This window comes from Zhihengliuella sp. (genome assembly GCF_031178195.1).
In the GTDB taxonomy this organism is placed as follows: Bacteria; Actinomycetota; Actinomycetes; order Actinomycetales; family Micrococcaceae; genus Zhihengliuella.
Map to the genome: position 1 here is coordinate 455834 of NZ_JAPSJL010000001.1, position 112367 is coordinate 568200.

105 protein-coding genes, 4 tRNA genes, 2 pseudogenes and 2 riboswitches (2 of these 113 running past the window's edge) are annotated in these 112367 nt (G+C 70.8%); of the genes and pseudogenes, 44 read left to right on the forward strand and 67 right to left on the reverse strand.

Features of this window, described 5'->3' with window-relative positions:
• The 7 genes from RIN46_RS01975 to fbaA form a co-directional block, all read right to left on the reverse strand.
• Positions 1-315, reverse strand: the 5' end (the start) of a protein-coding gene (locus tag RIN46_RS01975; RefSeq protein ID WP_309081400.1) for a hypothetical protein. The gene continues 729 nt to the left of window position 1, outside the view; the window shows 315 of its 1044 coding nt (coding positions 1-315); it begins with the start codon at positions 313-315; the stop codon falls past the left edge of the window.
• Positions 316-326: 11 nt separating this feature from the next.
• The gene (locus tag RIN46_RS01980) at positions 327-1715 is read right to left on the reverse strand and encodes a hypothetical protein (protein WP_309081399.1); all 1389 of its coding nucleotides are present in this window, start codon (positions 1713-1715) and stop codon (positions 327-329) included.
• Entirely contained in the window at positions 1669-2934 is a 1266-nt protein-coding gene (locus tag RIN46_RS01985) for a hypothetical protein (protein ID WP_309081398.1), read from the reverse strand. Before RIN46_RS01985 ends, RIN46_RS01980 begins: the two co-directional genes overlap by 47 nt.
• Positions 2935-2942: 8 nt before the next feature.
• On the reverse strand, positions 2943-3275 hold the full coding sequence (locus tag RIN46_RS01990) for a DUF6507 family protein (RefSeq protein ID WP_309081397.1): 333 nt from the start codon (positions 3273-3275) through the stop codon (positions 2943-2945).
• A gap of 114 nt (positions 3276-3389) precedes the next feature.
• Complete coding sequence (locus RIN46_RS01995) at positions 3390-3824, reverse strand: SRPBCC family protein (protein ID WP_309081396.1); 435 nt, start codon at positions 3822-3824, stop codon at positions 3390-3392.
• Between the two features lie 79 nt (positions 3825-3903).
• Positions 3904-4320: a DUF3151 domain-containing protein gene (locus RIN46_RS02000; protein WP_309081395.1), complete on the reverse strand. Its 417-nt coding sequence runs from the start codon at positions 4318-4320 to the stop codon at positions 3904-3906.
• 4 nt (positions 4321-4324) lie between these two features.
• Complete coding sequence (gene fbaA, locus RIN46_RS02005) at positions 4325-5347, reverse strand: class II fructose-bisphosphate aldolase (RefSeq protein ID WP_309081394.1); 1023 nt, start codon at positions 5345-5347, stop codon at positions 4325-4327.
• Positions 5348-5540: 193 nt separating this feature from the next.
• Here fbaA and RIN46_RS02010 point away from each other — a divergent pair, with 193 nt between their 5' ends.
• Positions 5541-6725, forward strand: a complete 1185-nt coding sequence (locus RIN46_RS02010; RefSeq protein WP_309081393.1) for a TerC family protein — start codon at positions 5541-5543, stop codon at positions 6723-6725.
• Here the strand turns inward: RIN46_RS02010 and RIN46_RS02015 are convergent.
• Complete coding sequence (locus RIN46_RS02015) at positions 6722-7324, reverse strand: RNA methyltransferase (RefSeq protein ID WP_309081480.1); 603 nt, start codon at positions 7322-7324, stop codon at positions 6722-6724. The genes RIN46_RS02010 and RIN46_RS02015 overlap by 4 nt on opposite strands.
• Before the next feature lie 222 nt (positions 7325-7546).
• Between RIN46_RS02015 and nhaA the strand changes: the two genes are divergently transcribed.
• A complete protein-coding gene (gene nhaA / locus RIN46_RS02020) occupies positions 7547-8935 on the forward strand; it encodes a Na+/H+ antiporter NhaA (RefSeq protein ID WP_309081392.1) in 1389 nt (462 codons plus the stop codon).
• Between the two features lie 121 nt (positions 8936-9056).
• Here the strand turns inward: nhaA and RIN46_RS02025 are convergent, their stop codons facing one another.
• Positions 9057-9467: a hypothetical protein gene (locus tag RIN46_RS02025; RefSeq protein ID WP_309081391.1), complete on the reverse strand. Its 411-nt coding sequence runs from the start codon at positions 9465-9467 to the stop codon at positions 9057-9059.
• A 112-nt stretch (positions 9468-9579) separates the two neighbouring features.
• On the reverse strand, positions 9580-11097 hold the full coding sequence (locus RIN46_RS02030) for a SulP family inorganic anion transporter (RefSeq protein ID WP_309081390.1): 1518 nt from the start codon (positions 11095-11097) through the stop codon (positions 9580-9582).
• A 216-nt stretch (positions 11098-11313) separates the two neighbouring features.
• Between RIN46_RS02030 and RIN46_RS02035 the strand changes: the two genes are divergently transcribed.
• Entirely contained in the window at positions 11314-11679 is a 366-nt protein-coding gene (locus RIN46_RS02035) for a MerR family transcriptional regulator (RefSeq protein ID WP_309081389.1), read from the forward strand.
• A gap of 28 nt (positions 11680-11707) precedes the next feature.
• Here RIN46_RS02035 and xylB read toward each other — a convergent pair whose 3' ends face one another.
• Entirely contained in the window at positions 11708-13090 is a 1383-nt protein-coding gene (gene xylB, locus RIN46_RS02040; RefSeq protein WP_309081388.1) for a xylulokinase, read from the reverse strand.
• 3 nt (positions 13091-13093) lie between these two features.
• Entirely contained in the window at positions 13094-14290 is a 1197-nt protein-coding gene (xylA, locus tag RIN46_RS02045; protein ID WP_309081387.1) for a xylose isomerase, read from the reverse strand.
• Positions 14291-14452: 162 nt separating this feature from the next.
• On the opposite strand from xylA, the gene RIN46_RS02050 reads away from it, so the two are divergent.
• Both RIN46_RS02050 and RIN46_RS02055 read left to right on the forward strand, forming a co-directional pair.
• Positions 14453-15628 carry an ROK family transcriptional regulator gene (locus RIN46_RS02050; protein WP_309081386.1) on the forward strand — a complete coding sequence of 392 codons (1176 nt, stop codon included), beginning with the start codon at positions 14453-14455 and terminating at the stop codon, positions 15626-15628.
• A gap of 67 nt (positions 15629-15695) precedes the next feature.
• The gene (locus RIN46_RS02055) at positions 15696-16706 is read left to right on the forward strand and encodes a magnesium and cobalt transport protein CorA (RefSeq protein WP_309081385.1); all 1011 of its coding nucleotides are present in this window, start codon (positions 15696-15698) and stop codon (positions 16704-16706) included.
• On the opposite strand, the gene RIN46_RS02060 is transcribed toward RIN46_RS02055, so the two are convergent.
• Positions 16703-16870 carry a hypothetical protein gene (locus RIN46_RS02060; RefSeq protein ID WP_309081384.1) on the reverse strand — a complete coding sequence of 56 codons (168 nt, stop codon included), beginning with the start codon at positions 16868-16870 and terminating at the stop codon, positions 16703-16705. The two genes, RIN46_RS02055 and RIN46_RS02060, sit on opposite strands and share 4 nt — an antisense overlap.
• A gap of 86 nt (positions 16871-16956) precedes the next feature.
• On the opposite strand from RIN46_RS02060, the gene RIN46_RS02065 reads away from it, so the two are divergent.
• A complete protein-coding gene (locus RIN46_RS02065) occupies positions 16957-17982 on the forward strand; it encodes an EamA family transporter (protein WP_309081383.1) in 1026 nt (341 codons plus the stop codon).
• Here the strand turns inward: RIN46_RS02065 and RIN46_RS02070 are convergent.
• Both RIN46_RS02070 and pyrE read right to left on the reverse strand, forming a co-directional pair.
• Positions 17904-18602 carry a GNAT family N-acetyltransferase gene (locus RIN46_RS02070; RefSeq protein WP_309081382.1) on the reverse strand — a complete coding sequence of 233 codons (699 nt, stop codon included), beginning with the start codon at positions 18600-18602 and terminating at the stop codon, positions 17904-17906. The genes RIN46_RS02065 and RIN46_RS02070 overlap by 79 nt on opposite strands.
• A gap of 25 nt (positions 18603-18627) precedes the next feature.
• Positions 18628-19188: an orotate phosphoribosyltransferase gene (pyrE, locus tag RIN46_RS02075; RefSeq protein ID WP_309081381.1), complete on the reverse strand. Its 561-nt coding sequence runs from the start codon at positions 19186-19188 to the stop codon at positions 18628-18630.
• Positions 19189-19247: 59 nt separating this feature from the next.
• Here pyrE and RIN46_RS02080 point away from each other — a divergent pair, with 59 nt between their 5' ends.
• Entirely contained in the window at positions 19248-19706 is a 459-nt protein-coding gene (locus RIN46_RS02080) for a MarR family winged helix-turn-helix transcriptional regulator (RefSeq protein ID WP_309081380.1), read from the forward strand.
• On the forward strand, positions 19707-21338 hold the full coding sequence (locus tag RIN46_RS02085; protein ID WP_309081379.1) for a stealth family protein: 1632 nt from the start codon (positions 19707-19709) through the stop codon (positions 21336-21338).
• A 115-nt stretch (positions 21339-21453) separates the two neighbouring features.
• Here RIN46_RS02085 and RIN46_RS02090 read toward each other — a convergent pair whose 3' ends face one another.
• Together RIN46_RS02090 and RIN46_RS02095 are read right to left on the reverse strand one after the other, a co-directional pair.
• Complete coding sequence (locus RIN46_RS02090; protein ID WP_309081378.1) at positions 21454-23967, reverse strand: DUF222 domain-containing protein; 2514 nt, start codon at positions 23965-23967, stop codon at positions 21454-21456.
• A 146-nt stretch (positions 23968-24113) separates the two neighbouring features.
• Entirely contained in the window at positions 24114-25091 is a 978-nt protein-coding gene (locus RIN46_RS02095; RefSeq protein WP_309081377.1) for a phosphodiesterase, read from the reverse strand.
• Between the two features lie 195 nt (positions 25092-25286).
• On the opposite strand from RIN46_RS02095, the gene nadE reads away from it, so the two are divergent.
• Positions 25287-26108: an ammonia-dependent NAD(+) synthetase gene (gene nadE, locus RIN46_RS02100; protein WP_309081376.1), complete on the forward strand. Its 822-nt coding sequence runs from the start codon at positions 25287-25289 to the stop codon at positions 26106-26108.
• Between the two features lie 91 nt (positions 26109-26199).
• On the opposite strand, the gene RIN46_RS02105 is transcribed toward nadE, so the two are convergent.
• The 3 genes from RIN46_RS02105 to thiO form a co-directional block, all read right to left on the reverse strand.
• Positions 26200-27060, reverse strand: coding sequence for a thiazole synthase (locus RIN46_RS02105; RefSeq protein ID WP_309081375.1), 861 nt, complete (start codon positions 27058-27060; stop codon positions 26200-26202).
• Positions 27061-27062: 2 nt separating this feature from the next.
• On the reverse strand, positions 27063-27299 hold the full coding sequence (gene thiS / locus RIN46_RS02110) for a sulfur carrier protein ThiS (RefSeq protein ID WP_309081374.1): 237 nt from the start codon (positions 27297-27299) through the stop codon (positions 27063-27065).
• Positions 27296-28525: a glycine oxidase ThiO gene (gene thiO, locus RIN46_RS02115; RefSeq protein ID WP_309081373.1), complete on the reverse strand. Its 1230-nt coding sequence runs from the start codon at positions 28523-28525 to the stop codon at positions 27296-27298. Before thiO ends, thiS begins: the two co-directional genes overlap by 4 nt.
• A riboswitch (TPP riboswitch) is annotated at positions 28518-28622 on the reverse strand. Its footprint overlaps the gene before it by 8 nt.
• 107 nt (positions 28623-28729) lie before the next feature.
• Here thiO and RIN46_RS02120 point away from each other — a divergent pair.
• From RIN46_RS02120 to RIN46_RS02130, 3 genes are all read left to right on the forward strand, one after another.
• The gene (locus RIN46_RS02120) at positions 28730-29533 is read left to right on the forward strand and encodes an exodeoxyribonuclease III (RefSeq protein WP_309081372.1); all 804 of its coding nucleotides are present in this window, start codon (positions 28730-28732) and stop codon (positions 29531-29533) included.
• Positions 29534-29535: 2 nt separating this feature from the next.
• The gene (locus tag RIN46_RS02125) at positions 29536-30387 is read left to right on the forward strand and encodes a hypothetical protein (RefSeq protein ID WP_309081371.1); all 852 of its coding nucleotides are present in this window, start codon (positions 29536-29538) and stop codon (positions 30385-30387) included.
• Between the two features lie 75 nt (positions 30388-30462).
• Positions 30463-32265, forward strand: a complete 1803-nt coding sequence (locus tag RIN46_RS02130; protein ID WP_309081370.1) for a glycoside hydrolase family 13 protein — start codon at positions 30463-30465, stop codon at positions 32263-32265.
• Between the two features lie 145 nt (positions 32266-32410).
• Here the strand turns inward: RIN46_RS02130 and RIN46_RS02135 are convergent, their stop codons facing one another.
• The 8 genes from RIN46_RS02135 to RIN46_RS02170 form a co-directional block, all read right to left on the reverse strand.
• Positions 32411-33058, reverse strand: coding sequence for a hypothetical protein (locus RIN46_RS02135; RefSeq protein WP_309081369.1), 648 nt, complete (start codon positions 33056-33058; stop codon positions 32411-32413).
• A gap of 10 nt (positions 33059-33068) precedes the next feature.
• Positions 33069-33677, reverse strand: a complete 609-nt coding sequence (locus RIN46_RS02140; protein WP_309081368.1) for a hypothetical protein — start codon at positions 33675-33677, stop codon at positions 33069-33071.
• Positions 33677-34024, reverse strand: a complete 348-nt coding sequence (locus tag RIN46_RS02145; protein WP_309081367.1) for a hypothetical protein — start codon at positions 34022-34024, stop codon at positions 33677-33679. The genes RIN46_RS02140 and RIN46_RS02145 overlap by 1 nt, the downstream gene beginning before the upstream one ends.
• A complete protein-coding gene (locus RIN46_RS02150; RefSeq protein WP_309081366.1) occupies positions 34021-34230 on the reverse strand; it encodes a hypothetical protein in 210 nt (69 codons plus the stop codon). Before RIN46_RS02150 ends, RIN46_RS02145 begins: the two co-directional genes overlap by 4 nt.
• On the reverse strand, positions 34227-34745 hold the full coding sequence (locus tag RIN46_RS02155) for an Asp23/Gls24 family envelope stress response protein (RefSeq protein WP_309081365.1): 519 nt from the start codon (positions 34743-34745) through the stop codon (positions 34227-34229). Before RIN46_RS02155 ends, RIN46_RS02150 begins: the two co-directional genes overlap by 4 nt.
• 111 nt (positions 34746-34856) lie before the next feature.
• Positions 34857-34932 (reverse strand) — tRNA-Phe (locus RIN46_RS02160).
• 51 nt (positions 34933-34983) lie between these two features.
• Positions 34984-35057, reverse strand: a tRNA-Asp gene (locus tag RIN46_RS02165).
• Positions 35058-35155: 98 nt separating this feature from the next.
• Positions 35156-35228: transfer RNA gene (locus RIN46_RS02170), tRNA-Glu, on the reverse strand.
• A 124-nt stretch (positions 35229-35352) separates the two neighbouring features.
• Between RIN46_RS02170 and RIN46_RS02175 the strand changes: the two genes are divergently transcribed.
• From RIN46_RS02175 to RIN46_RS02185, 3 genes are all read left to right on the forward strand, one after another.
• Positions 35353-35724, forward strand: coding sequence for a metallopeptidase family protein (locus RIN46_RS02175; RefSeq protein ID WP_309081364.1), 372 nt, complete (start codon positions 35353-35355; stop codon positions 35722-35724).
• Positions 35725-36007: 283 nt separating this feature from the next.
• Positions 36008-37615 carry a C40 family peptidase gene (locus RIN46_RS02180; RefSeq protein WP_309081363.1) on the forward strand — a complete coding sequence of 536 codons (1608 nt, stop codon included), beginning with the start codon at positions 36008-36010 and terminating at the stop codon, positions 37613-37615.
• A 49-nt stretch (positions 37616-37664) separates the two neighbouring features.
• Positions 37665-38750, forward strand: a complete 1086-nt coding sequence (locus RIN46_RS02185) for an FAD-binding oxidoreductase (protein ID WP_309081362.1) — start codon at positions 37665-37667, stop codon at positions 38748-38750.
• 58 nt (positions 38751-38808) lie between these two features.
• Here the strand turns inward: RIN46_RS02185 and RIN46_RS02190 are convergent, their stop codons facing one another.
• The 5 genes from RIN46_RS02190 to RIN46_RS02210 form a co-directional block, all read right to left on the reverse strand.
• Complete coding sequence (locus RIN46_RS02190; protein WP_309081361.1) at positions 38809-40029, reverse strand: FAD-dependent oxidoreductase; 1221 nt, start codon at positions 40027-40029, stop codon at positions 38809-38811.
• Positions 40026-40712: a class I SAM-dependent methyltransferase gene (locus tag RIN46_RS02195; protein WP_309081360.1), complete on the reverse strand. Its 687-nt coding sequence runs from the start codon at positions 40710-40712 to the stop codon at positions 40026-40028. The genes RIN46_RS02190 and RIN46_RS02195 overlap by 4 nt, the downstream gene beginning before the upstream one ends.
• Positions 40713-42107, reverse strand: coding sequence for a type III polyketide synthase (locus tag RIN46_RS02200; protein WP_309081359.1), 1395 nt, complete (start codon positions 42105-42107; stop codon positions 40713-40715).
• Between the two features lie 84 nt (positions 42108-42191).
• A complete protein-coding gene (locus RIN46_RS02205) occupies positions 42192-42773 on the reverse strand; it encodes a GNAT family protein (RefSeq protein ID WP_309081358.1) in 582 nt (193 codons plus the stop codon).
• Entirely contained in the window at positions 42774-43757 is a 984-nt protein-coding gene (locus RIN46_RS02210) for a universal stress protein (protein ID WP_309081357.1), read from the reverse strand.
• Between the two features lie 100 nt (positions 43758-43857).
• Here RIN46_RS02210 and RIN46_RS02215 point away from each other — a divergent pair, with 100 nt between their 5' ends.
• Both RIN46_RS02215 and RIN46_RS02220 read left to right on the forward strand, forming a co-directional pair.
• Positions 43858-45303, forward strand: a complete 1446-nt coding sequence (locus RIN46_RS02215; protein ID WP_309081356.1) for an NCS2 family permease — start codon at positions 43858-43860, stop codon at positions 45301-45303.
• Between the two features lie 107 nt (positions 45304-45410).
• Positions 45411-46244 carry a DUF559 domain-containing protein gene (locus RIN46_RS02220; protein WP_309081355.1) on the forward strand — a complete coding sequence of 278 codons (834 nt, stop codon included), beginning with the start codon at positions 45411-45413 and terminating at the stop codon, positions 46242-46244.
• 129 nt (positions 46245-46373) lie between these two features.
• Here RIN46_RS02220 and RIN46_RS02225 read toward each other — a convergent pair whose 3' ends face one another.
• Genes RIN46_RS02225 through RIN46_RS02235 form a run of 3 tightly spaced genes read right to left on the reverse strand, consistent with a single transcriptional unit; the run spans position 46374 to position 48108 of the window.
• Positions 46374-47171 carry a fused MFS/spermidine synthase gene (locus RIN46_RS02225; protein WP_309081354.1) on the reverse strand — a complete coding sequence of 266 codons (798 nt, stop codon included), beginning with the start codon at positions 47169-47171 and terminating at the stop codon, positions 46374-46376.
• Positions 47172-47206: 35 nt separating this feature from the next.
• Positions 47207-47734, reverse strand: a complete 528-nt coding sequence (locus RIN46_RS02230) for a GNAT family N-acetyltransferase (RefSeq protein WP_309081353.1) — start codon at positions 47732-47734, stop codon at positions 47207-47209.
• Entirely contained in the window at positions 47731-48108 is a 378-nt protein-coding gene (locus tag RIN46_RS02235; protein WP_309081352.1) for a thiamine-binding protein, read from the reverse strand. Before RIN46_RS02235 ends, RIN46_RS02230 begins: the two co-directional genes overlap by 4 nt.
• A 284-nt stretch (positions 48109-48392) precedes the next feature.
• Here RIN46_RS02235 and RIN46_RS02240 point away from each other — a divergent pair, with 284 nt between their 5' ends.
• The 3 genes from RIN46_RS02240 to RIN46_RS02250 all read left to right on the forward strand — a co-directional run bounded on the left by RIN46_RS02240 (position 48393) and on the right by RIN46_RS02250 (position 52739).
• Positions 48393-49838 carry an amino acid permease gene (locus RIN46_RS02240; RefSeq protein ID WP_309081351.1) on the forward strand — a complete coding sequence of 482 codons (1446 nt, stop codon included), beginning with the start codon at positions 48393-48395 and terminating at the stop codon, positions 49836-49838.
• Positions 49839-50078: 240 nt separating this feature from the next.
• A complete protein-coding gene (locus RIN46_RS02245) occupies positions 50079-51791 on the forward strand; it encodes an ABC transporter ATP-binding protein (protein ID WP_309081350.1) in 1713 nt (570 codons plus the stop codon).
• A gap of 96 nt (positions 51792-51887) precedes the next feature.
• Positions 51888-52739, forward strand: a complete 852-nt coding sequence (locus RIN46_RS02250) for a VOC family protein (RefSeq protein WP_309081349.1) — start codon at positions 51888-51890, stop codon at positions 52737-52739.
• Between the two features lie 61 nt (positions 52740-52800).
• Here the strand turns inward: RIN46_RS02250 and RIN46_RS02255 are convergent, their stop codons facing one another.
• The 9 genes from RIN46_RS02255 to RIN46_RS02295 form a co-directional block, all read right to left on the reverse strand.
• A complete protein-coding gene (locus RIN46_RS02255; RefSeq protein WP_309081348.1) occupies positions 52801-53745 on the reverse strand; it encodes a hypothetical protein in 945 nt (314 codons plus the stop codon).
• A 271-nt stretch (positions 53746-54016) separates the two neighbouring features.
• Entirely contained in the window at positions 54017-55003 is a 987-nt protein-coding gene (locus RIN46_RS02260) for an ABC transporter permease (protein WP_309081347.1), read from the reverse strand.
• Positions 55000-56004: an ABC transporter permease gene (locus tag RIN46_RS02265; protein ID WP_309081346.1), complete on the reverse strand. Its 1005-nt coding sequence runs from the start codon at positions 56002-56004 to the stop codon at positions 55000-55002. The genes RIN46_RS02260 and RIN46_RS02265 overlap by 4 nt, the downstream gene beginning before the upstream one ends.
• 93 nt (positions 56005-56097) lie before the next feature.
• On the reverse strand, positions 56098-57792 hold the full coding sequence (locus RIN46_RS02270; protein WP_309081345.1) for an ABC transporter substrate-binding protein: 1695 nt from the start codon (positions 57790-57792) through the stop codon (positions 56098-56100).
• Between the two features lie 206 nt (positions 57793-57998).
• Positions 57999-58313, reverse strand: a complete 315-nt coding sequence (locus RIN46_RS02275) for an AzlD domain-containing protein (RefSeq protein ID WP_309081344.1) — start codon at positions 58311-58313, stop codon at positions 57999-58001.
• Positions 58313-59158, reverse strand: coding sequence for an AzlC family ABC transporter permease (locus tag RIN46_RS02280; RefSeq protein ID WP_309081343.1), 846 nt, complete (start codon positions 59156-59158; stop codon positions 58313-58315). Before RIN46_RS02280 ends, RIN46_RS02275 begins: the two co-directional genes overlap by 1 nt.
• Complete coding sequence (locus RIN46_RS02285) at positions 59149-60012, reverse strand: glycerophosphodiester phosphodiesterase family protein (RefSeq protein WP_309081342.1); 864 nt, start codon at positions 60010-60012, stop codon at positions 59149-59151. Before RIN46_RS02285 ends, RIN46_RS02280 begins: the two co-directional genes overlap by 10 nt.
• 70 nt (positions 60013-60082) lie before the next feature.
• Entirely contained in the window at positions 60083-60907 is an 825-nt protein-coding gene (locus RIN46_RS02290) for a hypothetical protein (RefSeq protein WP_309081341.1), read from the reverse strand.
• 10 nt (positions 60908-60917) lie between these two features.
• The gene (locus RIN46_RS02295; protein ID WP_309081340.1) at positions 60918-62246 is read right to left on the reverse strand and encodes an endonuclease/exonuclease/phosphatase family protein; all 1329 of its coding nucleotides are present in this window, start codon (positions 62244-62246) and stop codon (positions 60918-60920) included.
• Between the two features lie 414 nt (positions 62247-62660).
• Between RIN46_RS02295 and RIN46_RS02300 the strand changes: the two genes are divergently transcribed.
• Positions 62661-63770: a Rossmann fold nucleotide-binding protein gene (locus RIN46_RS02300; protein WP_309081339.1), complete on the forward strand. Its 1110-nt coding sequence runs from the start codon at positions 62661-62663 to the stop codon at positions 63768-63770.
• A 51-nt stretch (positions 63771-63821) separates the two neighbouring features.
• Here RIN46_RS02300 and RIN46_RS02305 read toward each other — a convergent pair whose 3' ends face one another.
• The gene (locus RIN46_RS02305) at positions 63822-64292 is read right to left on the reverse strand and encodes a VOC family protein (protein WP_309081338.1); all 471 of its coding nucleotides are present in this window, start codon (positions 64290-64292) and stop codon (positions 63822-63824) included.
• A gap of 153 nt (positions 64293-64445) precedes the next feature.
• Between RIN46_RS02305 and RIN46_RS02310 the strand changes: the two genes are divergently transcribed.
• The gene (locus tag RIN46_RS02310; protein ID WP_309081479.1) at positions 64446-64829 is read left to right on the forward strand and encodes a metalloregulator ArsR/SmtB family transcription factor; all 384 of its coding nucleotides are present in this window, start codon (positions 64446-64448) and stop codon (positions 64827-64829) included.
• 2 nt (positions 64830-64831) lie between these two features.
• Complete coding sequence (locus tag RIN46_RS02315; protein ID WP_309081337.1) at positions 64832-65779, forward strand: cation diffusion facilitator family transporter; 948 nt, start codon at positions 64832-64834, stop codon at positions 65777-65779.
• A 12-nt stretch (positions 65780-65791) separates the two neighbouring features.
• Here RIN46_RS02315 and RIN46_RS02320 read toward each other — a convergent pair whose 3' ends face one another.
• The 3 genes from RIN46_RS02320 to RIN46_RS02330 form a co-directional block, all read right to left on the reverse strand.
• A complete protein-coding gene (locus RIN46_RS02320; protein WP_309081336.1) occupies positions 65792-66364 on the reverse strand; it encodes a DUF2087 domain-containing protein in 573 nt (190 codons plus the stop codon).
• Positions 66365-66441: 77 nt separating this feature from the next.
• Positions 66442-66855: a VOC family protein gene (locus RIN46_RS02325; protein WP_309081335.1), complete on the reverse strand. Its 414-nt coding sequence runs from the start codon at positions 66853-66855 to the stop codon at positions 66442-66444.
• 10 nt (positions 66856-66865) lie between these two features.
• Positions 66866-67279, reverse strand: coding sequence for a helix-turn-helix transcriptional regulator (locus RIN46_RS02330; RefSeq protein WP_309081478.1), 414 nt, complete (start codon positions 67277-67279; stop codon positions 66866-66868).
• A 149-nt stretch (positions 67280-67428) separates the two neighbouring features.
• Between RIN46_RS02330 and RIN46_RS02335 the strand changes: the two genes are divergently transcribed.
• Positions 67429-67554 (forward strand): hypothetical protein, encoded by a 126-nt coding sequence (locus RIN46_RS02335; protein WP_309081334.1) that lies wholly within the window; start codon positions 67429-67431, stop codon positions 67552-67554.
• A 33-nt stretch (positions 67555-67587) separates the two neighbouring features.
• Positions 67588-67989 carry a GAP family protein gene (locus tag RIN46_RS02340; protein ID WP_309081333.1) on the forward strand — a complete coding sequence of 134 codons (402 nt, stop codon included), beginning with the start codon at positions 67588-67590 and terminating at the stop codon, positions 67987-67989.
• A 68-nt stretch (positions 67990-68057) separates the two neighbouring features.
• Here the strand turns inward: RIN46_RS02340 and RIN46_RS02345 are convergent, their stop codons facing one another.
• Positions 68058-68450 (reverse strand): VOC family protein, encoded by a 393-nt coding sequence (locus RIN46_RS02345; RefSeq protein WP_309081332.1) that lies wholly within the window; start codon positions 68448-68450, stop codon positions 68058-68060.
• A 215-nt stretch (positions 68451-68665) separates the two neighbouring features.
• Here RIN46_RS02345 and RIN46_RS02350 point away from each other — a divergent pair, with 215 nt between their 5' ends.
• On the forward strand, positions 68666-70177 hold the full coding sequence (locus RIN46_RS02350) for a catalase (RefSeq protein WP_309081331.1): 1512 nt from the start codon (positions 68666-68668) through the stop codon (positions 70175-70177).
• A gap of 125 nt (positions 70178-70302) precedes the next feature.
• On the opposite strand, the gene RIN46_RS02355 is transcribed toward RIN46_RS02350, so the two are convergent.
• Positions 70303-70680, reverse strand: a complete 378-nt coding sequence (locus RIN46_RS02355; RefSeq protein WP_309081330.1) for an ankyrin repeat domain-containing protein — start codon at positions 70678-70680, stop codon at positions 70303-70305.
• Between the two features lie 80 nt (positions 70681-70760).
• Between RIN46_RS02355 and RIN46_RS02360 the strand changes: the two genes are divergently transcribed.
• The 10 genes from RIN46_RS02360 to RIN46_RS02405 all read left to right on the forward strand — a co-directional run bounded on the left by RIN46_RS02360 (position 70761) and on the right by RIN46_RS02405 (position 85300).
• Positions 70761-71366: an XRE family transcriptional regulator gene (locus RIN46_RS02360; protein WP_309081329.1), complete on the forward strand. Its 606-nt coding sequence runs from the start codon at positions 70761-70763 to the stop codon at positions 71364-71366.
• On the forward strand, positions 71359-72087 hold the full coding sequence (locus RIN46_RS02365; protein ID WP_309081328.1) for a phenylalanine--tRNA ligase beta subunit-related protein: 729 nt from the start codon (positions 71359-71361) through the stop codon (positions 72085-72087). The genes RIN46_RS02360 and RIN46_RS02365 overlap by 8 nt, the downstream gene beginning before the upstream one ends.
• Positions 72087-73001: an EamA family transporter gene (locus RIN46_RS02370; RefSeq protein ID WP_309081327.1), complete on the forward strand. Its 915-nt coding sequence runs from the start codon at positions 72087-72089 to the stop codon at positions 72999-73001. The genes RIN46_RS02365 and RIN46_RS02370 overlap by 1 nt, the downstream gene beginning before the upstream one ends.
• On the forward strand, positions 72998-73945 hold the full coding sequence (locus RIN46_RS02375; protein WP_309081326.1) for a dihydrodipicolinate synthase family protein: 948 nt from the start codon (positions 72998-73000) through the stop codon (positions 73943-73945). The genes RIN46_RS02370 and RIN46_RS02375 overlap by 4 nt, the downstream gene beginning before the upstream one ends.
• A 442-nt stretch (positions 73946-74387) precedes the next feature.
• A complete protein-coding gene (locus RIN46_RS02380) occupies positions 74388-75512 on the forward strand; it encodes a DNA cytosine methyltransferase (RefSeq protein WP_309081325.1) in 1125 nt (374 codons plus the stop codon).
• Positions 75513-75719: 207 nt separating this feature from the next.
• Positions 75720-76661, forward strand: a complete 942-nt coding sequence (locus tag RIN46_RS02385; protein ID WP_309081324.1) for a hypothetical protein — start codon at positions 75720-75722, stop codon at positions 76659-76661.
• The gene (locus RIN46_RS02390) at positions 76658-78175 is read left to right on the forward strand and encodes a hypothetical protein (RefSeq protein WP_309081323.1); all 1518 of its coding nucleotides are present in this window, start codon (positions 76658-76660) and stop codon (positions 78173-78175) included. Before RIN46_RS02385 ends, RIN46_RS02390 begins: the two co-directional genes overlap by 4 nt.
• Positions 78163-79860, forward strand: a complete 1698-nt coding sequence (locus tag RIN46_RS02395; RefSeq protein ID WP_309081322.1) for an NERD domain-containing protein — start codon at positions 78163-78165, stop codon at positions 79858-79860. Before RIN46_RS02390 ends, RIN46_RS02395 begins: the two co-directional genes overlap by 13 nt.
• The gene (locus tag RIN46_RS02400; protein WP_309081321.1) at positions 79857-83375 is read left to right on the forward strand and encodes a helicase-related protein; all 3519 of its coding nucleotides are present in this window, start codon (positions 79857-79859) and stop codon (positions 83373-83375) included. Before RIN46_RS02395 ends, RIN46_RS02400 begins: the two co-directional genes overlap by 4 nt.
• Positions 83372-85300 (forward strand): DUF1998 domain-containing protein, encoded by a 1929-nt coding sequence (locus tag RIN46_RS02405; RefSeq protein ID WP_309081320.1) that lies wholly within the window; start codon positions 83372-83374, stop codon positions 85298-85300. Before RIN46_RS02400 ends, RIN46_RS02405 begins: the two co-directional genes overlap by 4 nt.
• Positions 85301-85560: 260 nt before the next feature.
• Here the strand turns inward: RIN46_RS02405 and RIN46_RS02410 are convergent.
• Both RIN46_RS02410 and RIN46_RS02415 read right to left on the reverse strand, forming a co-directional pair.
• A pseudogene (locus tag RIN46_RS02410) lies at positions 85561-85680 on the reverse strand (very short patch repair endonuclease); the annotation flags it as partial.
• Between the two features lie 726 nt (positions 85681-86406).
• Positions 86407-86479 (reverse strand) — tRNA-Lys (locus tag RIN46_RS02415).
• 148 nt (positions 86480-86627) lie between these two features.
• Here RIN46_RS02415 and RIN46_RS02420 point away from each other — a divergent pair.
• The 3 genes from RIN46_RS02420 to RIN46_RS02430 all read left to right on the forward strand — a co-directional run bounded on the left by RIN46_RS02420 (position 86628) and on the right by RIN46_RS02430 (position 89139).
• Positions 86628-87287 carry a hypothetical protein gene (locus RIN46_RS02420; RefSeq protein ID WP_309081319.1) on the forward strand — a complete coding sequence of 220 codons (660 nt, stop codon included), beginning with the start codon at positions 86628-86630 and terminating at the stop codon, positions 87285-87287.
• Between the two features lie 211 nt (positions 87288-87498).
• Positions 87499-88116, forward strand: a complete 618-nt coding sequence (locus RIN46_RS02425; protein WP_309081318.1) for a hypothetical protein — start codon at positions 87499-87501, stop codon at positions 88114-88116.
• Positions 88117-88119: 3 nt separating this feature from the next.
• Positions 88120-89139, forward strand: a complete 1020-nt coding sequence (locus tag RIN46_RS02430) for an inorganic phosphate transporter (RefSeq protein ID WP_309081317.1) — start codon at positions 88120-88122, stop codon at positions 89137-89139.
• Between the two features lie 131 nt (positions 89140-89270).
• Here RIN46_RS02430 and RIN46_RS02435 read toward each other — a convergent pair whose 3' ends face one another.
• The 10 genes and pseudogenes from RIN46_RS02435 to RIN46_RS02480 form a co-directional block, all read right to left on the reverse strand.
• Complete coding sequence (locus RIN46_RS02435) at positions 89271-90737, reverse strand: FAD-dependent oxidoreductase (protein ID WP_309081316.1); 1467 nt, start codon at positions 90735-90737, stop codon at positions 89271-89273.
• 27 nt (positions 90738-90764) lie between these two features.
• Positions 90765-91535: pseudogene (cobA, locus tag RIN46_RS02440) on the reverse strand (uroporphyrinogen-III C-methyltransferase); the annotation flags it as partial.
• Between the two features lie 62 nt (positions 91536-91597).
• Positions 91598-92497 (reverse strand): ABC transporter permease, encoded by a 900-nt coding sequence (locus tag RIN46_RS02445; protein ID WP_309081315.1) that lies wholly within the window; start codon positions 92495-92497, stop codon positions 91598-91600.
• Entirely contained in the window at positions 92478-93254 is a 777-nt protein-coding gene (locus tag RIN46_RS02450; protein WP_375141874.1) for an ABC transporter ATP-binding protein, read from the reverse strand. The genes RIN46_RS02445 and RIN46_RS02450 overlap by 20 nt, the downstream gene beginning before the upstream one ends.
• Positions 93255-93337: 83 nt before the next feature.
• Entirely contained in the window at positions 93338-94444 is a 1107-nt protein-coding gene (locus RIN46_RS02455; RefSeq protein ID WP_309109433.1) for an ABC transporter substrate-binding protein, read from the reverse strand.
• Positions 94441-95853, reverse strand: coding sequence for a GTP-binding protein (locus RIN46_RS02460; protein WP_309081313.1), 1413 nt, complete (start codon positions 95851-95853; stop codon positions 94441-94443). Before RIN46_RS02460 ends, RIN46_RS02455 begins: the two co-directional genes overlap by 4 nt.
• 1 nt (position 95854) lies before the next feature.
• Positions 95855-96850, reverse strand: coding sequence for a sulfate adenylyltransferase subunit CysD (gene cysD / locus RIN46_RS02465; RefSeq protein ID WP_309081312.1), 996 nt, complete (start codon positions 96848-96850; stop codon positions 95855-95857).
• On the reverse strand, positions 96847-97632 hold the full coding sequence (locus tag RIN46_RS02470) for a phosphoadenylyl-sulfate reductase (RefSeq protein ID WP_309081311.1): 786 nt from the start codon (positions 97630-97632) through the stop codon (positions 96847-96849). Before RIN46_RS02470 ends, cysD begins: the two co-directional genes overlap by 4 nt.
• Entirely contained in the window at positions 97629-99356 is a 1728-nt protein-coding gene (locus RIN46_RS02475) for a nitrite/sulfite reductase (RefSeq protein ID WP_309081310.1), read from the reverse strand. Before RIN46_RS02475 ends, RIN46_RS02470 begins: the two co-directional genes overlap by 4 nt.
• A gap of 96 nt (positions 99357-99452) precedes the next feature.
• Positions 99453-100214, reverse strand: coding sequence for a CbiX/SirB N-terminal domain-containing protein (locus RIN46_RS02480; protein WP_309081309.1), 762 nt, complete (start codon positions 100212-100214; stop codon positions 99453-99455).
• 432 nt (positions 100215-100646) lie between these two features.
• Positions 100647-100761: riboswitch (SAM riboswitch) on the forward strand.
• Positions 100762-100847: 86 nt separating this feature from the next.
• On the opposite strand from RIN46_RS02480, the gene RIN46_RS02485 reads away from it, so the two are divergent.
• The 4 genes from RIN46_RS02485 to RIN46_RS02500 all read left to right on the forward strand — a co-directional run bounded on the left by RIN46_RS02485 (position 100848) and on the right by RIN46_RS02500 (position 107069).
• A complete protein-coding gene (locus RIN46_RS02485; protein ID WP_309081308.1) occupies positions 100848-101825 on the forward strand; it encodes a methylenetetrahydrofolate reductase in 978 nt (325 codons plus the stop codon).
• Positions 101826-101892: 67 nt separating this feature from the next.
• Positions 101893-104247 carry a 5-methyltetrahydropteroyltriglutamate--homocysteine S-methyltransferase gene (gene metE, locus RIN46_RS02490; protein ID WP_309081307.1) on the forward strand — a complete coding sequence of 785 codons (2355 nt, stop codon included), beginning with the start codon at positions 101893-101895 and terminating at the stop codon, positions 104245-104247.
• A 147-nt stretch (positions 104248-104394) separates the two neighbouring features.
• Positions 104395-105831 (forward strand): aminotransferase class V-fold PLP-dependent enzyme, encoded by a 1437-nt coding sequence (locus RIN46_RS02495; protein WP_309081306.1) that lies wholly within the window; start codon positions 104395-104397, stop codon positions 105829-105831.
• On the forward strand, positions 105828-107069 hold the full coding sequence (locus tag RIN46_RS02500; protein WP_309081305.1) for a cystathionine gamma-synthase: 1242 nt from the start codon (positions 105828-105830) through the stop codon (positions 107067-107069). Before RIN46_RS02495 ends, RIN46_RS02500 begins: the two co-directional genes overlap by 4 nt.
• A gap of 139 nt (positions 107070-107208) precedes the next feature.
• Here the strand turns inward: RIN46_RS02500 and pstB are convergent, their stop codons facing one another.
• From pstB to pstS, 4 genes are all read right to left on the reverse strand, one after another.
• Positions 107209-107988, reverse strand: a complete 780-nt coding sequence (gene pstB / locus RIN46_RS02505) for a phosphate ABC transporter ATP-binding protein PstB (RefSeq protein WP_309081304.1) — start codon at positions 107986-107988, stop codon at positions 107209-107211.
• A gap of 31 nt (positions 107989-108019) precedes the next feature.
• Positions 108020-109144 carry a phosphate ABC transporter permease PstA gene (gene pstA, locus RIN46_RS02510; protein WP_309081303.1) on the reverse strand — a complete coding sequence of 375 codons (1125 nt, stop codon included), beginning with the start codon at positions 109142-109144 and terminating at the stop codon, positions 108020-108022.
• Entirely contained in the window at positions 109144-110094 is a 951-nt protein-coding gene (gene pstC, locus RIN46_RS02515; protein WP_309081302.1) for a phosphate ABC transporter permease subunit PstC, read from the reverse strand. Before pstC ends, pstA begins: the two co-directional genes overlap by 1 nt.
• Before the next feature lie 154 nt (positions 110095-110248).
• Positions 110249-111364, reverse strand: coding sequence for a phosphate ABC transporter substrate-binding protein PstS (gene pstS / locus RIN46_RS02520; protein WP_309081301.1), 1116 nt, complete (start codon positions 111362-111364; stop codon positions 110249-110251).
• Positions 111365-111540: 176 nt separating this feature from the next.
• Here pstS and RIN46_RS02525 point away from each other — a divergent pair, with 176 nt between their 5' ends.
• A protein-coding gene (locus RIN46_RS02525) for an FUSC family protein (protein WP_309081300.1) crosses the window boundary here: on the forward strand, positions 111541-112367 show its 5' portion. It continues 382 nt past the right edge of the window; the window shows 827 of its 1209 coding nt (coding positions 1-827); it begins with the start codon at positions 111541-111543; its stop codon lies beyond the right edge, outside the window.

A 112367-nucleotide genomic window follows, 5' to 3' on the forward strand; every position in this document is an offset into this window, starting at 1 on the left:
ACCCTCACGGACCCAGCCCGGCCTCAGCGCTCGCGGCAGATGGCCGTAGCCGAACCAGACTCCCGCCGCGAAGAGGAGGAGAGCCACGAACCCCAGGCCGCTGAGGGCCCACTGCAGTGCCGGTGCCATCGAATCGCGACCCTCGTGACTGACGGCCCCGGTGACGAGGGAGACGCACCCCCACAGGAGCACCGCGGCACCCACGAACAGCATCCCCGAACCGAAGTAGGGGAAGACGAGGTTCCAGGGACGCCAGACGCCGCGGTAGTTCAGGTAGCCGAGGCCGGCGAACGCCGCGCCCAGGACCAGCATCACTGCACCGAAGACTACGATGGTGCTCCCTCCTCGGCTGGGAGACGATCAACCGCCGCTTCGAAGAGCCGACGAAGCTCCTGCCAAACGCTGAACGATGGAGCCGGTGCGAGCCGGACGCGGGAGTAGTCGTCGATGTCCTCGATGGCGAAGTGGCCTGCTTCTCCCGCGTTGATGAATCGGAGGCCGCGCTCGAGCTCGGGGATACCGACGGTCCACTCGACCCACGGCCGTCCCCAGAAGCGTTCGAATCCGCGGGGGCACGGCATGCCATCGGTTCCGGTCGGGCCCCCGGAACGAAGCGTGCCGTAGAGGGGCTCCGCATCCACGACGACTGGCGCGCCCAGCGTCCAGGCCGGCGCAAGCCCGACCCACTGAGCGACTGCCCCGATGCACGTGGAGAGACCCATGAGCTCATGCGGTCTGGTCTCGGGGTCGGGCACCGCACCTTCGAGGAGGTCGTGGTACGACGGACCGGTCAGCGCCGTCGCCATGTTCTGGCCGGCGAAAAGGTCGAACTGGCTAAGCCGCTCACCGAAACGCAACGTCGTCTGGGCATAGAACCTCCGGTTCCTGAAGCCGTCGGCCACCCGATGGCCCAGCGGGGTCCACCGTGCCCGGCCGTCCATGAGGCCGAGGCCGGCGAGCTGCTCGACCTCTCGACCGAACGCGCCAGCCTCCAATCGCCCCAGAGGGCCCTCACGGGTGGCGGTGGTGGCCAGGAAGTCAAAGCTCGCCCTCGGCAGTACCGGCCCCTGAAAAGGCCACCTGTTGGCCCACTGGAGCTTGCGCAGGCGTTCGAGCGGCTGCCCCCACGCCTCCATCGCGTCATCGTCCACCTTTGGCTCTCTGCCAGGGAGTTCGGCGACCGTCCCGGCGGAGGGCTGATGTTCGTCGACCTGCATCTCGGACACCATCGATCGCATGAGCGGCTCCATGCGATCGGAATCGGAGACCGCATACGTGGCCGTGGCCTCCACGGTGCTGGCTCCAGCGGGGACGAGCCAGCGCTGGGAGGCGATCTGCTCCAGATCGCTGCGGTAGAGGACCAGGTGCATTCTGCCCAGACCGGTCGCGGTCTCCCAGACATCGTCAGAGATGAAGCGCGGCTCATGGAGCAGCTCGCGGTCCGCCGCCAACGCCACCGTGGAGAGCCACGCCATGCTCGTTCCCTCCGACCGCGGGAGGACCTTCAGCACGAGGCTCGGCCGGAAAGTGCCCGCGTCCTCGGGGTGGACGAAGACAGCGCCGAGACCCGTCCGCGCCGACTCCCAAGCATCGGGGACGGGAAGCCGTGCGGGCCCCACCTCGTGCCAGGTGCAGTCCTGGGTCTGCTGTGTCGACATGACGTTCACCTTAGTCCCACAACGAATTCCAGCCATCGGAGATCGCTCCTCCGACATCGGAGACAACTTCCCCGACTTCGCCGACGACCTCCTTGACCGGTTCCGGCGTGATCGTCTCGTACACGTTCTCCACGACATCAGCGGCGGCATCGGCCAGTCCGAGCGCTTCGGCGCCGTAAGCCAGCACACCTCCGACCGCCAGTCCGATCACGCCTCCGGCCAGAGTGCCGACGCCCGGAATGGGAATGGCCGTGCCGATGGCCATTCCCATCATGCCGGCGCCGGCGATGACGGCGACCTTGGTGCCTCCACGCACCAGGCCCGCCTGTCCCGCCTCGTTCTCGAGCTCGTCCTCGGACAGGTCGGGACGCGTGCGCAGAAGCTCGTTGTAGCGCTCCTCGTACTCGCTGTTGATCGTGATGACCCCGCCGGCCACATTGACGATCCAGCCACCGGCGCGCATCGCCGTCGGCATCTTCAGGTTCTGCCTCTGGGCCTCGACCGGGTCGACGATGCTCCATGGATTCTGGTGCCGCACCACGTAGCGCTCGGGCGCCGGCAGTGTCACCCCCGGTTTCATGTAGGCGGCGTACTTGACCTGACCGTTGGCGCTCACGATCTTCTTAGTCGTGTAGTAGTCGCGTGGATCGTAGGCCGGCGTCCTGTAGCCGTAGACCGGCACCTTTCGGCTCGGGTCGATCCGGACGAACGCCGTGGAGTTCCCCGCGACCGTCAGAGCGGCCGTGCCCCAGGGGCCGGCGATGGCCCCGCCCTGATCGAGAACCTTGTCGTAGATGCCGTTGAGCGTGTTGGCGCACGCCTTCTCGGCGTTCTCGTAGTTGGTCTGAGTGCCGTCCACGAGTCCCTGCAGCCAACGCTGGGTTCCTTCAGCCTCCGCCACGGCCGTCGCGTCCGTCTCGTCGAGGTTCGCGACCTCGCCGCGGAAGTAGGCGATCTGCCCCAGGATGTTCTCCACGATCCCCAGTTCCGCGTCGATGGCGTCAGCGAAGGTCTTCAGCGCCGTCTCCGCCTTCTCGCCTCCGTCGGCGACGAATCCCCCATGGCGTTTGATCTCGACGAATGATTCCTTGAACTGAGTGGACGACGAATAGTCGTCGATCTCGATGAAGGACTGCAGCGATCCCCAGGTGGTGCTGCAGGCGTCGACGTCCGCCTCGACGTTTCCGGCCTTCTTGCTCAGGTCGCTGGCAGCCGTCCGGATCGTCTCGGGGTCGGCCCAGCTCTCGTAGCAGCTGGTATCAACTTCATAGGCCATGGTCGTCGCTACCGCTCGTGGAAATCGGGGGTCTTCTGGATCGTGCTGTACGCGTCATCGGCCATCTGCTGGTCCGATTGGATGATGGCGCGGCGGATCTGTGCCGCGCCGTCCCGTGCGTTCGTCCCGCGCTGCCAGGCCGCTTCGCTGTTGGCCCCGACGACCTCGTCGTGGAGGCTGGTGAGAGCCTCGGAGATCTTCGAACTCTTGACCGCTGTCTTGGCGTCTTCGACCGAAGTCTTGAGCTCGGTCTTGGAGGTCTCGACCTCCCCGAGGTTCTCGCCCAGCGTATTCAGGACACCGAGGTAGCCGGATCTCAGCGTGTACCCCTCCAGCGCCACCGCTCACTCCTCCTGCACGACCGACCAATTCTGAATCGAGTATTACGCATCGGGGTACGCCGCGCGATGGGGAGAAGTCCCCACGCGGAGAGGGCCGGTCCGCTGGAGGTCCGGCTACGGGGCCTTCTCGGCGTAGGCGCGGAACGCCTCGAGCTGGCCGGACTCGGCCTCGGCCAGGGCCGCCCGCAGCTCGTCGGCACCGTCCGTGACGGCGTCGTTCAGACGGATGCCGACCCGCAGGCGCAGCCGGGTCCGGTCCGCCTCGGCGACCAGCAGGTAGCCGTACTCGACGCGCACGTCCGCGCCGTCGGAGCCGGTGGCCAGCGTCAGCGCGCTGCCCCGCTCGACCGTCGCCACGGTCAGCTCCCGTTCATGCTCCGCGGACACGTAGCGCAGCACCTGCCCGGGCACCGCCGGGCCGACGGCGAGCATCGAGTCGACGCCGGGCATCCACAGGGGTGCCGACGTCCAGTCGGTCAGCAGATCCCAGACCCGCCACTGCGGGAGGTGGATGAGTGCCTCGTCCTCGAGCGCGGTGATGGCCTGCATGAAAGACATCCTCCCCCTTCCGCGCTGGTCGCGGAAGGGGGAGGATGCGCTTCGCCGGCAGGGCGCGAAGGTTCGAGCGCTATCCCTCGATGGCCGCTCGGGCGGCCGGGTCGGAGTCGTCGAGGAAGCGGTTAATCCGCTCCACCTCGTCCGTCTCCCCGATCGACTCGGCCGCCCGGCCGAGCGCGTAGAGCGCGCGGAGGAAGCCCCGGTTCGGCGCATGGGTCCAGGGCACCGGGCCCTGGCCGCGCCATCCCGACTTCCGCAGCGCGTCCAGTCCGCGGTGGTAGCCCACCCGGGCGTACGCGTACGACTCGACGTGCCGGCCGGCGCCGTACGCCTCGTCCGCGAGGACGGCCCACGCCAGGGACGACGTCGGATGGCTCGCCGCGACCTGCGCGGCCGGCTCGCCGGCGGCGAGCGGGGACTCGACGTCGGACTCCTCGGGCAGCAGCGTCTCGGGGATGCCGAGCAGGTTCTTGCCGATCTCGCTCATGCGGCTACTTGATCGACTTCCCGGCCGAGCCGAGCTGGCGGGCGGCTTCGACGACGCGGGCGGCCATCGACTCCTCGGCCTTGGCGCCCCAGACGCGGGGGTCGTAGGTCTTCTTGTTGCCGACCTCGCCGTCGACCTTCAGGACGCCGTCGTAGTTGGCGAACATGTGACCGGCCACCGGGCGCGTGAACGCGTACTGGGTGTCCGTGTCGATGTTCATCTTGATGACGCCGTAGGAGACGGCGTCGGCGATCTCCTGCTCCGAGGAGCCCGAGCCGCCGTGGAAGACGAGGTCGAACGGGTTGTCCCGGCCGAGCTTGGCGCCGACCTCGGCCTGGATCTGCTTCAGGATCTCCGGGCGCAGCTTCACACCGCCCGGCTTGTAGACGCCGTGCACGTTGCCGAAGGTCAGCGCGGTGATGTAGCGGCCGTTCTCGCCGGCGCCGAGCGCGTCGATCGTCGCCAGCGCGTCCTCGACGGTGGTGTAGAGCTTCTCGTTGATCTCGTTCTCGACGCCGTCCTCCTCGCCGCCGACCGTGCCGATCTCGACCTCGAGGATCTGCTTCGCCGCCGCGGAGCGGGGCAGCAGCTCGGCGGCGATGCGGAGGTTCTCCTCCAGCGTCTCGGCGGAGCCGTCCCACATGTGGGAGTTGAAGATCGGGTCGCGGCCGGCCTTGACCTCGGCCTCGGAGGCCTCGAGCAGCGGCAGGACGAAGTCGTCCAGCTTGTCCTTGGGGCAGTGGTCCGTGTGCAGCGCGATGTTCACGCCGTAGGACTTCGCGACCTCGCGGGCGAATGCGGCGAAGCCGAGCGAGCCCGTCACCATGTTCTTGACGGAGGCCCCGGACCAGTAGGCGGCGCCGCCGGTGGAGACCTGGATGATGCCGTCCGACTCCGCCTCGGCGAAGCCGCGGATCGCGGCGTTGAGGGTCTGCGAGCTCGTGACGTTCACGGCGGGGAAGGCGTATCCGCCTGTCTTGGCCGCGTCGATCATGGCGTTGTACTTGTCCGGGGTAGCGATCGGCATTCCGTCTCCTGACGTTGTGCGAGATATATGGTCTGGACAACACTGTCTGGACCATCCTAGGCCAGCAGTGGCCTCCGTTACCGTCCGTTTGACGGCCGTCGTCGTATTCTTACCGGGTCCGCACCGGACGCATCACCGCACGCTTCACCGCACCGCCGCACCCGACGCCGCGTCCCCAGTGAAAGGGCTCCTGATGACCGTTCCCGGCTGGCTCTGGGCCGCCACCATCGTCTTCATCGTCCTGCTCGTCGCCTACGACTTCTTCTTCCACGTCCGCAAGGCCCACACGCCCACCCTCAAGGAGGCGTCGGTCTGGTCGGCGCTGTACGTGGGCATCGCGGTGGTCTTCGGCCTGGGTCTCTGGCTCTTCGGCGGGCACCAGGCCGGCGGCGAGTACTTCGCCGGCTACATCACGGAGAAGGCCCTCTCCGTGGACAACCTCTTCGTCTTCCTGGTCATCATCTCCAGCTTCCGCGTCCCGCGGGAGGACCAGCAGAAGGTGCTGCTGTTCGGCATCGTGTTCGCGCTGATCGCCCGCACCGGCTTCATCTTCCTGGGTGCCCAGCTGATCAACAGCTTCGCGTGGATGTTCTACCTCTTCGGCCTGATCTTGCTGCTCACCGCGGGCAACATGCTGAAGAAGGACGACCACTCGGATGACGCGGACAACGTCATCATCCGCCTCGCCAGGCGCTTCCTGCCCACCACGGACAAGTACGACGGCGACCGCCTCTTCACGGTGCAGAACGGCCAGCGCGTGCTCACGCCGATGCTGCTGGTCATGGTGGCCATCGGCGGGACCGACATCCTCTTCGCGCTGGACTCGATCCCGGCCATCTACGGCCTGACGCAGAACGTCTACATCGTCTTCACGGCCACGGCCTTCTCGCTGCTCGGGCTGCGCCAGCTCTACTTCCTGCTGGACGGGCTGCTGGATCGCCTCATCTACCTCTCCTACGGGTTGGCCGCGATCCTCGGCTTCATCGGCGTGAAGCTGATCCTGCACGCGCTGCATGAGAACAACGTGCCGTTCATCAACGAGGGCCAGTCCGTCCCCGTCGTGGAGGTCTCCACGGAGCTCTCCCTCGGCGTCATCATCGGGGTGCTGGTGCTGACGGTGCTCATGTCCCTGTTCTCCAAGGCCGGCAAGGCCAACACCGCGGTCTCCAACGCCCGGCGCCACGCGCAGAACTACCTCAACCCGGACTACACCTCCGACGAGTTCGAGCGCGAGCGCGTCTTCCGCGAGCTGCTGGAGGAGGAGCAGCAGATCCACGGGATGGAGAAGAAGTACCGCGACCGCGTCAAGGACATCGACGAGATCCGGGCCCGGGTCCGCGAGGCCCACGAGCTCCACGACCGGATCACCAAGTTCTAGGGCCGCTGCCCGAAGACGTGCCGCCGGATCCAGGCGTGCATGGCGATCGCCGCCGCCGAGCCGGCGTTGATGGAGCGCGTGGAGCCGAACTGCTCGATCGACAGCGTCGCCTCGGCCGCGGCCCGCATCTCCGGGCTCAGGCCGGGGCCCTCCTGCCCCAGGACGAGCACGCAGTAGCGCGGGAGCTCGTAGGTCTCCAGCTGCTGGGAGTCCGGGAAGAGGTCGACGCCGAGCACGGCGAGGCCCTCGCCCTCGGCCCAGGCGGCGAACTCCTCCACCGTGGCATGGTGGCGGATGTGCTGGTACCGGTCGGTCACCATGGCCCCGCGCCGGTTCCAGCGCCTCCGCCCGACGATGTGGACCTCCTTCGCCAGGAACGCATTCGCGGTGCGGACCACGGTGCCGATGTTGAAGTCGTGCTGCCAGTTCTCGATGGCGACGTGGAAGTCGTGCCGCTTGGTGTCCAGGTCGGCGACGATCGCCTCGTGGCGCCAGTACCGGTAGTGATCCAGGACGTTGCGCCGGTCGCCCCCGCGCAGCAGCTCGGGGTCCCAGTGCCCGCCTTCGGGCCACGGCCCCTCCCAGGGTCCGACGCCGATCTCCGGCCCCGCCGTCGTCTCCCCCGCAGCGCCCGTCGGATCGGGGCGCTCCGCCGGTCCGTCCGCCGTCTGTTCCGCCCCGTCCGCCGGGTCCTCCGTGTGAGTCACCGCCCCAGCATATTTCAGCCGCCGTGACCCCGGTCCCCTAGACTGGGGCGCGGTGAGCCGGGAAGTCTGGTCGGCAGTGACGTATTCGAACGACCCCGAAGGATTGACGTTTATATGGCCAACAAGCCAGGTCCCGAGACCACTGACGGCCCCCCGGGGGCCGCGCCCCAGGAGCAGACCCGCCCCCTGATCGGCTGGGGCTCCTACTCCGAGTCCCGGCGCATCGGCGAGATCCTCCGCAAGGAGACCGTCGGCGGCATGATGCTCGTCGCCGCCGCCGCCATCGCCATCATCTGGGCGAACACTCCCGCGGCGGACGCCTACTTCGCGCTGCGCGACTTCCACTTCGCCGTCGGACCGGAGTCCTGGCATCTGGACCTCAGCCTCGGCCACTGGGCCTCGGACGGCCTGCTCGCCATCTTCTTCTTCCTCGTCGGCCTGGAGCTGAAGAAGGAGATCGTCGCCGGCGACCTCCGCACGCCGAGCAAGGCGATGGTCCCCGTCATGGCGGCCGTCGGCGGCGTGGTCATCCCGGCCGGCATCTACGCCCTGATCAACATGGGCAGCCCGACCGCGCTGCACGGCTGGGCGATCCCCACCGCCACGGACATCGCGTTCGCGGTGGCGGTGCTGGCGATCATCGGGTCGCACCTGCCCTCGCCGCTGCGCATCTTCCTGCTGACGCTGGCCGTGGTGGACGACCTCATCGCCATCCTCATCATCGCCGTGTTCTACACGGACGAGATCAACTTCCTGCCGCTGGCGCTCTTCGTGCTGCCGGTGCTGGTCTACGCGGTGCTCACGCAGAAGTTCCGGCACTTCTTCGGGACGCGCCACTGGGCGCCCTGGGTGATCCTGCTGCCGCTCGGCCTGGTGGCCTGGGCGTTCCTGCACGCCTCCGGCATCCACGCGACGATCGCGGGCGTGGTGCTCGGCTTCGTGGTGCCGGTGATCATCAGCAAGGAGGGCCAGGCGAAGGGCGCCAAGCACGGCCTGGCCGAGGACCTGGAGCACCACCTCCGCCCGCTCTCCAGCGGCGTCGCGGTGCCGATCTTCGCCTTCTTCTCCGCGGGCGTGGCCATCGGTGGCGCCGAGGGCTTCGCCTCGGCCCTCACGGACCCGGTCACCATCGGCGTGGTCGCCGGACTCGTGCTCGGCAAGCCGATCGGCATCCTGCTGACCACGTGGTGCATGGCCAAGTTCACCCGCGCGCAGCTGGACGCCTCCATCCGGTGGATCGACCTGTTCGGCGTGGGACTGCTGGCCGGCATCGGCTTCACCGTCTCCCTGCTGGTCGCCGAGCTCAGCTTCGGCATCGAGAGCGAGCACAACGACCACGCCAAGGTCGCCATCCTCTCGGCCTCCATCCTGGCGGCCCTCCTGGCGGCCGCGATCCTCGGGGTCCGCAACCGCCACTACAAGCGGATCGAGGAGGAGGCCTCCGTCGACGCCAACGCCGACGGCATCCCGGACGTCTACGAGGACGACTCGAACAAGCGCTGACCCGGCCGGGCCCGACGGCACCGCCCGAGCGACGAGGAGGAGCGCACCCGCAGGGGGTGCGCTCCTCCTTCCGTCCCTGCTCGGCGTCCCGGCGGGTGCTCGGCCTCCCTACTCGGCCTCCCTACTCGGCGGGGCCGAAGCCGATCTCCGCGTACGTGGCGGCGTCGTCCTCGCCGCCCACGAGCGCGTAGAGCACCTCGGCTCCCTCGCCGTGCGCGTTCTCGGCCAGCCGGGCCACGATCGCGGCCACGTGCGCGGTGGCCACCTCGCCGTCGTCCTGCGCCGGGAGCACGGGCGCCAGGACGGCGAAGCCGTCCCCGTACGCCACCCGACCGCGCGCCACGGGCTGGTCGAAGTGCGTCAGCTCGACGACGTCGTACTCGTCCAGCGGCGCCTCGAACAACGCGTACTCGTCCGGCAGTGCATCGATCGCCTCGACGTCCAGCGGGTCGGCGCTCAGCAGGACCGCCTCCTCCGGACGCTCGGCCTCGAGGACGGGCCAGACGGACTCCCAGTCGTGTGCTGCGCTCATGCCAGCAGGCTACACCCGGGCCCGCGCGGCGTGGAGGGCCGGTCCGGGGGCCACCCGGGGGCAGCTCAGCGGCGGGTGCAGCAGCGGGCTCAGCGGCCCGTCCGGCGGCGGCTCAGTGGCCACCGGCGAGCTTGCCGGCCAGGCGCTCGTGCATCTCCGAGCTGGCCTGGTTGAGGCCCACGACCTCGGCGGTCTTGCCGTACTTGGCGTACTTCTCCTGGATGCTGTCCAGAGCGGCGATGGTCGACGCGTCCCAGAGGTGGGATGCGTGCATGTCGATGACCACGCGGTCCGGGTCCAGCGCGTACTGGAACTGGTAGTAGAGGTCGTTGGAGGAGGCGAAGAACAGCTCCCCGTCCACCACGTAGGTCGCCACGGCGTCGTCCCCCTCGCCGGCGACGGACCGCTCCACGGTGACGAAGTGCGCCACCCGCCGGGCGAAGAGCACCATGGCCGTCAGCACGCCGGCCGCGACGCCGATGGCCAGGTTGTGGGTCCAGACGGTCGCGACCACGGTCACGAGCATGACGGCGGTCTCAGACTTGGGCATGCGGCGCAGCGTGGCGGGCTGGATGGAGTGCCAGTCGAACGTCGCGATGGACACGAAGATCATGACGGCGACTAGGGCGGCCATGGGGATGATCGCCACCACGTCGCCCAGGGCCACCACGAGGATGAGCAGGAAGACGCCGGCGAGGAACGTGGAGATGCGGGTGCGGGCCCCGGAGGCCTTCACATTGATCATGGTCTGGCCGATCATCGCGCAGCCGCCCATGCCGCCGAAGAACCCGGTGACGAGGTTGGCGACGCCCTGGCCCCACGACTCGCGCGTCTTGTTGGAGTGGGTGTCCGTGATGTCGTCCACGAGCTTGGCGGTCATGAGGGACTCGAGCAGGCCGACGAACGCCATGGCCAGCGAGAACGGGAAGATGATCTGGAGGGTCTCGAGGGTGAAGGGGACGTCCGGGAGGAACAGGGACGGCAGCGACTCGGGCAGGTCGCCCTTGTCGCCGACGGTGGGCACGGTGAGGGAGGCGGTGACGGTGATGACCGTCAGCAGGACGATCGCGACCAGCGGCGCGGGCACCACGCGCGTGAGGCGCGGCAGGCCGAAGACGATCAGCAGGCCGAGCGCCGTCAGCGGGTAGACGAGCCACGGGACGCCCAGCAGCTCCGGGACCTGCGACATGAAGATGAGGATGGCCAGCGCGTTGACGAAGCCCACCATGACGGAGCGCGGGATGAAGCGCATGAGCTTGGCGACGCCGACGAGGGCGAGCACCACCTGGAGGACGCCCGCGAGGATGACGGCCGCGATGAAGTGATCGATGCCGTGACTGGCGACCAGGGGCGCGATGACGAGGGCGATGGCGCCGGTCGCGGCGGAGATCATGGCGGGGCGGCCGCCGACGACGGCGATGGTGACGGCCATCGTGAAGGAGGCGAAGAGGCCGAGGCGCGGGTCGACGCCGGCGATGATCGAGAACGCGATCGCCTCCGGGATCAGGGCCAGTGCGACGACGAGGCCGGCCAGGACCTCGGTCTTCAGCAGGCGGGGCGAGCGGAGCGTGCGCAGGGTCGACTGGCGCTGCTCCGGGGTCGGGGCCGCGGGCGCGGAGGTGGTGGACATGCCGGCCTTTCCGCCCTGCGCTCGGCGGCCGCCGGAGGACGGCCGGCCGCGACGAGGCAGGGGAGGTTCGTGGGAGTCGGTTCGTAGAATGGAGCCTGCGTCGGGGGCTTCGGGCACCGGGGTGCCGCCGGCAGGCACGATCCAGACTACCCTAACGTTACGTAAGGGTTGAAGGACTGTGACCGACGCAACCAGTGAACACGACCGAGGAGAGACATGCAGATTGGCGAGCTCGCCGAGGCCGTGGGCCTGTCCCTGCGCACCATCCGCCACTACGACGACGTCGGACTGCTCCCGGCGTCGCGCACCGAGGGCGGCTACCGCGTCTACACGGACGAGGATCTGCGGCGGATGCTCGCGATCCGCACCTTGAAGCCGCTGGGGTTCAGCCTGGAGGAGATGCGCGGGATCCTCGACACGATCGACGCGGTGCGCGCGGACCCGGACGACGCCGCCGCCCGCGAGCGGCTGCGGGCCTTCACCGGGGAGATCGCCGCGAAGCGCCAGCGGCTGGCGGTCGACCTCGAGCGCGCCACAGGCCTGGTCGGCCAGCTGCGCGACCTCGCCGGCGAGAGCGACTGAGACCGGAGCACGCCGGGCCGGCCGGGGCCTACCAGCTCTCGGTGGCCTCGCGCAGGCGCCGGTACTGCTCCATGACCTGGGGGGTGGGCTCGGCCGTGTGGACCTCCGCGCCCTGGACCTCCCAGGCGGGCTGCTCCCCGGTGAGGACCCAGGCAGCCTGGCGTGCGGCACCCAGGGCCACGTACTCGCGTTCGGCCGGGACCACGACGTCGCGCCCCAGGATCGCCGGGGCCAGCTCGCGCACGGCCCTGGACTTGGCGCCGCCGCCGATGAGGAAGATGCGTTCGGCACTCGTTCCGGTCGTCGCCTCGAGGTGCTCGACCGCGTCGGCGAGCGAGCAGAGCAGCCCCTCGACGCAGGCCCGAGCGATGTCGGCCTGCGTGGTGGCGGACGTGATGCCGGTCAGGGTCCCGGTCGCGGCGGGGCGGTTCGGGGTCCGCTCACCGTCCAGGTACGGCAGCAGCGTGGTCCCGTGCGCGCCGGGTACTGACTCGAGCGCCAGTTCGGCCAGCCGGCCGTGGTCCACGCCGAGCATCCGGGCACCGAAGTCGAGGATCCGGGCCGCATTCAGCGTGCAGGCCAGGGGGAGGAACCGGCCGGTCGCGTCCGCGAAGCCGCTGACCAGGCCGCTGGCGTCCGTGGTCGGGACGGGCGAGACCATGGCGGCGACGCCGGAGGTGCCGATCGAGAGGGAGACGTCCCCGGGACCGAGCCCCAGTCCGAGGGCCGCGGCGGCATTGTCGCCCGCGCCCGGCGCGATGCTCGCACCCCAGGCGGTCTCCCCCACGACGGCGTCGGGCGCCGCGACCTCCGGGAGCTCGATCGCGTGCCCCAGCGCCTGCTCGGCGAGTTCCGGGACCCAGGCGTTCTTCACCGTGGAGAAGTAGCCGGTGCCCGAGGCGTCGCTGCGGTCCGTGGTGAAGCGGCCCTTGTCCGCGTTGAGATGCCAGGTCAGGTAGTCGTGCGGCAGGAGCACGCGCTTGATGCGCGCGGCGTGGCCCGGCTCGTGGTCCCGCACCCAGCGCAGCTTGGTGGACGTGATGGAGGGGACCAGGACGCTGCCGGTCGCCTCGGCCGCGGCGGCCGGGCCGCCGAGCTCGGTGATGAGTTCCTCCGCGGCCCGGGCCGAGCGGGTGTCGTTCCACAGCAGCGCGTCCCGCACCACGTCGTCGTGCTCGTCCAGCGCGACCATTCCGTGCTGCTGGCCGCCGACGGCGACGGCGGAGGCGCGTTCGAGCAGGCCCGCCCCGGCGGACTCGAGCGCGTCGATCCAGGCCCGGGGGTCCACCTCGGTGCCGTCGGGGTGCGGCGCCCGCCCCTGGTCGACGACCTCGCCGGTCTCGGCGTCGACCAGCAGGACCTTGGTGGACTGAGTTGAGGAGTCGATCCCGGCGACGAGCGTGCGGCCCATGGGTCAGTCCTTTCCGAAGCCCAGCAGGTGGCGCATGGCCAGCTGGTGGAGGCGGACGAATCCGTAGTTGCGGTCGGCGGCGCGCTGGACGTCGAACTCCTCGTAGGCGGAGCGGTCGGCGAGCAGGTCCTCGAGCGACTCGCCGGGCGCGATGGTCGGCTGCGCCAGCTCGTTGACGCCGGCCGCCTCCAGGGCCTCCTGCACCTCCGGGTCGGCGCGGAAGGCCTTGGCCCGCTCGGCGAGCATCAGGTACATCTCCATGTTCGCCGCCGCGGAGTCCCACTGGCCCTTGGTGTACTCGGTGCGGGACGGCTTGAAGTCGAAGTGGCGGGCCCCCTCGAAGGCACCCGGCTTGGACGGGAAGCCGTTCTCCAGCAGGTCCACGGTGAAGAACGCGTTGATCAGGTCGCCGTGGCCGAACACCAGGTCCTGGTCGTACATCGGGCCGTGCTGGCCGTTGAGGTCGATGTGGAACAGCTTGCCGGACCACAGCGCCTGCGCGAGGCCGTGGTTGTAGTTCAGGGTGGCCATCTGCTCGTGGCCGGTCTCCGGGTTCACGCCGACGATGTCGCCGTGCTCCAGCCGCTCGATGAAGGCGAGGGCGTGGCCGATGGTCGGCAGGAAGATGTTGCCGCGCGGCTCGTTCGGCTTCGGCTCCAGGCCGATGCGCAGGTCGTAGCCCTTGGACTTGATGTAGCCGGCGACCGTGTCGATGCCCTCGGCGTAGCGCTCGTGGGCGACCAGCAGGTCCTTCGACGAGTCGTACTCGGAGCCCTCGCGGCCGCCCCACATGACGAAGGTCTTGGCGCCGAGCTCCGCGGCCAGGTCCACATTCTCCAGGACCTTGCGCAGGCCGTAGCGGCGCACGCCGCGGTCGTTGGAGGTGAACGCCCCGTCCTTGAAGATCGGGTGCGCGAAGGTGTCCGTGGTGACCATCTCGACGACCAGGCCGGTCTCGTCGATGGCGCCCTTGAGGCGGGACAGGATCGCGTCGCGCTCCGAGGCCGAGGCGCCGAACGGGATCACGTCGTTGTCGTGGAACGTGAAGCCCCAGGCGCCGAGCTCCTTGAGGTGGTGCAGGGAGTCGACCGGGTCGATCGCCGGGCGAGTGGCGAGGCCGAACTGGTCGCGCGCCTCCCAGCCCGTGGTCCAGAGCCCGAAGGCGAACTTGTGATCAGGCGTAGGGGTGGGGACAGACATGGCGAGCCCTTCCGAGCGTGGATAGTTATGAATAATTACTTAGTATGATCATCCGAGGCCCTCAACGCAATACCCGATGCCGGAGGGCCCGTGGCACCGAGCGGCTCCGACCCCGGACCGTCCGCGCCGACCGATTGGAACCGCCCGAAGGAGGGCCCGCCCGTGCAACTGGCCAATGTTCGCGAGCACAACCTCGCGACCCTCCTCGGCGTCCTCGCCGCGGCGGAGACGCCGCTCTCCCGGGCGGAACTCGCGCAGGCGACGTCCCTGACCAAGCCGACCGTCTCGCGTCTCGTCGAGGACCTCCTCTCCGCCGGCCTGCTCACCGAGAACACGCCGGCGCGGACCGGCGCAGGCGGCCGCCCGGGCACGCCGGTCGCACTGGCGGCGGCGTCCGTCGTGGGCCTCGGCGCGCTCGTGAGCGCCGACCACGTCGCGGTCGACCTCGTCGACCTGCGCCGTCAGGTCGTGGCGACGGCCTCGGTGCCGGTGACGCACCCGCCGACGCCGCGCGACGCCGTCGTCCTCCTCTCCGACCTGACCCGCGAGCTGCTCACGGCGCACCCGCACGACGCCGTCGCCGGGCTGGTCGTGTCCGTCCCCGGGCGTCTGAGCCCGGACGGGCAGCGGGTGCGCTCGGCGCCGAACCTTGGGTGGGACGACGCGGCGCTGGGCGACCTGCTGCGAGCCGCGCCCGGGCTTGCCGGGATCGACGTGACGCTGGAGAACGATGCGCGGCTCGCCGCGGAGACCGAGGTCGTGGCGCGCAGCCGCGAGGGCGCGCGCGACTTCGTCCTGGTCTACGGGGAGACGGGCATCGGCGGCGCCGTGGTCAGCGGCGGCGAGGTCCTGCGGGGCCGGCACGGCTGGGCCGGCGAGATCGGCCACCTGTGCCTGGATGCCGAGGGACCGGAGTGCCGCTGCGGGCGGCGCGGCTGCCTGGAGGCCTACGCGAGCCACTGGGCCCTGGCCCGCGAGTCCGGGCATGCCGGCGGGATCGCCGACTTCTTCGAGTCGCTCGCCGGGGCCGAGCGGCACGACGTCGCGGAGCGCGTCGGGACGCGGCTCGGCCTGGCGCTCTCCCAGGTCCTGAACATCGTGGATCTGCCGCTGGTGGTGCTCGGCGGCTACTTCCGGGAGCTCGCCGCGGAGATCACCCCGTTCGTGGCGGCCGAGCTGGAGGCCCGCGCGCTCGCCGCCGAGGCCGGGGATCTCCGGGTCGAGACGGCGGCGGGGCTCGCCGAGCCGTCGCTCCGCGGCGCCGGACTCCGGGCCATCCAGCCGGTGTTCGACGACCCGGCGGCATGGGTCCGGCACTCGGCGACCCGCGGCGGGTAGCCGCCGCGGACGGCCGCTTCCGGCATGGCCGCGCGTCCGCTCGGCGTCCGGGTCCTAGGCTGGAACCATGCCGATCGTCGACAGCGCCATCTACGTCAGGGGCGAGCGCATCGCCTCGCCCGAGGACTTCGACTCCACGGTGGAGCACCTGCGGGAGCACCAGGGGACCTGCTGGCTGGGCATGTACCGGCCGACGGTCGAGGAGATCGGGGCGGCCGCCCGGGAGTTCGGGTTGCACGAGCTCGCGGTCGAGGACACCCTCGAAGCGCATCAACGGGCCAAGATGGACTCGTACGGCGACCACACGCTGCTCGTGCTGCGGCCGGCGCGCTACCTCGACGACGTCGAGAAGGTCGAGTTCGGCGAGCTGCACGTCTACACCGGCCCGGACTTCGTCATCACCGTCCGGCGCGCCGAGGCGCCCGACCTGACCGGCGTCCGGCGTCGCATGGAGGACAACCCGCACCTGCTCGCCATGGGGACGGTGGCGATCCAGTACGCGATCCTCGACCACGTGGTCGACGAGTACGAGCCCGTGGCCGACGGGCTCGAGAACGACATCGAGGAGATCGAGGTCGATCTGTTCGGCGGCAATTTCGGCGTCTCGCGCAGGATCTACGAGTTGTACCGGGAGGTCTCCGAGTTCCAGAAGGCCGTCTCCCCGCTCACGGGCGTGGTCGACGGGCTGCGCGGCCGGATCGCCGCCGGCTCGGACGACGACGGCGCCGCACCGCTCGAGTTGGACCGCTACCTCGCGGACGTCCAGGACCACGTCGACCGACTGTACGAGCGGATCGTGACCATGCGCAGCCTGCTGACGAACGCGCTCTCACTCTCCTCGACGCTCAGCTCGCAGGCCGCGGCGCAGGCGGGCGTGGAGCAGAACGAGCAGATGAAGAAGATCTCGGCCTGGGCGGCCATCATCTTCGCACCCAGCCTCGTCGGCGCGATCTACGGGATGAACTTCGAGTACATGCCCGAGCTGGACTGGCGGTTCGGCTACTACGGGGCGCTCGGGCTGATGGCGGCCGTCGCCGTGGGGCTCTGGGCGGTCTTCCGCCACAACAAGTGGCTCTAGCCGCCGCGGGCGATCCGCCGCTCGTGCTCGTTGACGTCGATCAGGGCCTTGCGGATGGCGGAGCGCAGGACGGCGTGGAGGATCCACGCGGCCACGGCGATCAGGACCGCCGCGACGACGACGTACACGACCAGGCCGAGGGCGAAGGCTTCGATACCGAACATGCGCTGAACACTAGGTCCGGGTCCCGTCGCCCACAAGGACGCGGTCGAGCGGGGGACGCGCCGCCCCTCGTACACTGGGCGATCGGATGAACAACGGACGCCTGGCGGGACTCGCCGCCATCACCGTCACGTCGCTGCTCTGGGGAACGACGGGCACGGCGGCGACCTTCGCGCCCGCCGTCGGACCACTCGCCATCGGCGCGGCCGCGCTCGGCGTCGGAGGCCTGCTCCAGGCGGCCATCGCCCTGCCCGCCCTGCGCGCCGCGCAGTCGCTCCTCGTGCGGCAGCGGCGGACCGTGGTCCTCGGCGCGGTGGCCGTGGCCGTCTACCCCTTGGCGTTCTACAGCTCGATGCATCTGGCCGGCGTGGCCATCGGATCGGTCGTCTCTCTCGCGTCCGCTCCCCTGGCCTCGGGCCTGCTCGAGCTCTTCCTGGACCGTCGGCCGTTGAGCCGCTGGTGGGCCGTCGCCGCGGCCCTGGGGGTCGTCGGCAGCGTGCTGCTGTGCGCCTCCCGGATCGACGCGCCGCTCGGCTCGGCCGCCGAGTCAACGGCTCGGACCCTGGCGGGCATCCTCCTCGGCCTCGTCGCCGGACTCGCCTACGCCGCCTATTCATGGGCCGTGCACCGGTTGATGGACCGGGGCATCGGACGCGCCGCGTCGATGGGGGCGGTCTTCGGCGCGGGAGGCGCCCTGCTGATGCCGGTGCTGCTGTTGACGGGTGCACCGATCCTCGCCACCGGCGGTTCCGTCCTGGTGGCGGCCTACATGGCCCTGGTGCCGATGTTCCTCGGCTACCTGCTGTTCGGCTTCGGGCTGACCCGGGTCGCGCCCAGCACCGCCACCACCGTCACCCTGACCGAGCCGGCGGTCGCGACCCTTCTGGCCGTGGTGGTGGTCGGCGAGGAGCTCGCACCCCTCGGATGGGCGGGACTGCTCTGCATCAGCCTCGTCCTGGTGGTCCTCGCCGTCGCCCCGGCGACTGCGGGGCCGGAGACACCGCGCAGGACGAGGCGTCCGGGCGGGGTGCGAGGTCAGGACAACGGGGCCGTTTCGGCGCCCCGGGCACGAACCGGTGCGGCGGCGGAGCGGACGAACACGTCCACCCCGTAGGGCCCCTCGGCGCGCAGGACGGGCTCGAACCCCAGCCTCCGCACGGTGGCGGCACTGGCCTGGTTGGACGGCTGGATCCGTGCCACCAGGTCAGCCGGCGGGAGACCGGCCCGCTGCAGGCCCGCCTCGACCCAGTCGACGACGGCCGCGACCATGGGGCGCGCCAGGCGGCGGCCCCAATAGTCGGGGTCCAGCCAGTATCCGATCTCGATCGCGTCCTCGACCGTGGCGTCCCCGCTCCCGCGGCCGGGGCCCACCGCGGTGCCCCGCTCGGACGGTCCGGCCAGCCCGCTCCTGGGGGTCGTCCTGGAGTACGCTGCCCCGAACTTCGCGACGCAGAGTCCGATCCGTTCGGGCTGCGGCTCCTCGCGTGCCTCGCCGGCCTTGCGGGTGGACGAGTCTGCTGCCGCGGGGTCGGGGAGGCCGTCGCACCAGACGATGCCCCAGCGTTCCCGTCCGGGCTCGCCCCAGGCGCCCGGGTTCAGCGCCTGCCGGGCACGCTCGGCGACGCGGTGGTCGGGCCAGGGCCGCCCGTCGCCGACGTACCGCACGACCCGCGGGTCGCGTGCGAGGCCGGCGAGGAGCTCGACGTCGTCGTCCGTGAACGCACGGATCCGCACCGAGGGCTCCATGGGGACGCTGGCGTCAGAGACCGAGCTCGTCGAGGCCGAAGGCGAACAGGTACGGCACGCCGGCCTCGGCCTCGATGCGCTCCTTGGCCCCGGTGTCGCGGTCCACGATCACGGCAACGGCCTTCACGTTGCCGCCGGCGTTGCGCACACCCTCGACGGCGGTCAGCGCGGAACCGCCGGTCGTGGAGGTGTCCTCGAGGACCACGACGTCGCGCCCTTCCACGCCGGGACCCTCGACCTGGCGGCCCATGCCGTAGGACTTCTGCGCCTTGCGCACCACGAAGGCGTCGACCGCGCGGTCCTGAGCCGCGGCCGCGTGCATGAGCGCGGTGCCGACGGGGTCGGCGCCCATGGTGAGTCCGCCGGCGGTCTCGAACTCCACGCCGGCGTCGTCCAGGAGCTGGAGCATGACCTCGCCGACCAGGCGCGAGGCCTCGTGGTGCAGGGTCACCCGGCGGAGGTCGATGTAGTAGTCCGCCTCCTTGCCGGAGGACAGGGTTACCTTGCCGCGGACCACGGCCAGTTCTTTGATGAGTTCGAGCAGGCGGGCGCGGGCGTCGGCGTGGGAAGTCATGACGACGATTCTAGTAGCTCGCCCCTTGCCCCGCGCTGTCCCGGGTCTAGGCTGGGGATATGGAACCTCATGATGAACGCAAGCCCCTGGGCTACTGGCTCAAGCTGGTCGACTCGCTCATCAACGAGCAGTTCGCCGTCTCGTTGGATGAGCACGGGATCACCCGTCTGCAGTGGCAGCTACTGAACTCGCTGGCCCAGGAGCCGGCGACGCTGCGGCAGCTCTCCCACCGGCTGGCCCCCTTCCTGGCGCCGACGCCCGACGACGAACCGGACACCATCGCAGAGCACCTCGCCGAGCTCGTGGACTCGGGGTGGGTGACGGACGAGGCCGGCTCGCTCATCCTCACGGACCAGGGGCGCCTCGGCTGGGAGAAGCTGGACGAGACGGTCGCAGGGATGCGCGAGTCGTCCGGCGCGGGCATCCCCCGCGAGGACTACGTCACGACGGTGCGGACCCTGCACCGGATGGCGGTCAATCTGGGCTGGAACGATTCCACGGCAGAAGGAGACAACTAGGTGGCAGAACAGAACACGGGCCTCGAGGCAGTCACACCGGAGATCTACTACGCGTCCCCCGAACCGGAGACGACGACCAGTGAATTCCAGGAGATCACCAGCGCGGAGGCCCGCGCACGGTTCAGCCATCGTGACGATGTCATCCGCCACAAGGGCCGCTATGCCCTGATCAACAAGAGCGTCACGCCGCATGAGGCGATGGTGAACGATCTGCTCTTCATCCGCGATGCTCTCGACGAGGCGGGGATCGACTATCTGCTGGTGCGCGGCAACGACGCCCGCCCCGTCATCGCCGCCAAGTGGCAGGACCGCAAGCGCCTGCGCGCCACCCTCGTCAACGCCTGCCGGGACGAGCCGTTCTACTCCCTGGCGGTCGACGCCGGCGGCGCCTCCGCCTTGCTGGTGGCGGACGGCCAGCTCAGCGCGAGCAGCAAGGCGCGCATGTTCCGGCTGTACCGGCCGCGCGTGGACCCCGACGGCGGCCTCGCCTACGGCCGCGGCACGGGTGTCCAGATCGAGCTCTGGAAGTGGGACGACGACGGCACCATCAAGCTTCCCGTCGAGAACTCGCTGACCCGCCGGACCATCCCGGCGGACGAGGCCGTGCGCGGCACCGTGCAGCGGTTCGGCCGCATGTGGCCGACGATCGAGAACATGTTCGCGGACCACGCGACCGACATCGACTTCTCGGTCGACATGGTGTTCTCGTGGGTCGACGGCAACGATCCCGAGTTCCAGCGGTACCGCGCCTCCTTCCAGGAGAACGTCGTCGTCGGCGAGGGGGACGACGCCGAGGCGCGCTTCCGCCAGATCAACGAACTGAAGTATGCGCTCCGGTCGTTGCACATGTTCGCGCCCTGGATCCGCCACATCTACCTCTGCACGGACTCGCCGGTCCCGGAGTGGCTGGACGCCGAGCACCCGAAGATCACGATCGTCCGCGCGGAGGACCACTTCCGCGACCCGACCGTCCTGCCGACATTCAACTCGCAGGCCATCGAGTCCCAGCTGCAGCACATCGAGGGGCTCTCGGAGCACTTCCTGTACTCCAACGACGACATGTTCTTCGGCCGGCCGCTGGGTCCGGACATGTTCTTCTCCCCCGGCGGCGTCACCAAGTTCATCGAGGCGGAGACCCGGATCGGCCTGGGCAGCAATCACATCGACCGTTCCGGCTTCGAGAACGCGGCCCGCGTGAACCGCCGCCTCCTGAAGGACCGGTTCGGGCGCATCACGACGCGCCACCTGGAGCACACGGCCGCGCCGCTGCGTCGCAGCATCCTCTTCGAGATGGAGGAGGTCTTCTCGGCCGAGTTCGCGTCCACGGCGGCCAGCCGGTTCCGGGCGAAGGACAACATCTCGGTCACCAACTCGCTGTACCACTACTACGCGCTGCTCACCGGCCGGGCGGTCACGCAGACCGGCGCCAAGGTGAAGTACATCGACACCACCATGTACTCCGGTCTGGACAAGCTCGCCAAGCTAGTGCGGAAGCGCAATCAGGACTTCTTCTGCCTGAACGACGGCTCCTTCCCCGAGGTACCGGCCAAGGAGCGGCAGGAAGTGGTGACGGACTTCCTCGAGAAGTACTTCCCCATCCCCGCGCCGTGGGAGAAGCCGACGGACGCCTGAGTCCTAGAGTCTCCCCGGAGCTCCGCGCTTGTCTCCGTGATCTGCAGCCGGCTGCCTCCCGTGTGCGGTTCCCCCGAATTGCGGTCTCGACTGACGTTGGACGCGAGACCCCCGGTCAGAAGGGTGCGGGTTCGAGGTAGTTGACGAGGTCGCGCATGAGGGCGGCGGTGAGGTGCTCGAGGTGGCCCTCCTCGCTCAGTCCTGCGAGGTCGGTCCGGTTATTGGCGGTCTCGATGGCCTCGAAGATCGCGGTGCTGCCGGCGGGTGCCCAGAGGGGCAGCGGGGTGCCGGTGCCCGGCTCGATGATCAGGTCGCTGGCGTCCCAGTCGATTCCGAGGTCGTCGAGATTGGCCGGGTCTGGCGTGCGCTGATGGTCGGGGGTCCAGGGGCGCGGCGAGGCCTTGACCCAAGCGGCGATCCTGGCAGGGACCGGGAACCGCGTGGCGGGAGCAGTGCCGGTCCGAGGCGGCGTAGCGGCGACCTCGGCGGTGGATCCGGCGTCGGCGCGAGCCGGCGTGCTCGGGACTGCTGTGGGTCCGGCGTCCCCGGTGCGCGCGGCCTCCGCGACGGTTCCGGCGCCAGCGTGGGTCCCGACTAGGGAGCGCACCGGGGCCTGGCGTGCTGGGGTCTGGCGTGCTGGGGCCTGATCCTCGACCGCTTCGGCTGCTTCGACCGCCCCGTCGAGTTGGGCGGGTTCGGTCGGGGTAGGTCCGTTGGTGGCCCAGGCGGCGTCGGGGTAGGTGGTCGTGGCGGTGCCGAGGTGGGTGGTGACGGTCAGGGTGCCGGAGGGCGTCATCTCGCAGGTGATCAGGCCCCAGGACTTCAGCCGGTGGCAGCGCTTGCAGAGGGAGACGAGGTTCTCCATGCGGGTCGTGCCGCCGTGCTGCCACTCGAGGATGTGGTCCGGTTCGCAGGCGGTGGCCCGGCGCCCGCAGCCGGGGACTCGGCAGGTGCGGTCCCGCAGGGCCAGGGCGCGGCGGAGGGCGGCTGGGGGCCGGTAGGCCTCCGGGTCGAAGGCCCGGATCGCCCCGGTCCACGGATCGGTCACGATCCGCGTCCACGTCGGCGCTGCTCCGATGATCCTCCGCAGCGAGTCTGGATCTACCGGGCCGAGCCGCTCGACCTCCGCGACCGGCACGGGCCGCCCACCCGGGCCGGGAGGATCCGTAGCGGTCGGCGAATCGGCAGCGGGAGCCCGATCCGCGGCGGCTTCTCGATCCGACGCGGGAGCCGGAGGCGGCGGGGCCGCCGCCGGCGCCGAGGCCGGCGACCCTTCGGGCGGGGCCGCCCCTTCGGCGGTGTCAGGATCGGCGGTTGCCGCGGCTGCGCCGCTGCCCACACCCCTGCTGCCATCCGTGCTTCCGTCGGTGCCGAGAGTGGGAAAGAGCCCGGCCGGGACCGTTACGACGACGGACGGGACGATGTTCTCCAGCCCGGATCCGGCGGGCCCCGCCAGGAGCAGGTCCACGAATGCGTCCGCCATCAGCTGCGATAGCGTCCGCTGCTCCGGCTCCTCAGTGGCCTCGCTGGCCTCCGATGCGTCACTCGCCCCCGATGCGGCACTGGCCGACGAGGACGCCCCGGCCGCGCCGGAGCCCTCGGCGTCCGGGCCCGACGCAGCTGTGACCGAGGCAGCTGGGTCCGGGGTGTCGGGTCCCGGCGTGTGGTCCTGGCGGTGGAGGCGGGCGTAGTCCTCGATCCGGCGCATGATCGCCTCTCCGGCGAGGGTCGGCAGGTAGGCGGAGAGATAGCACATGCCGTCGTCCTCGGCGTAGAGCTCGACACGCCGGCCCTTGCGGGCGCTGCTGTGCCGGGCCGCGAACGGTTCGCCGAGCTCACGCTCCAGGCGCCGCTTCCCGAAGCCCTCGACCTGCCCCGGCGTCTTGCCCGTGGACCGCTCGAGCACGTCCGTGCAGAAGGCCTGGCGCCGCTGCCGCTGGACCCGATCGGCCTCGGCCACCTGCCGGGCCCGCTCCTCGAGGGCGGCCGGGTCCCTCGAGGGCGCCGCCGGGACCTCGGCCGCCGGGATCCGGGACGCCAGATCCACCATGTTTCGGGCGTGCAGGGCACCGAGACGGCCCGCGGCGAGGGCCTCGAACGGCTCGGGCAGATCCCTGCACAGCAGACGGGCCCGCTCCACGTCCCGGGCCGCCCCGTACCGGGAGACGCCACGGACCTGCGCAATCTCTTGTGCCAAGGCCTCGTCCGGGGCTCGCTCCACGAGCCTGCCCTTGCCCAGCGAGGCCGCCATCCCCTCCGATGAACGGCCCAACTCGGACAGATCCGCGATCGCCCGGAGCATCACGGCCTCGCCGAACCGCTTTAGCGACTCCGAGAACGCCAACAGCTGCTCCGGCGCGAACCGGCCCGCCAACGCGGCCACCGCCTCGGCGCCCGCGAGCGGACCCCGCTCCCCCGCTGACGCGGCCGCGCCAGGAGCCATGGCCGATGAATCGGTAGGATCCAGACACGCAGGACCGCCGGGATGCTCCGGCATGGGAACCCCGGCGTGGGCGGCGGTGCGCGCGCCCTCCGACGCACCGGAATCCGCGGGCACTGCCGCGGCACCGTCGCCGACGGTGACGACGAACTCCCCGATGCCCAGCGCGAGCGGATCCGAAACTGCCATAGTCCCAGTTTAGAAGAACTGTTCGCTACGGTCCATACTTGTTCGAATATGCGTTCCAATCATCGACGGGGACGCGTCACGACCCCCTCACCTGACACGTCGAGCCATACATGCGCTCGCCGTGTCAGGGCTCGGCACTCAGGCACTCAGGCGCTCGCGTGTTGCTCCGAGGCCCGGTCTAACGCACGGCGACCGACGCTCGTCGCCTCCGCACCGCCGTCGTACTCGATGCCGTGCTGCTGCAGGCGCTCCTGGACCTCGGTCGGCGTCAGCACGTCGCCGAAGCTCTCCCCGCCGGCCGCCGGGACGACCGAGTGGACGACGGTCTCCGGGAAGACGTGGACGAGGTTGTAGGCCTGGGCGGAGTCACGGCCGCGCGTGCCGCGGATGCCGGTCGCGGGGTCGACGGCGGCCGCGAGGTCCTGCGTGTAGCAGGTGGCCGACGCGACGGAGACGGGGATTCCGGCGAAGGTGGCGCTGGTGGAGTAGTGGAGATGTCCACCCAGGATGGCGCGCACGTCGGTGCCCTGGAGTACCTCCGCAAGCGCCGCCTGACCGCGGAGCTCCACGAGGATCGCGAGCGGCTGAACCGACGGGACCGGCGGATGGTGCAGCGCGAGGATGGTCCCCTCCGGCGCGGGCGAGGACAGCTCCGCGGCGAGCCAGTCCAGCTGCTCCGGTGCCACCTCGCCGTGGTGCACCCCGGGGACCGTGGTGTCCAGCACGATGACGCGCAGCCCGCCGAGCCAGTGGACGGCGTCGACCGGTGCGAAGCTCGGCTCCTCGTCCAGGAGGCCCTGCCGGAGCGCGGCGCGGTCGTCGTGATTGCCCATGGCCCAGATGACGCTGGCGCCCATGCGCTCCGCCGCCGGCTCGACGATGGCGCGCAGCTTGGCGTAGGCCTCCGGCGCGCCCTTGTCGGCCAGGTCGCCGGTGAAGATCAGCGCCTCCGGACGGCACCCCGAGGCCGCCAGATCCGCGAAGACCAACTGGAGCCTCGCCTCCGCGTCGATGGTCCCCCCGAGTGCCACCTCCTCCGCCGTGAGGTGGGTGTCGCTGATGTGGAGCAGGAAGTGCTCGGGACGAGGGTGTTCGGGGATGTGTGCCGACCGTCGAGTGGTCATGTGCAGTCAATCCTTCAAGGATCGCTCAGTGGCCGGTGTGGCCGCTTACCTTCTTTACAACACGCGGGGCCGCGCGATGCTTCCCTCCCCATCCAAGCAACTGAGATCGACGGGTCAAGTGTTTCCGCGTGAATCTGAGGTTTTGTTTTGGTGACGTCTAGCCAGCACCGACCCGCCCGCCGGTATGCTGGCGCCATGCGTGAGTTGCAGGCGAGGATCATCGAGGAAATGGGCGTCAAGCCGGAGATCGATCCGGCGGAGGAGGTGGCCCGCCGGGTCCGGTTCCTGAAGGACTACCAGCTCGCCACCGGGACCAAGGGCTTCGTGCTCGGCATCTCCGGCGGCGTGGACTCCACGCTCGCGGGGCGGCTGGCGCAGCTCGCGGTCGAGGAGCTGCGGGCCGAGGGACACGAATCAGACTTCGTGGCCGTCCGCCTCCCGCACGGGGTGCAGGCCGACGAGGACGACGCGCAGCTGGCGCTCGAGTTCATCCAGCCCGCCACCACGTGGACCTACAACATCAAGCCCGGCGTGGACGGCCTGCAGGACGAGTTCCGCACGACGACGGGCCGGGAGATCAGCGACTTCAACCGCGGCAACATCAAGGCCCGCATCCGCATGGTGGCGCAGTACGCCCTGGCCGGCGAGCGCGGCCTCCTGGTCCTGGGCACCGACCAGGGCGCCGAGTCCATCACCGGCTTCTTCACGAAGTACGGCGACGGCGGGGCGGACGTCCTGCCGCTCTTCGGCCTGGACAAGCGGCAGGTCCGCCAGCTCACCCGGCATCTGGGCGCCCCGGAGAAGCTGTGGGCCAAGGTCCCCACGGCCGACCTGCTGGACGATCAGCCCGGCCGCGCCGACGAGGACGAGCTGGGCATCAGCTACGACCACATCGACGACTACCTCGAGGGGCGCGAGGTCCCGGCCGACGAGGCCGAGAAGATCGAGCAGCGCTACCTGGCCACCCGGCACAAGCGCACCGTGCCGGTCACCATCCTCGACGATTGGTGGCGCTGACCGTCGACTGAACCGACGCCGGCGGGAGCCGGACGCTCGGCGACCAAGACCGGCTGCAGGACCGGTTGAGGAGCGACGTCGGGCTCGGCCGTCAGCCGGCCGCCCCCGCCAGGCCCGCCATGGGCGAGGACGCCTGAGCGTGCTCGCGCTTGGGGATCCGGCCTGCGCCGCGGGCCAGCCGACCCGCGGCCACCGCGTGCCGGAAGGCCGCGGCCATCCGGACGGGGTCCTGCGCGCGGGTGACCGCGGTGGCGAGGAGCACGGCGTCGCACCCCAGCTCCATGGCCAGGGCGGCGTCCGAGGCCGTGCCGATGCCGGCGTCGAGCACCACCGGCACCGACGCGCGGGAGACGATCAGCTCGATGTTGTGCGGGTTGAGCACGCCGAGCCCGGTGCCGATCGGCGCGCCCAGCGGCATGACCGCAGCCGCGCCGACCTGCTCGAGCCGCAGCGCCAGCACCGGGTCGTCGTTGGTGTAGGCGAAGACCTTGAACCCGCGGCGGACCAGCTGCTCGGTGGCATCGAGCAGCTCCACCGCGTCCGGCAGCAGGGTCTCCTCGTCGGCGATGACCTCGAGCTTCACCCAGTCCGTCCCGAGCGCCTCGCGCGCGAGCTCCGCCGTCAGGACCGCGTCGCGCGCCGTGAAGCAGCCGGCCGTGTTGGGCAGCACGCGGATGCCGAGATCCTCCAGCAGCTCGAACAGGGAGCTGCCGGTCTCGGGGCTGTAGCGGCGCATGGCCACGGTGGTCAGTTCCGTGCCGGACGCCTGCAGCGCCGCACCGAGCCCGTCGAGACTGGGAGCGCCTCCCGTGCCCATGATGAGGCGCGAGCCGAGTGCGACGCCGTCGATCACTAGCGGATCGACGGGTGCGGTGTGCGCGGCGAACCCGGGCGCACTGTCTGTAGCTACAGACAGTCCGGTCGGGGCAGTTCCCTCTGTTGCGGTGTGCATGGTCAGCCTCCCTGGACGGCGGTCAGGATCTCGATGTCGGTGCCATCGACGACGGCGGTGCGGCCCCAGTTGCTGCGCGGGACCACGTCGGCGTCGACCGCTACGGCGACACCGAGCCGGCGCCCGTCGCGGGGGTTGCCGGCGTCGTCGAGCTCGCGGCCGATGGTGAGGGCGACGGCGTCGCGCAACGTCGCGCCGTCGTCGAGGACCGCTGGGCGGCCGTTGATGCGGACCTTCATGGGGTGCTCCTTGCGGGGGTGAGTCGGGCTGGCGGCGTCGCCGGTCGGGAGAAGCGGTCGGGGCGGAACGGCGTGAGGTCCACCCTGCCCCCTCCGATCAGGTCGGCGCAGACGTGGGCCGCGGCCGGGGAGAGCAGGACGCCGTGCCGGAAGAAGCCGGTGGCGATCACGAGGCCCGGCACATCCACGCCGTCCGCGCCGCGGCAGCGGCCGAGCAACGGCGCGTTGTCGGGCGTGCCGGGCCGGGCCCGGCTGGTGACCTCCAGCAGCTCCAGCTCGGCCACCGCGGGGACGATCGCCTGCGCGTCGCGCAGCAACTCGTAGACCCCGCCGGCCTGGGGCCCGGGCTCGGAGTTCTCGCGCTGCGTCGCCCCCAGGACCACGGTGCCGTCCTCGCGCGGGACCAGGTAGACCGGCCGGCCGTGGACGAGTCCGCGGACGGTGTGCTGCACCAGCGGGCGCAGACGCTCCGGGGCGCGCAGCCGCAGGATGTCCCCGTGCACCGGCCGCAACCGGAGCTCGAGCCCGGTCGGCAGTCCCTCGACGGCCGCCGCTCCGAGGCCGCAGGCGAGCACCGTCTCCTGGGCCTCGAGCCGCTGGCCCGTGTCCAGTGCGGCGCCCGTGACGCCCTCCGGGTCCGCCGGATCGTCGTGCAGGAGTGCGACGGCGGTCGCCGCCACCGTGCGGGCCTGGGGCAGTGCGGCCAGCGCCGCCTGCAGCGACGCCGCCATCGCGCGGGGGTCGACCTGGTGGTCGCCGGGCGCTGCCTGGGCGCTGGAGACCGCCGGGCTGAGGAGTGGCTCCCGCCGTCGTGCCTCGCGGGTGCCGAGGTCCTCCACCTCGAGGCCGTGCGCGCGCTGAGCGGCGGCGAGGTCGGCGAGCGCCGTGCGATCCGCGGAGTCCAGGCCGACGACCAGGGTCGGGCGCGTTCGGTAGCCGGGGTCGGTGCCGCTGGCCTCGGCGAGGTCGCGGGCGAAGGCGGGATAGGCCGCGGCGGACGCGAACGTCAGGCCGAGCAGTTCCTGTTCCTGGTAGTGGAACTCGCTGACCGGGGCGAGCATCCCGGCGGCGGCGAACGTCGCGCCGCCGGCGGGGTCCGGGTCGACGAGCGTGACGGGGTGGCCACGGCGTCCGAGCTCCCAGGCGATCGACAGGCCGACGATGCCGCCGCCGATCACGAGGGTGCGCACCGCGTCGGCACCGGGCGATGGCGCGTGCACGTTCATGAGAAGTCCTCCCTACGCCGGTCTCAACCGGATCAGGTTCTTACGGTCGGCGCCGAACGCCCTCTCAGCCCGTGGCCGGGCTCCCGTGGAGTCCCCAGTCTATGGCGTGCGGCACACCGGCAAAATCGAGGGCTCTGTGTTGCAGTCGGCATCGCGGTCCCGTCCAGACCCGCGCCGTCCATCGCCAGTTGATAGGTTGGTGCCGTGCTGATCGCTACTTGGAATGTGAACTCGCTCCGCGCCCGCGCCGACCGGGTCGAGGACTGGCTCCGCCGCACCGACGTCGACGTCCTGGCCATCCAGGAGACCAAGTGCAAGGACGAGAACTTCCCCTGGGAGCTGTTCGAGATGAACGGCTACGAGGTCGCCCACTTCGGCGTCAATCAGTGGAACGGCGTCGCCATCGCCTCCCGCGTGGGGCTCGACGACGTCCAGCGGACCTTCCCGGACCAGCCCGCCTTCGGCAAGGGCGGCAAGGACCCGATCCAGGAGCCGCGCGCCCTGGCGGCGACCTGCGGCGGCGTGCGCGTCTGGAGCCTCTACGTCCCCAATGGGCGCGCCCGCGACGACGAGCACATGCCCTACAAGCTCTCCTGGCTCGACACCCTCAACCGGCAGGCCGCCGACTGGCTGCGGGAGGACCCGGACGCGCAGGTCGCGCTCCTGGGCGACTGGAACATCGCCCCGGAGGACGACGACGTCTGGGACATCGACTACTTCGTGCAGAACGAGCTCACGCACGTGTCCGAGCCGGAGCGCGCGGCCTTCGCCGCTTTCCTCGAGACCGGCTTCGTGGACGTCGTCCGCCCACACACGCCCGGACCGGGCGTCTACACCTACTGGGACTACACGCAACTGCGCTTCCCCAAGCGGCAGGGCATGCGGATCGACTTCGCGCTCTGCTCCCCCGCCCTCGCCGCGCGGGTGACGGGCGCGTCGATCGACCGCGAGGAGCGCAAGGGCAAGGGCGCCTCCGACCACGCGCCCGTGCTGGTGGAGCTGGCCTGACCATGGGCGCCGGGGGTGCGACGGCGCGGCGCCGGCTTCCGCCGACCGCCCACCTGCGCGTGTTCGAGCCGCTGCGCGCGTTCGACGAGCGCGAGCAGCTGCTGATCCAGCAGCTACGGCCCGAGCCGCGCGCCGAGGCGGAGGAGCGGCTGGCCCGCGAGGCGCTGCACCGCGTCCTGCGGACCGTCTCGGACCCCTACCCCCCGGCCGGCGTCGAGCACTACCGCGTCCTCCACTACCCGGGGCACGATGCGGCGACCACCCCGTACTACTGCCCCGACCAGCTCCCGACCCGGGCGACCATCGCCGCCGAGCAGCTGGACCAGCTGATGCGCCCGCAGCTGCTGTCCCTCGTCATCCCCGAGCCGGCCCGCGCAGCGAACGCCGAACGGCTCGACTCGGACGAGTTCGCCGACGACCTCGCCCACCTCCACACGCGTACCTCCGTCTGGGGTGTGCCGCTGGAGTGGTTCGTGGCGCTGCGCGAGGACGACCACGCCGAGATCGACGAGGACGGGGACACGCTGGTGGGCGTCCGGCTCAGCGCACCGCTGGTCCAGGTGCTGGAGCGTGTCCGGCTGGCCGCCGCGGCGCTCGCGGTGAACGCGCCGGAGATGGACCTGCTGGACGAGCTGACGTCGTTCGCGGAGTGGCTCCAGACCTTCCACGAGGACTCGGTGATCGAGCTCGACTACGGGCTCCTCGCCGAGTTCGTGTGGCCGGACGAGTCGCCGCAGGACCTCCGTCTCGGCATCGAGTCCCTGCGCGACGGCGACATGCTGGGCGCCGCCGCGGCCTACCGTCGGTTGACCAACCGCTGGGCCGCCGTGCGCCACCGCGCCCGCTCCAATTGAGGCCGGCGCCGGATTAGACTGGCCGCACCCGGGCAACGACGCCGACATCAGACCGCAACTCGAGGGGATTCCGCTGTGACTACGCCCGATACGAATACCGCGCTTCGCGCCGACGGCCCGTGGTGGGCCGACGCCGTCATCTACCAGGTGTATCCGCGCTCGTTCGCCGACTCCAGCCGCGACGGCATGGGCGACCTGGGTGGCGTCACCCAGCGGCTGCCCTACCTGAAGCGCCTGGGCGTGGACGCGGTCTGGCTCTCCCCGTTCTACAGGTCCCCGCAGGCGGACGCCGGCTACGACGTCGCCGACTACCGCGACGTCGACCCGCTCTTCGGCACCCTCGAGGACTTCGACGCGATGCTCGCGGAGGCGCACGGCCTCGGCATCCGCATCATCGTGGACCTCGTCCCCAACCACACCTCGGACGAGCACGTCTGGTTCCAGGAGGCGCTGGCCGCCGGACCGGACTCCCCCGAGCGCGACCGGTACATCTTCCGCGACGGGCGGGGCGAGGACGGCGGCGAGCCGCCGAACAACTGGCAGTCCGTCTTCGGCGGCCCCGCGTGGACGCGCGTCCACGACGGGAAGGGGATCCCCGGGCAGTGGTACCTGCACCTGTTCGACTCGAAGCAGCCGGACCTCAACTGGGGCAACGCCGACGTCCGGGCCGAGATGGAGGACATCCTGCGGTTCTGGCTGGACCGCGGCGTCGACGGCTTCCGGGTGGATGTCGCGCACGGCATGGTCAAGGCGGAGGGCCTGCCGGACTGGTCGCAGAAGGTCGCGATGGTTGGCGGCGACACCGGAGCGGAGCCGGACGGCTCCCACGTCGAGACTACGGAGAGGTCGGAGGACCTCCCCCCGGAGGATCGGGACGTCCCCCAGGTCCCCGAGAAGAACATGACGCCGTCCGGCGACGCCACGCCGCCGTACTTCGACCAGGAGGGGGTCCACGAGATCTACCGGTCCTGGCACCGGGTGCTCTCCGAGTACGACGGCGACCGCATGATGGTCGCCGAGGCGTGGGTGGAGCCCATGAGCCGCCTGTTCCGCTACGTGCGCAGCGACGAGATGCAGCAGGCCTTCAACTTCGGCTTCCTCCTGGCCGGCTGGAACGCCCGGAACATCGTCGAGAACGTCTCCGAGACGCTCACCGAGGCGGCCGCGGTCGACGCCCCGCCCACTTGGGTGCTCTCCAACCACGACATGGTCCGCCACCCCTCCCGCTTCGGCCTCGACGACCCGACGTCGTTCCCCAAGGGGATCTCGGCCGACGACGAGCAACCGGACGAGGAGCTGGGGCTGGCCCGCGGCCGCGCGGCCGCGATGGTGATGCTCGCCCTGCCCGGTTCGGCGTACGTCTACCAGGGCGACGAGCTCGGCCTACCCGAGCACACCACGCTCCCGGCCGAGGTGCGGCAGGACCCGAGCTTCTTCCGCACCCAGGGGGCCGAGCGCGGGCGCGACGGCTGCCGGGTCCCGCTGCCCTGGATCGCCGACGCGCCGGCGTACGGCTTCTCGGGCCCCGAGGGCGGCGAGGAGCCGTGGCTGCCGCAGCCGGAGAGCTTCGCCCGCTACGCCGCGGACCAGCAGGAGGACGTGCCCGGCTCGACGCTCGAGCTCTACCGGGAGCTGATCTCGGTGCGCGCGGACCGCGGGCTCGGCACGGGCAGCCTCGCGTGGCACGAGCTGAACGCGCCGGACGCCGGCATCCTGGCCTACACGAACGGCAGCGTGGTGGTGGTCGCCAACATGGGCGGCGAGCCGATCGAGCTGCCGGCCGGCGAGCCGCTGCTCCTCGCCAGCTCCCCGGACGCCGTGGTGGAGTCCGACGGCGTCAACCGGCTCGCGCCCGACGCAGCGGTCTGGCTGGGCTGACCCGGGCACGCTCCACGCAGCGCAACGGCCGGTGGCCGGGAACCTCGCTCGGTTCCCGGCCACCGGCCGTTGGACAGGACGAGGTCAGCGACGGACGCAGCAACGGGGCCGGACGGACCGGCGCGGCTCAGCGCACGCGTTCAGCTCAGCGGACCCGTTCGGCCCGGGACATGCGCGTCCGGGCGCCGGCCGCCAGATGGATGACCACGAGCGAGCTCCGCCCCAGGGCCGCATCGATCTCCTGCACGGTCTCCGAGATCTCGCGGGAGACCTGCAGCGGTGCGGCACCGAGGCGGGGCTGGACCTTGATCTGCAGGCCGGCGTCCCCGCCCGTCTCCCAGGTGGAGACGTGCGTCGACACGAGGTCCGTCCGGTCCGCCAGCGCCGCCTTCACGGCCTGCTCCGGCACTGCCGCGCCGAGCTCGACGGCGCCGGGCGTCGACGTCACGGGCCCGGACGGCGTCCCCTCCGCGCCCGACCCGGGGAAGTAGGCCTCGGCGAAGACGCCGGTCCGCCCCTTGCCCTGCACGGCGATCCAGCCGACCATGAGCAGCACGATGCCGATGAGCGCGATGACGACGACGATCCAGATCCACGAGGTGGTCTGCCCCGCCATGGCGGTCTCGCGGAGCCCGTACTCGACGCTCTCCCCCACGGCCTCGGCGAGCTCGCGCCAGCCGGCCGCATAGCGCGGGAGCGAGGAGACGAGCAGCCCGTGGAGGCCGACGGCCGTGAAGAGCAGGCCGATGATGACGAGCAGGGTGCGGTTGAGTCCGCGCGGCGTCTGATTCACGGGGCGCTCCTCACTGTCCGACCACGCCGGACTCGGAGATGCGGACGCTGACCTTGGGCAGCGGGTCGACGAGGTTCCGGACCAGCTCGTCCTCGACGGCCTTCTGGATGGCGTCGGCCCGGAGCCGGATCCCCGACGTCGGACGGACGTTCACGTCCACCATGGTGTGCCCGACGACGACCATCACCTGCTCGGGGCTGACGTTGGCCTCCGTCCGGGCGCGGCGCGCGAGGGTCGCGGCGATCACCTCGTGGTCCACCAGCACGATGGCGCGGTCGTTCGGCAGGATCCTGCGCGCCTTGCGCCCGGGCAGGACCCCCTGCAGGAGGAAGTACAGGCCGAGCAGCAGGACCAGCAGGCTGGCCAGGGGCAGCAGGACGGGGTCCGCCCCGCGCGGCAGCCCGGCGAACCAGTCCCACCACTGACCGGGCGACTTGATCCAGATGTCCTGGCCGATCGACTTCATCGCGGCCTCGAACATGAAGTACAGGCAGATCGCCGCCACGACGAGCGCCGCGACGATGGACGCGAACGAGCGCGGGGAGCGCAACTGCCGTCGCGCGATCCGCTGGCGCTCCCGCTCGGCGTTCTGCTCCTGCCGGTCCGGCTGGTCGGGCATCACACGGTCCTCCCCTCGGTGCGTCCGGTGCGGTGTCGATGCCCCGGCAGGACCAGCCCGGTCACGCGCACGTCGATGCGGCTGACCTCGGAGCCGGTCAGCCGCGTGAACCCGGCGCGGATCTCGTCCCGAGTGCGCACGGCGCGATCCCAGACGCTGCCGCTCCCCGCCCCGGGCGCATGCAGGGGCAGGGGGAGGTTGATCCCGATGGCCAGTCGGCCGAGGTCGTCGTCGAGCACCACGTTGATCCGCCCCGGCGGCACCTGGAACAGGTCGGACGCGATCGCCTTCGCGACGCCGCTGAGCGCCTGCGTGCTGATACGCGTGTGCCCCGCGAGAGGACTCACGAAGACGACCGCCGTCCCGTCAGCAGCTCCCAGAACTTCCGGGCGTCGATGCGCCCGTCGACCATGCGCGCGATCAGCACGCCGACGAGCAGGAAGAGGGCCATGAGCACGAAGCCGCCGATCCCGTGCTCCAGTGCGGACCAGGCCAGGGCGATCGCCACGATCAGGCTGACGGCGACGGGCGGAAGCGGTGTCGGGTAGTTCATGCGGTCTCTCCCTTGGACGGGTGGGGCTCGACGGACTGGCCGCCGGCGGGCGGCGGCAATTGGATGTCGCCGATCTCCACATTCACCTCGATGACGCGGAGCCCGGTCAGCTCCTCGACGGAGGAGTACACGGCGGCCCGGACGTCGTCCGCGATCTCGTGCAGCGGACGGCCGTACTCGGCCGTGAGGACGACGTCGACGGCCACCTCGACCCGGCCGACCTCCACGCTGACGCCGGCCGTGGACTCGTTGGCGCCGGCGACGCGGCCGCGCAGGGCCCCGAGCGCCCGCCCGGCTCCCGTGCCGAGCGAGTAGACGCCCGGCACCGTGCGGACGGCGGCGGCCGCCACGCGTGCGACGGCGGCCTCGGAGATGGTGGTGGACCCCGCGGGCGCCTCCGCGGCGGGGGCCCCCTCGAGGGGAGGGCCGGGGATCGAGGGATCCGGCCGTGCGGCATGGTTCTCCGGCATGCGCTCGCCCTGCCTTTCAGGATCGTCGCCCAACGTCTGGTGCATCACGCCCAGCCTACCGTCCACTCCTGCAGGACAGGGGGCCGCCGCGGGCCGGGGGGTCATGCGAAAAGCCCCCCGCCATCCGCTGCTGCGGATTGCGAGGGGCTTTCAAGCTGGTGGCTCCGACCGGCGTCGATCCGGTGACCTTTCGATTTTCAGTCGAACGCTCTACCAACTGAGCTACAGAGCCTGGCATCATCTTCGATGATCACCGAGATCTTCCGTTGCCGGAACATCCAAGCGACCCTGACGGGACTTGAACCCGCGACCTCCGCCGTGACAGGGCGGCGCGCTAACCAACTGCGCTACAGGGCCTTGCAGTGTTTACGAGGACCAGCCTCGCTCACAAGACCTAAACCCTACCAGAGTCTTCTCGAGCTTCGCAACTCTGACTTGGTGTGATTCAGGTCTCGTACCCCCAACGGGATTCGAACCCGTGTCGCCGCCGTGAAAGGGCGGTGTCCTAGGCCACTAGACGATGGGGGCCGGACGCAGCCCGATCGCTCGCGCTGTGAACCCACACAACTATAGGGCAGACGTTCTGGCAACGCCAAAAAGCCGCGCGGACCCGCGCGCGGGCAGTTTAAACGAGGGCGGCTAGAGTCGTCCCATGCCGTTCCAGATGACCGACGACGACTTCGAGGCCGCCGTCGACGCGGCCCTCGGCTCCATCCCCGGGGAGCTGCTGGACATGATGGACAACGTGGCCATCTTCATCGAGGACCGCTACGTCCCCCAGCCGGGCGAGGACCCGGAGACGGTCCTGCTCGGACTGTACGACGGCGTGCCGCTCACCGAGCGCGGGATGGACTGGGGCGGCGTGAGCATGCCGGACCGGATCTTCATCTACAAGGACGCGATCCTGGATCTCTGCGAGTCGGAGCACGAGGTGGTGGAGGAGATCGGCATCACCGTGGTCCACGAGATCGCCCACCACTTCGGGATCGACGACGAGCGGCTCCACACCCTCGGCTGGGGCTGAATCCGATCGACGGCGGCCGCCGGGCGACGGCCGGGGACTCCCCGGGGGGCCGACGTCGCGCGGGCCGCCGGACACGCTTGGGTCACGAAATGACACCGCTGTGATTCGTGTGGCGCGTGATCTTACTGTTGCCTGTGATGCGACTGTGACATATGGTCGCTTACGGTGTGTCACCCTTGACCACCACTGGGACGGCCCGCGCCGACCCAGACGGCACGTCACTCGATGGGGATTCTCTATGGCGCAGCGGAACGTACTCGTTACAGCTCTGTGCTCTTTGGCCATGGTCGCCGGCACCGCCCTGGCGGGCACGGCCGCCGTCGCCGCTCCGCACCAGCCCTCCGCCGTCGGCTCCTCGTTCGTGCCGGCGGTGCGCCTGCCCTCCGCCGAGGAGATCGAGGCCGCCAAGTCGGATCCCGCCCAGCTCGACGCCGTCGTCCAGCGCGTGGAGCAGGCCATCCTGGAGTCCAGCGCACGCCTCGGTGAGGCCGAGGCCTCCGCCCTCGTGCAGCAGGAGGCCGCCACGGCCGCGCAGGAGGCCCTCGCCGTCCAGACGGCGGCCGCCGAGGCGGCCCGCCAGAACGCCTCGAAGGCCGAGGAGTACTACAACGCCGTCAAGGAGCAGGTCGGCGAGCTCGCGAGCGACCTCTACCGCAACGGCGGCGTCAACCCGGCGGTCAACGCCCTGCTCACCCAGAACGACGAGTCCAACGACGTCCTCTACAAGACCGCGACCATGACGGCGCTGGCGTCCAACCGCGCCGACACGCTCGCCTCCGCCACGCAGGCCGCCCAGCTCTGGGAGCAGTGGCGCACCTACGCCTCCGAGGTGGAGCAGGCCGCAGCCGACGCCGCCGGCGTCAGCGAGGACGCCCTCGCCGCGGCAGAGCGGGAGCGCGCCGACTACGAGGCGGCGCTGACCGAGCAGCAGGAGGTCCGCACCCGGCTGGTGAACCAGCTGGCCGAGCTGCGCGCCACCACCGCGGCCGAGGAGTCGGCACGCATGGCGCAGGTCGAGGAGGAGCAGCGCGAGGCCGAGCTGACCGAGGCCATGGAGGTGGTCCCGGCCGCCGCCCCGGAGGCGCCCGCACCGGTCGCCGCCCCGGAGCTGCCGACTCCTCCGCCGGCCGTCCCCGCCGCGGCCCCGTCGAACACGATCGTCAACCGGCCGACCCCGCAGCCCGTCGCGGAACCTGCCGCCGAGCCCGCCGCCCAGGAGGCCAGCGCACCCCGGCCGGCACGCAGCGCCGCCCCGGCCCCCGCCCCGACGCGCGCGGCGGCCCCCACCCGTTCGGCCGCCCCGGCGGCCGCGCCGACACCGAAGCCGACCCCGCGCCCCACCCCGGCGCCGACGCGGACCGCAGCACCGGCACCGACGCCGACGCGCACGCAGGCACCGGCGCCCGCCCCCACCCGGACGCAGGCCCCGGCCCCGGCCCCGGCCCCGGCCCCCAAGCCGAAGCCGAAGCCGGCCCCGAAGCCCGAGCCCGTCCAGCCCGTCGCGTCCGGCAGCAGCAAGGAGGCGGCGATCTCCTGGGCCCTCAACACGGCGGCCGACAACAGCAACACCTACGTCTACGGCGCCAACGGCCCGAGCCAGTGGGACTGCTCCAGCTTCACTCAGCGCGCGTTCGCCCAGTCCGGCATCTCCCTGCCGCGCGTCTCGGGCAGCCAGTACGCCGCCGGCACCAAGGTGCCGCTGAATCAGCTGCGCCGCGGCGACCTGGTCTTCTCCGCCAACTCGGGCGGCAGCATCTACCACGTCGCCATCTACCTGGGCAATGGCCAGGTGGTCCACGCGCGCAACCCCAACGTCTCGAAGGACCAGCAGATCTCCGTGACCTCGCTGGCGTACGTGAACAACATCGTCTCCTACGGCGTCCGCTACTGATCTCCACAGGGTGGTCGACTCCGGCCGCCGCCGTGCCTAGGGTGAGGGCATGAGCCGAATTGCAGTAGTGGGTGCAGGGATCATCGGTCTGGCGACGGCCTGGACGCTGCGCCGGCGGGGCGCCGACGTCGTCCTCTACGAGTCCGGGACGCCCGGCGGCGGTCAGTCCGCCGGCGAGTCCCGGATCTTCCGGCACGCGCACGACGACGCCCGGCTGGCCGCGTTCGTCAGCCGCAGCCGGGCACTGTGGCGCGAGTGGGACCAGGCCTTCGGCCGGACGCTGATCTCCGGTGCCGGGGCCATCGCCCTCGGCGAGGCGATCGAGGACAAGCTGCGGATCCTGGAGCGGGTCCCGGGAGTCCCGACGCGGCGCCTGGACCCGCAGGAGCTCTCCGAGCTGCTGCCCCTGCTGGCCGAGTACACCGGGCCGGCGATGCTCGACGTCGACGGCGGCACCATCCACACCCTCAGCGCGTTCGACGCGCTCACCGGGGCGCTCGCCGACGCCCTGGTGCGCGATCACGTCCTCTCCGTCCGGCACGCCGGGGCGGGGGCCGAGGTGCGCACCGGCACCGGCGTCGACACCTTCGACCACGTGGTCCTCTGCGCCGGTCGGGACACCGCCTGGCTGGCCCACGGCGCCGGGCTCGAGGTTCCGGTGGAGCTGAGCGCCCACGTGCGCGTCACGTTCGGCGTGCGCGAGCCCGCGGAGACTCCGCTGCCGACGCTCCAGGACAGCAGCGGCGCCTTCGGCGAGGCCAGCATCTACGCCGCCCCGACCGAGGACAACCGCCGCTACTCCGTGGGCGTGAGCGGCTCCAACCCCGCCGCGACGGACGGGAGCCTGACCGACCCGTCCGAGCTCGAACGGCTCGCGGCCCGCGCGGCGGCCTACGTCTCGCGCGCCCTGCCCGGGCTCGACCCGGAGCCGCTGGAGTACGTGCACTGCTGGGTCACCAAGGCTCCGTGGGGCGAGGACGGCGTGGGCATCTGGTCCACCGGGCGGATCTCCGCCGCGGCCGGGCACAACCTCTTCAAGCAGGCCCCCGCCTTGGGCGAGGCGCTGGCGGAGACGGCCCTGACCGGCGTCGTGCCCGAGCTCCTGCGCCCGGAGTCCCGACTCGGCGCGGCCTGACACTGAGCCGGCCGACCCGCACCGCTCGAAAGACGCGACCCGACAGGCGAGCCGGACGTCAGGCGCTCATCGTGAAGACGCGTGCGACGGCGTCGTGCACCGGGCCCGCCGCGGCGGCTCGTCCGATCGCCCCGTTGCGCAGGCTCAGCCACGGCTCCGCGAGCGGCCGACCGAGTGCCATGTTCAGATGGGCCTGGCGCGCGGCGGCCAGCGCGGCCCGGCGGCGGACAGCGCTGTAGTCGCGGAGGCGCGCAGCGACGTCGGGGCCCGGGCGGCTCCCGCCCTCCCGGCCGGCGTCGTCGTTCCCGTCGGCAGGGCCCGGCTGGAGGGCCTCCAGCAGGCGCGGGACGAGCATCGCCGCGTCGAGCCAGCCGAGGTTCATGCCCTGCCCGCCGATCGGGCTCACCTCGTGGGCCGCATCCCCGACCAGCGCCACGCGGCCGCGGACGAACCGGTCGGCGATGCGTCGCCTCACCGCGAAGGAGCTCAGCATCGAGTTCCGTCCCGGATCCAGTGCGACACCGGTGCGCGCCTCCACCGTGGCCGCCAGCCAGTCGGCGGTCGGCTGCGGGACGAGACCCCGGGTCCGCACCACCCAGCGCCGGACGCCGTCGGGCAGTGGGAAGGACTCGACGATCCCGTCGCGCTCGAGGTACAGCACCGCCAGGCGTCCCGGACCGGTCGGATCGGGTGCCGGATCCTCCGCGAAGTCGCCCATGGCGTAGGTGTCCGGATAGGTGCGACCGCGGGTTCCGATCCCGGCGGCGCTGCGGACGGTGCTGCGCGCGCCGTCGGCGCCGATCACGAAGCGCGCGGCGACCGGCCCCGCCGTCGTCCGCAGCTCCACACGGTCCGCACCGGCTGTGATGCCCTGGCGGAGCCCCCGCGCCTCCACGCCGCGGCGGAGGTCCGCGCCGGCCTCGGCGGCCCGCCGCTCGAGGACGGCCTCGGTGCGGAACTGCGGGACGGCCAGGACGAAGGGGTGCGCGCCCGGAACGCCGCCGAACGAGAGCCGTGCGACCCGGCGCCCGGCGCAGCGCGCCTCCCCCGCCGCGATGCGCACGCCGGCGCGGACGAGCTCCTCCGCCGCCCCGGCACGGGTCAGCGCGGCCAGCGCGGGCGGGTGGATGCCGATGGCGCGGGAGTGCGCGGTGCGCTCCCGCCGCCGCTCCAGCACGACGACGTCGGCCCCGGCCGCAGCGAGCAGGGTCGCCGTGTAGAGGCCGACCGGGCCGGCTCCGACCACCACCACGTCGGCGTCGAGCGTGCGGCTGCTCATCGCCGGTGGATCAGCAGGTTGCGGAAGGGCACCTGCGACTCGACCCGCCAGCCCTCCGGCACGGCGGCGCGGAGCTCGTCACGCCGGTAGCTGCGCCGGATCGACGTCAGCCCGTCCTCGCGGATGAAGGACCCCGGGAGCGGCAGGGTGCCGGCGGAGAACAGGGCGTAGCCGATCCGGGTCCGGGCGATGTCGCTGTGCACGGCGAGCCGCCCGGCGAGCGCCTCCGAGTCGCGGAGCAGCCCGGCGAGCTGTCCGGCATCGAGGTGGTGCAGGAGGTGGTTGGACGTGACGACGTCGTACCGGGCGCCCTCGGCGACCAGATCGGAGGTGTGCGCGCGGCGGACCGCGAGGCCCGGCAGCGGCGGCAGCGAGCGCATGTGGGCGTCGGCTCGATCGTCCGGATCGATCGCCGTGACGTCCAGGGCGAACCCGTCACGGGCGGCCCACCGGACGAAGGCGCGCGGGATGTCGCCGGCACCGGAGCCGACGTCGAGCAGCGTGGTGGGGCGCGACGTCGAGAGCGCCGGCCGGATCAGGCGCGCCCAGGTCAGCCTCCACCCGGACACCGCGGCGTTGACCAGGCGGAACTGGCGGTAGGTGTTCTCGAGGCGGAGGGGGTCGCAGTCGGGCCGGTCCATCTCCTCGACGGCGTGCTCGTCGCGGCGGGCCAGGGACGGCATTCAGGCGGAGACCTTGGTCAGCAGGGCGGTCTCCACCGTCAGGCCCGGCCCGAACGCCATGGCGCACACGCGTTCGCGGCGCACACCGCCGGGCCCCGCCGGGCCCGTGCCCGCGGCGGCAGGCGCCGTCATCGTCTCCCCGGGTTCGATCCCGTCGGATTCGGCCGTCGAGGGCTCGAGGTCCTCCGTGTCCTCGGGGCGGACCACCGGCGGCACTGCACCGGCCCGGACGGACGCGGACCGGGGCTCCCCCGCCCCCGCGTGAGTCCCGGACGCTTCGTCCGGACCCTCGTCGCCCCGACGGGTGTCCTCCGGGTCCTCGCCGACCCTGTCGTCCGGGACTCCGTCGTCGAGCTCCAGGATGTGCTTGAGCACGAACATCACCGTCGCGCTGCTCATGTTGCCGTAGTTCCGCAGGGTCTCCCGCGCCGGCACGAGCTGCTCGTCGGTCAGGCCCAGCCGCGCCTGCACCTTGTCCAGGATGCTGCGCCCGCCGGGGTGGATGCCCCAGTGCTCGATGTCCTTGTAGTCGATGCCGTGCAGCGTCGCGTCGCGCTCGAGCAGCGGATCCAGGGCCCCGACGATGTGGTCGTCGATGATGTGCGGGACGTAGTTGCCCAGCACCATCTCGAACCCCTCGTCGCCGATGTTCCACGCCATCGAATCCTCGCCGACGGGCGTCAGCGTGGTCTCGAAATGGTCGAGCGTCAGGTAGGAGCCGGACGGCGCGGGCAGGTCGCGGCGCCCCGAGACGACGGCGGCGGCGGCCCCGTCGGCGAAGAGCGACGTGCCGACGATCGTGTCCGGATCGTTGGACGAGCGCACGTGGAGCGAGCAGAGCTCCGCGCTGACCACCAGGACGACGGCGTTCGGGTCGGCGTCGCAGAAGAGCTTGGCCGCCCGGAGCGCGGGGAACGCGGCGTAGCAGCCCATGAACCCGAGGTGGTAGCGCTGGGCCGAGGCGTGCAGTCCGAGCGCGCGGACGATCTTGTAGTCCGGCCCGGGGTTGAAGAATCCGGTGCAGGACACGGTGATCACGTGGGTGATGTCGCCGGGTCCGACGCCCTCGGCCGCATCGAGGGCCTTCCGGGCCGCGTCCACGAACAGCGTGGTCCCGGCCTCCGCGTACACCTCGTTCCGGGCCTTGGTCCCCGGCCGGAGGATCTCCATCGTCGCCGCGTCGAAGAAGACCGGGTCGTCGCTCTGCCGGTCGAGCGTCAGCTCGTCGACGGCGGTGTAGCGGGTGTCGATGCCGGAGGAGTCGAAGGCGGCGGTGACCAGGCGCTTGCCGAGCCTGCTCAGCCCCGGCTGCGCCGCGAACACGTCGCGCACCACGGGTTGCACCATGACGGTGGCGGGAACGGCTGTCTCGAGTGACCTCATCAGCGCTGTCATGGTTCATTCTTAGGTGACGCCGCGACCGAAGACAACAGGTTGTGGCGCCGGGACCGGCCAGGCGCCGAGATTCCAAGTCAGCGCTCAGGTTGTCACGGACTCCCGGTCCCCCGACGACGGACGCTGGAGGGGCAGCAGGGAGGTGCTCGGCGCCGGATCGGTCGCCAGCCGGGCATGGAGTTCGACGTCGTACCGCTCCTGACCGTACCGCAGCTTCTGCCGTTCGATTCCCTCGGCGAGGAAGCCCGCCCGCAGGGCGACCGAGCACGAGGCCGGGTTGTTGGTCCGGTGACCGAGCTCCAGTCGGAACAGATCCTGCTCGAAGGCCCATGCGGCGACGGACGCCAGCCCGCGCGCGGCGAGGCCGCGGCCCCGCACCGACCGGCTCAACCAGTAGTACGCCCAGGCCGTTCCGTGCCGGAGCTCGATGGCGGAGAGGCCGATGTTGCCCACAGCCTGGCCGTCGACGTCGACCGCCCAGTTCCGGGACGGCGCCCCGCCGGCGCCGGGCTCCTGCAGCATGTGCTGCTCGATGAAGGACCGGGCCGCGAGGGGATCGCTCAGATCAGCGTCTCCGGTCTGGGGACCGAGATCCCCGCTGCGGGCCCAGGCCTCCGTCAGGGCCGGGGCGTCGTCGACCCGCCAGGGCCGCAGACGGGCCTCCAACTAGGCGGCGCCCTGGTCGTCGAAGTCCGGGCGCGTGGCGAGCCGCGGGTCCTCCCCGTCCGGGACGACCATGACCGGCCCGCGCGCATGGTGGAGGACACCCTGGCTGGTGGAGCCGAGCAGCATGCCGGCGAAGCCGCCGCGGCCCCGGGTGCCGACCACCGTGAGGCGGGCGCCCTCGGACTCCTCGACCAGCATCTCGATGGGCGGGCCGAGCACCACGTCGGTCTCGACCTCGAGGTCGGGGTAGTAGCTCTTCAGCCACCGGGTGCCGTTGGAGAGGTGATGGCGCACGTCGGCGAGCAGCGCATCCTGATCGACGGTCGCCGGCATCCACGCGAGCGCCCCGCTGATCGGCGGGATCCCGCAGACCACGCGCAGCGGGACGCCCCGGGCCATCGCGACCTCGGCCGCCACCAGGACGGCGAGGCGCGCACGGTCGGAACCGTCGACGCCGACGACGACGATGTCCCGCCGCTCCGGCGCATCCGCCGGGACCTCGCTGACGCACTGGGGCACCACCACGGTGGGGCATTTGGCGTGCGCCGGGAGAGCGGCGCTGACGGAGCCGAGCATACGGCCCACGAAGCCGCCGCGGCCGCGGGTCCCGACCACCATCAGATCGGCCTCTCGGCTCAGATCCAGGAGCACACCCGAGGGGTCGCCCGACTCCACACGGGAGCGCAGCTCGAGGCCGCTGGCGTCGAAGTCGGCGAGCGCCTGCTGGAGAACCTCCTCGGCACCCTCGCGGATGACGTCGTCGTCCAGCGTCGCGTAGCCGGCGTCCATGCTCGAGGCGGCGAACACGGGGATGGTGTAGGCGGTGACGACGTTCAGCGGCAGATGACGGCTCCGGGCCTCGGCGGCCGCCCACTTGAGCGCGCACTTGCCGGACTCGGAACCGTCGACGCCGACGACGATCCCATCGGCCGGGGCACTGGATGGTTCCGGCCGACCCATCGACCTGTTGCTGTTCGCGGTCATCATCGACTCCTTCAGCCGTGGCGCAACGCCATAGTTACATTGTTCACCTTTCCCCAGGTGTGGTCCATAACGCAAAAAACCGCGCCATACCATTGAAACCATGCAGAAAACTGGTGCCGGTCTGCTCGACCGCTATTTCATGATCACGGAGCGAGGCTCCTCCGTATCGCAGGAGATCCGCGGCGGCATCGCCACCTTCTTCGCCATGAGTTACATCGTGGTGCTCAACCCGCTCGTCCTCTCGGGCGCCGACGCCACGGGCGCCGAGCTCGGGCCGGCCCGCGTGGCTGCGGCGACCGCCCTGGTGGCCGGCATCATGACCATCCTCATGGGCGCCTGGGCCAAGCACCCGTTCGCGATGGCCGCCGGCTTGGGCGTGAACGCGTTCCTGGCCATCACCGTCGCCACCAATCCGGGCCTGACCTGGCCGGACGTCATGGGTCTGGTGGTCATCTCCGGTACCACCATGCTGATCCTGGTCCTCACCGGTTTCCGTACGGCCGTGTTCCGGGCGGTTCCGTCCTCGCTGAAGACCGCGATCGTCGTCGGCATCGGCATGTTCATCGCGCTCATCGGCCTGGTCAACGCCGGGTTCGTCCGCCGCATCCCGGATGAGGCCGGCACCACCGTCCCCGTCGGGCTCGGCTTCGACGGCGAGCTCATCGGCTGGCCGACCCTCGTCTTCATCGTCGGCCTGCTCGTCACGGCCGCACTCGTGGTGCGCCAGGTCCGCGGCGCGATCCTGATCGGCATCATCATCGCGGCCGTGCTGGCCAACATCCTCGAGGCGGTCTTCCACATCGGCTCCAGCGTCGAGAACCGGTTCGGCTGGTCGCTCGTGGTCCCGTCCATGCCGACGTGGACGTCGCCGGACCTGAGCCTCATCGGTCAGGTCAACGTGTTCGGAGCATTCCAGAGCCTGGGCGTCACGGCGGCCGCGCTGCTGGCGTTCGTCATCCTGCTGTCGATCTTCTTCGACGCGATGGGCACCATGGTGGGCCTCGCCAACGAGGCCGGGACCGTGGACACCGAGGGAAACATCCCCAACGTGGACCGGGTCCTGCTCGTCGACGCCGCCGGCGCCGTCGTCGGCGGTGGCGCGTCCGTGTCCTCGAACCAGCTGTTCGTCGAGTCCGGCGCGGGCATCGGCGAGGGCGCACGCACCGGCCTGGCCTCGATCGTGACGGGCGTCCTCTTCCTGCTGGCCATGTTCCTCACGCCCCTGATCCACCTGGTCCCGTTCGAGGCCGTCGCCCCGGCGCTCGTCGTCGTCGGATTCATGATGATCACCCAGGTGGTCAAGATCGACTGGAGCGACTGGGGCGTGGCACTGCCGGCGTTCCTGACGTTCACGCTGATGCCCTTCACCTACTCGATTGCGAACGGCATCGGCGCGGGCTTCGTCGCATTCGTCTTCCTGCGCGCCCTGCAGGGCCGGGCGAAGGAGATCCACCCGTTGATGTGGGTCGTCGCGGCGGCGTTCGTGCTGTTCTTCGGGATCGGCGTGATCGAGCAGGCGATGGCCGGGGGCGAGGTCCCGGCCTGATCCGACCGCGGGCACTCCTCTTCCACGACCGCTGAAGCCAGCGCGGTCCTCCACAACAGCCGTCTTTCACGGGGCACGGGTCGGCCGCTCGGGCCGACACTGCGGGGATGGACATCTCGGAGCTGCTCGGCCGGCACGGCGTGCTCACCCGGTGCGACCTCGCGGAGTTCGGCCTCTCCCGGCGACAGCTCGACCGAGTCTTCGCCCTGTACCCGAACCCTCGGCCGGGGGTGATCTGCGACCCCCTCCTCGGTCCCCAGGCCCAGGAGGCCCTGCGGCTCACGGCCGCACTGACCTGCATTTCCGCGGCCGAGCACTACGACCACTGGGTTCTCCGGCCCTCTGGAACCGTCCACGTGGCCACGGCTCATTCGCACGCGCTGCGGCCGAGCCCGCTACGGATCGTCAGGCACCGCGTCCGCCGAGCAGCCCTCGTGGCGGTGGACGAGCAGCAGATGTGCCTGCATGCCGCCGCATGCCTGGAACCGACAGATGCCGCCGTCATCATCGAATCGGCCGTCGTCCGGGGACGCGTGTCCCTCGACGGCCTCTACGCCGGTCTGGGGAACCGCCAGGGCCGACAGGCGCGGCGTGCCCTCGGCCTCGTCCGGGGCACCGCCGACTCGCCCATCGAGGTGGTGGCCCGGGCCACGTTCATCGAGGCCGGCCTCCCGTTCCAAGAGCAGGTCTACCTTCCGGGCATCGGGCGCGTCGACTTCCTCGTCGCCGGACGGCTGATCGTCGAGCTCGACGGCTGGCAGTGGCACGGGAACAGGGCCGCCTGGCAGAACGACATGCGGCGCGACCAGTTCGCGGTCCGCTCCGGATACCGCTCGGTACGCTTCAGCGCCTCCCAGGTGCTCAACCAGCCGGATTTCATGCTCGACACCGTCCGTGAGGCGCTGTTCCGCGGCGCAAACGAGCACCGTTCCCCCTTTTAGCCGGGGTCGACAGGCGCACCGGGCCTCTGACTGGGCACGCTGCGGAGTCGTCCACCCCTGGGTCAGTCGAAAAGGGGGAATCTTGCACACCCCTCCGCCGGAGTGCAGAAAACGGAGTGCAGGAAGCAGTCAGCGGGCGAAGGCGCGAACCCTCGCGTCGTCCCAGTAGGTGGCGGGCACGCCGCCGCCGAGGAGTTCGCGGCCCAACGCCGGCAGGGCAGCCTCAGGCAGGACGGGCGACTGCGAGGCGGCGATGACCACGTTGCCGCGCCGACGCCCCTTGAACATCGCGGGATCGGCGATGGCCGCCACGTGACGGAACACCGAGCCCAGGACCGCGGCCTCGCGCCGGAACTCCGCGAGGTCCGGCGCATTGCCGCTGTTGACCAGGTACAGCCCGCCGACGTCGAGCACCCGGTCCGCCTCAGCCGCCGTCGTCTCGCCGGTCAGCGCCGCAGGCGTCGTGTCCCCCGCGAAGACGTCCCGGATCATCACGTCGCGGGTGGACTCGGTCAGGCTCGCGAGGACCTCGCCGGCCTCGCCGACGCGCAGACGCAGCAGCGGCGCCCGGGGCAGGTCGAACCACTCGCGCACCAGCTCGGCCAGCCGACCATCGAGCTCGACCACCACCTGGCGCGCCTCCGGGTACGTCGCGTGCACCCAGCGTGCCATCGAGCAGGCCCCACCTCCGAGGTGCAGCACCCGGAGCCGCCCCTCGGCCGCGTGCCGGGCGCGCAGGAGCGCGGCCATCCAGCGCATGTACTCGAAGTCCAGCCGCTCCGGATCCGCCAGGTCGACGTGCGAGGACGGGACGCCGTTCACCTGCAGGATCCAGCCCGTGTCGCTGTACGGGTCGCGCTCCAGCGTGGCGACGCCCGTGTCGATCGGGTAGTCGCCCGGAGCGGGACCGGCCGGCGTGGAGGCCACGGATCCAGCGGACCGGCGTCCGCGCCCCTTGGCCACTAGCGGCGCACCAGCCGCACCTCGTCGAGGCCGGTCCAGTCGACGCCGTCGCCCCAGTCGCCGCACGGCTCGACGCGCCCGTCCGGGGCGAAGCCGTGCTTGCGGTAGAAGGCGATCGCGCGGTCGTTGCCCTGGACCACCCACGCGAGCGCGGGTCCGGTCCCGACCGCGGTCTGCAGGAGCCGCTCGCCCAGCCCGGTCCCGTAGTAGGCGGAGCGGACGTAGAGCATCTGCAGCTCGACCGGCACGCCGGTGTCGGCGTCGTCGTCCTGGGTCGGCGTGCCGCCGGCGCAGCCGACGACCGAGCCCTCGGCGTCGACCGCGATCCAGAACTCCGCACCCGCGGCGAGGCCGCGCAGCCACCAGTCGGTCTCCTTCTCGAGGCCCGCCTCCTTGGCGGCGAAGAACGACTCCGGCCGCACGTGGGCGTAGGTCTCGCGCCAGGCGGCGAGCTTCATCTCGAGCGTCGGGCGCACATCATCGACGGTGGCCTTGCGGAGGGAGACGCTCAGGCCCGCGGTGCTCACGCCTCGCCCGCGACGCCGGAGCCGGCTCCCTGCTGGTCTGTGCCCTGCCGGTCTGTGCCTTGCTCGCGTGCGCCCTGCTGGTCGAGGGCGCGCTCGAGCCGCTCGATCTTCCCGTCCAGCTCGCCCGTGCGGCCCGGCCGGATGTCCGCCTTGAGCACCAGGGACACGCGGTCACCGTAGGCGCCGACGGCCTCGGTGGCGCGCTTGACGACGTCCATGACCTCGTCCCATTCCCCCTCGATCTCGGTGAACATCGAGGACGTGCGGTTCGGCAGGCCAGACTCGCGGACTACGCGCACGGCGGCCGCGACGGCGTCGTGCACGGAGCCGTCGTCGTGGGCGGAATTGGGGGCTGCGGAGAAGGCGACGATCATGCCTCAAGGGTGCCACGGCGGGCCGGACGATGCCACGGCGCACGCGCCGGGCGCCTGGCGGACCGGCACGATCGAGGGCCGCGGACCGTCGGGCCGTGGCCGGCCGGGAAAACGCCGGCCCACTACCGCAAAATCGATCCCGGACGCAAGAGGGGAACGCCATAATGTGACCTAGACGTCATCTTCGTGACACACTTGACGCTGCTGTTTCGGGACAAGGCCGTCCCGAGGCCTCCGGACCGGTCACCATCGGTCCGAGCCGCACAATAGACCCGAGGACCTGCATGACCTCCACGACCACGTCGGCGCCTGCTGTCGCCAGCCACGAGCTGGACCGCAAGCTGTCGCTGCGCCACATCCGCTTCATCGCCCTGGGCTCGGCCATCGGGACGGGCCTGTTCTACGGCTCTTCCGAGACGATCCAGGCCGCCGGACCGGCCGTGCTCATCGCCTACCTGATCGCCGGCTGCGCCGTCTACGCCGTGATGCGGGCTCTGGGCGAGATGGCCGTCCGCCACCCCGTCGCCGGCTCCTTCGCCCAGTACTCCGGCCGCTACACCAGCCCGCTGATGGGCTTCCTGACCGGCTGGACCTTCGCGTTCGAGATGATCATCGTCGCGATCGCGGACATGACGGCCGCCGCGACGTACATGAAGATGTGGTACCCGGACACCCCGGGCTGGATCTGGATGGTCGCCGCACTGGTGCTGATCTGCGGCCTGAATCTCATGCGCGTGAAGGTGTTCGGCGAGCTGGAGTTCTGGTTCACGCTGATCAAGATCGTCACCATCGTCGCCATGATCGTCGGCGGGCTCTACCTGATCGTGTTTGGCATCAGCCTCGGCGGCTTCGAGCCGGGTCCGCACAACCTGTTCGAGCACGGCGGCTTCGCGCCCTTCGGCGTCTGGGGCATCATCATGAGCCTCGGCATCGTGGTCTTCTCCTTCGGCGGCGTCGAGACCCTCGGCATGACCGCCGGCGAGGCCGGCGACCCCGCCCGCGCCATTCCGCAGGCCGTGAACACGGTCCCGGTCCGCATCCTGATCTTCTACATCCTCACCATCGGCGTGATGCTCTGCCTGATCCCCTGGACCGAGGTCGGCTCCGGCGAATCGCCGTTCGTCCTCGTCTTCTCCCAGCTGGGGCTGACGGCGGCCCCGCACATCATCAACGCCGTCGTCCTCACCGCCGCCCTGTCCGCGATGAACTCCATCACCTACGCGGCGACCCGCACCATGTACGGCCTGGCCGAGCAGGGCCACGCGCCGAAGGCCTTCACGCGCATCTCCCGTTCGGGCGTGCCGACGTGGCCGGTCGCGATCGTGGCCGCGTGCCTCGTGGTCGGGCTGTTCGTCTACCTCCTGATCCCGGACCAGCTCTTCGTGATCGTCGCGTCGATCGCCACGTTCGCCACGGTGTTCACCTGGGCGTCGATCCTGCTGGCACACCACGGCATGCGTACGGAGATGAAGCGCGACGGCGTGGTCTCCGCCGGGTTCGCTGCCCCGCTGTGGCCGGTGCTGAACTACGTGACGCTCGGATTCATGGCGCTCGTGGTGCTGATCCTGGCGTTCACCGACGCCGGACGGACGGCGCTCGTGGTCGGCGCCGTGTGGATGGGCCTGCTGGTCGTCGGCTACAAGCTCTTCATCGGCACCGAGGGCCGCAAGCGCCCCGTGCTCGCGCTCCGCGAGGAGCTGCCAGAGGCGGCCCGGACCTCCGCAGAGTAGCGGAGACTGGTCCCATGAGCCGCCTCGACGCCTACGCGGTCGTCGAGGCGGCGGCCACCCCAGTTGCGCCGGGGCCTGGACCTGGCGATCGATGCGGTGAACGACTCCGCCGAAGCGCGGAGCCAGTGGAAGCGCCGGGCCGCGCGGAGCTGACGCTCATCGATGCCCGGCGGCCCGCCCGAGGACGCGCCGCCTGTGATGTGAAGCACATCCGCCACAAGTTTGAGGCAGGATGGACCCATGACCGATTCGCCTGCCGCCGCCACCGCCCCGCTCCTGGAGATCTCCGACCTCGCCGTCGACTTCAAGACCACCCACGGCACCGTCTCCGCGATCCACAGCGCCTCGCTGACGCTGGAGGCCGGGCGGACGCTGGCCATCGTCGGCGAGTCCGGATCCGGCAAGAGCACGACGGCGATGGCCGCCATCGGGCTGCTGCCCGGGAACGCCCGGCTCAGCGGGAGCATCAAGTTCGACGGCCGGGAGCTGCTGGGCCTCGACGAGAGCGAGCTCCAGAAGATCCGCGGCAAGCACATCGGCATGGTCCCGCAGGACCCGATGTCCAACCTGAACCCCGTGACGCGGATCGGCCAGCAGGTGGCCGAGACGCTGCTGGCGCACGGGATGGCGACCAAGAAGACCGTCGACGCCAAGGTCGTCTCCACGCTCGAGGCCGCGGGCATCCCCGACGCCGCGGCGCGGGCCCGGATGTACCCGCACGAGTTCTCGGGCGGGCTCCGGCAGCGTGCCCTCATCGCGATCGGCCTGGCCTGCCAGCCGCGCCTGCTGATCGCCGACGAGCCGACCAGCGCTCTGGACGTCACCGTCCAGCGCGTCATCCTGGACCAGCTGCAGCAGATGACCGAGGAGCTCGGCACCGCCGTCCTGCTCATCACCCACGACCTCGGCCTCGCCGCCGAGCGCGCCTCCGACCTGGTGGTCATGCACCGCGGACGCGTGGTGGAGGCCGGGCCGGCGAAGCAGATCCTCGAGGACCCGCAGGACCCCTACACCCGCTCGCTGGTCAACGCCGCACCGTCCGTCGCCGCGGCCCGACTCACCCCGGGGGCCTACGCCGCCGACGCGGCCGAGCGCGAGCGGGCCGCGGCCGCCGTCGCACTGGAGAAGGGCCTGGACCGCGAGAAGGCGACCGACAACATCGTGGAGCTGCGGGATCTGACCAAGGTCTACAAGCGCCGCGGCTCCCACGACGACTTCTACGCCGCGAAGAACGTGACGCTGGAGCTGCCGCGCGGCTCGACGGTCGCGATCGTGGGCGAGTCCGGGTCCGGCAAGACGACGACGGCGCGGATGCTGCTGAAGGTGATCGAGCCGACGAGCGGGACCATGCTGTTCGACGGCCAGGACGTTGCCACGCTGGACAAGGCGGCCCTGAACGACTTCCGGCAGCGGGTCCAGCCGGTCTTCCAGGACCCGTACTCGTCGCTGAATCCGATGTTCACCATCGGCAGGATCATCGAGGAGCCGCTGAAGGCCTACAGGCGCGGGACCGCGGCGGAGCGCTCGGCGCGGGTCCGCGAGCTGATGGACCAGGTGGCGCTGCCGCAGTCGATGCTGCGCCGCTATCCGTCCGAGCTCTCGGGCGGCCAGCGCCAGCGCGTCGCGATCGCGCGGGCGCTGGCGCTGAAGCCGGAGCTGCTGGTCTGCGACGAGCCGGTCTCCGCCCTCGACGTCCTGGTGCAGGACCAGATCCTCAAGCTCCTCGGCCGCCTGCAGCGGGAGATGGGGCTGAGTTATCTGTTCATCTCCCACGATCTGGCCGTGGTGCGCCTGATCTCCGACTACGTGTGCGTGATGAAGGACGGCGAGCTGGTGGAGGCCGCGACGTCGGAGGAGATCTTCACGAATCCCCGGCATCCGTACACGCGCCGCCTGCTGGCCTCGATTCCCGGCAACGAGCTGGACATCGAACTGGACCCCGAGGCCGCCTGAGCGGCCCCGGCCATGCCGCCGACCGCGCGCTCCGGGAATAGCCCCGGCCAATTGGTTGTTGGTTCAAGTAATTCTCATCCGACACCAGGAGGCAGCATGCCGGTCCTCGACCGCCTCGACGCGCGCAGCACGGTCGGCACCGTGACGCTCAAGGTCGCCGATCTCGACGCGCAGATCCGGTACTACACCGAGGGCGTCGGCCTCGCGGTCCTCGAGCAGCACGGCCCGACGGCGGTCCTCGGCCGGCCCGGCCGCCCCGCCGTCGTGCTGGAGCACTCCCCCGCCCTGCGGCACGCACCGGCCGGGTCCGCGGGGCTGTTCCACACGGCGATCCTGTTCGAGTCCCGCGCGGACCTGGCCCGGGCGGTCGCCTCGGTGGCGCGCCGTTACCCGGGGCGGTTCTCGGGCGCGGCCGACCATCTGGTCTCCGAGGCGTTCTACTTCGACGACCCCGAGGGCAACGGCGTGGAGCTGTACTTCGACCGCCCGCGCGAGAGCTGGGAGTGGGACGGCACGCGCGTCCGGATGGCGACCAACTACCTGGACCCGCAGCAGTACGTGGCCCACCACCTCCGGCAAGACGCCCCTCCGGCCGGCGCGTCCGTGGGACACGTGCACCTGAAGGTCGGCGACGTCGGCACGGCGCGCGACTTCTACGAGTCCGTGGTCGGGTTCGACGTCACGGCGACCGCCGGCGCGCACGCCGTGTTCTTCTCCGTGGGCGGCTACCACCATCATCTCGCCGCGAACACGTGGACCTCGCGCGGCGCGCTCGGCCGGACCCCCGCGCTGGGCCTGGGCGAGATCGACCTGGTCCTGCCGGACCGCCAGGCGATGGGCGCCCTCGCCGAGCGCCTCGCCGCCCGCGGCGTGGAGGTGCACGACGACGGCCGCACGCTCACGTTCGAGGACCCCTGGCGAAACGCCCTCCGCGTGACGGCACCGTAGGGCCCGCCCCGAGCGAGCCCGAGGCTGCGCCGGTGCGCGTGGGGCCCGCCGTCGGACGCCGCTACGGGCGCGTGAGTGCGGCGCCCAGGACGACGACGGCGCGCTGGAATCCCTGGCGGGCGTCCTCGCGAGTGAACCGGTAGTTCCGCCACCCACTGGCCGTGAAGCACTCGTCCCTGCGGATGTCCCGCTCCAGCTGCTCCGGCGTCCGGTGGTAGGCGCCCTCGTAGTGCACCGCGATGCGGTGGGCGCGGTAGCCCATGTCCGCGGCGACCGAGGTCCGACTCGCCGGGTCGAGATTGATCTGGAGTTCGGGCTCCGGCAGGCCGGCGCGGACGAGCGCCAGCCGGAGCCGCGTCTCCTGCGGCGAGTCCGCTCCGACGCGACCGAGCGCGAGCGCTTCCCTGGCTCGGGAGAGGCCGCGCGCCCCGGCGTGGGCGCCGAGCAGGGCGGCGAGGCCCGCGCGGGTCTCCCAGGGCTCCCGTCGGCCGTCCAGCCGTGGGTAGGGATGACGGACCAGCTGGTCTGCGATGACCACCAGCTGGTCGACGCTCAGCTCAGGCGCCAGGTCCAGCCAGGTCCGCCCGGGCGTGGTCACCCATCCGGCGAGGCCTCGCGGTGCGTACGGGACGCCGTCGTGGGCCAGCACCTCCCGCGGGCCGACCGCGCGCTGGCGACCGGCGATCCCGCCTGCACGGACCGGGGGCCGGCCGGCCGGAACGCAGACATGCAGCCGGGCGTCCTCGAGCAGCCTCCGTGGGGCCCAGAGATCGAAGCGGCGCGCGGCGCTGGCATGCGAGAGCCAGAGCCGGGGCCGCCAGTACCGCAGCGCCGCGGCCTCGGCGAGTTCGCTCGGCTGCGCGTCGCCGTGGGCGTGCAGACCGGGACGGATCCGCCGGATGTCCGTAGCGCGCAGCCGGTCGCGCGGGAGGCCCAGATCCTGTGCCTGACGGGTGCTGAAGACGCGGTCGACGAGCTCAGGCGGTACGGGCGCTCGGGCGGGCATGCTCCATCATCGCTCGGAATCGCGCACCGGCCCGAGTTCTCCACAGTCCGGCGCCGCTGCACCAGCTGGCGCCGGGCGACCCCGCCCAGCCGTGACCCCTCCCCGACGAAACGGCAATTCGGGGGCCCGGGTTCGCCGTTTGGTCCCCCGGAACGACGGTTCGAGGCGCAGTCGGACGAGGGTCGCAGCCCAATCGTCGTTTCGAGGCACGATGTCGCCCGTCGGTCCCTCGAAACGACGGTTCGACGGGTCATTCAGGGGGCGGAACCGGTCAGCGCTGGCGCGACTTCGGATCGAGCGCCTCGCGCAGGGACTCGCCCAGCAGCGTGAAGCCGAGCGCCGTGATCGCGATGCAGAGGCCGGGCAGGAACGCCAGCTGCGGCGCGATGCCCAGCTCGGCCTGCGCGTACGTCAGCATGCGCCCCCATTCGGCCTCGTACGGCACGCCGCCGCCGAGTCCCAGGAAGGACAGGGCGGCCGCGTCGATCACGGCGGTCGCCAGCGTGAGCGTCGCCTGGACGATCACCGGTCCGATCGAGTTCGGCAACAGGTGACTCATCGTCACGGTGGTGCGGCTCAGGCCGAGCGTCTGCGCGGCGAGGACGTAGTCGGCCCCCTTCTGGGAGAGCATCGACGAGCGCAGCAGCCGCGCGAAGATCGGCACCGCGGAGACGCCGATGGCGACCATGATCGCATGCTCGCCCTGCCCCAGCACCGCGGCGATGGACACCGCCAGGAGCAGGTTCGGCACCGAGAGCAGGATGTCCACGAAGCGCATGATGAGGCTGTCCACCCAACCGCCGAATCCGCCGGCGAGCAGGCCCAGCACCATGCCTCCGACGAGCCCGAGCCCGGTGGAGACGACGCCGATCATCAGGGACGACTGGGCGCCCCAGATGAGCTTGGAGAGCAGGTCCCCGCCGAACCGGTCCAGGCCCAGCGGGTGCCCCTCGAGCTCTCCCGGCCCCGGGATGGTGGTGGGCGTGACCTCGGTCCGGCCGGGCAGCGCGAGCGCGCCGTATGGGGCGATCACCGGGGCCAGCACGGCGACCAGCAGGAACAGGGTCACGATCGACGCGCCGACGATGGCGGCAGGGTTCCGGCGCAGCCGGACGAAGGCCTCGCCCCAGACGCTCATGCCCCGGACGGCACCCTGTTCCGGACCGTCGCCGCCCGGGAGACCGCCGGGATCGGGGGCGGGGGTGCCGGCCCCGGTGGGCCCGGCGACGCCGGACGTGGGAGGAATACTCTGGGTCATTGCACACGCACCCTCGGGTCGATGAGGCTGTAGGACACGTCGACGAGCAGGTTGATCAGCGAGTAGATCAGCGCGATGAAGATGATGAACCCCTGCAGGACCGGGTAGTCCAGGTAGAAGATCGCATCGCGCAGGAACCGCCCGATCCCGTTGAACGCGAACACCGTCTCGGTGAGCACGGCGCCGGAGATCAGCAGGCCGAGCTGCAGGCCGATCGTCGTCGTCACCGGGAGCATGGCGTTGCGGAGGATGAAGCGGTTGCGGATCAGGTCCGCGCCGATCCCCTTGGCGCGCGCGGTGCGCACGTAGTCGGCGTTCATGACCTCCAGGACGGACGCGCGCGTGATGCGCACGATGATCGCCAGCGGGATGGTCCCGAGTGCCAGCCCGGGGAGGACCAGGTGCAGGAACGCGTCCCAGACGGCGTCCCACTCCTGCGTCATGATCCCGTCCAGCAGGTAGAAGTCCGTGTAGTGCGTGGCGTTGATCCGGGGGTTCTGGCGCCCGTCGGTCGGGAGCCAGCCGAGCTTGATCGCGAACACCCACTTGAGGATGAACGCCAGGAAGAAGACCGGCACCACGATCCCGCCGAGCGACAGGAACACGGAGAGCTGGTCCTGCCACCGGCCCACGTGCCGGGCGGCCCAGTAGCCGAGTGGGATGCCCACGCCGACCGCGAAGACCAGCGCGAACGCGGTCAGCTCGAGCGTGGCCGGGAAGCGGGTCGCGAACTCGTCCAGCACGGGCCGGCCGGAGCGGAGGCTGACGCCGAAGTCGCCGGTCAGCAGCTTGCCCATATAGGTGCCGTACTGGGCGATGAGCGGTTCGTTGAAGCCGTAGAGCTCGTTGATCCGGGCCACCGCTTCCGGGGTGGCCTTGTCGCCGAGCAGGGCGGTCGCCGGACCGCCGGGGAGGCTGCGGACCCACAGGAACAGCAGGATGGACAGGCCGAACAGGGTGGGCACCAACAGCGCGAGTCGCCTGCCGATGGTTCGTAGCACAGCGTCCTCTCAGGGGGAGTCGGGTCTGACGCGGGAGTACGACGGCGGCGCGGACCGCCGTCGTACTCCCGCCTGGGCGCGGGGCTGGGCCCGCTACTCGGTGAGGACGATCTTGTTGAAGACCTCGTCGTTGACCGGGCTCGTCGGGTAGGACTCGACGCGCGGGTCGAACGCCAGCGACGGGGCCGGGTGCGCGAGCGGGATCGCCGGGACGAACTCGGAGATGTCCTGGTTGATCTCCTCGTAGAGCGGCGTCTGCTCCTCGACGTCCGGGATCGTGCGCGCCTCGGCGATCTTGGCGAACAGCTCCGGGTTGTCGAAGCCGAACTCGGGCTTCTCGCCGCCGAAGAAGACGCCGACGAAGTTGTCGGTGTCGTTGTAGTCGCCGGTCCAGCCGAGCAGGTGCAGGCCGTGGTCGGAACCGCCCTGGATGCGGTCCAGGTAGTCCGGGCTCCACTTGTTCGGCTGCGCGTCGACCGTGATGCCGACCTCCTTCAGCTGCGCCGAGAGGTTGGAGAAGACCTGCTCCGGGGTCGGCATGTACGGGCGGGAGACGCCCGTCGGGTAGTTGAACTGCACGGTGAAGCCGTCCGGGTAGCCGGCGTCGGCCAGCAGCTGCTTGGCCTTCTCCGGGTCGTACTCGTACTTCGTCACGTCGTCCGTGTGGCCGTTGACGCTCTCCGGGACGAACTGGGTGGCAACCTCGGTGCCCTCCGGCAGCGTCTGCGAGACGAGAGCCTCCTTGTCGATGGCGTGCGCGATCGCCTGACGGACCTCCGGCTTCGCCAGCTCCTCGACCTCGTGATTGATGCCCAGGTAGAGGATCGTGAACGGGTCGCGGGCCTCGATCTTGAACCCGGCCTCCTCGAGGGCGGCCGTGTCCGCCGGGGCCACGAGGTCGTAGCCGTCGATGTCGCCGGCCTCGAGGGACTGGCGGCGGGACGTCGGATCGTCGATCACGCGGAAGATGATCTCCTGGACCTGGCCCTGCTCGCCCCAGTAGTCCTCGAAGGCCGAGAGCCGGATGCTGGAGCCGGTCTCCCAGGAGTCGAACTTGAATGGGCCGGTGCCCACGGGGTGGCCCTGCGCGTACTCGGAGAGCACGGGAGCCTCGGCGGTACCGGAGATCTCGTCGGCGCCGTACTCCTCCATCGCCGTCGGCGACTGCATGGCGAAGGCCGGCAGGGACAGGGCCGCGATGAAGCCGGCGAACGGCTTGGCCAGCTTCACCTGGACCTCGTTGTCGCTGGTGACCGAGCAGGACTCGTAGACCGCGTTCTCCGGGCTGTCGGCGTAGCCCTTGAAGAGCGAGTTGTAGTAGTAGCCGACGGACTCGGCCTGCTGGATGCCGGTGAAGTTGTACCAGCGATCGAAGTTCGCGCACACCGCTTCGGCGTTGAAGTCGGTGCCGTCGTGGAACTTGACGCCCTCCTTGAGGGTGAAGTCGTAGGTCAGCCCGTCCTCGGACTGCTCCCAGGACTCGGCGAGCAGCGGCTCGGGGTCGGCGGTCCCCTCCTTCACCCCGACGAGGCCCTCGAAGATCTGTCGGGACACGCGGAAGGATTCGCCGTCGGAGGCGAACGCCGGGTCGAGGGACTGGGGATCGGAGGACGCGGCGAACACGAACGTCGAGTCGACGTCGGATCCACCGCCCTCCGGGGCGGCGTCGCGCTGGGATTCAGCGCACGCGGTCAGCGCGAGGGCGCCGACCGCCAGGGTGGCAGTCAGTGCGGCGAGGCGCCGACGCGGGCGCCCGGCCTGACCGGCGGCTTTGCCAGTCTTGAACATGGCTTCTCCTCAGGGTCGAGTCGGCACTCGGGACCGGTGCCCCGCCGATCGCCGACGGGCGGTGATCAGTGCCTGAAGCGAGCCTATCGGGAAAGTGTGGAGGAAATGTGATCCACATCATGCGTGCCGGGAAATCGGTGCACGGTTCCGCCCCCGGCTCCGTCTCCTGGTTCCGTCCCCCGGCTCCGTCCCGCCGTCGCTCCTGGTCAGCCCCAGCCGAGCAGGCGGGTGCCGGCTGCGGCCGCGGCGCCGACGATCACCACCACCAGGAACGGCGCCCGGAGGAGCAGGGCGACGGCTGCCGCTGCCAGCGCCGCGATGCGGGCGTCCACCACCACGGCCTGGCCCGAGGCGAACGTATTGACCGCGGTCAGCGAGGCGAGCAGGCCGATCGTGACCGCCCCGGCGACGCGCAGCATCCGCGGATTGTCCAGCAGGCGCGAGGGCACCAGGTACCCCAGCAGCTTGGTGGCATACGCGGCGGCACAGGCGACGATGATCCAGATCCAGAGGCCGTCCATCACTCGCCCCGCCCGTCCGGTCGTCCGTTGAGGCAGGGATCCCGCGGCGGAGACGGTTCCCGGTCCGCACCGCCCCCTGCGGAGGGATCGCCGTCGCGCGCCGCCGCGGCGATGCCGCCGCCGGGGCCGCCGCCGGTGCCGCTGCCCCCGCCGTCGTCCGTCGCCGGGACCACCGGGGCGGTGCGCCGGTCGGCCCAGCCCCACGCCGCCGCGGCGAGCGCGGCGAGGAGGATCGGGACGCCCGCCGGGACGAACGGCACGGCGAGCACGGTGACGACGGCGCAGACGACGGCGAGCGCCACCGGGTCGCGGCCCTTGAGCCGCGGCCACAGGAGGCCCAGGAACGCGGCGACCGCGGCGCCGTCGAGCCCCCAGGCCGCCGGGTCCCCGAGCGCGTCGCCGAGGAGTGCGCCGGCGACCGTGAAGAGGTTCCAGAGCACGAAGACGCCGAGGCCGGCGACCCAGAACCCGCGGCGCTCCTCCGCCGGATCGGTCTGACTGGCCGCGACGGCGACGGACTCGTCGATGGTCACGTGCGCCGCGGCGAAACGGCGCCAACGGCGGGGCCGCAGCATGACGTTCATCTGCATCCCATAGACGGCGTTGCGGACGCCGAGCAGCGTCGCCGCCCCGAAGGCCGCCCCGCCGGCCCCGGCGCCGGCGATCACGCCGATGAAGGCGAACTGGCTGCCGCCTGTGAACATCAGGGCGCTCAGGGCGACCGCCTGCCAGACGCTCAGCCCGGCCGCGACGGCGAGCGCACCGAACGAGATCCCGTACAACCCCGTCGCGAGCGCGACCGAGAGGCCGATCCGCACGGCCGGGGTGGGTGGCTTCAGCTGCATGCCTCCAGCTTATTCGCGAAGTACCCCTTGATCAGGGCGGGGAAGTCGCTGGTGAACTCGGTGAACCCGAGCCCCGCGAGGAACTGCGCGTCCTCGACCGTGTTGACGGTCCAGGCGCGGCCGCGCAGCCCGCGCTCGAGCCAGCCGCGCACGCGCTCCGGGTACTTGCGGGCGTAGGCGACGCCGGGGCCCGCCAGTCCGACGGCGCCGGAGTCGAGGCGCTCCATCGCCCCGCCGTGGATCCGGCCCATGACGTAGCGGATGGCGTTGCGCGTGATGAGGCCCAGTCCGCTCTGCTGCTCCTGCTCCAGCACGGTCACGAGCATGCAGAGGTGGTAGCCCGGGATCGTCTCCAGCAGGTAGTCGATCGCGGCGGGGTCGAAACTCATCAGGGAGACGCGGACGTTGCCGATGCGGGAGGTCTCCGGGTCCCAGCCGAGGTCCATGAGCAGGGAGAGGACCTTCTCCTCGAGTCGGCGGCCGAAGGGGCTCGGATGCTTCAGCTCGATCGCCAGGCCGAGTTCGTGCGGGACGCGGCGCATCATGGTGATCAGCTCCTCGAGCGTCACCACCTGCTCGCGGCTGCTGCCGTACTGCTCGGGGACGGTGGCCCCGGCCCAGGAGACGACGTCGAGGGCGCGGATTTCCGCGAGCGTCATCCCGGAGATGGGGCCCGAGCCGCTCGAGGTGCGGTCGACCGTCGAGTCGTGGAAGCAGACCAGGACGTCGTCGGAGGTGAGGTGGACGTCGGTCTCGATGCCGTCGGCACCCTCGGCCAGCGCGTGCAGGTACGCGGCCCGCGTGTGCTCGGGGTAGGTCCCGCTGGAGCCCCGGTGCGCGTAAACGGTGAACATGCCCCCAGAGTACGCGCGGGCCCCGGGGCGGGGCAGACGGCCGCGTGAAATCGCGGGGAACGTCCAGTTGCTAGTCGGATTCCCCCGCGCGACGGCGTCGCTCGGCCTCGATCTCGCGCTCGACCTCCGCCGAGGGGTCGAGCCCGCGGTCGGCGCCCGGGGCGGCCGGGCGCCCGTCGATGACGTCGGCCGGGATGGTCTCCGGGAGGGTCGCGAAGGCCTCGCGGGCCGTCTCGATGACCTTCTTGGCCAGGAGGTGGTTGCCGACGCCGCCGATCGCGGCGCCGATGCCGAAGGGCACCACGCGGCCGAGCGTGCTGGCGCCCTGGGTGGCGACGAGCCGGCGCAGGAACCGCTTCTGCAGCTTGGAGGCGATCCCGCCCCAGAGGCCCTTCTGCGAGGCCGATCCGAAGACCGAGCCCCACCCCTGGACGGGGCCGGCGCCGCGCCCGGCGGCCTGGTGGGTGAGCGATGCGATCAGGGAGCTCCCCTCGTCCCCCATGATGACGGCCATCACGAGGACCCTGGCCTTCTCGGGGTCCTCCGTGCTGATGCCGTGGAGCTCGGCGAGGGACTGCGCGTACAGCGCGCTGGCCTCGAGGAAGCCGACGGTCGCGGCCGCCGACAGGCTGAGCGAGGTGACCGTGCCGATGCCCGGGACCGCCGCCGTCGCACCGATCGCTGCGCCCCCGCCGGTGACGGCACGGCGGTAGTCGCGCTCGATGAGGGCGGCGAGCTCGTGGGCCGAGGCACCGGGGTGCTTGCGGCGCTGCCGGTCGAGGTACTTCACGACGAGCGGCCGCTGCACGCCGAGGGCCTTGAGGATGGCGCCCTGGACACCGGCGACCGGCTTGCCGTCCGGGCCGAGGATGACGTCGGGGAGTTTGTCCTTCACGCGCCCCACTCTAGGACGCGGTGCGCACGTCTGCCCAGACCAACCAGTGGTCGCTGCTGCGCGGCGGGTCCATGGCGACCAGCTGGGACCCGGGCTGGCCCGGATTCGGCCAGAAGATCCCGGAGCCGGCGACGACGAGCGTCTTGGACGGCAGGACGTAGTCGACGCGGAGCGTCCCGGTCTCGGATCCGAAATCGGCGGTGCCGAGCATCCGCGAGGGGTCGCTCCCCGCGTCGGCCGCCCCGGACGATGTCCCCGGCAGCTCCAGATAGCGGCCGAGGCCGCCACGCTCCTGCGCGGGGAGCGGGGTGCGGCGCGGCTCCGGATCGGTCACGAGCGGGTGCCCGGTGACGTGCTCGGCCGCGTTATCGTAGGAGTCGCCGCGGTTCGGGTCGGCGTTGAGGTCGCCCAGGATCACGAAGTCGGCGTCGGCCGGCAGCCCGCCGGTGGCACCGTCGTCGTCGTAGATGTACTCAGCCGCGGAACCGCCGGAGACATAGTCCGCGATGAAGCGGATCTCGTCGTGGTTGCGGCGGGCATTGCGCTGCTCCTCGCCGTCGAAGGCAGGGGGCGTGGGGTGGGCCGCGATCACGTGGAGGGTCCGCCCGTCCACGGAGACCGGGACATCCCAGTGGTTCTTGCTGCTCAGGCGCAGCATGCCGCTGACCAGCGGACCGTAGTAGTCGGTCGGCAGCAGGTTCCCCGGCATGTCCTGCCAGCGGAAGTTCTGGAACGTGCGGACCTGGTCCGTCAGGATCGGATGCTTGGAGTAGAGGACCATGCCGTACTGGCCCTCGAACTCGCCGTACCCGTACGCGTCGTCCGGGCCGCCGACGGTCCCGTCCTGGTTGAGATCGGCTCCGGTCTGTAGCCCCGTGTTCGAGGCGGCGACGTACAGGTAGGGGTAGTCCTGCGCCGGCTGGCCGTTCTGGCTCACGGCGAGGTAGCCATCCCGGAACACTTCCGCGGACTCGCCCGACTCGTCGTAGTCGAACTCGTTCAGCAGCACGATGTCCGGAGCCGTGCGCTGGATGATCTCCGCGACGGCCTGGGCCTGGTCGTCCCCGGTCGAGAGGTCGCGGGCCAGCTCGCCCTCCCGCTCGCGGTAGAGGGAGGCGTTGAAGGTGGCGACGCGGAGGGTGCCCTCGGTCTGCGCACCGGCGCCCTCGGCCGGTGCGGCTCCGGGGGTGGCGGAGATCGAGTGGGCCATGCCGATGTGTCCCGTCATCGTGGAACCAGACTCCCCGACCGTCGGGCCCGCGTGAGCGGGAGCCACCGACAGCACCGCGAAGGCTGCGGCGGCGATGGCGCCCGTGGCGGCCTTCAGGAGCATGCGCATGGTCTCCAGCGTAGGGCAACACGACGCTCCCGGACATCGAGTCCCCCGAGCCTGTGGAGGGCCGCCGGGCGAGACCGCGGCGAACGCCGGCGCAGGTGATCGGGGCAGGAAAAACCCTAGTCAGATGCGTATCTGATCTTTGACCCCGAGAGCTGCGATCCGCCCGAAGCGTCGGCGCAGCGCGGGAGAGGCGGTCACTTGGACCGATTCATTGTTGCGGTATCGATATGTCCATCCCCTCGCCGATACCGCGCCCCCTGATCCACTTCTGGATACCATTCCACCGCCCGGCCGATCGGTTGGTTTTATCCGTGCCCTGGAGTTTCCCGAATGAATATGCCGGGACCCGCATAGGAATCAGCCGCCGCACGCGTGCTGAGACCAGACCTGGCGCACCTCTCCCATACTGGAGGGATGAAGCCCACCCGCGGACGATTCGTCCTCGTCGAATCCCTCACGGAGCTGGACCGCCGCCTGTCCCGCGGCACCCGCGATCTCACGGGCTGGCGCCTCGTCGGCCTGGACCTCCGCCGGCACTCGGCGACCCTGGCCCGCTGCGACACCTCTCGGACCACGTTCGCCGGCTGCGGCCTCGCCCCCGGCGACGAGGCCGAGCACCTCCGCCGCGGTGCGCTGGTCCTGCCGGCCGTCGGCGTCGCGCCGGTGGATCCGCGCCGCGCGACGCTCTACTCGCCGGACGAGCTCTACGACTCCCCGGACTACCGGCACACGTTGGACGGCCGGACCTACGCCTGGCAGCAGGAGGACGTCCAGCCCGACGCCGCGATCGCCCAGACGCTGCACGACCATGCGGTGGACGTGGCACTCGGCGAGTGGGCGGAGGGACGGGAGCTCGCCGGGCTCATGGGCGGCCACGCCGCCGACCGCGGGAGCCGCGCGTACGACGACGCCGCGCGGCTCGGGTACGAGCTCGGGTCCCGGCTGACGGTCGCCACGGGCGGCGGGCCGGGCGCCATGGAGGCTGCCAACCTCGGCGCGCGGTTCGCGGGCTCCGGCCCGGACGCGCTCGCGGCGGCCCTGGAACGGGTGGCCGAGACGGCGTCGTTCCGGCCGTCCATCGACGCGTGGGTCGCGTCGGCGCGCCGAGCGCTGGAGCTGTGCCCGGAGCCGGTCGAGTCGCTCGGCATCCCCACGTGGCACTACGGCCACGAGCCACCGAATCTGTTCGCGACCGCCGTGGCCAAGTTCTTCCGGAACGCGCAGCGGGAGGCGATCCTGCTGCAGCTGTGCAACCGCGGCATCGCGTTCCTGCCCGGCGCCGGCGGGACCGTGCAGGAGATCTTCCAGGACGCCTGCGAGAACTACTACGCCTCCGAGGACTCCGTGGCGCCGATGGTGCTGATCGGGCGCGAGTACTGGACGGAGCGCCTCCCCGCCTGGCCGCTGCTCCGCGCACTCGCCGCAGGACGGCCCATGGAGGACCGGATCCACCTGGTCGAGACGGTCGAGGAGGCCGCTGCCATCATGCTCGCCACCCCGGGCCGGCCGCAGGAACGGCTGTAGCCGGGGTGTGACGGCCCGACCGCCGCGGGCAGAGCGCGGCCGGCAGAGCGGTCAGGACACGGAGTCGTCCGGCGGCAGATCGCCGAAGACCACCGCGCCGTCCTGCGCCACCCGCCAGCCGGGGTTGTGCGCGATCTCCCAGATCACCCCATTGGGATCCCTCACATGCGCGTGGAAGATGCCGCCGAAGGCGCCGTCCTCGGGCCGGGTGAGCACCTGCCCGCCGGCCTCCTCCATGGCGGCGACCACACTGCGCACCTCCGCCCGACTGCCGACGTTGTGGGCCAGCGTGAGGCCGGAGGGACCCGCGGCGGCCTCCCGGTCCAGGCCGAGGTCCTGCTGGAACTTCACGGCCTCGAACAAGCCGAGGACGGTGCCCGGGGCGATCTGGAAGAAGACGATCTCCCCCGGCACGTCGAGCAGCGGCTCCCAGCCGAGGCCGCGGACGTAGAAGTCGCGCGCAGCCTGCAGATCGGGTGTGGACAGGGTGATGAAGTGGACGTTCTGGCCGATGGGATTCACGATTCCTCCTGGGGCCACTCTGCCGTGCGCATCACGTGGGGACAAGATCGGCTCGGCCTGTCATTCATCGCTAGAAAGCGATACCGTCGTCTCATGACGATGCCGACCTTGGTGACCGAGGACAGTGTCTCCGTGCCCGAGGACAGGACCGCCATGCTCGACGGCGGGGCTGCCGCGGCGTACGCGGACCTCTTCCATGCGCTCTCGGACCCCACCCGCCTGGCCATTCTGCAGCACCTCTCCACCGGGCCGCACCGGGTGTGCGATCTCGTGGACCACCTCGGCTTCGCCCAGTCGACCGTCAGCAAGCATCTGGCCTGCCTCCGCGGCTGCGGCCTGGCCACCGTGCGGGCCGAGGGACGCGCGTCCTGGTTCTCGCTCGCCCAACCGGTTCTGCTGGCGGATCTGCTGCGTGGCGCGCAGGCGATGCTCGCGGCCACGGGCGAGCAGGCGACGCTGTGCGCGCACCTGATGCACCCGGCCAGCGTCTCCCCCGCTCAGGCGGCGGCCGGCCCCGGCACGACGGACGGAGGCTGACCATGGGCGCCGGACACCACCACGGCCACCAGCACACCGGCGGGGCCGGCACCGACGCGCGGGCGAACAAGCGCCGACTCGCCTGGGCCTTCGGGGTGACGGCGGCGATCGTCGTGATCCAATTCGTCGGCGCGCTCTTCACGGGCAGCCTGGCGCTGCTCACGGACACCGTGCACGCGATCACCGACTCCACCGGCCTGCTGGTGGCGCTCATCGCTTCGTCGCTGGTGCTCCGGCCCGCCACCGACAGGCGCACCTGGGGGTTCCGGCGGGTCGAGGTCCTGGCGGCCCTGGGCCAGGCGGTGCTGCTGCTCGCGGTCGGCATCTACACCGCGATCGAGGGCGTCCGCCGCCTCTGGACTCCTCCGGAGATCCCCGGGGCCGAGCTACTGCTGTTCGGCGTACTCGGCCTGGTCGCCAACGTCGTCGCGATGGCGATCCTCGCGTCCAGCCGCGCCTCGAACTTCAACATGCGCGCGGCCTTCCTGGAGGTCCTCAACGACGCGCTCGGCTCGCTCGGCGTGATCGTCGCGGCGATCGTCATCCTGACCACCGGCTTCCAGCAGGCCGATGCACTCGCGGGCCTGCTGATCGCCGCCCTGATCGTGCCGCGCGCCGTGGTGATCATGCGCGAGACCATGGCGGTGCTGATGGAGTTCACGCCGTCGAACCTGGATCTGGACGCGGTGCGCCAGCACATCCTGGCGCTGGATCATGTCAAGGACGTCCACGACCTCCACGCCTCCACGGTGGCGACCGGGCTGCCGACGCTCTCCGCGCACGTGGTGGTCAAGGACGAGTGCTTCCACGACGGGCACGCACCGGACGTCCTGCTCGACATCCGCGACTGCGTGGCCCAGCATTTTGAGGTCTCGGTGGAGCACACCACCTTCCAGCTGGAGACGGAGCGCTTCCGGGCGCTCGAGCCGAACTGCTCGGCCCACGCCTGAGCATTCCCCGGTTCAGACGTCGAGGCGGTAGGCCGTTCCGTCCTTGAGCCGGGAGAGCAGCCCGAGGTCGACGAGGTACCGCCGCAGGGTGGCATGCTCGTCGGTCACCCGCCGGAGCCGTTCGTTGACCGCCGGCTCGGCGAGCTCCTCGCCCGGCTCGAACAGCCGGTGCGCCAGGTGCGCGAGCAGCTCCCGCCGTTCGCCCGGCCGGGCCGGGTAGTCGCGGAGCCGCCCGTCGGGGGTCGTGAACCGTTCGACGACGGTGCGCCCGCCCGCAGGCGTCTGCCCTGCGGTGAGGAGGCTGGAGAGCTTGGCGTCGTCGAGATGGAGCGTCCCGTCCGCGTCGGCGTAGGTGTACGGCTCGAGCTTCTTCAGGGCCCCACGTGCCTTCCTGGCGGTGAGTCCGGGGACGCTCTCGACGGTGGCCCGGCCGAGGGCGACCTCGGCGAGCGCGATCCGGGATGCATCGCCCAGCAGCGCCGAGACCAGCCCGCGCCATTCCTCCGGTGCAGGGCGACCGCTGGGTTGCTCCTCGCGCCCGGCGTGCTGCCGCCCGTGTTCCTGGCCATCGTCTGTCGGTCCCATGCGCCCATCCCAGTCGATCGAGGCGAGCGGCGCAACATGGCCCCGCACCGGGGCAGGAAGCCTGCGTCGGCCCGGCGTCAGGAGGCGGCCTGGGCCTCGGCGATGCGCAGCATGTTGCCGGACGGATCGCGCAGGCCGAAGTCCCGCGGACCCCACTCCTGCTGGGTGGGCTCCTCGAGGACGTCGACGCCGGCGTCCCTGACCTTCCGGTAGACAGCGTCCAGGTCCGGCGTCGTGAGGATGACCGGCGGCATGGCGCCCTTGGCGACCAGGCGGGCCAGCGCCTCGCCGTCCTCCGGCGAGCGCCCGGCGTCGGTCTCGAAGAGGACCAGGCCCAGTCCGGGCTGTCCGGCCAGGCCGAGGGTGACCCAGCGGTTCCCCTCGTAGGAGACGTCGAGGGTGATCTCGAGGCCCAGGACGTCGCGGTAGAAGCCGACGGCGGCGTCGATGTCGGTGACGTTGATCGGCGAGGACTGGAGTGAGATGTTCATGGCCCCCACGCTAGGGCCCGGCACCGGACGGTGCTTCTCCATTCCTGCTCGACCCGCTGGTCCGCTTCCCCTCGCCCGGCGCCGGGCGCACCGGGCGCGTCAGCAGCCGCGCCACGCACCCGGGCATGGCCTCGACGTCGTCGTGCTCGCGGGCGCGGTACGCGCTCGGCGTCTCCCCCACGATCGCGGTGAACCTCGAGCTGAAGGAGCCCAGCGACGTCGCCCCCACCGCCATGCAGGCGTCGGTGACGGACATCCCCGCGCGCAGCAGGGCCTTGGCGCGCTCCACGCGGCGGGTCACGAGGTAGGAGTACGGGGTCTCGCCGTAGGCGGTCCGGAACTCGCGGGAGAAGTGCGCGGGAGACATGAACGCGCGGGCGGCGATGGCGGCCACGTCGAGGTCCCGGGCGTACTCGCGGTCCATGAAATCGCGGGCACGGCGCAGGTGCGCGAGCGTCTCGATCCTCTGCTGGGCCACACGGGCGAAGCTACCACCGGCCGCGCCCGGAGGGCGGCCGAAGATCAGCCTTCCGGGCGATGCCCACCGGGCCGGGCCCCGGCAGACTGGCGGGCATGGACTCACTGGACCACCTGGTCGGGGCGGGTGCGGCCGGGTCCCCCCTGATCCTCCTGGGCGTCCTCGCCGTGCTCGCACTCATCGACTCGACGAGCTTCGGCACGCTCCTGATCCCCGTGTGACTGCAGCGGTTCCGGGCACGGGCTGTCGGACGGATGGACGACGACGCCGCGGCCGGGCCGGAGGTCGGGGGCGGGCCGGCGGCCGGCGTTCGGCGCGGAGGCGCGGGGGCCCTCGTCGCCTTGGCCCTGGCGGCGGTGGCGATCGAAATCGCCACCCTGCTGCCGTATCTGGCGGGCATCGGCCTGGTGGCGGCGCAGGGGCCGGCCTGGCCGGCGTCCTCCGCCTACATCGTCTTCTACTGCGCGGTGATGATCCTGCCGGCCGCCGTTCTGCTGCTCCTCCGGACGGCCGCGGGCCCGCGGATGGACCGGTTCCTGGGCCGGTTCGAGGCGTTTCTCTCCCGGCACGCGAACGGGACCGGTGCGCTGGTGCTGTTCCTGATCGGCCTGCTCCTGGGGCTCGACGCGCTGGACGGGCTCGGCGTCACGGGCTGAGTCCGCTGCAGCGGCAGGACCGCCGAGAGGCGGCGGCGCAGCCGAGCGGCAGCGGCGCCCGGTGGGCGTCAGGGGCGGCGGCCCGCCAGCACGCAGAACTCGTTGCCCTCCGGGTCGGCCAACACCACCCAGCTCGTCTCGCCCTGGCCGACGTCGACGTGCTCCGCGCCGAGGGCCAGGAGGCGGCGGACCTCCTGGTCCTGGTCCCGATCGCTCGGACTCACGTCGAGGTGCATCCTGTTCTTGGCCCTCTTGCCCTCGGGCACCCGCGCGAACGTGAGCACCGGCGGGACCGGGCCGGACAGGTCGCCGGGAGATGCACTGGGAGCCCGGCGGGGACCGATCGTCACGAGGTCGTCATCGGCGTCGTGGACCGTATAGTCGAGGACCTCGCACCAGAACCGAGCGAGTTTCGCGGGATCGGCGCAGTCGACCGCGAGCTCCGTGAAACGACTGGTCACAGCACTCCTCCCGGGGACGCACGGCGCCCACAGGCAGGCGATCCGATGCCCCGACAGTCGGCGCCCGAGCGGCGTTTGTCAACGGTCCGTCGTCGTCCGGAATCTTTTCTGGAATGATTCCAAAAAGGGTGGTAGTTTCGAAGCAAGCACAGACCGGATCTCCGGGCGTGCGCAGTGATCGTGGATCCCCAGGACATCGAAAGGCAGACCCACATATGCCCGAGTACAACAACACCCAGCCGCTGACCACCGCGGCCGGTGCGCCCGTCACGGAGAACGACAACTCCGTCACCGCCGGCCCGCGCGGCCCGATGCTCCTGCAGGACGTCTGGTTCCTGGAGAAGCTCGCCCACTTCGACCGCGAGGTCATCCCGGAGCGCCGCATGCACGCCAAGGGCTCCGGCGCCTTCGGCACCTTCACGGTGACCAACGACATCACGAAGTACTCGCGTGCCGCGATCTTCAACCAGGTCGGCAAGAAGACCGACATGTTCGCCCGCTTCTCGACCGTCGCCGGCGAGCGCGGCGCGGCCGACGCCGAGCGCGACATCCGCGGCTTCGCCCTCCGCTTCTACACCGAAGAGGGCAACTGGGACATGGTCGGCAACAACACGCCGGTCTTCTTCATGCGCGATCCGCACCACTTCCCGGACCTGAACCGCGCCGTCAAGCGCGACCCGAAGACCAACCTGCGCTCCGCCGAGAACAACTGGGACTTCTGGACCAGCCTGCCCGAGGCGCTGCACCAGATCACGATCGTCATGTCCGACCGCGGCATCCCGGACGGCTACCGCCACATGCACGGCTTCGGCTCGCACACCTACTCGTTCTACAACGAGGCCAACGAGCGCTTCTACGTGAAGTTCCACTTCCGCACCCAGCAGGGCATCAAGAACCTGACCGACGCCGAGGCCGCCAAGGTCGTGGCCGAGGACCGCGAGTCCTCCCAGCGCGACCTGTTCGAGGCCATCGAGCGCGGCGACAACCCGAAGTGGACCTTCTACATCCAGGTCATGCCGGAGGCCGAGGCGGAGACCTACCGCTTCCACCCGTTCGACCTGACCAAGGTCTGGTCCAAGAAGGACTACCCGCTGATCGAGGTCGGCGAGTTCGAGCTCAACCGCAACCCGGAGAACTACTTCCAGGACGTCGAGCAGGCCGCCTTCACGCCGGCCAACGTCGTCCCGGGCATCGGCTACTCCCCGGACCGCATGCTCCAGGGCCGCCTGTTCTCCTACGGTGATGCCGCCCGTTACCGCCTGGGCGTCAACCACCACCAGATCCCGGTCAACTACCCGCACGGTGCCAAGGTCGTCAACACCTACCACCGCGACGGCCAGGGCCGCGTCGACGGCAACCAGGGCGCCGTTCCGGGCATCACCCCGAACTCGGTGGGCAACTGGCCGACCTCGCCGCAGTACGCCGAGCCGGCCCTGCCGATCACCGGCCCGGCGGACCGCTTCGACTTCCGCGAGCACGACGACAACTACTTCGAGCAGCCGGGCGACCTGTTCCGCCTGATGACCCCGGAGCAGCAGCGCGTCCTCTTCGCCAACACGGCGCGGGCGATCGACGGCGCGAGCGACCACATCGTCGCCAAGCACATCGATCACTGCACCAAGGCCGACCCGGCCTACGGCGCCGGCGTTCGCGCGGCCATCGATGCCCTGAAGGCGGGCACGCTGGACGAGCTCGAGGCGAACCCGAACAACCAGCCGGTGCACTGATCCCCACGGATCGCCACTAGCGCCGCCTGAGACGAACGGCTCGGACACCAGCAATGGTGTCCGAGCCGTTCGTCGTTCAGGGTCCGCGGAGCCGGCGGGCTGCGCCGGCCTCGCGGGGGCGGCCGTCAGGCCAGCAGGTCGGTCTTGTTGAACATCTCCGCGGTGGCGCGGGCGCTGGGCGTGCCGGCGTCGAGATCGGCGCCGGCGGTGCGCAGGAGCCGGACGATCTCGTCCTCGCCCTTGAAGACGGCCCCGGCGATCGGCGACTGGTCGCGCTGATTGCGCAGGTCGACGTCGGCCCCGCGCTCGATCAGCGCGCCGACGGTCTCGGCGTGGCCGTGGTAGGCGGCGAGCATCAGCGCGGTGTTCCCCTCGCCGTCCTGGACGTCGAGCGGGAGCCCGTGGTCGAAGAATTCGAGGAGCTCGCGGGTGTCCCCGCTGCGCGCGTAGTTCATCGCGAGCGCGATGATTTCCTGGGTCTGTTCGTCATCGAGCTGTGCCATGACCCGATCCTATCGGCCGCCACCCCGGTGTCGGCCAGAGCGGGTACACAAATGCCCGTTTAAGGCACTACGATGCACTCATGGACTCCCACGCAGAATCCCTCGCCCGCGCCATCGGCGCGCGCGTCAAGACGGAGCGCCGCACCCGCGAGCTCACCCTGGACCAGCTCGCCGCCGCAGCGGGCGTCAGCCGGCGGATGCTCGTCAACGTGGAGAGCGGCGCGGTCAACCCGAGCGTCGGTTCGCTGCTGCGGATCAGCGACGCGCTCGGCGTCGGACTCCCCGCCCTGGTGGAACCTCCGACCTCGAAGACCGTGAAGATCACCCGCGCCGGCGAGGGCGCCCTGCTGTGGACCGGTGAGCACGGCGGGCGCGGCGTGCTGGTCGCGGGCACGGAGCCGCCGGACGTCGTCGAACTCTGGGACTGGACCCTCTCCCCCGGCGAGCGCCACGAGACCCCGGCCCACACGGCCGGGACCCGCGAGCTCCTGCAGGTCCTCCAGGGCCGGATCCGGCTGGAGGTCGACGGGAACGGCAGCGAGCTGGCGACCGGCGACGCCGCCGTCTTCCCCGGCGACGCGTCCCACGCCTACTCCAACCCCCACGACGAGCCCGCCCGCTTCACGCTCACGGTCTTCGAGCCCGGCGTCGGCGTGGCGGGCAGGACGGAGCACCCCGATGCCTGAGCAGACCATCCCCGCGTTCCTCGCCGCCGCGACGGTCGACCCCGCCGTGCGCGCCCTGCGCCCCGACTACCGTGCGATGCTGCTGGTCGCCGAGGGCATCGACCCCGACGCGCCGTCCGGGACGGGCTCGGATCCCGCCGACGAGCTCATCGCCGCCGCCGAGGCGCACGCCCGCGACTTGCTCGCCGAGCACGCACCGGACGAGCTGCCCCACATCGCCGCCTGGCGGGAGGCCTACCGGTCGTTCGGCGCCAAGCCCCAGCGCACCCGCAACAGCCTCGAGGCCCTGACCCGCCGCGCACCCGACGGCCTGCCCCGCGTGAACGCCCTGACGGACGTCTACAACGCGGTCTCGGTCCTGCACCAGGTGCCGCTCGGCGGCGAGGACTTCGCCCGGTACCGCGGCCCGGCCCGACTGGTGCGGGCGACCGGCGATGAGCCCTTCGACACGGCCGCCGGCGGCGAGTCCGTCGTCGAGCACCCGTCGCCCGGCGAGGTGGTCTGGACCGACGACGACGGCGTCACGTGCCGCCGCTGGAACTGGCGTCAGGGCCGCCGCACCGCCCTGACCGAGAGGACGCGCACCGCGTTCTTCATCCTGGACGCGCTCGGGCCGATGTCCGACGCCGAGCTGGAGGCCGCCGCCGACGCGCTCGAGTCCGCCGTCGTCCGGCTCGGCGCATCCGTGACCGTGCAGCGGCGCCTGGTGGGCGCCCCGTGATGCGGGGGCGGACGGCCCGCGCCGACCGGTTGCCGGTGCCGCCGTGGGCCATGGCGGTCGCGGCGATGATGCTGATCCAGCTCAGCTCCGCACTGTCCGTGGGACTCATCGAGCAGGTCGGCGCGATGGGCACCGCGTGGCTGCGTCTGACCATGGGCGCGCTCATGTTCCTGCTCATCGCGCGCGCCCCGCTGCGGTCGGTACGACGGCGGGATGTGCCCGGGCTCCTCGGCCTCGGCGCCGCCTCCTGCCTGATGTCCGTCGCGTTCCTGTCCGCGATCGACCGGATCCCACTCGGCACGGCCGTGGCGATCGAGTTCCTCGGCCCCCTGACGGTCGCCGCCGTCCGGAGCCGCAGCCCGCGCATGCTCGCGTGGCCGGTGCTGGCGCTGGCCGGCGTCGTCCTGCTCACCGAGCCGTGGCAGGGCGAGGTGGATCCGATCGGTGTGGGCTTCGCCCTGCTGGCCGGCCTCGGCTGGGGCGTCTACATCCTGCTGACGCAGCAGGTCGGCGACCGCTTCTCCGGCATCAGCTCGCTCTCGCTGACGATCCCCATCGCCGCGGTGATGGCGGCCTTCGTCGGCGTGCCGGAGGCCGGCGGCAGCCTGGACCTCTGGGTCCTGCTGACCGCAGCCGGCCTGGCGCTGCTGGCGCCGGTGCTGCCGTTCGGACTGGAGATGCTGGCGCTGCGGCGCATGACGCACACGGCGTTCGGCACGCTCATGGCGCTCGAGCCCGCGTTCGGCGTGCTGCTCGGGCTGCTCGTCCTGCACCAGGTCCCCTCGGCGCTGCAGGTCGCGGGGATCGTGCTCGTCGTCGCGGCCGGGGCCGGGGCCCAGCGCGGCGGGCGGCGCGAGCCCGTCCCGGACCCCGAGACCGACCTCCAGCACCGCATCGTCGAGGAGCTCTCATGACCAGCCCGTTCGCCGGCCTCAGCGCCTTCCCGCTCACCCCGCTGCCGGGCGACCGGCTCGACGAGCCGGCCTTCGCCCGCCTGGTCCGGCGGGTGGCCGGCTCCGGCGTCGACTCCATCACCGCGCTCGGCTCCACCGGCTCCTACGCCTACCTCACGGCCAAGGAGCGGGCCCGCGTGGCCCGGCTCGCGGTGGAGAACGCGGACGGCACGCCGGTCCTCGTGGGCATCGGCGCCCTGCGCACCTCGCACGTCCTGCGCCACGCGGACGACGCCGCCGCGGCCGGAGCGGCCGGCCTCCTCCTGGCGCCGGTCTCCTACCAGCCGCTGACGGACGACGACGTGCTCGAGCTCTTCCGCACGGTCACGGAGCGCAGCGGCCTGCCCGTCGTCGTCTACGACAACCCGGGGACCACGCACTTCCGGTTCAGCACCGAGCTCTACGGGCGGATCGCCGAACTGCCCGGCATCGCGTCCATCAAGATCCCTCCGCTGCCCGCGGACCCCGCCGAGGCGCGGGCCCGGGTGGAGCAGATCCGCGCCGTGATCCCGGAGTACGTCACGCTCGGCATCTCCGGGGACGCCTCCGCCGCGGCGGGGCTGGCGTCCGGCTGTGACGCCTGGTACTCCGTCCTCGCCGGGACGCTGCCGGAGCCGGCATTGCGGATCATGCGCGCCGCGCAGCAGGGCAGGGCACAGCAGGACAGGCCGCGGGACGGCCAAGCGGAGGATGGCGGGGCGGAGGACGCTGCGGCCGAGTCGGAGCGCCTGGCACCCCTCTGGAGGCTGTTCGCGGAGTTCGGCAGCCTGCGCGTGATCGCGGCCATCGCCGAGGAGCTGGGGCTGGTCCCGCATCGGAGCCTGCCGCTGCCGCTGCAGGGCCTGACCGAGGTGCAGCGCACGCGCGTCGCCGACACCCTGGACGTCCTCGGGTTGAACGGCTGAGCGCGGCGATGCGGACGTCGCCCTGGGAACTGGTGGAAGCAATGGAGCACTGTGCGAACAGGCGACCATTGGCCGAGAGGCTGGTTTCCGCGTGGGATCAGTGGTCAGTGACGGTTGCTGACCACAAGGACGACCCCCAACGACATAGCGGCCTCGACAGGGCCAAGGAAACGGACTCGAACACCGCCGACGGCCGAGGAAGTGGACGCTATGCGACAGCACGTGCGCAAGGCATCAGCGTGACGACACTTGCCCGCCAGCACGGGATGCACCACGGACGGTCTGGGCAAAGACCCGCCGTCCCGCCGGACTGACGGAACGGCCGCAGCAATTCAGCCCTGACCCACGCCCTCGTCGGGCGACGTCCCCGTAGGGCGAGACCATGCTCTGCGCACCATCGCCGCCACCAAGTCGCGTCGTCGCTCGACGTTAGAATTGGTTCATGAGAAGCCGTATCGAGACTCCCGAAGCGCATGAGTCATCGAAGCCACTTGTTCGGACAGCGCGCGTCGCAGGTACGGACACGGAGACTGCAAATGTCTTGCCCAAGATCGTCAGCCTCTTCTCGGGTGCAGGAGGCTTGGACCTCGGCTTCAAGCGGGCTGGCTTCCCGCTGACCTTCGCGGTCGACGTGTCGCCCGCCGCCATCCAAACTCACCAGCGGAACTTCAAGGAAGCGACGTCAGTTGCAGCCGACCTAGAGGATCTCGGTCCCGACGGCATTCTTACCCACCTTGAGAACCTTCTGGATCCAGGTGAATCGATCGGGGTGATCGGTGGGCCGCCGTGTCAGGGCTTCTCCCGGGCAAACACCGGATCGGCCGCAAACGACCCACGCAACCGGCTACCCATACTTTACCTTCAGATTGTCGAGGCGCTTCAGAGAAAGTACGACGTTGCGTTCGTTCTATTCGAGAACGTTTTAGGTATCCGTGATGCCAAGCATTCGGTGACGTTCCGCGGCATCCTTTCCAAGTTCAAGGAAATCGGTCTCACCCCCGATGTGAACGAGTACTCGGCTCTCGACTACGGAGTCGCCCAGACTCGGAGTCGAGTCATCATCTCTGGTTTCCGAAACGAGGAAGTGGCCCGGAGATTCAAGCCAGAGAAGGTGAAAGCGAGTGGGCTCACGGTGCGCTCAGCGATCGGAGATCTTCCCACCCCAGCGTTCTTCGCTCGCGATCTTGAGAAATCAGCTATTCCCCACCATGAGAACCACTGGACGATGCGCCCGGTATCAAAGCGCTTCCGCCAGCCCGGCGGCGCCGATCGCGCAGGTCGTAGCTTCCGTCGACTGGAATGGGACAAACCGAGTCCTACTGTCGCCTACGGCCATCGAGAGATCCACGTACACCCGGAGGGCCGCCGCCGTCTTAGCATCTACGAAGCGATGCTCCTTCAGGGATTCCCGGAGGAGTTCGTTCTGGAGGGAACCCTCTCGTCCCAGGTCGAGCAAGTCTCGAATGCTGTTCCTCCGCCACTTGCCCAGTCACTTGCCGCGGCAATCAAGGTCGCGATGCGCGAGACGGACCACAAGTCAACTGCCGACGAGACGCTCAGCACGTGACATCCGAACCAAGTGATCGCGGTGAACCTCGGCCGACCGGTTGCGCGTCGACGCTTCGGCTCGGCGTCGCGTTCGGCGCACACGGCAGCGACGACAGGCACGGCGAGGAGGTGTCGGCGCATTGGCTTAAGCCGAGTTTGTCGGAGCAGCCCACTAAAGTAGTCTCCGTCGCGGACTGGGCCGCGACTTACCCACGGAGGGAGCGGGGTGGCTGAATCGTCGACGCGTCCGCGCACGCTCCTGGGGCTCGCAGATCAGCCAGGTGAGTCGATGGTTGTCGGACCATGGATTGGCTCCTTCGTCAGCCTCGGGTCGCTGTTGCGTCGTTACCTCTCGAAGCTTGAGGCGCGGCAGTTGATCTTGGCCGTCTCGGTGCCCCGCCGTGACTACGTGGCAGCCCTCATCGGATCGGGTTGGATGCTGTCGAGTCCAGCTCCTGTGCTTGACGATCCGCTCACCGTGTTCGAGGCGTCCGATCGATCGACGTACTTGCGGGCGGTTACCGACAGGCTGATCGTTACCGGACGGTTCTCGAAGATGGAGGCGTACTCGAGTGGCGCGCGGGTCCTCACCGGCGGCAAGCTCCTCCCAGCTGATCGTTTCCGCGCCGTATCGGTGCTCAACGATGACGTCGAGTCATCCGTCAGCGAGGTTCCCGCAGGCGGATACCTGGCCGAGCTAACTGGTGCGGCGACCTCATGGCTGCGCCGCCTCGCGGCACCACCGATGGATCTTGCCCTCGTCGGGACGAGCAAATGGCTTCGTGACGACCTTCGGGCCATCATTGCAAACGGGACGTCCAGCGGCGATTCGTGGACGACGCTTGGTACATACGTCCTGCCGTACGATGATCGCGCGGCGACCTGGTCAACGCCGGTCATCCCGGCGGCTCGTCTTGGCGAAGGCGAAGCTCTGCCCGAGTCCTGTGTCGCAGTGGTCCTGGATCGCTACGGCGCTATCAAGTATCTGAACGAAATCACGGTGCCCATCGTCGTCTGCATCGTTGATCGGTCAGTTGCTGACGAGTCCGCGGCGGAGACGGTTGTCGAGGTTCGCCATAGCAACAGCCGACCGGTCTCTGTCGTCGACGAGCTGGGGTGGTGTCCGCCGACCGCAGTCGAAGCCCTCGCGTTCACGGTAGCCGTATGAGTCGAGTGCATGACGTCGGGCGACGCTACGCAGCGGCGAGTTCGGTGATTCATCAGGGCATCGCGATATTTGCCGTCGGCGATCCAGCGGGCGCTCAGTTGAACGCAGCTATCCGCCGTACGCTGTTCACACTTGGGGACGAACGAAGCGAAGCCTGGAACGGGGTGCTCCAAGCCGCCAACGTGCTGCGCTGGCGCCGCATGACACAGCCGCAGCCGATGCAATTCCAGACGCAGCAGCCGCTCATCGATGACATCGTGCGGCAGGCGAATCGGCTCCGGAACCTCGTTAGCGATGGAGCTTTGCTCGATCTCCTCGCGGAAGCAGCGGTAGCCGTGGGTGAGACCGATTCGCCGCTTGGTTCTGTCTTGCTCGAATCGATCCAGGAGGTAGGTCCCGAGGCGTGCATCGTCGTCGCGAGCAAAGGGGCAGCTCGCGCCGGACTGGCGTCTTGGCTCGATGAAGTCGGTGCCACCGTCCTGGTTCCGAGCGAACTGGAAACGGTCGGTGAAGCCATTGAAATCAGCTACGTCGTTGCGCCGCCGACCTTCATTCCGGCTTCCGTCTTCACTGCTCCGGTGACTCCCGAAGTCACGTTCATGATGCCCGCCTGGTTCGGTAACCGATCCGTGCCGTCATCCACGCTCGGCGTCCATGCCGAGGGCCAAATCGTCGTGAAGACCACCGTGCATCAGATCGGAGACACGGCCGAGCCCGAGAACGCAGTCGCTGACGATGAAGAGATCGAAGACGCCTACTTCCCCCAACCCGTGTGGGGAACGCGTGCCTCGGATGATCGAGAGCCCGCCAGCGGCGAGGTAGAAGCCTGGAAGGTCCTCCTCGCAGGCGGACAAGGATTGTGGCTCGACGACGGGGATCGGATCCGTTCGCTAGATCCGAAGCAGCCGGAGGGCGCCCGCGTTGGGTACGAAGCGGTGAACGGCATCGTGCCCGGCACGTACCTCGTCCTTCGCGAGGGTGAGACCGAGCGCGGCGCGATGTACGACCAGGCTCTCGTCGCGCTGGGCGCACGTGCATCCGGCGACATCCTCACCACTCAGACGCGTTGGAAGGCACGACTCGAAGAACGGCTCTCTCGCGTCGGCTCCCGCCGCGCGATGGTGGAGCTCGATCGCCTCGGCGTTCGTTCGAGCGGGCAAGTCCGGGCCTGGGCAGACCCGCGCCTGATCTGCCCACAGCGAGACGCTGACTTCGCGCTTCTCCTGGACTGGCTCGGCGAGCCGTCTCAACCGACCTACGACAACGCGATCACCTTGCGTCGGGCCGTCTATAAGGCGAGTGCCGATCTCCGCAAGGAGCTAGAGGCAGCCGTCGGGCGCGCCGACCTGCGGGTGCTAGAGCGTGATGGGGTTCTGCATCTGGACCTGCCGCGCGAAGGCTTCCGCGGCATGATCGTTGCCCGGGTTCTCGCGAAAGCGCCGTTCACCGAGATCGTCAGCAGGCATCAAGTACGTGTGCCGTTCATGGATGGGAGTGCCCGGTGGCTCGCCTGATTCCGCCGCTCTTTCCAGAAGGAGCAGCGCCGGGGGAGAAGTCGGTCTACCGGAAACTCGCAGAGGACATGACGACTGACGACTGGATCGTCCTGCACTCACTAAACATCGCGGAGCACGTGCGCAACCCGGAGGGCGAGGCTGACTTCGTCGTCATCGCCCCAGATCTCGGAATCCTTGTAATCGAGGTGAAGTCGCACCAACACTTCACCTTTGATGACGGAGTTTGGAAGCTCGGCAACCAGGCACCAACCACGCGCGGTCCGTTCAAGCAGGCCAGCGAAGCGATGCACTCGATTCGCAAGGACCTGCTGAAGAAGATCGATCTTCGCTCGATCCCGGCCCTGAGCGCCGTATGGTTCACCGCGACGCGTGCCCGCACGATGCTCAAGCCAACGAACGAGTGGTTCGACTGGCAGGTCCTCGACTTGGAGGACCTGAAGAACGATCCGATCGGCGCCCTCCGACGTACCTTTGCGGGCGGCATCGCCAACCTCGACGCCACCTTCGACGGCTTCTCATACGGAGGTGTGGGGCCAGACCAAGCAACAGCGAAGCAGATCGCGATGCTGCTTCGGCCGAACTTCGAGTTCGGAGTCGTGGCCGACGACGTGCGGTCGGCCCGCGAGCGTCAACTCGTCCGCTTCGTCGAGGAGCAGTTCCTCGCGCTCGATGCCATGTCCGACAACCAGAGCGTGCTCTTCACTGGACCGGCCGGCTCCGGCAAGACCTTCCTGGCGTTGGAAGCAGCGCGTCGCGAGTTGGCCGTCGGGCGAACCGGCAGCCTCATGTGCTTCAATAAGCTGCTCGGCCGACGCCTCGCTGCAGATATCGACGAACCGGGCTTGTCAGTCGGTACCTTCCATAGTCAGCTCCTGGCACTCACGGGCCTCAAGGCACCGGCTGACGCTGGCCAGTTGTTCTGGAACACCGAGCTGCCCGAACGGGCCGTCGAGGTGCTCATGGACCTGGGCGAGCCTCCAGCCGACTTCCTGATCATCGATGAAATTCAGGACCTCCTGACCGAGGCATATCTGGACGTATTCGAGCTGATAGTGAAGGGCGGACTGGCCGACGGCCGCGTCCTGATGTTCGGCGACTTCGAGCGTCAGGCCATCTACGACGACGGGCGTGGCCGAGAGCTCCTCAAGGCGCGCATGCCCCACCTGCCATCGCATCGACTCACAATGAACTGCCGCAACCTCCCGAGAATCGGATTCAGCGTCAACTTCTTCAGCGGGCTCACTCCCGGCTACCAGAAGTTCCGACGAGACGACGACGGAGCCAACCCTGTGCTCCTCAAGTACGTACGTGGCGATGACCAGTCGCCGCTGCTCCGCCAGGCCGTGGAAGCCTTGCGCGAAGAGTCGTTCGACCTCAGCGAGATCGTCGTCCTGAGCCCGCAAAGCGACGGATCGGTCGCCGCGACCACGACCGACTCTTGGTTGAAAGGTATCCTAGTCCAAGCTGACGGCGGGGCCGTCAAGAAGGGGAAGATCCGCTTCTCATCAATTCAGGCCTTCAAGGGCCTTGAGGCGTCGGCCGTCATTGTCACTGACCTGGACCGCGTGAATGTGCCCAACTTCGAGTCCGTCCTCTACGTCGGACTGACTCGAGCAACCGATCGTCTTTACGGTGTCATCGAGGAGAGCACCGGACTGGCAGGAATGGCAGGGAACCAATGAGCGGTGTTGAGGCACGCGACGTCGTAGAGGCAGCGGTACGACGCGAGCTGTTTGGGCCGCCCGATGGTGAAGCGCCGATCGGCAAACCCGTCGATTGCTCCGGCCCATCTCTGACCTTCCAGACGAAGGACGAGGCCAACGGACAGTTCCACGATGGCGTCACACTCGAAGAGGTACTGACCCGTTCCGATCCGCTGCGCCGCTACGGTGTCGGAGTCCTCTACAGCGGCGGCACCCCGACTGGTGGTCTGGCATCCGAGGGTGACGGTTCCGCCGTCATTCCAGGACTCGCGGCGAGCGACGAGAACCCCCAAGCGCCCGCGACCGACGTACGTGGGCCTCGGCGGCAGGACCAACCGGACTCCGACGACTTCGACCTGTCCGACGCCAATCGACGTAAGCCATCTGCCATGGCGATCTCGTTCAAGGTCCGCGTCGCTGAAGGAGCAGAACTCAAGATTCAGGTGACCGGTGCCTACTACGACCCGATCAAGGTCACCGCACCAGACACCCCGCCCCTAAACTGGTGGGTCCGCCGGCCCTTCGTCCTCGACGCGGTCGCATCGGCACGGGTGCTCAGGAAGGAACGCAAGCGCTCTCCGCTGACGACGACACCGGTTGTTGTCGAACCAAAGATCGAGCCGCGCATCAAGCCAAGTGTTTCGATCTTTAGCCGGGCGGTGCCTGGTGAGACGGACCCGAACCTTCGATTGGTCACGCTTGCGGTCGTCGATGACGCGGCCGGCACTGGCCCGGGGAGTGCGTTCTTCCAGGTGGCCTTTTCCGCCACAGCATCAGAAGGGCTCCGGATCGAGCCCTACCCCGATGTCGAACAGCCAGATAGCGACAACGAGGAGGAGTCGATCGCGCTCCTCTACCGCCACCAACGCACCTTCGCGATCGGCCACGGCTGCGCCGCAACCTGGGAGGACTCGATCGGTGAGGGCGGCACCCCGACCGTCCCACTCGTCAAAGCCGACGCGCTGCCCGCCTACGAAGTCACCAGCCTGACACCGGACGTCTACGAAGAGCACTCCGACGGCACCCGCACCTCGGTCAGCGTCAGCATGGAGGAGCTGGCAAACTCCACCGCCACTGGTGACGCTCAGGTTGAGAAAGTCCTCGAGCTCTACGCCCAGTGGATCAGCGACCGGACCGCCTCGATCGACGACCTACCAGATCGCTACCAGGATGCGGCGCGACGTCACGTGAACAAGTGCGCTGAGGCCCTCGAACGGATGCGGGAGGGCTGGTACCGCGTTCAGCATGACCCCCTCGCACGTCGTGCCTTCCAACTCGCCAATTTCGCGATGCTCTACCAGCAAATCCGCTCACGACTTGAGCCGCGTGACCTCATCAAGGACAAGCAAGGCGTCTTTCGCCCAGGCGGGGCTCATCCAGCCGCAACGCCCGATCCAAACGGTGGCCGCTGGCGTGCCTTCCAGATCGCCTTCATCCTGGCGAGCCTGCCTGAGCTGGTCGACCCGACGCATGAGAAGCGCACCCTCGTCGACCTCATCTTTTTTCCAACTGGTGGCGGCAAGACCGAGGCTTACCTCGGCGCCTCAGCCATCTCGCTGCTCGCGCGGCGACTCCGGAACCCAGACGACGCCGGCACCGACACTCTCATGCGGTACACGTTGCGACTGCTCACAGCCCAACAGTTCCTGCGCGCCTCGTCCCTGATCTGCGTCTTGGAGGACGTCCGCTCGGGCATGGAGGACGAGCTCGGCACCGTACCGTTCGGCATCGGGGTCTGGCTCGGCGGTGACTCCACGCCAAACAGGTGGACCGCCGCCGAGAAAGCGCTGGCCGAGCTGCGACGTGACTGCAGAGTCTCCAACAAGTTCCTCCTCCTCAAGTGCCCGTGGTGCGGCGCACGGATGGGGCCCGTCAGCAAGGCCCGCGGACAGGACACCCCCGGCTACGTGTGGTCCGGCGGCCGATTCCTCTTCCGCTGCCAAGACGAACTCTGCCGATTCAGTGGCAGGGACGGCCTACCGGTCCACGTCGTCGACGAGGACATCTACGAGACGCGTCCCTCGATCGTGATCGGCACCGTCGACAAGTTCGCCACCATGGCATGGCAGCCCGCAGCTAGGACGATGTTCGGTCTCGGCGACAACGGCGAACGCGTCTATTCGCCCCCTGGTCTGATCATTCAAGACGAGCTGCACCTCATCTCCGGACCGCTCGGCTCCATGGTCGGTCTGTACGAACCGATGATCGACGACCTCACCACAGATCGTCGAAGCGATCCTCCGATCCCGGCCAAGATCATCGCGTCCACCGCCACGGTGCGCCGCTACGAAGATCAGATCCTCGGACTGTTTGGTCGCAAGGAGGTCGCCCTTTTCCCGCCGCACGGTCTTGAGGAAGGGCAATCCTTCTTCGCGGAGCCGGCTCGGCTGCCGGACGGCAAGCCAGCGCCGGGTCGTCGATACCTCGGAGTTATGAGCCCATCGCTTGGCTCCACACAGACGGTCCAGGCACGTGTCGCGGCCGCAACCCTTCAGGCTGGTCCACAGATCCCGGACCCCGCCGATCGCGATGGGTACTGGACCAACCTCAACTTCCTGAACAGCCTCCGAGAGCTTGGCAACACGCTCTCTCTGCTCGACTCCGACGTTCCCGACTACTTGGTCGGTCTCCAGCGCCGGGACGGCATCACCCCGCGCTACCCCCGCAACAAGATGGAACTCACGTCGCGACGTCGAAGCGACGAGATCCCGAAGGCGATCGAAGAACTCGAACTCCGCCTGCCGCATCCCGACTGTACGGATGGCGCCAAGTGCGTCAGCTACGGGGCGTGCCCTGAGAACGCGCAGTGTGTCGACATTTGCCTTGCGTCGAACATCATCGAGGTCGGTGTCGACATTGATCGGCTCGGTCTGATGACCATCGTTGGTCAGCCCAAGACCACGGCGCAGTACATCCAGGTGAGTGGTCGAGTCGGACGTAACGTCAAGACGCCCGGTCTCGTCATCACGATCTACGGGGCGGCGAAGCCTCGCGACCGCAGCCACTACGAGCGGTTCCGGACCTATCACCAGCAGCTGTACGCCCAGGTCGAACCGACCTCCGTGACGCCCTTCGCCGAGCCCGTTCTGAAACGCGCACTCCACGCAGCAGCGATCTCACGCATGCGCCAACTCAACCCGACGCTCGACCCGAGTCCGTTCCCGCAAGCCGAGTTCGACGACTCCATTGCGCTCCTTCGTACCCGCGCCGCACTAGTCGACAGCGAGGAACTGCCCGTGTTCGACCAATGGGTTGCTGAACGCTCTCGACAGTGGGCGAAGGGGGAGCGAACGACCTGGGCGACGGTCAACTACTTCAACGGTGACCCGAAGCAGGGCCTCATGCGCCCTGCCGGTGACCTTGCCGATCCTGAGAACAAGAACATCACCTGGGAGACGCCGATGAGCATGCGCAGCGTCGACGCTGAGTGTCAGCTCTCCGTCACCCTCGACTACCTCAATGACGATCTAGAAGAGCCGGAGGTACAGCCATGACGTCAGGCAGCATGCGCCGAGCCCAGTTGGTGTCGCCGTTTGGCGTGGGCGCCATGAGCGTGCTCGTCGACGGTACTTCGGTTATCACGGCTGGGCTCGATCACTGGTTCCCGCGCAACAACGCTGACCTAGCCATGGAGGAGTTCCGCGTCAACGACTGGCGACTGGAAGCACGACTGAAGGTTCAGGAGTTCCGTCTGCCTCCGGACTACCGCAAGGGCTCGCAGGACGATCACCGAAACGAGAAACTGAGCATCCCCGCCCTGAGGTTCCCGAGTTACTCGTTCTGCATGTACTGCAAGCGCTTGAAAAAGGTGCCGCTCAGCTTCCAGGACGCCGTCCGTTGCGAGGAACCCACGTGCGTGGGCAAGCGCCGCTCCGGGCCAAAGATGTCGCAGGTGCCATTCGTTGCGATCTGTAGGAAAGGGCACATTGACGACTTCCCGTTCAGGGAGTGGGTGCACCGGTCAAAGGATCCCAGTTGCACCGGAATGTTGCGGCTGTTCTCGACGGGCGGCGGTGGGCTTGAGGGCCAGGTGCTCCGCTGTGGCTACGACGCCAAGAACAAGCGGGACGAGCACAAGGGGTGCGGCGCGTCTCGGTCTTTGCAAGGTATCACGACGGCAGGGATGAAGGACGAGTCAGGCGACGACAGCACCTTCCTGACCCAGCAGTTGGCGGGCCGGTCCACTCCGTATCTGTGCACGGGTGCGCGGCCGTGGCTTCATGAAGAGGACGGCCCATGTGACCAACCGGTTCAGGGTGCGCTCCGTGCCAGTGGCAACGTCTACTTCCCGTATGTCGAGTCGTCGATCTTTCTGCCGCAGAAGGTCGGTGCGGTCAGCGGCGCGTTGCGTGACCTGATGAAGCGAGCCGACGTCGACCCGACGATGGCGTTCCTCTTCACCTTCCGGGGCAAGAACGCCACCGTGGTTGAGATCCGACAGGCAACCCGAGGCGCCGGTGACCTATTCGATCAGTACAACGATGACGAACTGCTGGCTGCCTACCAGGACCGCTTCGGCATCGGCCCTGCAGAGGAAGACGGCGATGACGATGAGTCCGGCGACCTCGATATCTGGCGCCACCCGGAGTTCAAGCTGCTCCGCGAGACGCCGCAAGACAACGAACTCCGCGCCCTAGATCCAGGCGTCCACGCTGCTATCGCCGGACACGTCGATCGCGTTCGCAGTATCACCGTCCTACGCGAAACACGGGTACTGCGAGGGTTCACTCGCGGCCGGGACAGCGATCTGAAGGTCGCGGAGGGCAAGGCCCTGCTTCGTCGTCGTCCGTTGCCGCCCGACAAGGACTGGCTGCCGGCCTATGTGGTCAAAGGTGAAGGAATCTACCTTGAGCTTGACCGCGAGCGCCTCGCTGCATGGGAAGCACGCGACGAGGTCCAAGCTCGAGCCGATCTCATCGCGAATCAGTACGGCCAAATGATCACCGATCGCGGTGGCAGGACCCGGGATATCTCGCCGCGGATGATCATGCTGCACACGTTCGCGCACCTCCTGATCAACGAGCTCGTCTTCACCTGCGGTTATAGCTCAGCTTCGCTTCGGGAGCGGTTGTACGTGTCGCGCGACGGTGGCCGGGACATGGCAGGGCTCCTGATCTACACGGCAGCAGGTGACTCCGAGGGCACGATGGGCGGCCTCGTCCGTATGTCTCGACCAGACCGCCTCCAACCGGTCGTTGCGGCAGCACTCAGTGATGCCCATTGGTGCTCGACCGACCCGGTTTGCATGGACGCTGGAGAGCGGGGGCAGGGACCAGACTCGTGCAACCTAGCAGCCTGTCACGGCTGCGCCCTGCTGCCGGAAACGAGCTGCGAAGAATTTAACCGGTTCCTTGACCGCGGCCTGGTCATCGGGACACTCGCCGACCCAACGCTGGGGTATTTTTCGACGTCTACTTGAGACTGGACCTGACAGCCAAGAGGGCCTGCCTGATTTCCTCGACGACATCTTCCGCATCCTCGTGCTCCCAGTAGCGCAGGACATGCACGCCGGCTGCATACAGTCTCGCGTTCGTCTCGGCATCGCGCGCCACGTTCGCCGCGATCTTCGGGGGCCAACTCGGCATGTTGGTTGAAAGTCGACCGCCCGTGCTCCGGGCACCCATGCCGAAAGCAGCCGTCGATGAACACCGTTACTCGCGTCCGGGTGAAGACGATGTCCGCCCGTCGACGTAGAACCGGTTCGGGCGCGATCGCAACTCGGTACCGTAGGCCGAGCCTATGAAGGGCGCGGCGGACCTCCAGTTCGGGCCTGGTGTACCGCCAGCGGTTCGCCTGCATATTGCGCCTCCGCGCGGGACTCGACGCCCATGAGTTCACGATGGAACGTGTCGACACACCACCCACGGTACAAGGCGCACCGACTCGGTGATCAGTTCTAACGATCGGCTCAACTACTCGCCGGCCTCTGGTGCGCAACACCTCCCAGAAGGCGGATCGCCGACCCGGATTGCTGCCCCGCCACGCACACCCTGTTCGAGAGACCACGGGTCTTGTAGACCGAAGTCCGTACTAGTCTGTACGAAATTGGTGGCTTACCAGTCGGGCCGCGAGGCGATGAGCCCGCAGATGTTCCAGCAGCCCTCTGGGGGTGGGGCACGGGAGGATGTATCCCCACTTACCGGGCAAGGGCAAGGGAGGGCTCGCCCTCGATGCGATCAGTCACATGCCCGCCAGCACGATCACGTTCCTCGACGACAGCCCAGCACAATCAAGCTCCTTACCCGAGGCGGTACGGGCCAACATCGTGGCATTCCTCCACGACGGCCTGCGACTACTGACCGACGCCTAGCGCGCCTATGCGCGGTCGGACGACGGCAGCAGGAGGCACGCCAACCAGGTGTTCTGCACGCGGCTAGCGATCACCGCAGCTACGCCCGCGCCTCGCGGAACCGTTCGCGACCATCGTTCACGAGGCGACCTACGGCGAGGAAGCCGAACGGGACGCTTCGACGGGCGCAGCGACCGAGAACAGCGATGTCGCGTTTTCCCGTAAGACACTCTGGGTGGGCCCTGCGGGGATCGAACCCGCGACCAGCGGATTAAAAGTCCGATGCTCTACCACCTGAGCTAAAGGCCCATGCGGTCCGTGGCGCGCGGCGCGGCCGCGCGGAAGAACCGCCACCATGCTACCGCACTGGGTCCGGGAGGCCGCCCCGCGGGCCCCCTCGGTCCCGGCCCGGGGCCGCCCTCCACGGGCGACGGTGCACGGGAGTATCCTAACGGGCATGAGCGCTCACCCAGCCCGCCAGAACCAGGCCGCTCCCTTCCGGCACCACAAGCCGAAGCCGTTCGCACCGGCCGACTTCGAGCCGTTCGAGGGCGGGACCGACCCCGCACGGATCTCCGAGGCCGCGCACCTGGCCGCGCAGGCGCTGGTCCACCACGGCCGCGGCAGCGACGACCCGGAGGTCACCGAGCGGCTGGTCAGGCTCGCGGACAAGGAGGGCCTCGAGGCGATCGCCGAGATGTGGGCCGAGAGCCCCGCCCACTCGTTGCCCGGCGCGCTCTGGCGGCTGTACGCGCTGCGCACCGCCGTCGTGCAGGATCCCGAGCGGATGGCGTCCTACTTCAACACCGGACGGCACGCGGCCCAGGTGTCCCACGCGGTGGCCGGCGTCGCCGAGCCGCCCGGGGCCGAGGAGCTGCGCGCCATGACGGACTCCATCCTCTCCGGCGCGTTCGACGGTGACTTCGACGTCGCGCTGGAGCGCACCGCCGCCTTCTGCCGCGTGATCGCCCTGGGCGAGGCCGAGCACGCCCACGCGCTGGAGCCGAGCAACGCCGCCCACGCCCGGCGGCTGACCCGGACGGCGGGCCAACTGATCGGCACCGCGGAGGACCTGGAAACCTGCGCGAAGATGTGGCGGCGAGGCGAATTGGACTGATGACCAGGCTTGTTGACACCGACTTTCGAGAGGTGGACACTGGAGACCGGCGTCGGACCGAGGTAACCCCGGGCTCCAACACTCAGCCGCTTCGAGCGGCCTTCCGCCGAGAGGCGTTCCCGGTTCGGCGCCGCACAAACCACCCCGCCCCGCGTGCGCGACGTACACTGATCCCGGCTCGTGTCCCTCTAGCACTCCGGCGGTTCCCCACGTGAAGTTCAGTCTGTTCCCGCGCCAGACGCGGGGCCTGGATCTGCTCGGCGACCTCTGCACGAATATCCAGGGCTGCGTCCAGCAGCTCTCCGAGATCCTCGGCCTGCTCGCCGAGGACACCACCAGCCAGCTGTTCGAGCTGGAACGCGCCGAGAGCGCGGCGCTCGACACCCACTACGCGCTGCTGACGCAGCTGCGCACCAGCTACGTCACCCCGGTCCCCCGCGAGGACCTCTACACGTTCTCCCGCCTGCTGCACGACACGGTCGGTGAGCTCCGCAGCGTCGGCGAGCTGATGCACAGCTCCGACCTCACCTGGATCTCCCAGCGCGCCGCCGACCAGCTCGAGCTCATCGGCCGCCAGGCGACCCTGACCTCCAGCGCGCTCGGGAGCCTGGACCGCCTCGACGACCTCGAGGACACGTGGCTGCAGCTCATGCGCGTCACCAAGCGCGTCGGCCGCACCCACCACGCCTGGGTCGGCGAGACCGCGGACCTCCAGCGCTCCTCCACGATCATCCGCCACCGCGCGGTGGCGGACCAGATGCTCGCCGCCTCCACCCGACTCCACGCCGTCGCCGACCACCTGGGCCGCGTGCTGGTCAAAGAGTCCTAGGGCATGGAGACCTTCCTCCTGGTCGCCGTCACCCTCGCCACGTGCGCGTTCGCACTGCTCAACGGATTCCGCGATGCCGCGAACTCCGTGGCGACCTCCGTGCGCACCCGGGCGCTCGGCCCGCGCGTCGCCGTCGTCACCGCAGCCGTGTTCACGTTCGGCGGCACCATGATGTCCACGCGCTTCTCGGAGGCTCTGGTCGACGCCGCGGACTTCCATTACACCTCCACCGTCGACGGCCTGGCCGTGCTGCTCGTCGCCGTCCTCACCGGCGGCGCGTGGCTGCTGTGGTGCTACGCCCGCGGGATTCCGACGTCGTCCGGGCACGCCCTGTTCGCGGCCCTCGCCGGGGCCCTGCTGGGGCACGCGTTCCTGAACCCTGGCGAGCCGCGCAGCGTCCCACTGATCCTCCTGTTCGGCCTCGCCGTGCCGATCCTCGTCACCCCGCTGGTCGCGTTCGCGCTGTCCTACGCCATCACCATCCCGGCCATGTGGATCATGCGCCACACCTCGTCCAACGACGCGGCCCGGACCGGCCGCGCCGCCCAGGCGATCGCCTCCTGCGCCGTCGCGCTCGGCAACGGCCTGCAGGACGGGCAGCGCAACGCGGCGTTCCTCACCCTCGCGTTCGTGATGGTGGGCAGCACGACGGCGGACGCCGACGTGCCGCTGTGGATCCAGCTGCTCTGCGCCGCCTGCATGGGGCTCGGCGCGCTCGGCGGCGGCTGGCGGATCGCCCACACGATCAGCAACCGGCTGGTCCGGTTCGACCCGGTCCGCGGCGCGTCCGCCCAGCTCGTCGCAGCGTCGCTGCTGTACGTGGGAGCGCAGGTGCTGCACCTGCCGCTGTCCACCACGCAGGCGGTCACGTCGGCGATCGTCGGCTCGGGCGCCAGCCAGCGGTTCGAGACGGTCCTGTGGGCGAACATGGGCCGCGTGATGCGGTTCTGGGCCCTCGGACCGGTCGTGTGCTGCGGCGTCGGGATCGTGCTGATGCTGGCGGTGCACCCGCTCGTGGCCTGAGCGGGGCCGAACCGTCGTTCCGCGGGACGAATCGGCCCGACGGTCCCTCGAATCGACCTCTCGAGCGGGCCGGGTGAGGGCCGGTCGGGTCGCTCCCGACCCGGCCGGCCCCTCGGAACCCGGCGCGCGGGTCAGGACTCGACCGGCTCCAGGACGGCAGCGGCCGCGTGCTCGAGCATCGCGTCGCGCTCAACCACCTTGATGCGCTCGCGCTCGACCGGGCCGAACCGCGTCTGCACCGTGCCGGTGGCGGCGCCGAGGGAGCGCTCGTGCTCGTCCAGGGTCAGCCAGCCGGCCCAGTCCGTGTAGCGCACGCCGCGCTCGGCGAGCAGGTCCTCGACGGGCGCGGTGCCCGGCGCGGCGGGGACCGGCAGCGCGGCCAGGTCCTCGAGCAGGTGCGTAATGGTCTCCTGCGCGTCGCCCTTGGTGTGGCCGATCAGGCCCACCGGGCCGCGCTTGATCCAGCCCGTCGTGTACACGCCCGGGACCGGGGCGCCGTCGCGGTCCAGCACGCGGCCGCCGGCGTTCGGGACCACGCCGCGGGCGCCGTCGTACTCCAGGCCCTCCAGGGCCGACCCGAAGTAGCCCACCGCCCGGTAGACGGCCTGCACCGGGTAGTCCACCAGCTCGCCGGTGCCGCGGGCGTTGCCCGTGCCGTCGAGCTCCTGGCGCTCCATCCGCAGCCCGGCGACGCGGCCGTCCTCGCCGAGGATCTCCACCGGGGACTGCAGGAAGTGCAGGTGCAGGCGGCGCGAGGCCTGCGGGGCCTCCTCGCCGGACTCCTCGCGCTCCTCCTGCTCCACCAGCCAGTTGGTCAGCGTCGAGACCATGGTCTTGACCTGGTTGTTCGTCTTGATGGCCTCGTCGGAGGCGGCGTCGAACTCGAAGTCCTCCGGGTACAGGACGATGTCCACGTCCTTCGAGTGGGAGAGCTCCCGCAGCTCCAGCGGCGTGAACTTCACCTGTGCCGGGCCGCGGCGGCCGAAGACGTGCACGTCGGTGACGGCGGAGTCGTTGAGCTGCGCGTAGAGGTGCTCCGGGATCTCGGTCTCGAGCAGCTGGTCGGCGTGCTTGGAGAGGATGCGGGCGACATCGAGGGCCACGTTGCCGTTGCCGATCACGGCGACCTCGCGCGCCGAGAGGTCCCACTCGCGGGCCACGTCCGGGTGCGCGTCGTACCAGGAGACGAAGTCGGCGGCGCCGTGCGAGCCGTCCAGATCGATGCCGGGGATGTTCAGATCGGCGTCCTTCTGGGCACCGGTGGCGAAGACGACGGCGTCGTAGCGCTCCTGCAGGTCCTCGAGCGTGAGGTCGCGGCCGAAGGAGACGTTGCCGATGAACCGGATCTGCTCCTTGTCCATGACCTTGTGCAGGGCGGTGATGATGCCCTTGATGCGCGGGTGGTCCGGGGAGACGCCGTAGCGGATGAGGCCGAACGGGGTGGGCAGCTCGTCGAACAGGTCGATCGCCACGTCCAGCTCGCCGGAGGCGACCGGCTGGGACTTGGTGAGCAGGTCCGCGGCGTAGATGCCGGCCGGGCCGGCGCCGACGATGGCCACGTGGAGCTTGCGGTCGTTCAGGTGGGCGGGGAGGGTCATGTGCCGTTCCTTCGGGTCGAGGGGGATTCAGGGGGTTGCGGGCAGCTGGGCTGGAAGCGGATCACCGGCGGTCGCCCGGCGGGCGAGCTCCTCCGGTGCGGAGGCCACCCGGACCACGTCGCCGACGACGATCACGGCCGGGTTGGCCACGCCGGCCCGGCCGGCGGCGTCGACGATGGTCTCCAGCGTGGCGACGGTGGTGCGCTGCTCGGGCGTGCACCCGTTCTCCACGATCGCCACGGGCGTCGCGGCGGGCAGCCCGCGCCGCGCCAGCTCGGCGGCCGTCTCCGGGAGCCGGGCCACGCCCATGAGCACCACCAGGGTGTGCGCCGGGTCGGCAGGGACGCTGGCGAGCTCGCCGTGCCCGGTGACGACGGAGAATCCGGCGGCCAAGCCCCGGTGCGTCACCGGGATGCCGGCGGCGCCGGGTACCGCGACGGCGGAGGTGATCCCGGGGATCACGCGCACGTCGAAGCCGTGCGCGCGCACGTACTCGACCTCCTCTCCGCCGCGGCCCAGGACGAACGGGTCGCCGCCCTTGAACCGGACCACGTGGTGGCCGGCGGCCGCCTCGGCGACTAGGAGCTCGTTGATCTGGTCCTGGGTGGCGACGTGCGCGCCCGGGCCCTTGCCGACGTCGTGCACGCGGACGTGCGGGGGCAGGTCCGCGAGCAGCTCGCGCGGGGCGAGGCGGTCGGCGAGGACGACGTCGGCGCTCATCAGCGCGCGCAGGCCCGCCACGGTGATGAGGTCCGGGTCGCCGGGGCCCCCGCCGACCAGGGTGACGCGGCCCGCGGGCCGCGCTTCGTGCAGGCTCGCCTCGTGCAGGCTCGCCTCGTGCGGCATCGACTGGTGCGCGCTCATGCGGCGTCCTCCGTGCGCTTCAGGCCCCGGTCGGCGAGCAGGCGCCGCTCCCACGGGGCGAACAGGGCGAGCTCGACGGCGGCGCCGATCGCCAGGATGACCAGCACCACCAGGATGACCAGCGGCAGGTCCGCCAGGTCGCGGCCGCGCTGGAGCAGCGAGCCGACGCCAAGGCCCAGCGAGCCGCCGACGGCGATCAGCTCCGCGGCCATGAGCGAGCGCCACGAGAACGCCCAGCCCTGCCGCAGGCCGGCCGCGTAGCCGGGCAGCGCGGCCGGCAGCTCGATCAGCGCGATGTGCTGGAGCCGCCGCGCGCCGAGCACGCGGGAGAGGGAGCGGTACTGCGCGGGGATCAGGTCGATCCCGGCCAGCAGGCCGTTGATGATGGACGGGATGGCGCCGAGGAGGATCACCGCGTAGATCGTCGCGTCGGTCAGGCCGAACACGATGATCGCCGCGGGCACCCACGCCACCGAGGGCAGCACCTGCAGGGCGGAGATGAAGGGTCCGACGGCGCGGCGCAGCCACGGGGTGTGGGCCAGCAGCAGCGCCGCCGGGGTTGCCACGACGAGCGCGATCAGGAAGCCGCTGAGGCCGCGGCCGAGCGAGGTGCCGACCGCCGCGGCCAGGGTGCCGTCGGCGATCAGCCGCGGCAGGACGGCCGCGACGTCGACCGGGCCCGGGAAGAGGTCGTCCCGGACGGGCGACGCCCAGGAGGCCAGCTGCCAGACGCTGAGCAGAACCAGGAGCGCGGCCGTCGGCGGCAGGGCGCGGCGCGTCAGGTCCCGGGCCCGGCGGTTGCGCGCGGTCGGGCGGGCCGGAGCCGGAGCGGGGGCGCCGGCGTCGGACGGAGCCGAGGCGCCGCGGGCGGGCCGGTCATCGAGGAGCGCTGTCATGCTTCTTCTGCTCCTTCCGGAGGGTCTCGGTCAGTTCGGTGGCGAGCGCCTCGGCGCGGGCGGGGTCGGCCCGCAGCCCGTCAGTGACGGTGCGGATCTCGGCGATGCGGCCGGGGTCCGAGGAGAGGACCACGATCCGTCCGGCGAGCCGGATGGCCTCGCGCACGTTGTGGGTGACGAAGACGATCGTGGAGCCCGTGGCCCGCCAGACGGCGTGCAGCTCGTCGTGCAGCAGGTCGCGGGTGATCGCGTCGAGCGCCGCGAACGGCTCGTCCATGAGGAGCAGCCGCCGGTCCTGGGCGAGTGCGCGGGCCAGGGCCACGCGCTGGCGCATGCCGCCGGAGAGCTCGTGGGGCTTCCGGTCGTAGGCCCGGCCGAGGTGGACGGTGTCCAGGAGCCGACGGGCCCGCGGACCGCGCTCGGCGCGGGGGACCCCAGCCAGGCGCAGGGCCAGCTCCACGTTGCGCTGGGCGGTCAGCCAGGGCAGCAGTGCGGAGTCCTGGAACATCAGCGCCGCGCCGTCCACGGGGACGTCCACCCAGCCTGCGGTGGGCGCCGTCAGGCCGGCGAGCACGTTCAGCAAGGACGACTTGCCGCAGCCGGACGCGCCGAGGACGGCCACGAACTCGCCCTCGGCGATGCTCAGGTCCAGTCCGTCGAGCACGGGCGGGCCGTCGCCGTAGCGCAGGCCCAGTCCGTGGAGCTCGACGGCGGCCGGTGCGCCGCGCTGATCGGCGGTGCGGCCCGCGGGGGCCAGCCCGGCCGTGCGCTGATCGGCGGTGCGCTGATCGGCAGCGTGCTGGTCGGCGTGCTGAGCGATGGCGGTGTCGACGGGGGCGCTCACGAGGTCCGTTCCTCTCCTGCCGCGGCGGTCTCCCGCCACCAGCGGTCGTCGACGAGCCCGTCGAGGGCGACGTCGTCCCAGCCCGGCGCGGTGCCGAGCGCTGCGGCCGCGTCCACGAGCTGCGGGTAGGTCTCGGCCAGCGGGTCGCCGGTGAACTCGAGCCGGCCCAGGGCGCCCCGGATGACGTTCGGGTCGAGGCTGTCGCCGCCGGCCCGGATGCTGCCGTCGACCACGGTGTTCACGACGTCGTCCTCCGCCGCCCCGGCGAGCCAGTCGAGGCTGCGGGCGTGGCCGTCCGCGAGGCGCTGGACCGTCTGGGGGTGCTCCGCGGCGAAGCGCTGCGAGACCACCAGCAGTGCGGTCGGGAATCGCCCGTCCGGCCAGAGGACCCGCTCGTCGACGAGCACGTGGCCGCCGCGCGCCTCGAGCAGCGAGGCCCACGGCTCGGGCTGCCAGGCGGCGTCGATCTGGCCGCGCTCGAAGAGTTGCGCCACCGTGCCGGAGGTGGCGTGGCTGATGTCGACCTGCTCGGTCAGGCCCCGCTCGGCGAGCAGGGCCCGGGCGGCGAGGTCCTGGGTGTTGGCGTACTGCGGCGTGGCGATCTGGCCTCCGGCCAGGTCCTCGACCGAGTCGATCCCCTCGCGCGCCACGAGCGCCGCTCCGCCGCTGGCGGCGCCGGCGACGACGACCAGCGACTCGCCGCCGCTGGTGACGTAGGAGGCCAGCGCCGGCGATGGGCCCAGGTAGGCGGCGTCGATGGCGCCGGCGTTGAGGGCCTCGACGGCGGCCGGGCCGGCCGTGAAGACCTGCGTCTGCAGCGCGGTGCCGTCGCGGCCGAGCTCGTCGGCGAGGAAGCCGTGCTCCACGCCGGCGAGCGCCGGGGCGTGGGTGACGGTGGGGAAGTAGCCGAGCCGCAGCGTGTCCGCCGGTGCGGCCGCGGCGCCGGATGCGGGCCCCGCGGTCCACGGGGCGGGCACGAAGAGGCTCGCGACGGCCGCCGCCACGAGCAGCGGCACGGCGACGGCCACGGCGATCCGGGCACGGCGCCCGGATCGCGGCGTGCCCGCGGGCGCGGCCGGGCTGTAGCGGCGGCTCTCGCTCATGTCCGGACCGCTCCGGCGAGCTCGTGGGCTGCAGGGCCCGCCGCGTGCTCGGTCGCCGCCCCCGACTCCGGGGCGTCGCCCGCGAGCGGGGCCGGCTCGATCATGCCGGCGGCCAGGGTGTTCCCCTCAGCCGGGTCGATGACGAGGAACGAGCCGCCGGCGCGGCTGCGCGAGTACGCCGTGGCCGCGAGCGGCTTGGCGGTGCGGAGCCGGATCAGGCCGAGGTCGTTCAGCCCCAGCGAGGCCGCGGGCTCCCGGGAGAGGTCGCTCAGGCGCAGGACGTTGTCCACGGCGTCGACGCGGGCGGCCACCACCTGGGTGCCGTGCTTGACCAGGACCCGCTGGCCCGGCGTCAGCCGGGCGTCGGCGAGCACGCACACGGCCGCGCCGAACTCGCGGACCGCCGTGACGGCGTCGTGCGGCTGCCCCTCCTCCAACTGCTCGGCGACGAGCGCGGCGCCGCGGGCGATGTCCAGGTCCGCGTCGAGGGTGACGACGACGGCCTGCCCGGCCTCGGCGCGCTCGGCCTCGCCGGCCGGGGTGCGCAGCCCGGTGACCCGCGCCCGGTGGCGCTGGCCGTCGTTGTAGACGGCGACGCGGTCGCCGACGGCCAACGGGCCGTCGGAGACCGTGCCGGCGTAGCCGCGGAAGTCCCGCAGGGCATCCGCGTCGGCGGCGAACTCGGGGGCGAGGGCGCCCTGGGGGCGCAGGACGAGCTGCACGTCGAGCCGGGCCGGGGAGGCCTCCCCGGCGGCCGGACGGGCGGGCAGCGTCTCGAGCAGGTCCAGCACGGTGGGTCCGGTGTACCAGGGGGCGGAGTCGCCCCGGTCCACCACGAAGTCGCCCTGCAGGGCGCTGACCGGCACCACGCGGACCCCGGCGACGCCCAGGCGGTCGGCGACCGCCACGACGTCGTCCCGAATGGCGGCGAACGCGGACTCGTCCCAGTCGATCAGGTCCATCTTGTTGACCACGACGACGACCTGCGGGACCCCGAGGAGGCCGAGGACGCCGAGGTGCCGGCGGGTCTGCTCGACGACGCCGTTGCGGGCGTCGACGAGGACCAGGGCCGCGTGGGCGGTCGAGGCGCCGGTGACGGTGTTGCGCGTGTACTGCACGTGGCCGGGGCAGTCGGCCAGGATGAAGCTGCGCCGCGGCGTGCTGAAGTAGCGGTAGGCGACGTCGATCGTGATGCCCTGCTCGCGCTCGGCGCGCAGCCCGTCGGTGACGAGCGCGAGATCCAGCGCGGGGGTGTCGCCGCCGAACCCGCGCTCGGCGGAGACGCGGCGGATGTCGTCGAGGGAGTCGGCGAGGATCGCCTTGGCGTCGTGCAGGAGGCGGCCCACGAGGGTGGACTTGCCGTCGTCGACGCTGCCGGCCGTGGCCAGGCGGAAGAGCGTGTCACTCATCTTAGAAATACCCTTCCTTCTTGCGGTCCTCCATGGCGGCGGAGGAGATCCTGTCGTCGGCGCGGGTGGCCCCGCGCTCGGTGAGCGTGCTCAGCGCCAGCTCGTCCAGCACCTCGGCGACCGTGCCGGCGGCCGAGAGGACCGCCCCGGTGCAGCTGGCGTCGCCGACGGTGCGGTAGCGGACGGTGCGGTTGCTGACCGGCTCGTCCTCGCGGGGCCGGCTGACGTCCGTCACCGCGTACACCATGCCGTCGCGCTCGAACGTCGGGCGCTCGTGGGCGAAGTAGATCGGCGGCAGGGCGATGCCCTCGCGGTCGATGTAGGACCAGATGTCCGCCTCGGTCCAGTTGCTGATCGGGAAGGCGCGGACGTGCCCGCCCGGGGCGTGGCGGCCGTTGTAGAGGCTCCACACCTCCGGCCGCTGGTTGCGCGGGTCCCAGCCGCCGAACTCGTCGCGCAGCGAGAGGATGCGCTCCTTGGCGCGGGCCTTGTCCTCGTCGCGGCGGGCGCCGCCGAAGAGGGCGTCGAACCGGTGCTCCTCGATCGTGTCCAGGAGGACCCGGGTCTGGAGGCGGTTGCGGGTGCCGTTGGCGGGCTCCACCAGGCGGCCGTCGTCGATGTAGTCCTGCACGGAGCCGACCACCAGGTCGATCCCGTACCGCTGAACCGTGGCGTCGCGGAACGCGATGACCTCGGGGAAGTTGTGCCCGGTGTCCACGTGGACCACGGGAATCGGCACGCGGGCCGGGGAGACGGCCTTGGCCAGCAGGTGCAGGACGACGACGGAGTCCTTGCCGCCCGAGAAGAGCAGACCGGGCCGCTCGAACTCGGCGAGGACCTCGCGGATGATGTGGATCGACTCGGACTCCAGCGCGTCCAGGTTCGCCGCGCGGTGGGCGGCGGACCGCTCGGCGGCGAGCGCGTCGTCGTCGGCCGGGCCGCCGACGGCGGCCGCGTCGTTGACAGTAGTTCCGGGGCCGGACGTGGTGACGGTCATGGGGTGGTCTCCTCGGGACTCTCGGCGGTGGTCGAGGCGGGCGTCGGCGCGGGGCCGACGTGGATGCCGCACTCGGTCTTGGCGGAGCCGGACCAGCGGCCGGCGCGCGGGTCCTCGCCGGGGGCGACGGGCCGGGTGCAGGGGCGGCAGCCGATGGACGGGTAGCCGTTGGACAGCAGCAGGTTCACCGGGACGGCGTGCTCGGAGGCGTAGTCGACCAGCTGGTCGAAGGTCCAGGTCGCGACCGGGTTGAACTTCACCAGGCCGTGGGCCTCGTCGAAGGACACCAGCGGGGCGTTGGCCCGGGTGGGCGCCTCCTCGCGGCGGACGCCCGTGAACCAGGCGCCGTAGCCGGCGAGCGCGTCCTTCAGCGGGTCCATCTTGCGGATCCGGCAGCACTCGCCGGGGTCCCGGGCGAAGAGGTCCTTGCCGTACTGGGCCTCCTGCTCGGCGATGGTCAGCTTCGGCATCACGTCGACGATCCGGACGTCGAGGCTCCGGGCGACCTCGGCGCGGGTCGCGTGCGTCTCCTCGAAGTGGTAGCCGGTCTCCAGGAAAAGGACGTCCACGCCGGGCAGCTCGGCGGCGACGAGGTGCGGCAGCACGGCGTCGGCCATGGAGCAGGCCACGGCGATGTCGCGGACCCCGAAGTGCTCGGCGGCGAAGCGGACCACGGCCTCGGCGGGGGCGTCGAACCCGAGCTGCTCGGCCCCGAGCTCGGCGATGCGGCGGAGCTCGGCCTCGCTGCGGCGGGTGGTGGGCGCGTTGGTCGAGATGCTCATACCAGTTCCTCCTCGTCGACGCGGTGGGCCCAGGCGGCGAAGGACTCGCCCTCCTCGGCGGTCTCGGCGTAGCGCTGCAGCAGACCGTCGACGTAGTCCGGCAGCCGGTCGGCGGCGACCTTGAGGCCGCGCACGGTCCGGCCGAGGGTCGGCTCGCCGTCCTCGCTCGTGGCGAGCGTCCCGCCGAGGTGGACCTGGAACCCGGCGACCTGCTCGCCGTCGTCGTCCGTGATCAGCTGGCCCTTGAGGCCGATGTCCGCGGTCTGGATGCGGGCGCAGGAGTTGGGGCAGCCGTTGACGTTCAGGCTCAGCTTCTTGGGCAGCCGGCCGGAGCGGTCCGCGAGGCGGCGGTCCAGCTCGCGGGCGGCGGCCGCGGCGGTGTCCTTGGTGTCGACGATGGCGAGCTTGCAGTACTCGATGCCGGTGCAGGCGATCGCGGAACGCGAGACCAGGCCCGGGCGGGCCTCGAAGCCGAGCTCGCGGGCGGCGGCGATGAAGGGCTCCACCTGCTCCTCGGCGAGGTCGAGCGCGACGACCTTCTGGTGCGGGGTGGTGCGCAGCCGCTGGGACCCGTGCTTCTCGAGCAGGCGCGCCAGGCCGCTGAGCGTGGTCCCGGAGACGCGCCCGACCAGCGGGGTGAGGCCGATGTAGAAGCGGCCGTCCTTCTGCCGGTGCACGCCCGAGTGGTCGCCGGGTCCGGTGGGGGCCGGGGCGGCGTCGGAGTCCGGCAGTGCGCGGCCGAGGTACTCGTCCTCGAGGACCTGCCGGAACTTCTCCGGCCCCCAGTCGGCGAGGAGGAACTTCAGGCGGGCGCGGTTGCGCAGGCGGCGGAAGCCGTAGTCGCGGAAGATCGAGGTGACGCCTTCCCAGACGTCGGGGGCCGCGTCCTCGCTGACGAAGACTCCGAGCCGCTCGCCCAGGCGGGGCGCCGCGGAGAGGCCGCCGCCGACCCAGAGGTCGTAGCCGGGGCCGTGCTCGGGGTGGACGACGCCGACGAGGGCGAAGTCGTTGATCTCGTGCACCACGTCCTGGCTCGGGTGCCCGGTGATCGCGGTCTTGTACTTGCGCGGCAGGTTGGAGAACTCCGGGTTGCCGACGTAGCGCCGGGCGATCTCGGCGATCACCGGGGTCGGGTCGATGATCTCCTCGGCGGCGATGCCCGCGACGGGCGAGCCGAGGATGACGCGCGGCACGTCGCCGCAGGCCTCGGTGGTGCTCAGCCCGACGGACTCGAGCCGGCGCCAGATCTCCGGCACGTCGCGCACGTCGATCCAGTGCAGCTGGATGTTCTGGCGGTCCGTGACGTCGGCGGTGTCGCGGGCGAACTCCGTGGAGATCCCGCCGATGACCTCGAGCTGCTCGGTGGTCAGGGCCCCGCCGTCGATCCGGACGCGGAGCATGAAGTACTCGTCCTCGAGCTCGTGCGGCTCCAGCGTGGCGGTTTTGCCGCCGGGGATGCCCTGCTTGCGCTGGGTGTAGAGGCCCCACCAGCGGAACCGGCCGTGGAGGTCCTCGGGGTCGATCGACGCGAAGCCGCCGTGGGCGTAGACCTTCTCGATGCGCTCGCGGACGTTCAGGCCGTTGTCGGCGGCCTTCATCTCCTCGTTGGCGTTCAGCGGCTCGGTGCCGTCGATCTTCCACTGGCCGTTGGGCTTGGCGGAGCGTCGGCCGGCGGTGCTACCGGCAGCCGCTTTCCGTGGGATGCGTTCCGTCACTTGAGTCATACCTCGACGGTAGGGGCACCTGCCGCTGCGGCAGCAGGCGTGCTACCGGAGGTGAATGCACGTTGCGCCGCACCCGTGACAAAACGTCGCACGGCGTCACGAACGGGACTCGCGCACCCCTTCGAGCACCGTTTCGGCGAGACATTCGGTCAACATGGCGGCGGATGACGCCGCCGGTGACAGCAGGGGCGGGCTGACGTACTGTGCCCCGGCAGCGCGGAGCCGGTCCTGGAAGTACCCCTCCCCCAGCAGAACGCTCAGGACGACGACGTCGCGTCCCGCGTCGCGGTGCCGTGCGACGGCGTCGCCGATCCGCGGCTCCGCCGCCGAGCAGAACGCAGCCTCGACCCGGGACCCGAGCTCGGCCGAGACGAGCTCGGCCAGGCGTTGCGCCTGCGCCTGGCCCTCCGGCCGCCGGGTGCCGGCGACCGCCAGGACGACGGCGGGCGGCTCCGGCGCCGGGCACCAGCCGACCGTGGCCGGAAGGCCAGGCGCGGCGCCGCCGGGGTCGGCGGCCGTGCTGTCGGCGCCGATGCTGTCGGGGCCGGCGGGGACGAGTGCGGCCAGCCCCTGCGCGAGCCGGACGGCGGCGGTGGGGCCGGCGGCGATCGGGGGCAGCGCCTCGGTGCCGGGACGCTGCGCGACGGCGTCGGCGATGTCGTGCACCGTGTGGACGCCGTCGCACACGAGCATCGGCAGGACCAGGGCCCACTCCCCCGCCGGCAGCCCCGCGAGCACCTCGCCCAGCCGCGGCTCCTGGACGTCCACGTAGGCCTCGTGGACACGGACCCGGAGCGCCGACCCGGCGAACTCCCCCTGCAGTCGGTCGTCGACGCCGGCGCGGAGCCGGTCGATCATCGCCCGACCCTCGGTGGAGTCCGTCCCGTGGGCGACCGCAACGACGTGGAGCAGTGCTCCGGACGGGGCCGGAGGGCCGCCGGGCGTCCCGTGCGGGCCCGTCCCCGGTCGGCCTGCCCCCTGCCGGCCTGGCCCCTGCCGGCCTGGCCCCGGCGGGTCCAGCTCGTGCGGGCGCGACTCCTGATCTCGTTGCGGCATGAGTGCAACCTATCGAGCGATCGCGGCCGCCGCTGCACCCGGCGGGCGTCGGCGCGGACCCGGGTCACGAACCGTCACACAGGCGGTTTGTGACGGTTCGAGGCCCCTCCGGCCCCGCTCTGAGGCGTCACAACCCCGATTCCGGCGTCATCGGCTTTCACATTCCCCACTGTGAAGCGCCCCGGACGGCCCTGCTTGCCGGACCGGGGCGACGGGCCTTTACATGGTGAGCACCACCCATCAAGAGCGGCCGAGAGATCTGGATCGACGACGCCGCAGCAACCATCCGCCTCCCCGGCATCCCGGCCGGACGACGACGGAACGGTGCTACCGCCAGAAGCGATGGAGACGCATCGACGCTACGTCCTCCGCCCGGCACCCCGGGCTGCGGCGCAGCGCCGTCGATCCTCCTTCGCGTCAATGCGAGGAGACAGAATGAGCCTGAACCACACCACGGCGCCGCCCCCGGCGCTGTCCTACGAGCTCTACCCGCCGCGCAACGCCGAGGCCCGCGCCCGGGCGGTCGACGTCGTGGCGGAGCTCGAGGCGAGCGGTCCCGACTACGTGTCCGTCACCTACAACGGGACGCCGGAGCGGCGCCGGGCGTCGATCGAGCTGATCGGGCACCTGATCGAGCACACCCGGCTCCGGCCGCTGGCGCATCTGACCTGCGTGGGAGAGACCCGCGACTCCCTCGACCGACTGGTCAACCACCTGGTGGCGCTCGGCGTCCGCGGGGTCCTCGCCCTGCGCGGGGACCAGCCGGAGGGCGTCGACCCGGACCACCCGGCCGCGTATGGGGAGCTCCCGTTCGCCCGCTACCTCGTGGAGCTGATCCGCGAGGTCGAGGACCGCCGGTCGGCCTCGCTCGGCGCCGGGCGGCTCGCGATCGGCGTCGCCGCGTACCCGACGCGGCACCCGGAGTCGCCGTCGTTCCAGCACGACGTCGAGGTGCTGCTCGCCAAGGAGCGCGCCGGCGCGAACTTCGCGATCACGCAGATCTACTTCGACGCCGCCGACTACACCGGCCTGGTGGACGCGGCCCGGACCGCCGGGGTCACGATCCCGATCGTGCCGGGCATCATGCCGGTGAACAACGAGCGGCGGCTGCTGCGCCTCTGCGAGCTCTCCGGGCTGGCTCCGGACGAGGGCCTGCGGACCCGGCTGGCCGACGCCGCCACGGACGCCGAGCGGCACCGCATCGGCGTCGGCCACGCGGCGGACCTGGCCCAGGCGGCGTTCGACGCCGGGGCTCCCGGCCTGCACCTCTACACCTTCAACGACGCCCGCGGGCCCCTGGACGTCGTCCGGGCCCTCGGTCTGACCGGCGCCGGCATCGCCGACGCCCGCGACGGCGCCGACTACGGCGACGTGCACGCACTCGTCGGCGCGGCCCGCCTCGCCAACGCCTGACCATCCGCACCCCACCCACCGACCCACCGAACGTTCCCCGAACGAACCCCGCACGAAGGAGCACCCCATGACCACGTTCCCCGCCGCCACCATCCTCGGCTACCCGCGCATCGGCCCGAACCGCGAGCTGAAGAAGGCCGTCGAGGCCTACTGGGCCGGCCGCATCGACGAGGCCGCCCTGGACGCGGCCTCGCACGAGCTGCAGGACCGCACCATCGACCGCCTCGTCGAGCTCGGCCTCTCGGCCCAGGACTCCTCCATCCCGGCGGACTTCGCGCTCTACGACCAGGTGCTGGACACCACCGCCGCCCTGGGCGCCCTGCCGCAGCGCTTCGCGGACCTGGCCGGCGCCGACGGCGAGATCGGCACCGACGCGTACTTCACGCTGGCCCGCGGCGACAAGGAGCGCCAGCCGCTGGAGATGACCAAGTGGTTCGACACGAACTACCACTACCTGGTCCCGGAGATCGGCCCCACCACGGTCTTCCGCCCGCTCGCCGACCGCCTCGCCGGGATCGTCAAGCGCCAGTCGGCCCGCGGCAACACGCTGCGCCCGGTCCTCGTCGGCCCGGTGACCTACCTGCTGCTGTCCAAGCCGGAGGAGGGCGCACCGGAGGGCTTCGACCCGCTGGACCGCCTGGACGACGTCGTCGCCGCCTACCGCGGCATCATCGCCCAGCTGGGCGCCGCCGGCGCCGAGTGGGTCCAGCTGGACGAGCCGGGCCTGGTCACCGAGCGCGGCAGCACGCTGGTCCCGCTCGCCGAGCGGGCGTACCGCACCATCGCCGCGGAGCAGGAGTACGACGGCGCCGCCCGCCCGTCGCTCCTCGTCACCACCGGCTACGGCACCGCCGGCGAGATCGCCGCCCCGGGCGCCGGCCTGGCGGCGCTGGCCGCGACCGGCGTCGAGGCCGTCCACGCCGATCTGGTCCGCGGCGAGCTGCCGTCCGCCGAGCAGCTCGCGAAGCTCGGCGCCACGCGCTTCGTCGCCGGCATCGTCGACGGCCGCAACATCTGGCGCAACGACCTCTCCGCGTCGCTGAAGACCCTGGTGGAGCTGGAGGCGGCGGCCGCCGGCGGCCTGTCCGTGGCCACGACCACGTCGCTGCTGCACGTGCCGCACGACGTCGCCCTCGAGCAGAACCTGCCGGAGCACCTGCCGGAGTGGCTGGCCTTCGCCGACCAGAAGGTCGCCGAGGTCCTCACGCTCTCCCGCGGTCTCGTCGGCGGCCCCGCGGCCGTCGAGGCCGAGATCGCCGCCTCCGACGCCGCGATCGCGCACCGCGCCGCGTTCGCCGGCACCCGCGTCGAGTCGGTCCGCCAGCGCCAGGCCGCCCTGACGGAGCAGGACATCGACCGCGCCCCCGCCGAGGAGCGCGCCGAGGCCCAGAAGGCTCGCCTGGACCTGCCGGACCTGCCGACCACCACCATCGGCTCCTTCCCGCAGACGGGCGAGGTCCGCAAGGCCCGCGCCGAGTTCCGCGCCGGCCGGATCACCGCCGAGCAGTACGACCAGTTCCTCAAGGACGAGATCACCCGCGTGGTCAGGCTCCAGGAGGACCTCGGCCTCGACGTGCTGGTGCACGGCGAGCCGGAGCGCAACGACATGGTCCAGTACTTCGCCGAGAACTTCGACGGCTTCGCCGCCACGGAGAACGGCTGGGTCCAGTCCTACGGATCGCGCTGCACCCGCCCGTCGATCCTCTGGGGTGACGTCACCCGCCCGGAGGCATTCACGGTGCCGTGGATCAGCTACGCGCAGTCGCTGACGCAGAAGCCGCTCAAGGGCATGCTCACCGGTCCGGTGACCATCCTCGCCTGGTCCTTCGTCCGCAACGACCAGCCCCTCGGCGAGACCGCCGACCAGGTGGCGCTGGCGCTGCGCGACGAGATCGCCGACCTCGAGGCCGCCGGCATCGCGGCCATCCAGGTCGACGAGCCGGCCCTGCGCGAGCTGCTCCCGCTGCGCGCCGCCGACCAGCCGTCCTACCTGAAGTGGTCGGTGGAGTCCTTCCGCCTGGCGACCTCGGGTGTGCGCACGGAGACGCAGATCCACACGCATCTCTGCTACTCGGAGTTCGGCGAGGTCATCGCCGGCATCGACGGGTTGAACGCGGACGTCACGAGCATCGAGGCGGCCCGCTCCAAGATGGAGGTCGCGGCGGACCTGGCCGAGTTCGGCTACCGCCGCGCCGTGGGCCCGGGCGTCTACGACATCCACTCCCCGCGCGTGCCCTCCACCGAGGAGGTCGAGTCCCTCATTCAGACCGCCCTGGCCAACGTGCCCGTGGGCCAGCTCTGGATCAACCCGGACTGCGGCCTGAAGACGCGCGGCTACGAGGAGACCGTCGAGTCCCTGCGCAACGTCGTCGCGGCCACCGAGTCGGCCCGCGCGTCGCTGCTCGCCGAGGTCCCGGCCTAGGCCCGGCCGGAGGCCCTCCCCCGGGCCTCCGCCCGCGGACCACGGTGCGTCCGGCCCCTGCCCGGGGCCGGACGCGCCCCCCAGCACACCGTTCCACCCACCGCCGGCCGTCGGCCGCGGGAACTCAGGACCTAAGGAGCCCCTTCCATGAGTTCGACCACCACCATCCACGCCGGGTACGCCCCCGCGGCCCCGCACTTCCCCGTGGCGGTCCCGGTCCACCAGACCACCGCCTACGAGTTCCCGTCCTACGCCGACGCGCGCCAGATGTTCGCCCTGACCAAGCCCGGCTTCACCTACTCCCGCACCGGCAACCCCACCGTGGCCGTGCTGGAGCAGCGCGTCGCCGAGCTCGAGGGCGGCACGGCCGCCGTCGCCCTCGCGAGCGGCCAGTCCGCCGTCGCCTTGGCGCTCCTGGCCCTGCTGGGGCGCGGCGACGCCGAGCGCGCCGGGGTGGACGGGCACGACGGCGGCCCCCGGACGATCGTGGCGGCCCGCCAGCTCTACGGGGGCACCCTGGACCTGCTGACGGACACGTTCGCGGACTTCGGGTACCGGGTGGACTTCGTGGACCACCAGGACCTGGACGCCTGGCGCGCGGCGATCACACCGCGGACGCGGGCGGTGCTGCTGGAGTCGATCACCAACCCCCTGGCCGAGCTGGCGGACGTGCCGGCGATCGCGGAGATCGCCCACGCGGCCGGCGTGCCGGTGGTCGTGGACAACACCCTGGCGACGCCGGTGCTCTACCGGCCGCTGGAGCACGGCGCGGACATCGTGGTGCACTCGGCCACCAAGTTCCTCGGCGGGCACGGCAGCGCGCTCGCGGGCGTGGTGGTGGACGGCGGGCGCTTCGACTTCGCCGCCGACCCGGCCAAATGGCAGCAGCTCGCCGCCCCGAAGGCCCGCTACGCGGCGGGCAGCGGCGCCGGCGCCTCCCTGGTGGAGCGCTACCCGTCCTGCCCGTTCGCGGCGCTGGTGCGCAGCAAGTACCTGCACGACCTCGGCCCCGCGCTCGCGCCCGACGCCGCCGCCAGCATCCTGCGCAGCATCGAGACCCTGGAGCTGCGCATCGCCCGGCACGGGGCCAACGCCCGCGCCGTGGCCGCGCACCTGGCCGAGCACCCCGCCGTCGCACGCGTCCACCACCCGGCCGTCCTGGCCGGGACGGCCCCGGAGTCGACGACGGCGCGCATCGCCGCCCGCGACTACCCACGCGGCGCCGGCTCGGTCTTCGCGTTCGACCTGGCCGTGGACCCGGACCGGGACCCCGACGCCGTCGGCCGGTTCATCGACGCGCTGGGCCTGTTCAAGCTCGTCGCCAACCTCGGGGACACCCGGTCGCTGGTGGCGCACCCGGCGGCCATGACGCACTGCCGGATGACGCGGGAGCAGCGCGCCGCCGCCGGCATCTCCGAGACGACCATCCGCGTCTCGATCGGGCTGGAGGAGCCCGAGGACCTCGTCGCGGACCTGGACCAGGCGCTGCTGACCGTCGTCGGCACCCACATCGACAGCGTCGGCGCGGCCACCGCCGCCGGCGCACGCACCCTCGACCCGCAGGAAGGACGCGTGGCCTCATGAGCACCCCCGGATTCAACACCACCGCCATCCACGCCGGCCAGGAGCCGGACCCGCTGACCGGCGCGGTCATCCCGCCGATCTACCAGACCTCCACGTTCGTGCAGGACGGGATCAACGTGCTCCGCGCCGGCCACGAGTACTCGCGCGGATCGAACCCGACCCGCGACGGCTTCCAGACGCAGCTGGCCGCCCTGGAAGGCGGGGCCGCCGGGTTCGCCTTCGCCTCGGGGCTGGCCGCCGAGGACGCGCTGCTGCGCGGCGTGCTCCGCCCCGGCGACCACATCGTGCTCGGCGGCGACGGCTACGGCGGCACCAACCGGCTGATCAACCACCTGCTGGGCCCGTGGGGCGTCACCAACACCGCCGTGGACATCACGGACCTCGGCGCCGTCGCGGCCGCCGTGCAGCCCGGGCGGACCGCGGTGCTGTGGCTGGAGACGCCGTCGAACCCGCTGCTGTCCATCGCGGACATCGCCGGGTGGGCGCGGATCGCGCACGCGGCGGACGCCCTGCTCGTGGTCGACAACACGTTCGCCTCGCCCTACCTGCAGCGCCCGCTGGCGCTCGGCGCCGACGTGGTGGTCCACTCGACCACCAAGTACATCGGCGGGCACTCGGACGTCCTCGGCGGCGCCGTCGTCGTCCGGGACGGCGAGTTTCGCGGCAAGGCGCTGGCGGAGACCGTGGGCTACCAGCAGTTCGCCGGCGGCGCCGTCGCCGGGCCCCAGGACTCCTACCTGGCCGCGCGCGGGCTGAAGACCCTCGGGCTGCGCATGGAGCGCCACGGGTCCAACGCGCTGCGCGTGGCGCGGTGGGCGCAGGAGCAGCCGGGCGTCGAGCAGGTGCTGTACCCGGGGCTCGAGGACCATCCGGGCCACGCGCTGGCCGCGGAGCAGATGGACGGGTTCGGGGGCATCGTGTCCCTGCGCCTGGGCACCGAGGCGGCGGCGCGCGCGTTTGCGGAGTCGACGCGGCTGTTCGGGCTCTCGGTCAGCCTCGGCGGGGTCGAGTCGCTGGTCTGCTACTGCTCGGAGATGACCCACGCCTCAGTGCGCGGCACCGAGCTGGCCGTGCCGACGGACCTGGTCCGACTCTCGGTGGGCGTCGAGGACGTCGACGATCTCATCGAGGACCTCGCCCAGGCGCTGGAGCGGTCCCGGGCGGCCGGCCGGGCCGGCGCCGGGACGCAGCGGCTCGAGGCTTCGGCGGAGCAGGAGCCGGTCGCCGCGGCGCTCTAGGACTCCTGGCGGGGAAACGGAACGGCGGGCGTCCACCGAATGGTGGGCGCCCGCCGTCGATCCCCCTCAGAATCCCCGGAAGATTCCCCCTTCCGGGCCCCCGCCCCGTCCGTTCGTCGGGGCGGAAACTCAGTACGGCTCAGCCGAAGCGGCCGGAGACGTAGTCCTCCGTGGCCTTCTCGCGCGGCGTGCTGAAGATCGTGGACGTCTCCGCGTACTCGATCAGCTTGCCGGGCTTGCCGGTGCCCGCGATGTTGAAGAACGCCGTCTTGTCCGAGACGCGGGCGGCCTGCTGCATGTTGTGCGTGACGATGACGACCGTGTACTGGTCCTTCATCTCGTTGATGAGGTCCTCGATCGCCAGGGTGGAGATCGGGTCCAGGGCCGAGCAGGGCTCGTCCATGAGGATCACGTCCGGCTCCACCGCGATGGTGCGGGCGATGCAGAGGCGCTGCTGCTGGCCGCCGGAGAGACCCGAACCGGGCTTCTCCAGGCGGTCCTTGACCTCGTTCCAGAGGTTGGCGCCCCGGAGGGACTTCTCCACGATCGTGTCCGCGTCCCCCTTGGAGATGCGCTGGCCGTTCAGGCGGATGCCGGCCAGCACGTTCTCCCGGATGGACATGGTCGGGAACGGGTTGGGGCGCTGGAAGACCATGCCGATGGTCGAGCGGACGGAGACGGGGTCCACGCCGGGGGCGTAGATGTCGTCGCCGTCGAGGAGGAGCTTGCCCTCCACCCGGGCGCCCGGGATGACCTCGTGCATGCGGTTCAGCGTCCGCAGGAAGGTGGTCTTGCCGCAGCCGGACGGGCCGATGAAGGCCGTCACGGACTTGGGCTCGATGGAGATGTTCACGCCCTCCACAGCGAGGAACTTGCTGTAGTAGACGTTGAAGTCGATGGCGTCGATGCGCTTGGACATGTGGTTCCTTCGTGAAAAGTCTCGAGGGGGCTCAGCGGCCGGTCTTCTTCGGCGCGAACGCCTTGGCGATGAAGCGTGCGGTGAGGTTCAGGAGCATGACGATGATGATCAGCACCAGGGCCGCGGCCCAGGCGCGCTGCTCCGAGGCGTCCGGGGCCGCCGGCGCCGTCGGGAACATCATCTGCCGGTAGATGTACACCGGCAGGGACATCATCCAGTCCTTGGCCAGGTTCCAGTTGGTGCTCACCGCGACGCCGGCCGTGACCAGGATCGGGGCGGTCTCGCCGATGACACGGGCGATCGCCAGCGTGACGCCCGAGGCGATGCCGGAGATCGCCGTCGGGATGACGACCTTCAGGATGGTCCGCCACTTGCGCACGCCGAGGGCGTAGGACGCCTCGCGGAGCTCGTTGGGGACCACCCGCAGCATCTCCTCGGTGGAGCGCACGACGACGGGGATCATCAGCACGGACAGGGCGATCACGGCCGTGAAGCCCATGACGTTGTCGCCCGGGCCGACCAGCGTGAGCATGAGGCCCGCGGCGAAGAGGCCGGCGACGATCGAGGGGATGCCGGTCATGACGTCCACGAAGAACGTGATCGCCCGGGAGAACGTCCCGCCGCGGCTGTACTCCACCAGGTAGATGGAGGTCAGCAGGCCGATCGGCACGGAGATGGCGGTGGCGCCCAGCGTCATGACGAGCGAGCCGATGAGCGCATGCTTGACGCCGCCCAGGATCGCCGTGCCGTCCTCGACCGAGGCCTGGTCCACCGCGCCGGTGATGCCGGTCATGTCGGAGGCCAGGAAACCCGGCGCGAGCAGGCCCGGCAGGCCGATGGAGAGGACGGTCCAGACCACGGAGATCAGCGGCAGCAGGGCGACCAGGAAGGCGCCCACCACCAGGTTGGTCCAGAGCTGGTCCGTGGCCTTGCGGCCGTTCTCCATGATCCGCGTGACCGCGTAGTTGGAGACGACGTAGAAGAGGGCGGTCAGGACCGCCCAGCCGGCGACGTTGAAGCCGACGACGGCCATGATCGCGGACGCGACGATGAGCGAGCCGGCGAGGCAGGCGATCCAGGTCCAGCGCGGTTTGCGTCCCTGGATCAGCTTGGACTTGCCGATGTTCTCGCGATTCTCCTGCAGTACCTGTGTCATCAGTTGGCCCCCGAGAATTCCTTGTGGCGGCTGACGATCCAGCGCGCGATCATGTTGACGGCCAGCGTGATGACGAAGAGGACCAGGCCCGCCGCGATCAGCTCGTGCTGGCGCATCCCGAACGCCTCGGGGAAGTTCAGGGCGATCTCCGACGGGATCGTCTGGTTGCCGACGTTGATGATGTTGGCCGACAGCGCGCCCGGCGAGAGGACCAGGGTGACGGCCATGGTCTCGCCGAGGGCGCGGCCGAGGCCGAGCATGATGGCCGAGACGATGCCCGCCCGGGCGAACGGCAGCACCGACATCTTGATCATCTCCCAGCGGGTCGCGCCGAGCGCGAGCGCCGCCTCCTCGTGGAGCTTGGGGGTCTGGACGAAGATCTCGCGGCAGAGGCTGGTGATGATCGGCAGGATCATCACGGCCAGCACCACCGAGGCCGTGAACAGGGTGCGGCCGGTCTGCGAGTAGCCCCCGGAGAAGAGCGGGATCCAGCCCGCGTTCTCAGAGAGCCAGGCGTAGATCGGGACCAGGAGCGGGCCGAGGAAGGCCATGCCCCAGGCGCCGTAGACGACCGAGGGGATGGCCGCCAGCAGGTCGATCACGTAGCCGAAGGCCTGGCTGACGCGCTTCGGGGCGTAGTGGGAGATGAAGAGGGCGACGCCGATGGAGACCGGCGTGGCGATGAGGAGAGCGATGGCGGAGGCGATCACGGTGCCGATCATCATCGGCCAGACGTAGGACCAGAAGCTGGTCTTGCCGTGGCTCAGCTCGCCCTCGCCGGCGGTCAGCGCGGGGATCGATTCGACCACGAGGTAGACGGCGACGAACGCCAGGATGGCGAGGATGACGATGCCCGCCGTGAGCGCGGTGCCGGAGAAGATCTTGTCTCCGGCCCGCCCGGCCGCCGACCTGGGGTCGTGCAGCCCGGAGGAGGGGGAAGTGACTGTCACAAGTGTCCTTCGAACGGTAGGAGTGACACGGACTCGCGCGCGGCCGGGACCGCGCGGATCGGTGCTCTACGCGCGGCCGTGGTCCCCGCTGCGGGGGATCGCTGCGGGGACCACGACCTGGGTGCGCGTGAGCGGCGCTTTTCTGTTGTAGAGCTTAGCCCTGGACGCCGATGCCGCCGATGGACTCGAGAGCCTTCTCACGGATGGCCTCGGAGATCGGCGCGTTGCCGGCGGAGCCCTCGGCCGTGGACTGGCCCTCCTCGGAGACGACGTACTCGGCGAAGGCCTTCACCAGGTCGGCGGTCTCCTGGTCCTCGTAGGCGTTGCAGTAGATGTGGTAGGAGACGAGGACGATCGGGTAGGTGCCCGCCTCGGTGGTGTTGCGGTCCAGCTCGACGGCCATGTCGTTCTCGGCGGCGCCCTCGACCGGGCTCGCGTTCTCGACGGCCTTCGCGGCGGCCTCGGCGGAGTACGGGACGTACTCCTCGCCGACCTTGACGGCCACCGTTCCGAGGGAGCCGACGGCGGAGGCATCGGCGTAGGTGATCGCCCCGTCGGTGCTGGAGACGAGGCCCACGACGCCGGCCGTGCCCTGCGCGTTGTCGGCGACGATCTCCTGCGGCCAGTCCTCGACGACGTCGTACGTCCAGTTCTCCGGGGCGGCGGCGGTGAGGTAGTCGGTGAAGTTCTCGGTGGTGCCCGAGGAGTCCGAGCGGTGGACCACGGTGATCGGGGTCTCCGGCAGCTCGGCGTCCGGGTTCTGCTCGGCGATCTCCGGGGCGTTCCAGGCGGTGATCTTGCCGGCGAAGATGCCGGCGATGGTCTCCGCGTCCAGGTTCAGGGTGTCGACGCCCTCGAGGTTGAACGCGACGGCGACCGGGGAGATGTAGGCCGGGATGTGGAACGCGCCGTCGGGGCCGCAGACCTCCTTGGAGGACTCCAGCTCCTCGGCGTCCATGGCGGCGTCGGATCCGGCGAACGAGTACTGGCCGGCCAGGAAGCCCTCGCGGCCCGAGCCGGAGCCGACCGGGTTGTACTGGACGGTGGCCTCGGGGGCCACGGAAGAGAAGCCGTCCGCCCAGGCCGTCATCGCGGCCTCCTGGGAGGACGCGCCGCCGCCGGAGAGCGTGCCGGTGACCTCGGAGGCGGCGCCGCCGCCGGCCGAGCCGGAGGCCTCGGTGGTGGGGTTGTTGGAACCGCCGCAGGCCGTCAGCGCGATGGCGGCGACGGACAGGACGGCGGCGGACTGGGCGAAGCGGAGCTTCTTCACGTGTTTCCCCTTGTACGTTCGTACGTTCTGGATCAGGACCAGTCTCGAAACTAGGCGCGGCAGGTAAAGGCTCCCGCCGTTAAAGGTGAACGGAGGGTTAACGGCGCTCGTAGCTTCGACTATTTGCGGCGAGCATCACACGGATTGAGGCAAGCATCACATGAAACACTGGTCCCATGGAAGGGGATGCTCCGGCGCGCAACGGCGGCACGGCTCGAACGGCCAGCGCGCGACCGGGCGCCGCGAGGCCAGCGAGAGGGCGGACGGGCTCGGCCCTGCGCCGCGCCCGCGGGTTCGTCGCGAGCCGCAGCCGAGTCGGCGCCCTGCGTGTGAAATCCTCGCTGTGGAAGATCGTCCAGATTACGTTCTGCTCGGTCGCCGCCTACTGGGTGGCCGAGCAGCTGCTGGGGCACTCGGCCCCGCTGTTCGCAGCGACGAGCGCCATGATCGCGCTGGGCTTCGGCCACGGAACCCACCTGCGGCGCACCGTGGAGGTGGCCGCCGGGTGCACGCTCGGGATCCTCATCGGGGACCTGCTGCTCGCGCTGGTCGGGACGGGCGTGTGGCAGGCCGCCGCCGTCGTCGCGGTGTCCCTGATCGTCGCCCGGTTCCTGGACAGCGGCACCATCTTCAGCACCCAGCTGGGACTGCAGTCCCTGCTGGTGGTGCTCCTGCCGGCGCCGGAGGGCGGGGTGTTCACGCGCAGCATCGACGCGCTCGTCGGCGGCGCCATCGCGCTGCTCGTCGTGGTGCTGACGCCCCGCAACCCGCGACTGGAGCCGGCGGACCGATTGCGCGAGGTCATCGAGGACCTCGCCGGGGTCCTCCGCGAGAGCGCGACGGCGGTGCGCGGGCTCGACGCCACGATGGCCTGGCACGCCCTGGTGCAGGCCCGGGCCACGCAGAAGACCATCGACGACCTCCCGACGATGCTCCGCGGCGCCAGCGAGATCGCCACCATGGCGCCGGCCTACCGCGGCCAGCGCGCCGAGCTGCGCCGGCT

Excerpts from the sequence above, each read along its gene's own strand:
- RIN46_RS02435 (WP_309081316.1), bottom strand. The coding sequence starts at position 90,737 with ATGACCCTCCCCGCCCACCTGAACGACCGCAAGCTCCACGTGGCCATC.
- RIN46_RS02480 (WP_309081309.1), bottom strand. The coding sequence starts at position 100,214 with ATGATCGACCGGCTCCGCGCCGGCGTCGACGACCGACTGCAGGGGGAG.
- RIN46_RS02375 (WP_309081326.1), top strand. The coding sequence starts at position 72,998 with ATGACCAGCCCGTTCGCCGGCCTCAGCGCCTTCCCGCTCACCCCGCTG.
- RIN46_RS02295 (WP_309081340.1), bottom strand. The coding sequence starts at position 62,246 with ATGCGCATGCTCCTGAAGGCCGCCACGGGCGCCATCGCCGCCGCAGCC.
- RIN46_RS01995 (WP_309081396.1), bottom strand. The coding sequence starts at position 3,824 with ATGCAGGCCATCACCGCGCTCGAGGACGAGGCACTCATCCACCTCCCG.
- pstB (WP_309081304.1), bottom strand. The coding sequence starts at position 107,988 with ATGTCCAAGCGCATCGACGCCATCGACTTCAACGTCTACTACAGCAAG.
- RIN46_RS02320 (WP_309081336.1), bottom strand. The coding sequence starts at position 66,364 with ATGGGACCGACAGACGATGGCCAGGAACACGGGCGGCAGCACGCCGGG.
- RIN46_RS02190 (WP_309081361.1), bottom strand. The coding sequence starts at position 40,029 with ATGAGCAGCCGCACGCTCGACGCCGACGTGGTGGTGGTCGGAGCCGGC.
- RIN46_RS02125 (WP_309081371.1), top strand. The coding sequence starts at position 29,536 with ATGGGCGCCGGGGGTGCGACGGCGCGGCGCCGGCTTCCGCCGACCGCC.
- thiO (WP_309081373.1), bottom strand. The coding sequence starts at position 28,525 with ATGAACGTGCACGCGCCATCGCCCGGTGCCGACGCGGTGCGCACCCTC.
- RIN46_RS02185 (WP_309081362.1), top strand. The coding sequence starts at position 37,665 with ATGAGCCGAATTGCAGTAGTGGGTGCAGGGATCATCGGTCTGGCGACG.
- RIN46_RS02330 (WP_309081478.1), bottom strand. The coding sequence starts at position 67,279 with ATGGACCGCGAGTACGCCCGGGACCTCGACGTGGCCGCCATCGCCGCC.
- RIN46_RS02455 (WP_309109433.1), bottom strand. The coding sequence starts at position 94,444 with ATGAGCGAGAGCCGCCGCTACAGCCCGGCCGCGCCCGCGGGCACGCCG.
- RIN46_RS01980 (WP_309081399.1), bottom strand. The coding sequence starts at position 1,715 with ATGTCGGAGGAGCGATCTCCGATGGCTGGAATTCGTTGTGGGACTAAG.
- RIN46_RS02275 (WP_309081344.1), bottom strand. The coding sequence starts at position 58,313 with ATGGACGGCCTCTGGATCTGGATCATCGTCGCCTGTGCCGCCGCGTAT.
- RIN46_RS02445 (WP_309081315.1), bottom strand. The coding sequence starts at position 92,497 with ATGACAGCGCTCCTCGATGACCGGCCCGCCCGCGGCGCCTCGGCTCCG.
- RIN46_RS02000 (WP_309081395.1), bottom strand. The coding sequence starts at position 4,320 with ATGAGCGAGATCGGCAAGAACCTGCTCGGCATCCCCGAGACGCTGCTG.
- RIN46_RS02390 (WP_309081323.1), top strand. The coding sequence starts at position 76,658 with ATGAGTCGAGTGCATGACGTCGGGCGACGCTACGCAGCGGCGAGTTCG.
- metE (WP_309081307.1), top strand. The coding sequence starts at position 101,893 with ATGACCACGTTCCCCGCCGCCACCATCCTCGGCTACCCGCGCATCGGC.
- fbaA (WP_309081394.1), bottom strand. The coding sequence starts at position 5,347 with ATGCCGATCGCTACCCCGGACAAGTACAACGCCATGATCGACGCGGCC.
- RIN46_RS01985 (WP_309081398.1), bottom strand. The coding sequence starts at position 2,934 with ATGGCCTATGAAGTTGATACCAGCTGCTACGAGAGCTGGGCCGACCCC.
- RIN46_RS02250 (WP_309081349.1), top strand. The coding sequence starts at position 51,888 with ATGCCGGTCCTCGACCGCCTCGACGCGCGCAGCACGGTCGGCACCGTG.
- RIN46_RS02500 (WP_309081305.1), top strand. The coding sequence starts at position 105,828 with ATGAGCACCCCCGGATTCAACACCACCGCCATCCACGCCGGCCAGGAG.
- RIN46_RS02285 (WP_309081342.1), bottom strand. The coding sequence starts at position 60,012 with ATGTTCACCGTTTACGCGCACCGGGGCTCCAGCGGGACCTACCCCGAG.
- RIN46_RS02035 (WP_309081389.1), top strand. The coding sequence starts at position 11,314 with ATGCAGATTGGCGAGCTCGCCGAGGCCGTGGGCCTGTCCCTGCGCACC.
- RIN46_RS02315 (WP_309081337.1), top strand. The coding sequence starts at position 64,832 with ATGGGCGCCGGACACCACCACGGCCACCAGCACACCGGCGGGGCCGGC.
- RIN46_RS02175 (WP_309081364.1), top strand. The coding sequence starts at position 35,353 with ATGCCGTTCCAGATGACCGACGACGACTTCGAGGCCGCCGTCGACGCG.
- RIN46_RS02380 (WP_309081325.1), top strand. The coding sequence starts at position 74,388 with ATGAGAAGCCGTATCGAGACTCCCGAAGCGCATGAGTCATCGAAGCCA.
- RIN46_RS02200 (WP_309081359.1), bottom strand. The coding sequence starts at position 42,107 with ATGACAGCGCTGATGAGGTCACTCGAGACAGCCGTTCCCGCCACCGTC.
- RIN46_RS02475 (WP_309081310.1), bottom strand. The coding sequence starts at position 99,356 with ATGACTCAAGTGACGGAACGCATCCCACGGAAAGCGGCTGCCGGTAGC.
- RIN46_RS02280 (WP_309081343.1), bottom strand. The coding sequence starts at position 59,158 with ATGCAGCTGAAGCCACCCACCCCGGCCGTGCGGATCGGCCTCTCGGTC.
- RIN46_RS02370 (WP_309081327.1), top strand. The coding sequence starts at position 72,087 with ATGCGGGGGCGGACGGCCCGCGCCGACCGGTTGCCGGTGCCGCCGTGG.
- RIN46_RS02155 (WP_309081365.1), bottom strand. The coding sequence starts at position 34,745 with ATGCACCAGACGTTGGGCGACGATCCTGAAAGGCAGGGCGAGCGCATG.
- RIN46_RS02485 (WP_309081308.1), top strand. The coding sequence starts at position 100,848 with ATGAGCCTGAACCACACCACGGCGCCGCCCCCGGCGCTGTCCTACGAG.
- pyrE (WP_309081381.1), bottom strand. The coding sequence starts at position 19,188 with ATGACTTCCCACGCCGACGCCCGCGCCCGCCTGCTCGAACTCATCAAA.
- RIN46_RS02325 (WP_309081335.1), bottom strand. The coding sequence starts at position 66,855 with ATGAACATCTCACTCCAGTCCTCGCCGATCAACGTCACCGACATCGAC.
- RIN46_RS02460 (WP_309081313.1), bottom strand. The coding sequence starts at position 95,853 with ATGAGTGACACGCTCTTCCGCCTGGCCACGGCCGGCAGCGTCGACGAC.
- thiS (WP_309081374.1), bottom strand. The coding sequence starts at position 27,299 with ATGAAGGTCCGCATCAACGGCCGCCCAGCGGTCCTCGACGACGGCGCG.
- RIN46_RS02030 (WP_309081390.1), bottom strand. The coding sequence starts at position 11,097 with ATGTCCACCACCTCCGCGCCCGCGGCCCCGACCCCGGAGCAGCGCCAG.
- RIN46_RS02105 (WP_309081375.1), bottom strand. The coding sequence starts at position 27,060 with ATGCACACCGCAACAGAGGGAACTGCCCCGACCGGACTGTCTGTAGCT.
- RIN46_RS02335 (WP_309081334.1), top strand. The coding sequence starts at position 67,429 with ATGGACTCACTGGACCACCTGGTCGGGGCGGGTGCGGCCGGGTCCCCC.
- RIN46_RS02430 (WP_309081317.1), top strand. The coding sequence starts at position 88,120 with ATGGAGACCTTCCTCCTGGTCGCCGTCACCCTCGCCACGTGCGCGTTC.
- RIN46_RS02065 (WP_309081383.1), top strand. The coding sequence starts at position 16,957 with ATGAACAACGGACGCCTGGCGGGACTCGCCGCCATCACCGTCACGTCG.
- RIN46_RS02195 (WP_309081360.1), bottom strand. The coding sequence starts at position 40,712 with ATGCCGTCCCTGGCCCGCCGCGACGAGCACGCCGTCGAGGAGATGGAC.
- RIN46_RS02150 (WP_309081366.1), bottom strand. The coding sequence starts at position 34,230 with ATGAACTACCCGACACCGCTTCCGCCCGTCGCCGTCAGCCTGATCGTG.
- RIN46_RS02270 (WP_309081345.1), bottom strand. The coding sequence starts at position 57,792 with ATGTTCAAGACTGGCAAAGCCGCCGGTCAGGCCGGGCGCCCGCGTCGG.
- RIN46_RS02405 (WP_309081320.1), top strand. The coding sequence starts at position 83,372 with ATGACGTCAGGCAGCATGCGCCGAGCCCAGTTGGTGTCGCCGTTTGGC.
- RIN46_RS02260 (WP_309081347.1), bottom strand. The coding sequence starts at position 55,003 with ATGACCCAGAGTATTCCTCCCACGTCCGGCGTCGCCGGGCCCACCGGG.
- RIN46_RS02025 (WP_309081391.1), bottom strand. The coding sequence starts at position 9,467 with ATGAGCGCAGCACACGACTGGGAGTCCGTCTGGCCCGTCCTCGAGGCC.
- RIN46_RS02090 (WP_309081378.1), bottom strand. The coding sequence starts at position 23,967 with ATGGCAGTTTCGGATCCGCTCGCGCTGGGCATCGGGGAGTTCGTCGTC.
- RIN46_RS02245 (WP_309081350.1), top strand. The coding sequence starts at position 50,079 with ATGACCGATTCGCCTGCCGCCGCCACCGCCCCGCTCCTGGAGATCTCC.
- xylA (WP_309081387.1), bottom strand. The coding sequence starts at position 14,290 with ATGTCTGTCCCCACCCCTACGCCTGATCACAAGTTCGCCTTCGGGCTC.
- RIN46_RS02495 (WP_309081306.1), top strand. The coding sequence starts at position 104,395 with ATGAGTTCGACCACCACCATCCACGCCGGGTACGCCCCCGCGGCCCCG.
- RIN46_RS02080 (WP_309081380.1), top strand. The coding sequence starts at position 19,248 with ATGGAACCTCATGATGAACGCAAGCCCCTGGGCTACTGGCTCAAGCTG.
- RIN46_RS02180 (WP_309081363.1), top strand. The coding sequence starts at position 36,008 with ATGGTCGCCGGCACCGCCCTGGCGGGCACGGCCGCCGTCGCCGCTCCG.
- RIN46_RS02060 (WP_309081384.1), bottom strand. The coding sequence starts at position 16,870 with ATGTTCGGTATCGAAGCCTTCGCCCTCGGCCTGGTCGTGTACGTCGTC.
- RIN46_RS02010 (WP_309081393.1), top strand. The coding sequence starts at position 5,541 with ATGACCGTTCCCGGCTGGCTCTGGGCCGCCACCATCGTCTTCATCGTC.
- RIN46_RS02055 (WP_309081385.1), top strand. The coding sequence starts at position 15,696 with ATGCCGATCGTCGACAGCGCCATCTACGTCAGGGGCGAGCGCATCGCC.
- RIN46_RS02215 (WP_309081356.1), top strand. The coding sequence starts at position 43,858 with ATGCAGAAAACTGGTGCCGGTCTGCTCGACCGCTATTTCATGATCACG.
- RIN46_RS02235 (WP_309081352.1), bottom strand. The coding sequence starts at position 48,108 with ATGATCGTCGCCTTCTCCGCAGCCCCCAATTCCGCCCACGACGACGGC.
- nadE (WP_309081376.1), top strand. The coding sequence starts at position 25,287 with ATGCGTGAGTTGCAGGCGAGGATCATCGAGGAAATGGGCGTCAAGCCG.
- RIN46_RS02140 (WP_309081368.1), bottom strand. The coding sequence starts at position 33,677 with ATGCCCGACCAGCCGGACCGGCAGGAGCAGAACGCCGAGCGGGAGCGC.
- RIN46_RS02310 (WP_309081479.1), top strand. The coding sequence starts at position 64,446 with ATGCTCGACGGCGGGGCTGCCGCGGCGTACGCGGACCTCTTCCATGCG.
- RIN46_RS02300 (WP_309081339.1), top strand. The coding sequence starts at position 62,661 with ATGAAGCCCACCCGCGGACGATTCGTCCTCGTCGAATCCCTCACGGAG.
- nhaA (WP_309081392.1), top strand. The coding sequence starts at position 7,547 with ATGGCCAACAAGCCAGGTCCCGAGACCACTGACGGCCCCCCGGGGGCC.
- RIN46_RS02365 (WP_309081328.1), top strand. The coding sequence starts at position 71,359 with ATGCCTGAGCAGACCATCCCCGCGTTCCTCGCCGCCGCGACGGTCGAC.
- RIN46_RS02210 (WP_309081357.1), bottom strand. The coding sequence starts at position 43,757 with ATGACCGCGAACAGCAACAGGTCGATGGGTCGGCCGGAACCATCCAGT.
- RIN46_RS02240 (WP_309081351.1), top strand. The coding sequence starts at position 48,393 with ATGACCTCCACGACCACGTCGGCGCCTGCTGTCGCCAGCCACGAGCTG.
- RIN46_RS02420 (WP_309081319.1), top strand. The coding sequence starts at position 86,628 with ATGAGCGCTCACCCAGCCCGCCAGAACCAGGCCGCTCCCTTCCGGCAC.
- RIN46_RS02355 (WP_309081330.1), bottom strand. The coding sequence starts at position 70,680 with ATGGCACAGCTCGATGACGAACAGACCCAGGAAATCATCGCGCTCGCG.
- RIN46_RS02095 (WP_309081377.1), bottom strand. The coding sequence starts at position 25,091 with ATGACCACTCGACGGTCGGCACACATCCCCGAACACCCTCGTCCCGAG.
- RIN46_RS02340 (WP_309081333.1), top strand. The coding sequence starts at position 67,588 with ATGGACGACGACGCCGCGGCCGGGCCGGAGGTCGGGGGCGGGCCGGCG.
- pstA (WP_309081303.1), bottom strand. The coding sequence starts at position 109,144 with ATGACACAGGTACTGCAGGAGAATCGCGAGAACATCGGCAAGTCCAAG.
- RIN46_RS02350 (WP_309081331.1), top strand. The coding sequence starts at position 68,666 with ATGCCCGAGTACAACAACACCCAGCCGCTGACCACCGCGGCCGGTGCG.
- RIN46_RS02470 (WP_309081311.1), bottom strand. The coding sequence starts at position 97,632 with ATGAGCATCTCGACCAACGCGCCCACCACCCGCCGCAGCGAGGCCGAG.
- xylB (WP_309081388.1), bottom strand. The coding sequence starts at position 13,090 with ATGGGCCGCACGCTCGTCGCCGGGATCGACTCCTCAACTCAGTCCACC.
- RIN46_RS02255 (WP_309081348.1), bottom strand. The coding sequence starts at position 53,745 with ATGCCCGCCCGAGCGCCCGTACCGCCTGAGCTCGTCGACCGCGTCTTC.
- RIN46_RS02220 (WP_309081355.1), top strand. The coding sequence starts at position 45,411 with ATGGACATCTCGGAGCTGCTCGGCCGGCACGGCGTGCTCACCCGGTGC.
- RIN46_RS02360 (WP_309081329.1), top strand. The coding sequence starts at position 70,761 with ATGGACTCCCACGCAGAATCCCTCGCCCGCGCCATCGGCGCGCGCGTC.
- cysD (WP_309081312.1), bottom strand. The coding sequence starts at position 96,850 with ATGACCGTCACCACGTCCGGCCCCGGAACTACTGTCAACGACGCGGCC.
- RIN46_RS02400 (WP_309081321.1), top strand. The coding sequence starts at position 79,857 with ATGAGCGGTGTTGAGGCACGCGACGTCGTAGAGGCAGCGGTACGACGC.